This window comes from Arthrobacter sp. TWP1-1 (assembly GCF_049897845.1).
In the GTDB taxonomy this organism is placed as follows: domain Bacteria; phylum Actinomycetota; class Actinomycetes; order Actinomycetales; family Micrococcaceae; genus Specibacter.
Genome location: NZ_JAFCXC010000005.1, coordinates 1 through 115,343 on the forward strand (window position 1 = coordinate 1; position 115,343 = coordinate 115,343).

The 115,343-nt window shown below is 61.8% G+C and carries 85 protein-coding genes, 1 pseudogene and 1 riboswitch (1 of these 87 running past the window's edge); of the genes and pseudogenes, 51 read left to right on the forward strand and 35 right to left on the reverse strand.

Going from position 1 to position 115,343, the window contains the following annotated elements; translation table 11 throughout:
* Positions 1–195: 195 nt before the first annotated feature.
* From ACP7B9_RS10540 to exaC, 7 genes are all read right to left on the reverse strand, one after another.
* The gene (locus tag ACP7B9_RS10540; protein ID WP_425863159.1) at positions 196–2,013 is read right to left on the reverse strand and encodes an acetyl/propionyl/methylcrotonyl-CoA carboxylase subunit alpha; all 1,818 of its coding nucleotides are present in this window, start codon (positions 2,011–2,013) and stop codon (positions 196–198) included.
* A gap of 154 nt (positions 2,014–2,167) precedes the next feature.
* On the reverse strand, positions 2,168–2,506 hold the full coding sequence (locus tag ACP7B9_RS10545; protein WP_425863161.1) for a winged helix-turn-helix domain-containing protein: 339 nt from the start codon (positions 2,504–2,506) through the stop codon (positions 2,168–2,170).
* Positions 2,503–2,946, reverse strand: a complete 444-nt coding sequence (locus tag ACP7B9_RS10550; protein ID WP_425863162.1) for a hypothetical protein — start codon at positions 2,944–2,946, stop codon at positions 2,503–2,505. Before ACP7B9_RS10550 ends, ACP7B9_RS10545 begins: the two co-directional genes overlap by 4 nt.
* A gap of 186 nt (positions 2,947–3,132) precedes the next feature.
* Positions 3,133–3,756 (reverse strand): Maf family protein, encoded by a 624-nt coding sequence (locus tag ACP7B9_RS10555; RefSeq protein ID WP_425863163.1) that lies wholly within the window; start codon positions 3,754–3,756, stop codon positions 3,133–3,135.
* Positions 3,757–3,781: 25 nt separating this feature from the next.
* Positions 3,782–4,198: a DUF779 domain-containing protein gene (locus tag ACP7B9_RS10560; protein ID WP_425863165.1), complete on the reverse strand. Its 417-nt coding sequence runs from the start codon at positions 4,196–4,198 to the stop codon at positions 3,782–3,784.
* Between the two features lie 124 nt (positions 4,199–4,322).
* Entirely contained in the window at positions 4,323–5,333 is a 1,011-nt protein-coding gene (gene adhP / locus ACP7B9_RS10565) for an alcohol dehydrogenase AdhP (protein WP_425863553.1), read from the reverse strand.
* A gap of 134 nt (positions 5,334–5,467) precedes the next feature.
* A complete protein-coding gene (exaC, locus tag ACP7B9_RS10570; protein ID WP_425863167.1) occupies positions 5,468–6,991 on the reverse strand; it encodes an acetaldehyde dehydrogenase ExaC in 1,524 nt (507 codons plus the stop codon).
* A gap of 118 nt (positions 6,992–7,109) precedes the next feature.
* On the opposite strand from exaC, the gene ACP7B9_RS10575 reads away from it, so the two are divergent.
* Positions 7,110–7,475, forward strand: coding sequence for a hypothetical protein (locus ACP7B9_RS10575; protein WP_425863169.1), 366 nt, complete (start codon positions 7,110–7,112; stop codon positions 7,473–7,475).
* A 15-nt stretch (positions 7,476–7,490) separates the two neighbouring features.
* Here the strand turns inward: ACP7B9_RS10575 and ACP7B9_RS10580 are convergent, their stop codons facing one another.
* Positions 7,491–7,961: an HD domain-containing protein gene (locus ACP7B9_RS10580; RefSeq protein ID WP_425863171.1), complete on the reverse strand. Its 471-nt coding sequence runs from the start codon at positions 7,959–7,961 to the stop codon at positions 7,491–7,493.
* A gap of 81 nt (positions 7,962–8,042) precedes the next feature.
* Positions 8,043–8,423 carry a DoxX family protein gene (locus ACP7B9_RS10585; RefSeq protein WP_425863172.1) on the reverse strand — a complete coding sequence of 127 codons (381 nt, stop codon included), beginning with the start codon at positions 8,421–8,423 and terminating at the stop codon, positions 8,043–8,045.
* 126 nt (positions 8,424–8,549) lie between these two features.
* Here ACP7B9_RS10585 and ACP7B9_RS10590 point away from each other — a divergent pair, with 126 nt between their 5' ends.
* Positions 8,550–9,068: a MarR family winged helix-turn-helix transcriptional regulator gene (locus ACP7B9_RS10590; protein ID WP_425863174.1), complete on the forward strand. Its 519-nt coding sequence runs from the start codon at positions 8,550–8,552 to the stop codon at positions 9,066–9,068.
* 25 nt (positions 9,069–9,093) lie between these two features.
* On the opposite strand, the gene ACP7B9_RS10595 is transcribed toward ACP7B9_RS10590, so the two are convergent.
* The 6 genes from ACP7B9_RS10595 to ACP7B9_RS10620 form a co-directional block, all read right to left on the reverse strand.
* Entirely contained in the window at positions 9,094–10,359 is a 1,266-nt protein-coding gene (locus ACP7B9_RS10595; protein ID WP_425863176.1) for a GAF domain-containing protein, read from the reverse strand.
* A gap of 154 nt (positions 10,360–10,513) precedes the next feature.
* Positions 10,514–13,174 carry an MMPL family transporter gene (locus ACP7B9_RS10600; protein WP_425863178.1) on the reverse strand — a complete coding sequence of 887 codons (2,661 nt, stop codon included), beginning with the start codon at positions 13,172–13,174 and terminating at the stop codon, positions 10,514–10,516.
* Positions 13,175–13,252: 78 nt separating this feature from the next.
* A complete protein-coding gene (locus ACP7B9_RS10605; RefSeq protein ID WP_425863180.1) occupies positions 13,253–13,873 on the reverse strand; it encodes a TetR/AcrR family transcriptional regulator in 621 nt (206 codons plus the stop codon).
* Positions 13,874–13,934: 61 nt separating this feature from the next.
* On the reverse strand, positions 13,935–14,741 hold the full coding sequence (gene xdhC / locus ACP7B9_RS10610; protein ID WP_425863182.1) for a xanthine dehydrogenase accessory protein XdhC: 807 nt from the start codon (positions 14,739–14,741) through the stop codon (positions 13,935–13,937).
* Positions 14,742–14,750: 9 nt separating this feature from the next.
* Positions 14,751–17,111, reverse strand: coding sequence for a xanthine dehydrogenase molybdopterin binding subunit (xdhB, locus tag ACP7B9_RS10615; RefSeq protein ID WP_425863184.1), 2,361 nt, complete (start codon positions 17,109–17,111; stop codon positions 14,751–14,753).
* On the reverse strand, positions 17,108–18,607 hold the full coding sequence (locus tag ACP7B9_RS10620; protein WP_425863185.1) for a xanthine dehydrogenase small subunit: 1,500 nt from the start codon (positions 18,605–18,607) through the stop codon (positions 17,108–17,110). Before ACP7B9_RS10620 ends, xdhB begins: the two co-directional genes overlap by 4 nt.
* Positions 18,608–18,842: 235 nt before the next feature.
* Here ACP7B9_RS10620 and ACP7B9_RS10625 point away from each other — a divergent pair, with 235 nt between their 5' ends.
* Positions 18,843–19,328 (forward strand): nucleoside deaminase, encoded by a 486-nt coding sequence (locus ACP7B9_RS10625; RefSeq protein ID WP_425863186.1) that lies wholly within the window; start codon positions 18,843–18,845, stop codon positions 19,326–19,328.
* 281 nt (positions 19,329–19,609) lie between these two features.
* Here ACP7B9_RS10625 and ACP7B9_RS10630 read toward each other — a convergent pair whose 3' ends face one another.
* The 4 genes from ACP7B9_RS10630 to ACP7B9_RS10645 form a co-directional block, all read right to left on the reverse strand.
* Entirely contained in the window at positions 19,610–21,037 is a 1,428-nt protein-coding gene (locus tag ACP7B9_RS10630; protein WP_425863188.1) for a dicarboxylate/amino acid:cation symporter, read from the reverse strand.
* A 104-nt stretch (positions 21,038–21,141) separates the two neighbouring features.
* Entirely contained in the window at positions 21,142–22,878 is a 1,737-nt protein-coding gene (locus ACP7B9_RS10635) for a DUF885 domain-containing protein (RefSeq protein ID WP_425863190.1), read from the reverse strand.
* A 9-nt stretch (positions 22,879–22,887) separates the two neighbouring features.
* The gene (locus ACP7B9_RS10640) at positions 22,888–23,127 is read right to left on the reverse strand and encodes an acyl-CoA carboxylase subunit epsilon (RefSeq protein ID WP_425863191.1); all 240 of its coding nucleotides are present in this window, start codon (positions 23,125–23,127) and stop codon (positions 22,888–22,890) included.
* The gene (locus ACP7B9_RS10645; RefSeq protein WP_425863192.1) at positions 23,124–24,707 is read right to left on the reverse strand and encodes an acyl-CoA carboxylase subunit beta; all 1,584 of its coding nucleotides are present in this window, start codon (positions 24,705–24,707) and stop codon (positions 23,124–23,126) included. Before ACP7B9_RS10645 ends, ACP7B9_RS10640 begins: the two co-directional genes overlap by 4 nt.
* Before the next feature lie 293 nt (positions 24,708–25,000).
* Here ACP7B9_RS10645 and ACP7B9_RS10650 point away from each other — a divergent pair, with 293 nt between their 5' ends.
* The 4 genes from ACP7B9_RS10650 to ACP7B9_RS10665 all read left to right on the forward strand — a co-directional run bounded on the left by ACP7B9_RS10650 (position 25,001) and on the right by ACP7B9_RS10665 (position 30,040).
* Entirely contained in the window at positions 25,001–27,325 is a 2,325-nt protein-coding gene (locus ACP7B9_RS10650; RefSeq protein WP_425863194.1) for an HNH endonuclease, read from the forward strand.
* Positions 27,326–27,419: 94 nt separating this feature from the next.
* On the forward strand, positions 27,420–28,385 hold the full coding sequence (locus tag ACP7B9_RS10655) for a biotin--[acetyl-CoA-carboxylase] ligase (protein WP_425863196.1): 966 nt from the start codon (positions 27,420–27,422) through the stop codon (positions 28,383–28,385).
* The gene (locus ACP7B9_RS10660; RefSeq protein WP_425863198.1) at positions 28,378–28,977 is read left to right on the forward strand and encodes a PH domain-containing protein; all 600 of its coding nucleotides are present in this window, start codon (positions 28,378–28,380) and stop codon (positions 28,975–28,977) included. Before ACP7B9_RS10655 ends, ACP7B9_RS10660 begins: the two co-directional genes overlap by 8 nt.
* Positions 28,961–30,040: an adenylate/guanylate cyclase domain-containing protein gene (locus ACP7B9_RS10665; RefSeq protein ID WP_425863200.1), complete on the forward strand. Its 1,080-nt coding sequence runs from the start codon at positions 28,961–28,963 to the stop codon at positions 30,038–30,040. Before ACP7B9_RS10660 ends, ACP7B9_RS10665 begins: the two co-directional genes overlap by 17 nt.
* Before the next feature lie 30 nt (positions 30,041–30,070).
* Here the strand turns inward: ACP7B9_RS10665 and ACP7B9_RS10670 are convergent, their stop codons facing one another.
* A complete protein-coding gene (locus ACP7B9_RS10670; RefSeq protein ID WP_425863202.1) occupies positions 30,071–32,977 on the reverse strand; it encodes a helix-turn-helix transcriptional regulator in 2,907 nt (968 codons plus the stop codon).
* Positions 32,978–33,144: 167 nt separating this feature from the next.
* On the opposite strand from ACP7B9_RS10670, the gene ACP7B9_RS10675 reads away from it, so the two are divergent.
* The 17 genes and pseudogenes from ACP7B9_RS10675 to ACP7B9_RS10755 all read left to right on the forward strand — a co-directional run bounded on the left by ACP7B9_RS10675 (position 33,145) and on the right by ACP7B9_RS10755 (position 67,676).
* On the forward strand, positions 33,145–33,381 hold the full coding sequence (locus ACP7B9_RS10675; RefSeq protein WP_425863204.1) for a hypothetical protein: 237 nt from the start codon (positions 33,145–33,147) through the stop codon (positions 33,379–33,381).
* A 153-nt stretch (positions 33,382–33,534) separates the two neighbouring features.
* Positions 33,535–39,747, forward strand: a complete 6,213-nt coding sequence (locus ACP7B9_RS10680; RefSeq protein WP_425863206.1) for an Ig-like domain-containing protein — start codon at positions 33,535–33,537, stop codon at positions 39,745–39,747.
* Positions 39,748–39,969: 222 nt separating this feature from the next.
* On the forward strand, positions 39,970–46,074 hold the full coding sequence (locus tag ACP7B9_RS10685; RefSeq protein WP_425863208.1) for an Ig-like domain-containing protein: 6,105 nt from the start codon (positions 39,970–39,972) through the stop codon (positions 46,072–46,074).
* A 103-nt stretch (positions 46,075–46,177) separates the two neighbouring features.
* Positions 46,178–47,149 carry an AAA family ATPase gene (locus ACP7B9_RS10690; RefSeq protein WP_425863210.1) on the forward strand — a complete coding sequence of 324 codons (972 nt, stop codon included), beginning with the start codon at positions 46,178–46,180 and terminating at the stop codon, positions 47,147–47,149.
* A 66-nt stretch (positions 47,150–47,215) separates the two neighbouring features.
* Positions 47,216–48,541, forward strand: coding sequence for a DUF58 domain-containing protein (locus tag ACP7B9_RS10695; RefSeq protein WP_425863212.1), 1,326 nt, complete (start codon positions 47,216–47,218; stop codon positions 48,539–48,541).
* Positions 48,538–51,183, forward strand: coding sequence for a transglutaminaseTgpA domain-containing protein (locus ACP7B9_RS10700; RefSeq protein ID WP_425863214.1), 2,646 nt, complete (start codon positions 48,538–48,540; stop codon positions 51,181–51,183). The genes ACP7B9_RS10695 and ACP7B9_RS10700 overlap by 4 nt, the downstream gene beginning before the upstream one ends.
* A 16-nt stretch (positions 51,184–51,199) precedes the next feature.
* Positions 51,200–51,283, forward strand: a pseudogene (locus ACP7B9_RS10705) (zinc-ribbon domain-containing protein); the annotation flags it as partial.
* A gap of 39 nt (positions 51,284–51,322) precedes the next feature.
* Positions 51,323–52,693, forward strand: a complete 1,371-nt coding sequence (locus ACP7B9_RS10710; protein WP_425863554.1) for an RDD family protein — start codon at positions 51,323–51,325, stop codon at positions 52,691–52,693.
* The gene (locus ACP7B9_RS10715) at positions 52,690–53,742 is read left to right on the forward strand and encodes a PP2C family protein-serine/threonine phosphatase (RefSeq protein ID WP_425863216.1); all 1,053 of its coding nucleotides are present in this window, start codon (positions 52,690–52,692) and stop codon (positions 53,740–53,742) included. Before ACP7B9_RS10710 ends, ACP7B9_RS10715 begins: the two co-directional genes overlap by 4 nt.
* Positions 53,735–55,726 (forward strand): FHA domain-containing protein, encoded by a 1,992-nt coding sequence (locus tag ACP7B9_RS10720; protein WP_425863217.1) that lies wholly within the window; start codon positions 53,735–53,737, stop codon positions 55,724–55,726. The genes ACP7B9_RS10715 and ACP7B9_RS10720 overlap by 8 nt, the downstream gene beginning before the upstream one ends.
* Entirely contained in the window at positions 55,723–57,501 is a 1,779-nt protein-coding gene (locus ACP7B9_RS10725) for a serine/threonine-protein kinase (protein ID WP_425863219.1), read from the forward strand. Before ACP7B9_RS10720 ends, ACP7B9_RS10725 begins: the two co-directional genes overlap by 4 nt.
* A 40-nt stretch (positions 57,502–57,541) precedes the next feature.
* Positions 57,542–58,246 (forward strand): hypothetical protein, encoded by a 705-nt coding sequence (locus ACP7B9_RS10730; RefSeq protein ID WP_425863221.1) that lies wholly within the window; start codon positions 57,542–57,544, stop codon positions 58,244–58,246.
* Positions 58,243–62,679 (forward strand): FtsK/SpoIIIE domain-containing protein, encoded by a 4,437-nt coding sequence (locus tag ACP7B9_RS10735; protein ID WP_425863223.1) that lies wholly within the window; start codon positions 58,243–58,245, stop codon positions 62,677–62,679. Before ACP7B9_RS10730 ends, ACP7B9_RS10735 begins: the two co-directional genes overlap by 4 nt.
* Before the next feature lie 142 nt (positions 62,680–62,821).
* Positions 62,822–63,094: a WXG100 family type VII secretion target gene (locus tag ACP7B9_RS10740; protein WP_425863225.1), complete on the forward strand. Its 273-nt coding sequence runs from the start codon at positions 62,822–62,824 to the stop codon at positions 63,092–63,094.
* Positions 63,095–63,170: 76 nt separating this feature from the next.
* Positions 63,171–65,474: an NAD-dependent DNA ligase LigA gene (gene ligA / locus ACP7B9_RS10745; protein ID WP_425863227.1), complete on the forward strand. Its 2,304-nt coding sequence runs from the start codon at positions 63,171–63,173 to the stop codon at positions 65,472–65,474.
* 31 nt (positions 65,475–65,505) lie between these two features.
* Positions 65,506–66,348, forward strand: coding sequence for an inositol monophosphatase family protein (locus ACP7B9_RS10750; RefSeq protein WP_425863229.1), 843 nt, complete (start codon positions 65,506–65,508; stop codon positions 66,346–66,348).
* 5 nt (positions 66,349–66,353) lie between these two features.
* Entirely contained in the window at positions 66,354–67,676 is a 1,323-nt protein-coding gene (locus ACP7B9_RS10755) for a CoA transferase (protein WP_425863230.1), read from the forward strand.
* 46 nt (positions 67,677–67,722) lie between these two features.
* On the opposite strand, the gene ACP7B9_RS10760 is transcribed toward ACP7B9_RS10755, so the two are convergent.
* Together ACP7B9_RS10760 and ACP7B9_RS10765 are read right to left on the reverse strand one after the other, a co-directional pair.
* Positions 67,723–68,199, reverse strand: coding sequence for a hypothetical protein (locus tag ACP7B9_RS10760; RefSeq protein ID WP_425863232.1), 477 nt, complete (start codon positions 68,197–68,199; stop codon positions 67,723–67,725).
* Between the two features lie 19 nt (positions 68,200–68,218).
* The gene (locus ACP7B9_RS10765) at positions 68,219–68,647 is read right to left on the reverse strand and encodes a hypothetical protein (protein ID WP_425863234.1); all 429 of its coding nucleotides are present in this window, start codon (positions 68,645–68,647) and stop codon (positions 68,219–68,221) included.
* Positions 68,648–68,955: 308 nt separating this feature from the next.
* Between ACP7B9_RS10765 and ACP7B9_RS10770 the strand changes: the two genes are divergently transcribed.
* The 10 genes from ACP7B9_RS10770 to ACP7B9_RS10815 all read left to right on the forward strand — a co-directional run bounded on the left by ACP7B9_RS10770 (position 68,956) and on the right by ACP7B9_RS10815 (position 79,951).
* The gene (locus ACP7B9_RS10770; RefSeq protein WP_425863236.1) at positions 68,956–69,453 is read left to right on the forward strand and encodes a GNAT family N-acetyltransferase; all 498 of its coding nucleotides are present in this window, start codon (positions 68,956–68,958) and stop codon (positions 69,451–69,453) included.
* Between the two features lie 137 nt (positions 69,454–69,590).
* On the forward strand, positions 69,591–69,968 hold the full coding sequence (locus ACP7B9_RS10775; RefSeq protein ID WP_425863239.1) for a RidA family protein: 378 nt from the start codon (positions 69,591–69,593) through the stop codon (positions 69,966–69,968).
* A 131-nt stretch (positions 69,969–70,099) separates the two neighbouring features.
* Positions 70,100–70,396, forward strand: a complete 297-nt coding sequence (gatC, locus tag ACP7B9_RS10780) for an Asp-tRNA(Asn)/Glu-tRNA(Gln) amidotransferase subunit GatC (protein WP_110485428.1) — start codon at positions 70,100–70,102, stop codon at positions 70,394–70,396.
* Positions 70,397–70,399: 3 nt separating this feature from the next.
* Entirely contained in the window at positions 70,400–71,962 is a 1,563-nt protein-coding gene (gatA, locus tag ACP7B9_RS10785; protein ID WP_425863241.1) for an Asp-tRNA(Asn)/Glu-tRNA(Gln) amidotransferase subunit GatA, read from the forward strand.
* Positions 71,962–73,470, forward strand: a complete 1,509-nt coding sequence (gatB, locus tag ACP7B9_RS10790; RefSeq protein ID WP_425863243.1) for an Asp-tRNA(Asn)/Glu-tRNA(Gln) amidotransferase subunit GatB — start codon at positions 71,962–71,964, stop codon at positions 73,468–73,470. The genes gatA and gatB overlap by 1 nt, the downstream gene beginning before the upstream one ends.
* Before the next feature lie 477 nt (positions 73,471–73,947).
* A complete protein-coding gene (locus ACP7B9_RS10795) occupies positions 73,948–74,829 on the forward strand; it encodes an ABC transporter permease (protein ID WP_425863555.1) in 882 nt (293 codons plus the stop codon).
* Between the two features lie 38 nt (positions 74,830–74,867).
* A complete protein-coding gene (locus ACP7B9_RS10800; RefSeq protein WP_425863244.1) occupies positions 74,868–75,806 on the forward strand; it encodes a carbohydrate ABC transporter permease in 939 nt (312 codons plus the stop codon).
* Positions 75,807–75,867: 61 nt separating this feature from the next.
* Positions 75,868–77,553: a sugar ABC transporter substrate-binding protein gene (locus ACP7B9_RS10805; protein ID WP_425863246.1), complete on the forward strand. Its 1,686-nt coding sequence runs from the start codon at positions 75,868–75,870 to the stop codon at positions 77,551–77,553.
* 140 nt (positions 77,554–77,693) lie between these two features.
* Positions 77,694–78,692: a LacI family DNA-binding transcriptional regulator gene (locus ACP7B9_RS10810; RefSeq protein ID WP_425863248.1), complete on the forward strand. Its 999-nt coding sequence runs from the start codon at positions 77,694–77,696 to the stop codon at positions 78,690–78,692.
* A 92-nt stretch (positions 78,693–78,784) separates the two neighbouring features.
* Complete coding sequence (locus tag ACP7B9_RS10815) at positions 78,785–79,951, forward strand: Gfo/Idh/MocA family protein (RefSeq protein WP_425863557.1); 1,167 nt, start codon at positions 78,785–78,787, stop codon at positions 79,949–79,951.
* 119 nt (positions 79,952–80,070) lie between these two features.
* Here ACP7B9_RS10815 and ACP7B9_RS10820 read toward each other — a convergent pair whose 3' ends face one another.
* A complete protein-coding gene (locus ACP7B9_RS10820; protein ID WP_425863250.1) occupies positions 80,071–81,006 on the reverse strand; it encodes a LysR family transcriptional regulator in 936 nt (311 codons plus the stop codon).
* 134 nt (positions 81,007–81,140) lie between these two features.
* On the opposite strand from ACP7B9_RS10820, the gene tdh reads away from it, so the two are divergent.
* The 3 genes from tdh to ACP7B9_RS10835 all read left to right on the forward strand — a co-directional run bounded on the left by tdh (position 81,141) and on the right by ACP7B9_RS10835 (position 84,341).
* Entirely contained in the window at positions 81,141–82,190 is a 1,050-nt protein-coding gene (gene tdh, locus ACP7B9_RS10825; protein ID WP_425863252.1) for an L-threonine 3-dehydrogenase, read from the forward strand.
* A gap of 94 nt (positions 82,191–82,284) precedes the next feature.
* The gene (locus ACP7B9_RS10830) at positions 82,285–83,490 is read left to right on the forward strand and encodes a glycine C-acetyltransferase (protein WP_425863254.1); all 1,206 of its coding nucleotides are present in this window, start codon (positions 82,285–82,287) and stop codon (positions 83,488–83,490) included.
* A 53-nt stretch (positions 83,491–83,543) separates the two neighbouring features.
* Positions 83,544–84,341, forward strand: a complete 798-nt coding sequence (locus ACP7B9_RS10835; protein ID WP_425863255.1) for a hypothetical protein — start codon at positions 83,544–83,546, stop codon at positions 84,339–84,341.
* Here the strand turns inward: ACP7B9_RS10835 and ACP7B9_RS10840 are convergent.
* Complete coding sequence (locus ACP7B9_RS10840) at positions 84,316–85,302, reverse strand: formylglycine-generating enzyme family protein (protein ID WP_425863257.1); 987 nt, start codon at positions 85,300–85,302, stop codon at positions 84,316–84,318. The genes ACP7B9_RS10835 and ACP7B9_RS10840 overlap by 26 nt on opposite strands.
* A 131-nt stretch (positions 85,303–85,433) precedes the next feature.
* Positions 85,434–86,078: a LysE family translocator gene (locus tag ACP7B9_RS10845; protein WP_425863259.1), complete on the reverse strand. Its 645-nt coding sequence runs from the start codon at positions 86,076–86,078 to the stop codon at positions 85,434–85,436.
* Positions 86,079–86,203: 125 nt separating this feature from the next.
* Between ACP7B9_RS10845 and hutI the strand changes: the two genes are divergently transcribed.
* Positions 86,204–87,427 (forward strand): imidazolonepropionase, encoded by a 1,224-nt coding sequence (hutI, locus tag ACP7B9_RS10850; protein ID WP_425863261.1) that lies wholly within the window; start codon positions 86,204–86,206, stop codon positions 87,425–87,427.
* Between the two features lie 29 nt (positions 87,428–87,456).
* Positions 87,457–87,756, forward strand: a complete 300-nt coding sequence (locus ACP7B9_RS10855; RefSeq protein ID WP_425863263.1) for a hypothetical protein — start codon at positions 87,457–87,459, stop codon at positions 87,754–87,756.
* Between the two features lie 10 nt (positions 87,757–87,766).
* Here ACP7B9_RS10855 and ACP7B9_RS10860 read toward each other — a convergent pair whose 3' ends face one another.
* Both ACP7B9_RS10860 and ACP7B9_RS10865 read right to left on the reverse strand, forming a co-directional pair.
* Complete coding sequence (locus tag ACP7B9_RS10860; protein ID WP_425863265.1) at positions 87,767–88,240, reverse strand: GNAT family N-acetyltransferase; 474 nt, start codon at positions 88,238–88,240, stop codon at positions 87,767–87,769.
* 119 nt (positions 88,241–88,359) lie between these two features.
* Positions 88,360–93,747: an endo-alpha-N-acetylgalactosaminidase family protein gene (locus tag ACP7B9_RS10865; protein WP_425863267.1), complete on the reverse strand. Its 5,388-nt coding sequence runs from the start codon at positions 93,745–93,747 to the stop codon at positions 88,360–88,362.
* Positions 93,748–94,116: 369 nt separating this feature from the next.
* Between ACP7B9_RS10865 and ACP7B9_RS10870 the strand changes: the two genes are divergently transcribed.
* From ACP7B9_RS10870 to ACP7B9_RS10890, 5 genes are all read left to right on the forward strand, one after another.
* Entirely contained in the window at positions 94,117–95,022 is a 906-nt protein-coding gene (locus ACP7B9_RS10870) for an SIS domain-containing protein (RefSeq protein WP_425863269.1), read from the forward strand.
* Positions 95,023–95,182: 160 nt separating this feature from the next.
* Positions 95,183–96,160: an ROK family protein gene (locus ACP7B9_RS10875; RefSeq protein WP_425863271.1), complete on the forward strand. Its 978-nt coding sequence runs from the start codon at positions 95,183–95,185 to the stop codon at positions 96,158–96,160.
* Positions 96,160–97,128 carry a 1-phosphofructokinase family hexose kinase gene (locus ACP7B9_RS10880; RefSeq protein WP_425863273.1) on the forward strand — a complete coding sequence of 323 codons (969 nt, stop codon included), beginning with the start codon at positions 96,160–96,162 and terminating at the stop codon, positions 97,126–97,128. The genes ACP7B9_RS10875 and ACP7B9_RS10880 overlap by 1 nt, the downstream gene beginning before the upstream one ends.
* Before the next feature lie 12 nt (positions 97,129–97,140).
* Positions 97,141–97,992, forward strand: coding sequence for a class II fructose-bisphosphate aldolase (locus ACP7B9_RS10885; RefSeq protein WP_425863275.1), 852 nt, complete (start codon positions 97,141–97,143; stop codon positions 97,990–97,992).
* 34 nt (positions 97,993–98,026) lie between these two features.
* Positions 98,027–98,818: a DeoR/GlpR family DNA-binding transcription regulator gene (locus tag ACP7B9_RS10890; protein WP_425863277.1), complete on the forward strand. Its 792-nt coding sequence runs from the start codon at positions 98,027–98,029 to the stop codon at positions 98,816–98,818.
* Between the two features lie 30 nt (positions 98,819–98,848).
* Here the strand turns inward: ACP7B9_RS10890 and efeB are convergent, their stop codons facing one another.
* The 4 genes from efeB to ACP7B9_RS10910 all read right to left on the reverse strand — a co-directional run bounded on the left by efeB (position 98,849) and on the right by ACP7B9_RS10910 (position 103,899).
* A complete protein-coding gene (gene efeB, locus ACP7B9_RS10895) occupies positions 98,849–100,126 on the reverse strand; it encodes an iron uptake transporter deferrochelatase/peroxidase subunit (RefSeq protein ID WP_425863279.1) in 1,278 nt (425 codons plus the stop codon).
* On the reverse strand, positions 100,127–101,362 hold the full coding sequence (gene efeO, locus ACP7B9_RS10900) for an iron uptake system protein EfeO (protein WP_425863280.1): 1,236 nt from the start codon (positions 101,360–101,362) through the stop codon (positions 100,127–100,129).
* 97 nt (positions 101,363–101,459) lie between these two features.
* Positions 101,460–103,064: an iron uptake transporter permease EfeU gene (efeU, locus tag ACP7B9_RS10905; RefSeq protein WP_425863282.1), complete on the reverse strand. Its 1,605-nt coding sequence runs from the start codon at positions 103,062–103,064 to the stop codon at positions 101,460–101,462.
* A gap of 157 nt (positions 103,065–103,221) precedes the next feature.
* Positions 103,222–103,899: a phosphoglycerate mutase family protein gene (locus tag ACP7B9_RS10910; RefSeq protein WP_425863284.1), complete on the reverse strand. Its 678-nt coding sequence runs from the start codon at positions 103,897–103,899 to the stop codon at positions 103,222–103,224.
* Between the two features lie 229 nt (positions 103,900–104,128).
* Between ACP7B9_RS10910 and ACP7B9_RS10915 the strand changes: the two genes are divergently transcribed.
* Entirely contained in the window at positions 104,129–105,520 is a 1,392-nt protein-coding gene (locus tag ACP7B9_RS10915) for a pyridoxal phosphate-dependent decarboxylase family protein (protein ID WP_425863286.1), read from the forward strand.
* A gap of 69 nt (positions 105,521–105,589) precedes the next feature.
* Entirely contained in the window at positions 105,590–106,453 is an 864-nt protein-coding gene (locus tag ACP7B9_RS10920; RefSeq protein WP_425863288.1) for a CPBP family intramembrane glutamic endopeptidase, read from the forward strand.
* 86 nt (positions 106,454–106,539) lie between these two features.
* Here the strand turns inward: ACP7B9_RS10920 and ACP7B9_RS10925 are convergent, their stop codons facing one another.
* Positions 106,540–107,178, reverse strand: a complete 639-nt coding sequence (locus ACP7B9_RS10925) for a VOC family protein (protein WP_425863290.1) — start codon at positions 107,176–107,178, stop codon at positions 106,540–106,542.
* Between the two features lie 113 nt (positions 107,179–107,291).
* On the opposite strand from ACP7B9_RS10925, the gene ACP7B9_RS10930 reads away from it, so the two are divergent.
* The 3 genes from ACP7B9_RS10930 to metX all read left to right on the forward strand — a co-directional run bounded on the left by ACP7B9_RS10930 (position 107,292) and on the right by metX (position 112,593).
* Positions 107,292–109,748: a Tex family protein gene (locus tag ACP7B9_RS10930; RefSeq protein WP_425863292.1), complete on the forward strand. Its 2,457-nt coding sequence runs from the start codon at positions 107,292–107,294 to the stop codon at positions 109,746–109,748.
* 127 nt (positions 109,749–109,875) lie between these two features.
* A riboswitch (SAM riboswitch) is annotated at positions 109,876–109,993 on the forward strand.
* Between the two features lie 59 nt (positions 109,994–110,052).
* Positions 110,053–111,390 (forward strand): bifunctional o-acetylhomoserine/o-acetylserine sulfhydrylase, encoded by a 1,338-nt coding sequence (locus tag ACP7B9_RS10935; protein WP_425863294.1) that lies wholly within the window; start codon positions 110,053–110,055, stop codon positions 111,388–111,390.
* Between the two features lie 120 nt (positions 111,391–111,510).
* Positions 111,511–112,593 (forward strand): homoserine O-acetyltransferase MetX, encoded by a 1,083-nt coding sequence (metX, locus tag ACP7B9_RS10940; RefSeq protein WP_425863559.1) that lies wholly within the window; start codon positions 111,511–111,513, stop codon positions 112,591–112,593.
* A 95-nt stretch (positions 112,594–112,688) separates the two neighbouring features.
* On the opposite strand, the gene ACP7B9_RS10945 is transcribed toward metX, so the two are convergent.
* Positions 112,689–113,126: a hypothetical protein gene (locus ACP7B9_RS10945; protein ID WP_425863296.1), complete on the reverse strand. Its 438-nt coding sequence runs from the start codon at positions 113,124–113,126 to the stop codon at positions 112,689–112,691.
* A gap of 99 nt (positions 113,127–113,225) precedes the next feature.
* The gene (locus ACP7B9_RS10950; protein WP_425863561.1) at positions 113,226–113,975 is read right to left on the reverse strand and encodes an SGNH/GDSL hydrolase family protein; all 750 of its coding nucleotides are present in this window, start codon (positions 113,973–113,975) and stop codon (positions 113,226–113,228) included.
* Between the two features lie 124 nt (positions 113,976–114,099).
* Between ACP7B9_RS10950 and ACP7B9_RS10955 the strand changes: the two genes are divergently transcribed.
* Positions 114,100–114,741, forward strand: a complete 642-nt coding sequence (locus tag ACP7B9_RS10955; RefSeq protein WP_425863298.1) for an alpha/beta hydrolase — start codon at positions 114,100–114,102, stop codon at positions 114,739–114,741.
* 68 nt (positions 114,742–114,809) lie between these two features.
* Here the strand turns inward: ACP7B9_RS10955 and ACP7B9_RS10960 are convergent, their stop codons facing one another.
* Positions 114,810–115,040: an RNA-binding S4 domain-containing protein gene (locus ACP7B9_RS10960; protein WP_110485399.1), complete on the reverse strand. Its 231-nt coding sequence runs from the start codon at positions 115,038–115,040 to the stop codon at positions 114,810–114,812.
* A gap of 164 nt (positions 115,041–115,204) precedes the next feature.
* Here ACP7B9_RS10960 and ACP7B9_RS10965 point away from each other — a divergent pair, with 164 nt between their 5' ends.
* Positions 115,205–115,343: the 5' end (the start) of a lactonase family protein gene (locus tag ACP7B9_RS10965; protein WP_425863300.1), read on the forward strand. It continues 938 nt past the right edge of the window; the window shows 139 of its 1,077 coding nt (coding positions 1–139); the start codon lies at positions 115,205–115,207; its stop codon lies off the right edge, out of view.

Genomic DNA, 115,343 nt, shown 5'->3' on the forward strand with positions numbered 1-115,343 from the left:
AAACAGATCGACGGCGGCTAGCCGCTGCTCGATGGTCAATGAACTACTTTTACGCATAAAAAACTCCCCGAAAGTAAGGAACTGAATTATTCAGTCCAACTTTCGGGGAGCAGTTCACAAATGAGGGAGCGTTTGTCATATGTGCCCCTAATGTGAGCGGGCGTTGGGGAAATGTGCCCCGTATGTGAGCGAGGGTCAGTCTTCGATCGTTGCCAGTACTGCGCCAGCGGAGACCGTGTCGCCTGCTGCCGCGCTGAGTCCGGTGACGGTGCCCGCGCGGTGTGCTGTCAGCGGCTGCTCCATCTTCATGGCCTCAAGAACCACGATCAGATCGCCTTCTGCAACAACGTCCCCGTCGGCCACGGCCACCTTGACGATGGTTCCCTGCATGGGCGAGGTGAGCGCGTTGCCATTGGCCGCAGCAGGTCCGGCGTTGCGGTTCCTTCCGGCCTTCTTGGGCTTCTTCGTCGCGGTGTTGCCGGCACCGTTGCTGACGGCGAACGACGACGGGAGTGTCACCTCGAGCCGTTTGCCACCCACCTCGACGGTTACGCTCTGGCGAGTGCCGGCGTCGTCCGTTGAACCGGCCGCAGAGGCGAGATCGAAGGCGGGGATGGTGTTGTTGAACTCGGTCTCGATCCAGCGGGTGTGGATCGTGAACGGCGAACCGTCCGCGGGGGCGAAGGCGGGATCGGCAACCACGGCGCGGTGGAACGGAAGCACGGTGGGCATGCCACCGATTTCCATCTCGGCCAGGGCGCGGTTGGCACGCTGGATGGCCTGCTCGCGGGTGGCGCCGGTGACGATGAGCTTTGCCAGCATGGAATCGAAGTTCCCGCCGATTACCTCGCCCGCCGTGATGCCGGAATCGACGCGAACGCCGGGGCCGGTGGGAAGCGTCATCGTGGAGACGGTGCCGGGTGCGGGCATGAAGCCACGGCCGGCATCCTCGCCGTTGATGCGGAATTCCAGTGAGTGACCGCGAACCTCGGGATCGCCGTAGCCGAGGTCTTCGCCGCGGGCGATCCGGAACTGCTCGCGGACCAGGTCAATGCCGGTGACCTCTTCGGAAACGGGGTGCTCCACCTGGAGGCGGGTGTTGACTTCGAGGAAGGAGATGGTGCCGTCGGTGCCCACGAGGAATTCGCAGGTGCCGGCGCCCTGGTACTTGGCTTCGGTCAAGATGGCCTTGGAGGCGGCGTACAGCTGGGCGTTCTGCGCGTCCGTCAAGAACGGAGCGGGAGCCTCTTCAACCAGTTTCTGGTTGCGGCGCTGGAGGGAGCAGTCGCGTGTGGAAACGACAACGACGTTGCCCGCAGCATCTGCCAAGCACTGGGTTTCCACGTGGCGCGGGGCGTCAAGGAAACGCTCAACGAAGCACTCGCCGCGGCCAAAGGCTGCGACTGCTTCGCGTACTGCAGACTCGTAAAGTTCGGGGATTTCTTCGCGGCTGCGCACAACCTTGATGCCACGGCCACCGCCACCATAGGCAGCCTTGATGGCCAGGGGCAGGCCGAATTCGTCGGCGAAGTCGAGGACTTCCTGCGTGGATTCGACCGGGTTTTTGGTGCCCGGGACCAGGGGTGCGCCCACCTTTTCGGCGATGTGGCGAGCCTGGACCTTGTCGCCAAGGGCTGCGATGGAGGCGGGGGAGGGGCCAATCCAGATGAGCCCGGCGTCGATCACTTTTTGAGCGAAGTCAGCGTTCTCGGACAGGAAACCATAGCCCGGGTGCACGGCGTCGGCGCCCGAGGCCTTGGCGGCGTCGAGGATCTTCTCCATGACGAGGTAGGAATCGGCGGCCGTGGAGCCGCCCAGGGCGAAGGCTTCATCGGCCATGCGCACATGCAGCGCTTCCCTGTCCGGCTCTGCGTAAACGGCTACGGAGGCGATGCCTTCGTCGCGGGCAGCCCGGATGATGCGGACAGCAATTTCACCGCGATTGGCGATCAGGACTTTGGTCAGCGATTTTGAGCCAGCTGTATTTGCGGCTGCAGAGCGTGAAATTCCCACACGAGACTCCTTCTATTCTGTGGAGAGCCTAGCGTGAATATGTGGATTTTCCTCACACATCATGGCGTTTATGCGTGTGTGACGACGATCCTTTGTGGAGTTCCTACAAAAATGGTCAAATGCTCGGTCCGCGCTCTGTTGAGGCGGGACTCCGCTATCCGCCGGCGATCAGGCGCAAGGTCGCGATGTGGTGTTCCCAGGCCTGCTGCCCGTCGGGGCTGAGGCTGACGGAGGTGCGCGGGAACTTGCCGACGAACGACTTCTTGATGCGCACAAATCCCGCCTTTTCCAGAAGCGAAAGTTGCTTGCTCAGCACGGAATCGCTGACCTGAATGGTGATGCGCAAGTCCTTGAAATCCATGGATTCCGTCTTAGCCAGCGCCGCAGCAATGGAAAATCTCACGGGCTGGTGCAGGACCTCGCTGAGCTCATGACGGGGATGTACGACGGCGTTCCCCTCGCCTTTTGCGTCTGGGTGCGTGTTCGGGCTCATGCGCGCAACTCCCGGAAGGCGGCGGCCAGACCAATGGCAGCAAGAACCACAGCGGCGGGAATGTAATAAGCCATGCTGCCGTGGGGGAATGCGAAGGCGCCAACAAGAAGGGCGATCATGTAGAGGCTCATGTAGGCGAATAGTGAAGTGTGGAAGCGCCTCGTAAAGCCTGTCTTGGTGGTTCGCAGCATCAGAGGCCAGATTGTGGCATTAACCGCTGCCCAGATGCCCACCGTTACCGCTAACAGAGGTGCGCCGTAACCGGTGTGGCCCACGATGTGCAGGCCAATCATGAGCATTGAGCCAAGGATGGCCAGAGAATTGAACACCATGGCGGCTGGCCAGCTCGCGGCACTGGTGGCCGAGGTGCCGATACCTTCGGCCCGGGCTAGGAGTTCGCGGGCTTCGGCGGCCGAGGGGGAGCTGCTGGGCTGGCTCATGGTGGTCCTTCCAGTTGAGTGGCGGTACCTGCTGACTCAACTATATGAAACTACTTTCCATTGCGTCAAGTAGTTTCTATGCTTTTCATGAACTTATGCGTGGCACTGGTCGCGGGTTCTGCGCATAAGCGCGCATGCGCAGAACCCGCGGCGGGTTTCCCGCATAAGTTCACAACTTCTGAGTCCTTAGGCCCACAAATCAGTGATGGACACCCCGGATTTCGCCAAGAGGCGGCGCAGCGTTGAAATGGACAGCCCCACCACGGTGTGCGGATCGCCTTCTATCCCAGAAATGAACGCTCCGGCCAGACCGTCAATCGTGAAGCCGCCGGCCACCTGGAGGGGTTCGCCCGTTGCGACATAAGCGTCGATCTCGGAATCCGACACGTCTTCAAAGGTGACCCGAGCGCTGGTGACCTCGCCGTGCGCAAGGGGAGCTCCGGCGTCGGACGTGGAAGAGGGGGAAGTGATGAGCCAATGGCCGGTGTGGAGCACGCCCGACTTGCCGCGCATCAACTGCCAGCGCTCGCGGGCAACATCGGGCTCCCACGGCTTGCCATAGGGTTCACCCTCGAATTCGAAGACCGAGTCGCAGCCAAGAACGTGTCCGGACGTGAGACTGGCGGCAACGGATTCCGCTTTCGCGCGGGCCAGCAAGAGGGCTGTTTCGGCGGGCGACAGTGGACCCGCTGCAGCCGTTGCGGCGTCCTCGTCAACATCGGACACCAGGACGCGGTGGGCAATACCGGCGTCGGCGAGCAATTTGGTGCGGGCAGGGGAGGCCGAGGCCAGGATTAGGGGCAAAGTCATGGCTCAAGCCTAGACGGCGTGCGTGTCACTGGGACGCCGGAACGAATCCATCCACCAGGCGCGAGCGAATCAGGAAGCGTTTGCCCTCGGGCGCCTCAACGGAGAATCCGCTGCCACGCCCGGCTACCACGTCCACCGTGAGATGCGTATGGGACCAATAGTTGAACTGTTCCTTGGACATCCAGAACTCCAACGGCCCGCGCTCCGGGAGCTCAAAGAGTCCCAGGAGGATGTCGGCCTCGGCCGTGATGAAGTCGCCCGCGGGGTAACACATGGGGGAGGAGCCGTCGCAGCAGCCCCCGGATTGGTGAAACATGAGCGGCCCATGCCGGTCCCACATCTTTTGGAGCAACTCCACGGCCGTGGCAGAGAGCGCCACCCGGGAAGAGGTCTCGCCAAGGATGGTGATGGCAGCATCCAAGGTTTCGGGGTTGGCGTCCATGGGAGTGCTCCTCAATAAGGTTGGCGTCTGTACCCAAAGTACGACGGGGGTGTGTCACCGTCACGGGGAAGGTGAGCTGCCGCCGTCGTACTTGGGCAAAGATGCAATACGGTTCAGGGAGGGGTTAGTAGGCGATGACGACGCGGCCGTCGATTTTGCCGGCCTTCATCTCCTTGAACACCTCGTTGATCTCGCCCAAGCTGCGGGTGGAGACCGTGGGGTGGATCAGGCCGCGGGCGTAGAAGTCGATGGCTTCGGCCATGTCCTGGCGGGTGCCCACGATGGAGCCCCTGATCGTCAGGCCCTTGAGTACCACGTCAAAGATGGGGGCCGGGAAGTCGCCCGGGGGCAGGCCGTTGAAGACGATGGTGCCGCCGCGGCGGGTCATGCCGATGGCTTGGCCAAACGCTGCAGGGTGCACGGCAGTAACTAGGACGCCATGAACGCCGCCGGTCGCGCGTTGGATGGCCTCCACGGGGTCCTCATCCCGGGCGTTGACGGTGATTTCGGCGCCGTGTTTGCGGGCCAGCGCCAACTTGTCCTCGGCAATGTCGACGGCGGCAACGCGCAGTCCCATAGCGACGGCGTACTGGACGGCTATGTGGCCCAGCCCGCCGATGCCAGAAATGACAACCCACTGGCCCGGTCGCGCCTCGGTCATCTTCAGGCCCTTGTACACGGTGACGCCAGCACACAGCACCGGTGCAATCTCCACGGGGTCGGCGCCCTCGGGGATGCGCGGGGCAAACTCGGCATCCACCAGCATGTACTCGCCGAAGGAACCGTCCACGCTGTAGCCGCCGTTCTGCTGGGACTCGCACAGGGTCTCCCATCCGGTGCGGCAGTATTCGCAGTCGCCGCAAGCCGACCACAGCCAGGCGTTGCCCACGAGGTCGCCAACGGCCAGGGAGGTGACGCCGTCGCCCAAGGTAACCACTTCACCCACTCCTTCATGGCCGGGTACGAATGGCGGACTGGGTTTGACGGGCCAGTCGCCCTCGGCGGCGTGCAGGTCCGTGTGGCAGACCCCGCTGGCTATCAACTTGATCAGGGCCTGGCCCGCTCCGGGGGTGGGTAGCGGATACTCCTCAACACTGAGGGGTGCGCCGAATTCCTTGACAATTGCTGCATGCATCGTGGTCATGTGGTTCTCCTTTGAACGTGGTGATGACGGGCGTTCGCCGGGCAGCTGAGGTCAGCTGCCCGGCGTCGTACTGCGGCAAGGGTGCGCGAGCGTTCCCGAAAACCTCCCCGTATGTGCGCGAGCGTCTAGAAGAAGCCCAACTTGTCCTCGCTGTAGCTGACCAGCAGGTTCTTGGTCTGCTGGTAGTGATCGAGCATCATGGCGTGGTTCTCGCGGCCGATGCCCGAGGACTTGTAACCACCGAACGCGGCGCCCGCGGGGTAGGCGTGGTAGTTGTTGACCCACACGCGACCGGCCTGGATTTCGCGGCCCGCACGGTAAGCGACGTTTCCATTGCGCGACCACACACCTGCACCGAGACCGTACAGGGTGTCGTTGGCGATGTGGAGCGCGTCGGCATAGTCGTCAAACTTCGTCACCGCGAGCACGGGGCCGAAGATCTCCTCCTGGAAGATGCGCATGTCATTGGTGCCCTCGAAAATGGTGGGCTTGACGTAGTAGCCGCCGGCCAGATCTCCGGGGAGGATGTTGCGCTCGCCGCCGGTCAGCAGCTTGGCGCCTTCCTGCTTGCCGATGTCCATGTAGGAAAGGATCTTCTCGAGCTGGTCATTGGAGGCCTGCGCTCCAATCTGGGTGTCGGTATCCAGCGGGTTGCCCTGGATGATGGCCTCGGTGCGGGCCACGGCGTCGGCCATGAACTTCTCGTACATGGATGCCTGGACAAGTGCGCGCGACGGGCACGTGCAGACCTCGCCCTGGTTGAAGGCGTAGAGCGTGAAGCCCTCGAGCGCCTTGTCGTAGAACGCGTCATTCTTGTCCATGACGTCGTCAAAGAAGAGGTTTGGGCTCTTGCCGCCAAGCTCCAGGGTGACCGGAATCAGGTTCTGGCTCGCGTACTGGCTGATCAAACGGCCCGTGGTGGTCTCGCCGGTGAATGCGATCTTGCGGATGCGCTTGCTGGAGGCGAGCGGCTTGCCGGCCTCCACGCCGAAGCCGTTCACCACGTTGATCACACCTGCAGGCAGGATGTCCGCGAGCAATTCCATGAGGACCAGAATGGACGCTGGTGTCTGTTCCGCTGGCTTAAGGACGACGGCGTTACCTGCCGCAAGTGCCGGCGCCAACTTCCAGACGGCCATAAGGATGGGGAAGTTCCAGGGGATGATCTGGCCGACCACACCGAGGGGCTCGTGATAGTGGTAGGCCGTGGTGTCGCCGTCGAGCTGGGTCAGGCGGCCCTCCTGAGCACGGACAACGGAGGCGAAGTAGCGGAAGTGGTCCGCGGCAAGAGGGATGTCGGCGTTGAGAGTTTCGCGGACGGCCTTGCCGTTGTCCCAGGTCTCGGCGACGGCGAGAAGTTCGACGTTCTCATCGATGCGGTCTGCCACCTTGTTCAGGATGGCTGCACGTTCTGTCGCGGAAGTCTTGCCCCAGCTCGGGGCTACCTTGTGCGCGGCGTCCAAAGCCAGCTCAATGTCTTCGGCCGTGCCGCGGGCTACCTCGCAGAAAACCTTGCCGGTGACGGGGGTGATGTTCTCAAAATACTCACCCTTGACCGGGGCGACCCACTCGCCACCAATCCAGTTTTCATAACGATCCTTGAAAGTGACCTTGGAACCCTCGGTTCCGGGTTGCGCATAAACAGCCATTGTTTAAACTCCTTCGCAGTGGGGGACATCAGCGTCCTTGTTTGGAAGCGTACGCGGGGCGAGGTTGCAACCACGTTGCATCCAGGTTGCATGACCTTGACAGCACTAGTCTTGGCTCATGGGGAACGAATTCTGGATCAACGTCCTTGCCGTGGTGATCGTTGCTACGACGGCGGGAATCCTCGTCGTGGGCTGCCTGCTGTTGCGGGCCATGGTGGGAGTGCGCAGCTGGAACTTCTACCTTGGCGCCGTCGGTACCGCATTTCTCGGCGTGCTGTGGGCCTACTTCAGGATGTACCGGCTCATGGGGCTCTCCGGAGAATCATGGGAGCGGAGTAATCAGCTCAGTGACGAGATGGAGGTATACCTCTCGCTCTTTCTCAACGGTCCGCTGGTGTGCCTTGCCACGGTCTTTGTGGGCGGCTTGTTGCTGTACCTGCTGGGGAAAACGGCCGCACGGGACCGCTTGGCGCGCGAAGTCTAATTTGGTGCACCAGAATTAGTTCGTGGCGAGCTCATCCAAAGCAAGGAGTTCGGTGGCCTTGGCGTACTTGGCCCGAAGTCGGTCCGCTGTGGCCGGATCCAACTTGGCTACGCGGACCGGATCGGTGTTGTCCTTCAAATCCGCGGCCTTGACCATGCGCGCAATCGGGTTGGCCCGGACTCGGGAAAAATAATCCTCAACGGGTTCACTATTGCGCTTTGTCATGGCATCCACGCCGGCGATAATTTCCATCGAAAATCCCCAAAGAATTAGATCCCTAAAACTGACCTCGGTATCCTCGATAACATCGTGGAGCCAAGCGACAGCCACAGCCGAATCGGGGGCCTCAGGAAATAGCAGCCGCACGTGTTCAGCGACTCGGGCAGTATGTTCAATGTAGTTGGCACCCACCTTGTCCAACTGACCGGCATGAGCGGTGCCGGCAACATCGGCGGCCATCGCAATTACATCTTCAGTTCGTCCCATAACCCCAGTTTTAGTTCGTCCCATCACCCCATTCTGCGGTGTATCCGCCCGCAAATCAATCATGCGGGCGCACAAGTCCTTCTAAGCTGCGAAAGCATAGGGGCCAAATCGGCCCCAGACAACAACAGCGGCGAGCAGAAGCAAGACACCGTTGATCACGATCGACTGATTCTCATGACGTTTGGCATGAACCACGATGGCCCCCGCCATGACAATCACCAGGCCCAGCGCAGCCAAGGGGACCAGGATGGTGGCGGTGCTAAGCAGCCCGGGCAGGATCAGGCCAACGGCGGCCAAGATTTCAACGAGCCCAATGACCTTGATGAAGTTTGCCGAGTAGTTCTCGGTCCACCCCATTCCAGAAGCCGCCAGTTTCTCTTTTGTTGAGGTCAGTTTCATGGCGCCGGCCGCCAAGAAAGCAACGGCAAGCAGGCCAGCAATGATCCAAAGTACTATGTTCATGATTTTCCACATCTGTTATTTGAAGCCAGATTGACTTCAAGCTTTAAGTAAACGGTACGTAGTTTTACTTAAAGTTGCAAGTCAACATCTGAACTCAATTCGCAGCCGACGCGATATGCTGGGTGTATGGATAGGACAAATTCACACGTACCGGATGCTGTTCCGGATGCTATGGGGGAGCCAGCCTGGCTCGATGCGGAGGAGCGGAGTGCTTGGATGCAGCTCATGAGCGTTCTAATGCGACTGCCCATGGAAATGGATGCGCAGTTGAGGCGTGATGCTGGCGTGAGCAACTTCGAGTACCAGCTGATGGCCGGCCTCTCCGAAGCTCCCTCACGAACGCTGCGCATGAGTGAACTGGCCGTCTTGACCGAGGGTTCACTGCAGCGCCTATCCCAGGTGGTTGGCCGATTGGAAAAATCCGGGTGGGTGGAACGCTCTCCCGATCCGAGCGACGGCCGCTACACGCTGGCCACACTGACCGAATCCGGGTGGGGCAAAGTTGTTCTGACGGCTCCGGGTCATGTCCGGACGGTCCGTAGCTTGGTGTTTGACCCGCTCACGAAGGCCCAGGTGCGCCAGCTGGCCACCATCAGCCAACGCATCTCGGCAGCCATCGATCCGGACGCCCAATGTCATCCGTAACGGTGCCCTTCGTAACGGTGCCGGCCTAGCCTTCCAGTTCCGCAACGTGAGCGACGACGGCGGATCGCTTCGGCGACCGCGGCGGAAGGAGGCGGAGTGCTGTGCGCCAAGCTTCGACGTCGTCCGCGGCCTCCGAAAGCTGCAAATACGTCAGCAGCACCTCGGGGCTGGCGTCATTGAGGATGGCCTCGCGCAGCTGCACGGCAACGCGGTTGCGGATCCCGGCAATGGCGGGCGCAAGCGAGCGCGGCATGACCTCGCCGCGGTAAATGTTCAGGGCCAGCCGGTGCGCGCCGCGATCAAGGTAGTTGTGCACCTGTTCGGCGTCGACAACCAGCGGGCGGGGGAGTCGGTAGGGGCGCGACGTCGGCACGAGCGACGGAGCGACGTCCAGCAGCAGCTTGCGCAGCCGCACCATCTCGGCCCTGATGCTGGTCAAGGAGGTGCCATCCGGATACACCTTGTTGGTCAGCTCCTCGGCGCTTAGGCCGTCGGGATGAAGCGCCAGTACTGCCAGGATTTCGGTATGCCGTTCGCTCAAGGTGACGGCCGCTCCGGCCACATGGAGCAGGCCCTGATCCCGGCCGAGGATCTGCAAACTGTCACGGTAGAGGGGCTTGGCTGCGGCTGCGCTGGAAGAACCTGCGCCGGATGAACCAGGCAACTTCCCGGGCCGTTGGCTCTCAGCCACTTGGCGTTCCAAGCGGTGAATACGGAGCTGGGCTTCCGCGGCAGCCACCGTGGCCTGCACCAGGGACAGCGTGTTGGAACCCACCGCATCGGCGCCGCCGGTGATGTCAACGATGCCGAGTATGGAACCCGAATCCGGATCGTGAACGGGCACCGCGGTGCAACTCCACGAATGAACGGCAGGGTTGAAATGCTCCTGGCCCACAATCTGCACACTCTTGCCCAAAACAAGTGCAGTGCCCGGGGCGCTGGTGCCCACCACGGGCTCTGACCAGTCGGCGCCCGTTGCGAAGTTGATGTTTTCACCGTGACGGCGTGCCGAAGAATCGCCCTCCACCCACAGCAGCCGGCCGTGCTCATCTCCCACGGCAATGAGCAACCCCGTGTCATGGCTGGGTTCAATGAGTAGCTTGCTGATGACAGGCATGATCGCGGCCAGCGGGTGGTCCCGGCGGAACTCGATCAATTCGCGGCTCTCCCACACCACAGGGGGTGCCAAACCGTCAGTCGTTGACAGCGCATCGAGGGACCGTTTCCACGATTCGCGCACCATCGACCGCATCGCCGGCATGCCGTCGAGGAGGGGGTAGTTTGGCGACATCAACTCTCCAAAACGAAGGGCACGAAGTGGCGGTTTACGGTATCAAAGCTTCCGTTGTGCCGTGGCTCACAAGTGTAGTGCACGTGCGTGGAGTGCACATGAGAAAGGCGGGCGGAGCCGAAGCCCCACCCGCCCTGTGCTTTTCCCGTGCCGTTTAGCGAGCCGTCGAAGATTCCAGCTCATCGACGTCGTCCGGGATGTCCATTGAGGCGAGCTTGGCGCCCTCCACATCGACATCCGGCAGGATCTTGTCGAGCCACGCCGGAATCCACCAGGCGGTCTTGCCGAGCAGGTGCATGGCGGCCGGGACGATGGTCATGCGCACCACAAATGCATCAATGAGCACGCCGAAGGCCAAAGCGAAACCTAGCGGGCGCACCATGGTCAGATGGCTGAAGATAAAGCCGGAGAACACGCTGATCATGATGATCGCGGCCGCCGTGACAACCGGTGCGGCGTGCTTGAATCCAGTCCGCACGGCCTGCTTGGCGTCCTGTCCATGCGCATATGCCTCACGCATTCCCGAAGCAATGAACACCTGGTAATCCATGGCCAGGCCGAACAGTACGCCGATCAAAATGATCGGCAGGAAGCTGAGCACCGCGGCAGGATTCGCGACGTCAAAGATCCCGCCGAGCCAACCCCACTGGTACACGGCCACCACGCCACCAAAGGCGGCCACGAGCGAGAGCAGGAAACCTGCGGTTGCCAGCAGTGGCACAAGGATGGAACGGAACACCAGGATGAGCAGCACCAATGAAAGTCCGACGACGATGGCCAGGTAAGGCGGCAGCGCCGCTCCCAGCTTTTCCGAGACATCGACGTTGGCGGCTGTTTGGCCCGTGAGCCCGATGCTTACGTCGAGCTCGGAAGCGATTGCGGCGCTTTGGGTCCGCAGATCATGAATCACCTGGACGGTGCTCTCGCTGGCCGGGCCTTCCGTGGGGATGACCTGGTAGACGGCGGTCCGCAGATCCTCGCTGACCATGACGGGCACGGCGGCCGTGACATTGGCGACGTCGCGCAGCTTGTCTGCTACATCCAGATTCAGCTCCGTGGCGGCTGCTGTATCCAGTCCGGCGGGCAGCGAACCGACCACGATGATGGGGCCGTTCATGCCTTCGCCAAAGTTATCGCCCGTGATGGAGTAGGCCTGGAACGCGCTGGAATCGACGGGTTCGGAGCCGCCGTCGGGCAATGCCAGACGCAAGCCCGTTGCCGGGATGGCGATGACGATCAAGGCGATCACCGCACCAATCAGGGAAATGACCGGGTGCTTCGTGACAAGCCCGCCCCAGCCCTTTGCGCTACGAGCAATGTCGGCAGCTTCATCGGCGGCTGACTTCTCGGCGTTGTTCATGCCCACGAGCTTGGCCTGGTGTGTCGCTGTTGCCAGGGAATTCTTGGCCCACGCCTTTTTGGAGATGATCTTTGTGCCGATCAGCGACAGCAGGGCCGGGGTCAGGGTCAAGGCAATCAACACAGATACGGCAACGGTTGCGGCCGCAGCCAGGCCAAGAATGGCGAGGAACGGCAGTCCGGTGACGGCGAGTGCGGCCAGGGCGATGACAACCGTCAGCCCGGCAAAGGTGACAGCGTTGCCCGAGGTGCCGGTGGCTTTGGCAATGGATTCACGCATCGCCATGCCTGCCAGCAATTGCTGACGGTGCCGGTTGACGATGAACAGCGAGTAATCGATGCCCACGGCCAGCCCCAACATCAAGGCCAGCATGGGTGAGATGGAGGACATTTCAATGACGGTTGTCAATGCCATGGTGCCGCCAACACCGATACCAACGCCGACAACGGCCATCAGTAGGGGCAGGCCGGCGGCCACAAAAGTCCCCAGCATGATCAGCAGCACTGCGGCTGCCACTGCAATGCCCACCACCTCGGACACTCCGAACAACGAGGAGACATCTTCAACAATTTCCTTGCTGTAGGAAACGGTGACGCCGCTGGATTCCAGCGTGTTCAGCTTGTCCTGGACCAACTGGCGGTTTGCCGGCGTCACACCATTCATGGACTCGGTGAACTGAATTTGGCCGATGGCAGCCTTGCCGTTCTCCGAGACGAATAGCACGGCTGCGGAGGCATCCAGGGTGCGCTGTCCGGAAGCAAGCTCTGCCTTCTTGGCAACCAAGGTGGCCTGCCCGGCGTCGAACTTGGCCTTGCCAGCGTCAAACTGATCCTGACCGGCCTGCCACTGGGCCTTTTGGGTATCCAGCGCAGCCTGTCCGGCAGCGAGCTGGGCGGCAGCACCGGCCGCTTCCGGCGAACCGGCCGGCAGCGCCGCGGACTGGGCCTTTTGGGTATCCAGTTGGGCTTGAGCGGCGTCGAGCTGGGTCTTGCCTGCGGCTATTTCGGCAGCCGCAGCGTCCAGAGCGGGCTTTTCCGTGGCAAGTTGGGCCTCGCCCGCGGCCAGCGCCTTGGTGCCGTCAGCTAGTTTGGCGGCTCCGTCCTTCTGGGAAGCGGTGGTCAGGAACGGATCAATGACACCCTTGACGGTTGGCACGGTTGTGACGGTTTTCAGGGCAGCCGTGATGGCCGTTTCCTGGGTTGCCGTAAACGGTTCGCCGTTGGCGCTGGTGAACACCACGGCACCGGTGCCGCCCGAAGCCTCAGGCAGATCGGCCTGGAGCTTGTCCGCCATCTGCTGGGTTTCGGTCCCGGGGATCTGAAAGTTATTGGACATGGGGCCCATGAAGAGGACCGCTGCACCGCCGACGAGTCCAACGATGACGGCCCAGCCGGTGATCACCAGCCATGCGCGTCGGGCGGAGAACCGTCCCAATTTATAGAGCCAAAGGGCCATGATAAATCCGTTCTGTGTGTGGCAAATCTGTGTCTGAAAACGCTGTGTCTGGCAATCCTGCGAAGCAGGATGAAAGAGTTAGAAACCGTTGCGAAGCAGCGAGATGGTGGTGTCTAGGTGCTGGCGAAGTTGAGCCAATGATGGCTCCGAGGTGTCGGCGCCATATTCCTTGCACCAGATGAGGAAAGCTGCCCGGCAGCTGCCCATAATGGCGCCCACCAAGGCCAGGATGTAGAGCTCGGTGGTGTCTTCTGGGAGACGGTGGCGGGCCACCACCGCGATCTTCATGGTGCATTCGTCCCAAGCCTGAAGCTGGAGACGATCCATCAGCGGGTCCTGGGTGTAGGAGAAGGTTTCGGCCAAGATGGCCAGATCGGAGGTGTTTCCCACGGTGGATAGGGCCGCCTGGGCCGATTCCAGAATGGGTTCGCTGGCCGGACGGGCTTCAAAAGCTGTTATGACCGAGTCCAGATAACGCTGGGTGTAGCTGGTCACTGCCGCTTCTACCGAGGAGAAGTAGTTGAAGAAGGTGCGTCGGGAAACCCCGGCGGCGGCAGCTACGTCGTCGACCGTGAACGAATTCAGGTCTCGATCACGCAGAAAATTCAAAGCGGCAGAGGCGATTGCCTCACGGGTTGCCGCCTTGTTGAGCTCGCGCCGGGACGGCTGCGGCTCGGGATTGGTTGTAGAAATACTCACATGACTACACTAAGTGCAAGTTTGCACTTTGTGCAAATACTGCTTTGGGGCCGCGTAACCGTCAGCTGCGTGCCGCAGCGTTTTCCCAACGGATCAGTAGATCCGAGACAACTCCGACGGCGATGCTGGCTGGATCTTTACCGGCAATGGACGCCAGGCCGATGGGGCAGGTGATCCTGTCGATCTCGATGTCCTCGTAGCCTTCCTCGCTCAGTTTCTTGCGGAAGCGCGAGAATTTACTGTGGGATCCAATGAGTCCGATGTACGACGGCGCGGCCCGGAGCGCGGCTTCGCATAGGATCAAATCCTCGGAGTGGTCATGCGTGAGCACCAGAACAACGGCTCCCGGGGGAAGGGTTGGCAACACCGACTCCGGTGCCGGTTCGTGGTGGATCGCGAGTGTTGCCTGGCCAGCCGCCAGGTGTTGGATACTCTCGGGGGAGAGTGCTTCCTGACGGGAGTCGACAAGCACCAGATTAATGGGGTGCCGGGCAAGAATGTGGGCGATCTCGTAGCCAACATGACCCAGTCCAAAGATCGCAACGGTTCGCCGAGGGTTGAGCACTTCGAGCATGACGGTGACTTCGCCGCCACAGCATTGCACACCGTGAGTTCCGGCAACCTTGTCGTTGAGGGCAAAAGTCATGAGCTCTGCTGCCCCGCTGCCCGTCTTGATGAGTTCGCGTGCCCTGTCGATGACGTTGGCCTCGAAATTGCCGCCACCGATCGTCCCCCATGAATCATGGGCAGAGACCACCAATTTAGCCCCCGCATCACGGGGTGAATGGCCGCGCACGTGCGCGAGCGTGGCGATGACGGCCGTTTCGTTCAGCTCACGGAGGCGGACAACCGCAGCCAACCAATCCACGGCGACCCCCTAGTCCTTTGCGGTTCTCTGGCCAGGTGTTCTCTGGCCGAGCGCCGCCTGGATGGCCCAAAAGACGGCCTCTGGTGTTGCCGGAGACTCAAGAATGACGCTGTGGCCCGCCGACCCGAACGCGCCGACGGCGTCCCGGAGTGCCTCACGGGCGCTGAAGGCGAGCATCAACGGGGGCTCACCCACGGCCTTTGAACCGTAAACGGCGCCCTCTTCTTCGGCATGTTCCATGAGCTGGACATTGAACTGTTCGGGCATCTCGGAAAAGCTCGGAATCTTATAGGTGCTTGCCGACTGAGTCAGCAAACGGCCTCGCGCTGGGCCGTCACTTTCATCCCAGCGCAGATCCTCCAACGTCAGCCACCCCACGCCTTGTACGTACCCGCCTTCGATCTGCCCGACGTCGACGACGGGCGAGAGGGAATCTCCGGCGTCGTGCACAATGTCCACCCGGCGAAAGCTATAGGCGCCGGTGAAGCCGTCAACCTCAACCTCCGTGACAGACACGCCGCCGGCAAAGTACTTGAAAGGCTCTCCCTGCATGAGCTCCGGATTCCAATGGAGGCCCTCGGTTCTGTAATACCCCGCGGCCCACAATTGCACGCGCTGCAGGTAGGACTTCATGACCACCTCGGCGAAGGTGAAGCTGCTGTCCTTGACGCCCAGGCCGGTGACTAGGCCATTCGTGAAGCGGACGTCGTTGCCCGAAACGCCGAGCATTCCGCCGGCTACCGGTGCCATGCGCGCAAGAATTTGTTCACAGGCGTTCTTGACGGCGCCACCGTTGAGATCGGATCCGGAACTGGCCGCGGTTGCCGAGGTGTTGGGCACCTTGTCGGTGCGGGTGGGGGCCAGCCGGACGGCTGTCAGCGGGATGCCCAGGGCGGTGGCCGCCACCTGCAACATTTTCGTGTGCAGCCCCTGGCCCATCTCGGTGCCGCCGTGACTGATCAGCACCGAACCGTCCTTGTAAACGTGAACCAGTGCGCCGGCTTGGTTGAGTGCCACGAGGTTAAAGGAGATACCGAATTTCACCGGCGTGATGGCCAAGCCGCGCTTACGGTGTGGATGTGCGGCGTTGAAGGCGTCAACTTCCCGGCGCCGCTCGTTAAAGTTGCTCTTTTCAAGACACTGTTCCCACATCGTGGTGACCCGACCGGCATGTCGCACGGCCATCCCGTACGGAGTGGTGTCGCCTTCGCGGTAGAAATTCTTCCGCCGCAACTCCTCCGGCGCCAGGCCAAGGAGGGGTGCACACCGTCCAAGAATGTCCTCGATCAGCATCATGCCTTGCGGCCCGCCGAAGCCACGGAACGCCGTCTGGGATGTCTTGTTGGACTTAGCCACCCGACCCTGGACGTGCACATGGGGAATGTTGTAGTTGTTGTCGACATGGCACAGGGCCCGGGCCAAGACCGCCTCCGAGAGATCAAGGCACCAACCGCCGTCGGACGTCAAAACAGCCTTCAGGGCCAGCAACTTTCCATCCTCCGAAAAACCGGCCTCCCATGAGGTGTGAAATCCATGCCTTTTGCCCGTCATGGTCATATCCAGCGTGCGGTTGAGCCGGACACGAACCGGCCGTCCCGTCAGTAGCGTGCCAATCGCGGCGACGGCGGCAAAGCCATGCGACTGCATTTCCTTGCCGCCAAAGGCGCCACCCATGCGCAAACTCTGGACGGTAATGTCGTGGCTGGCAAGGCCCAGCACGTGGGCCAGAATTTCTTGGGTCTCGGACGGGTGCTGGGTGCTGCTCTGGACGAAGATCTGGCCGCCTTCATCGACAGTGGCCAATGCTGCTTGGGTTTCCAGATAGAAATGCTCCTGGCCGGAGAACTCCGTGACCCCTGAAAAAGTCCTTGCGGCGGTGGCCAAGGTGGCATCCGAATCGCCCCGGCTAACTGTCCTGCGTTGGCCTTGGAAAGATCCAGCGGCGATGGCGTCGGCGACCGAGATCAGTGATGGGAGCTCCTCGTAATCAACCTCGACGGCGGCAGCGCCGGCCCGGGCGGCCTCCTGGTCCTCGCCCAAGACCCACGCCACTGCGTGCCCGTGGAACATGGCCGCGGAAGGGAAAAGAGGTTCGTCGTGATTGATTCCGCAGTCGTTGAGGCCGGGAACATCAGCGGCCGTGAGGACCCGGATGACACCGGGGATGGCCAGCGCGGCATCCGTTCCGATAGAGCGGATCCGGGCGTGGGCGTGAGGGGATTGAACGGGCCAGGCGGTCAGTGTCCCGGGAGTGCGCGCGGCGATGTCGTCGGTGTAGAGCGCCTGCCCTGTCGCATGCAGGCGGGCACTTTCATGCGGGACAGCTTCGCCGACGACGGCCCCGCTGGGTCGCTGTGATAGCTGGCTCATGCGCTGGCCTCCTTGCTCGCAGCGTTCTCGGCATTCACAGCGTTCACAGCATTCTCGGCGTAGAGCTTGAGTAGTGCGTTGGAGAGCATCATCGAGCGGTAGTGGGAGCTGGCACGATGATCGCTCAGGGGCGTTCCTGCTGCGCCCAGGACTGCGGCGGCTCGTTCAATAGTCTCGTGGGTCCAGGGTTTTCCGGTGAGGAATTCTTCCGTGGCAAAGGCGCGAAGTGGGGTGGCGGCTACACCGCCGAGACCGATCCGGGCGCTGGTGATCATTTGCGCATCAATCTGCAGGCTGAAGGCGATGGCCACGCTGGAGATGTCATCAAAGCGGCGCTTCGCGATCTTGTGGAAGGCACTCAGGTTCGACAACGGAAGTGGGATGCGGACCGCCTTGATGAGTTCGCCGGGTTCCTTGAGGGTCGTCCGGTAACCGGTGAAGTAGTCAGCCAGGGGCAGGACCCGTTCGCCGCCGGTGGAGACCAAGACGATTTTCGCCTGGAGGGCCAGTAGCGCCGGTGCGCTGTCGCCGATCGGAGACCCCGTGCCAAGGTTTCCACCCAATGTTGCGCGGTTGCGAATGAGTCGGGAGGCGAATTGGGGGATGAGCTGCGCCAAGAGGGGAACCTTGCCATCGAGCACTTTTTCAATATCGCTCAGTGGTGCCGCGGCGCCGATTTCCACCTCGTCAGCCCTCATCACAATTGAGTCCAATTCCGGGATTCGGTCGATGGCGATGACCAGTGGGGAACGGCGGGCTTTGATGTTGACGTCGACACCCCAATCGGTGCTCCCGGCAACCAAGATTGCTGTGGGGGTTTCGGCAAGGAGCGCGCAGGCCTGCTCGATCGTGGTGGCACGCACGAACTGTCCGTCGGATCGGCTGAGTTGGGTTGGCCGATAGTCCGGGGCTGGATTATCCCGGCGACGTGCCAAAACCTCGTCGAGTGCGGCTCCCAATGAGTAGGCTGCGTCTCGGATGGGACGGTAGCCCGTGCAACGGCAGAGGTTTCCGCTGAGCGCCTGAAGATCGAAGCCGTTGGAGCCCAGCTCACCGTGGGCGTGCTCCACTGTGGTTTGTTCGGGCGCCCGGTCCTTGCGGTAATACTCCGACGCCATGCTGCAAACAAATCCCGGGGTGCAGTAGCCGCATTGGGAACCGCCGGCCTGTGCCATGGCCGCCTGGACAGGATGCATGTTGTCCGGCGTTCCCAGCCCCTCGGAGGTCACTAGCTCCTGCCCATCGAGGGTGGCCATGGGCACCAGACACGAATTGACTGCGGTCCAGTTCGTCCCGCCGTCGCGGTCCGTTTGAGCCAGGAGGATTGCACAGGCACCACACTCGCCCTCGGCGCACCCCTCTTTGGTGCCCGTGAGGCGGTTTTCGCGGAGCCAATCAAGGACGGTGGTGTGTGACGGTGACGGCCCGAACTCGCGCTGCACACCATTGATGATGAACCGGGGCTCAGCGCCCGCGGCAGCTTCAGGAGTATTCATCGTGGCGCTCCGGCTTCATTGTCGTCGCAGATAGTGCTGATGGTGCTGATATTGCTGTCAGGATAACCGCTGACCTCGACGCGGATACCTTGTTAGTCTCATCTTGTCGTATTTCTCTTGCAGACGGCCCATTTGCGGAACAACTTTTTTAGGCAACAGGGACTGCCGGATCTTTGATCCTCCGGTGCTCCAAACAACAAGCAAGACAACAGCTAGACAGCAAGGAAGTGGCCTCATGGATGAATCACAACGGACAGCGCATTACCTGGCCAAGGCGGTGCAGCTGGCTACAGAAAACGTGCGTAACAACGGTGGCCCCTTCGGCGCCATTGTCGTCACGGCGGACGGGCGTGAGTTTGAGGGGGTGAACCGGGTGACGGCGAATCTTGATCCCACGGCCCACGCCGAGGTGACGGCCATCCGCAACGCCTGCCAGGGGGTCGGCAACTTCGATTTGTCAGGGGCCACCCTTTACACCAGCTGCGAGCCCTGCCCCATGTGCTTGGCGTCGTCGCTGTGGGCCCGAATTGGCCGCGTTTACTTCGCTGCGGATCGCCAGGACGCTGCCGACGCCGGCTTCGACGATGCGCTTTTCTACCAGTACTTTGACGGCCAGGACAACCGCAGCTTGATGCCGGTGGCCCAAATTTCTCCCGATACGGGCAGCGCCGTCGATCCGTTCGATGAATGGCGCGCCAATTTGAACAAGACGGCATACTAGGCGCCCGCTAAACAAAAAAATCCCGCCTCTGAACGGTTCAGGGGAGGGAATCGGTCACAGTAACTGAGAAGACGACCCAAGACGTGTAGCGGTGCGTTCCGTCGGGCATGCCTGAGTCTGCTTTGACCCGTCAGATAATGCCCTTCAGAACGTTCTAAACGGCGTGATCTGACGGGTCAACGAACGGCAGCGGCGGGTGAGGGGTGCGCCGTCGTACTTTGGCGGGGAAAACACAAAAGGGGAGCATGTCGCGTGACATGCTCCCCTTTTGGCGGATTCTCCTAGGCGTTGGCAGGCTCCCGCTGGGGATCCACGCCGTCGGACTTCTCGCCAGGATTCAGCTCGGCCAGCAGGTCATCGGCGTCGTCCGCGAACGGGTTGCCATTGCGGGGAGCGTTGTACAGCTCCTCGTCAAGGATGCCCTGACGCTTAGACACAATGGTCGGCACCAGCGCCTGCCCGGCGACGTTGAGGGCAGTGCGGCCCATGTCAACGATCGGGTCAACGGCCAGCAGAAGTCCGACGCCGGCCAGCGGCAGTCCCAGCGTGGAAAGGGTCAAGGTCAGCATGACGACGGCGCCCGTGGTGCCCGCCGTCGCGGCTGAACCAAGAACCGAGACCAGAACAATCAGCAGGTACTGGCTCAGAGTCAGGTCAATACCGAAGAACTGCGCCACGAAAACCGCTGCAACGGCAGGGTAGATGGCGGCGCAACCGTCCATCTTCGTGGTGGCGCCCAACGGCACAGCGAAGGAAGCGTAGGCCCGGGGGACGCCAAGGTTACGTTCGGTCACACGCTGGGTCAGTGGAAGTGTGCCGATCGAGGAGCGGGACACGAAGCCAAGCTGGACAGCCGGCCACACGCCGGAGAAGTACTGCTTGATGGACAGGCCGTGGCTCTTGATCAGCACGGGGTACACAACGAACATGACAAGTGCCAGTCCAAGGTAGATGGCCACGGTGAACTTGCCCAGTGAACCGATGGTGGTCCAGCCATAGGTTGCCACGGCGTTACCGATAAGGCCGACGGTGCCGATCGGGGCGAGGCGGATGATCCACCACAGGACCTTCTGGATCACGGCAAGTGCGGAACCGTTGAGCTTCAGGAAGGGATCGGCAGCCTTGCCGATCTTCAGTGCGGCAATGCCGACAACGATCGCGATGACAAGGATCTGCAGCACGTTGAAGCTGACGCTGGTGGTCATGGCGCCGGATTCGGCAACCTTCGTTGAGGCGCTCAGGCCAAGGAAGTTAGAGGGGAACAAGCCAATCAGGAAGGACCACCAGTCACCGGACTTACCGGTGTATTCCTTAGGCGTTGCCGTTCCGGTGCCGGTGCCCGGCTGGAACAGGACACCAAGGAAGATGCCGATTGTCACGGCGATCAAAGAGGTGATGGCAAACCACAGCAGCGTATTCCAGGCCAGCCGGGCGGCATTGGTGACCTGACGAAGGTTCGCAATGGAGGACACCACCGCCGTGAAGATCAACGGAACAACAGCGGCCTTGAGGATCGAGACGTAGCTGGATCCGATGGTGCTCAAGGTGGTGACCAGGCCGTTGGGATCCGTCTCGGGATCCCCGCCCAGCTGGCGGGCGAGCAGCCCCAGTGCCAAACCGGCAATCAGTGCCGCAATGATTTGAATGCCGAAGGAGCTGGCCCATTTGGGCAGCCTCGACACTGGGGGAGTGATTGCTGTGGAAGTCATGGCTCAACGGTAGGCGCGGAACAATAGCACCAGGAAATTAGTGTTTCCTTGTATGACGCGAAAAATGCTCAAATATTACGCGCCTACCGTGAGCTGACGGGCCATCAGTCCAACAGGGCAACCTTCAGGGTGTCAAGGCCCACAGAGCCAATGTTGAGCGCCTGAGTGTGGAAGTTCCGCAGGGAGAAAGCATGCCCGTCACGTGCTGAGCGGGCATCCCGGATTTCCTCCCAGAGCCGCTGCCCGATCTTGTAGGACGGTGCCTGGCCCGGCCAGCCGAGGTACCGGTTGAATTCAAAGTCCAACTGCCCGGCGGAGATGTCCAAGTTGGCGGCCAGGAAATCGTAGCCCTTCTCCGGTGTCCAGGTCCCCGAGCCCCAGCTCTCCGGAATCTGCAGCTGCAGGTGAACGCCAATGTCGAAAACCACCCGTGCTGCGCGCATGCGCTGGCCATCCAGCATGCCCATCTTGTCGCCCGGATCGGAGAGATAGCCCAGATCATCCATGAGGCGCTCGGCGTAAAGGGCCCAGCCCTCGCCGTGGCCGGAGACCCAGCAGACGTTCCGGCGCCAATCGTTCAAGAGCGCCGATTGATACGTTGCCGTGGCCACCTGCAGGTGATGCCCCGGCACGCCCTCGTGGTAAACCGTGGTGGTTTCGGCCCACGTGGTGAAGGAGTCTTCGCCAACTGGCACCGACCACCACATGCGTCCCGGGCGGGAGAAATCCTCCGACGGTCCGGTGTAGTAGATGCCGCCATCCTGCGTGGGGGCAATGCGGCATTCCAGCGCCCGCATGATGTCGGGGATATCGAACTGAGTGCCGGCAAGGTCATTTACAGCGGCGTTGGAGAGCTCCTGCATCCACTGCGTGAGCGCCTCGGTGCCATGCAACTGGCGGGCGGGATCTGCATTGAGAATGGCCTTGGCTTCGGCGATGCTGGCACCGGGCTTGATGGTGTCAGCCACAACCTCCTGCTCGGCAATGATGCGGTCCAGTTCGGCAACGCCCCACGCATACGTTTCCTCAAGATCAACCGTTGCGCCAAGGAATTGCCGCGAGGCGAGTGAATAACGCTCCCTGCCCACGGCGTCGTCCGCCGGAGCCAACGGCAGCAGCTCCTGGCGCAGATAGTTCACGAGCGATTCGTAGCCTGCCCGGGCCAACTCTGCATTGGCGAGCAACGCAGCGGTGAGGTGGGCTGGAAGTCCGCGTCCGGCGTCGTCCGTTGCAGGTGCATCAGGCGTTGAAGCAGCGGCAGGAGCATCCAGCTCGGCATCGCTGGCCAGGGAAACGAAGAAACCGTCGGTGGCGGCGTGCCGTTCGCACTGCTCGATCACGGTGAGGACCTGCCGCCGCGCCGCCACCAAACCGCGCTCGGCGCCGGCACGCAGGGAGGCGATGTAGCCATCAACAGCGCCCGCAACGTTGGTCAACCGTGCCGCGATGTGCTCCCAATCAGCGACCGTGGCGGTGGGCATGAGGTCAAAAATAGCGCGAATTTCCTGCGCCGGAGAAGCAATGTTGTTCAAATCCGCCAACGGCCAGCCACTCTCGTGCAGCTCGAGATCAAGGCCAAGCCGCTCGTTCATGGCATGCAAAGTGACCTTGTCGACGTCGTCCGCCGGCGTCAACTCCGCCAGCTTCGCCAGCGTCTCCCGGGCCGCCTCGGCCATGGCGTTTAGGCCCGCGGGGGAGTGATCGCGGTACTCGCTTTCATGCCCGGGACGGCCAAGTGCGGTGGCGAATCCGGGATCCAGCGCAAGCAGCGTTTCCGTGTAGGCGTTCGCGACGTGGTCAATGGCGGTGGCGGCACGGGCGGCCGGTGCAGGCAAAGTCATGCCAAGAGCCTACCGCCCCGAACGCCTCCACGAACCGGCGCCGGGCCGCGGCGGCATATTCAACTGCGCGCGCCGGGCCCACTGGCGGGTGGGTGCCTTGGGGCCGTCTTCGTCGTTGCCGGACTGCAGCGCAAGTACGACGGCGGTCACGGCCGCAAGCTCTTCGGCGGTGGGATTGCCGCGGGTCACGTTGAGCAACGGTGCGGCTGCCGCTTGCTGATCGAGCTTGTCGAGATCCGAGGCCGTCACAGCGGGATGTTCCCATGCTTCTTGGCGGGCAGGCTGGCCCGCTTGTCACGTAGGGCGCGCAGGCCCTTGATGAGCTGGATACGGGTGTCGCTCGGGGCGATGACCGCGTCAACGTATCCCAATTCGGCAGCCTGGTACGGGTTGAGGAGTTCGTCCTCGTAATTGCGGACGATCTCGCTGCGGCGTGCCTCGACGTCGCCACCCTCGGCCTCCACGGCTGCCAGATCACGGCGGTACAGGATATTGACGGCACCTTGGGCGCCCATAACGCCGATCTGGGCTGTGGGCCAGGCCAGGTTCAGGTCCGCGCCGAGCTTCTTGGAGCCCATCACGATGTACGCTCCGCCATAAGCCTTGCGGGTGATGACCGTCAGCTTCGGCACGGTGGCCTCTGCGTAGGCGTACAGCAGCTTGGCGCCGCGGCGGATGATGCCCTGGAATTCCTGATCCTTGCCGGGCAGGAATCCGGGAACATCCACCAGGGTGATGATCGGGATGTTGAAGGCGTCGCAATTGCGGACGAATCGGGCGGCCTTTTCGGACGCGTTGATGTCCAAGGTGCCGGCAAACTGCATGGGCTGGTTTGCCACGATGCCCACGGTGTGGCCCTCAATGCGGCCGTAGCCGATCATGACGTTGGGTGCGTACAGGGCCTGCATTTCTAGGAAGTGGGCATCATCGACGATCTGCTCGATCACGGCGCGCATGTTGTACGGATGGTTGGCCGAGTCCGGGATCAGGGCATCCAAGGCGAGGTCGCCGTCGTCGAGCTCCAACTCTTGCTCATGCTCGGTGACGGGCGCCTCGGCAAGGTTGTTGGAGGGGAGGAAGTCCAGGAGTTCGCGGACAAACTCAATGGCGTCGCTCTCATCCGTGGCCAGGTAGGTGGAGGTACCCGTGGTGCTGTTGTGCTGGCGGGCGCCACCAAGGGTTTCCATGTCTACGTCCTCGCCGGTGACGGTCTTGATGACGTCGGGGCCGGTGATGAACATGTGGGAGGTCTTGTCTACCATGACCACGTAATCGGTCAGGGCGGGGGAGTAGGCGGCACCACCGGCGCACGGGCCCATGATGAGGGAGATCTGCGGGACGACGCCCGAGGCGTGGACGTTGTTGCGGAAGATATCGGCGAACATGGCCAGCGAGGCCACACCCTCCTGGATGCGGGCGCCACCGCCGTCGTTGATGCCGACAACCGGGCAGCCGTTGCGGAGCGCGAATTCCTGGACCTTGACGATCTTTTCGCCGTTGACCTGGCTCAGTGAACCACCGTAGACACTGAAATCCTGGCTGTAGATGGCGACCAACCGGCCGTCCACCGTTCCGTAGCCGGAGACCACGCCGTCGCCCAGAGGCTTCTTGTTCTCCATGCCGAAAGCAGTGGAGCGGTGCACGGCAAGTGCATCAAACTCGACGAAGGAATCGGGATCGACCAGAAGATCGATGCGCTCGCGTGCTGTGTTCTTGCCCTTGGCGTGCTGCTTTTCAACGGCCACTTCGCCAGAGGGCTTCTCCGCTTGAGCCATCCGGTCGCGGAAATCGGCAATTTTGCCTGCTGTCGTTGATAGATCGTGGCTCATCGGTACTCCGGATCGGTAGGTGGAGGCTGGCAGCCCAACAGTGGGAACCGCACAAAGGGGCTAACTCTACTGACAGTCTAATAACCAAAAGTACGCATTCGTGTGTAGGAATCCTACAAAGTCGGCGGATTTCAATCTTGTGGACTGGCTCAGTGACGGTTGACGCTTGTGTTGGCCAGCCGTTCCTATTGGTCGAGCTTGTCGAGACCCCGGGTTCGGTCCTTGTACTAGTTCTTAGAATATTTCTTCTAATATCTATTGCGGTGTGGTTACGGTGCCGGTAGTGTTGTTGTATGAGTAGTCGGGAGTGTTTCCCCGGGGACCGGGGTGATGAAGCCACACAGGATGTGGCTGCGCTGCTCGCTGGGATTACTCTTCCTTCCATTGAACCCTTTGGCTCTGACAATCCTGCTTTGGCGGGGTTGGAGGGGCATTTTCCGTTTCCGGTGCCGGTTCCGGAGCCGTTGACCCGGCTGGTGGTCGCTCGTGGTGTGTATGACGCCGGGATCGCTGCGTTGTTGGTGGTGAAGGGTTTGGAGGATGCTCTGGCTGCGTGTAAGGCGGCGTTGATGGATCGCATCTTGGGTGCAGCGTCTGTGGAGGCTGTGGCGATGGAGTTGGATTCTTGGCAGTCAGGGATTGCGGAGTCTAGTGCGGTGACGAATATGGCGTTGGTTTTACGGATTCCTGAGGTCACGGCTGCGGCGTTGGCTCATCACAGTGTTGATCTTTTACGACACCACCCGGACACGTATGCGGCGTTGGATTCTGGGGTGGTGTCGTGGCGGCATGCGTGCATCATGCTCAATGAAATCACGACCTTGCAGGAAACTGCGGGGGTTACCGGGGAGGATGTGGCCGGGTTCGAGGCGAGGTTGTTGGTGTTAGCGGTCGGGTCTACGGCGGCCGGGTTCGCTTCTAAAGCACGCCGGGCTAGGGAGTCTTTGTTTCCGGGATCGATCAGTGTCCGGGTGAAGAAAGCGTTCGCTCAGCGCAGGTTGAGTTGTGAGTCGGGTCGGGATGGGATGTCGTGGATGACGTTTTATCTCCCGACGGTCGCGGCGGAACCGATCATGACTCGGTGTACCAGGATTGCTAGAGCGATCAAGGACGACGCCCGCCGTGAACACCGCGCCGCTAACTACGCGAGAAGAAACGAAGCCGGTCAATGCGCCACCGGTCAAGGGGGCGCCGGTGAAGGGGGATCTAGGGAGGATTTGCTGGAGCACCGGACTTTGGCTCAGCTGCGTGTTGATATCGCGGCCCAGTTACTGATGGGTCAAGACCTCCCGAGTAATAGCTACACCAACCCCACCACTAACCCCAGCCCCAGTCCTTTCACCGCGGATACTTCTAGGCCATCGAGCGGTGCCGGTGGTGGGAGTTTCTTCCGCAGCGGTAGCCTCAACGGCGCCAGTCAGGGCACCAGTGGTCAAGGCTCCAGCGGGCAGAGCCCTGGAGATCAGGGTTTTGGTGGGGTGAGGTTGATTGATGAAGAGCCTGTGTGGGCGCACAGGGACCCAGGGCAACCTACTGGGCGGATTCCGACCCCAGGTGACGGTACCGAGGTGAACAATAACTTGGCCGGCGAGTGTGGCGCTATGAAAGCGGCCAGCCCTGCTGCTGATCCACTCGAACCACCGGCCGAACCATCACCCGACGAACGACCGTCTAAGGAAGCGCCGGACCATTGGCTCGGGAATCCTCCTGAAGAGCCCGAGTCGCCGGAGCAGCCCGAGCCTCTGTGCGGTCAACTCCTGGACGGGTTGCCCGAGGAGCCACCCACCGAGGAACCATCCACTGGCGAGCTCTCTGGCGATTTGCCTGTCGATGAGGATGGGGTGGTGTTGTTGGTGGGTGAGGTGGTGGGGGATGGGTCTGGGTATGTGGACGGGGTTGTTGATGGGGTGGTGGAGGATCCGGGGCAGGAGTATCTGGATCAGTTAGCAGGGTTGCGGGTTGGTGGTGTGGTGGCGGGTCTGCCGTTGCCGCAAGCGATCGTGTTGGTCACGGTTCCGTTGATGGGGTTGTTGAACCTTACCGATGAGCCGGGTGAACTTGTTGGTCCTGGGGGTGGGCCGATTCCTGCTGATATTGCTAGGGAGTTGTTGGCTGGTTCTTCGACGTTCCTGCGGGTCTTCACGGATCCGGTGACGGGGGAGATGTTGCCGTTGAATCCGGAGCGGTACACGCTTCGAGAAGCGGAGCGGGAGGTGTTGCGGGCTATGGCGGGGAGTTGTTATTTCCCGAATTGTTCGAATCCGATCTTGGATACCGAGTTTGATCATCTCGTACCATTCGAGCGGGGTGGGAAGACGACCCGGGAGAATGCGCGGCCGGCGTGTAGGAAGCATCATGGGCTCAAGCACTTCAAGGATGACAAGGATAAACACGGTGTGTATCGCCGGTTCAAGGAACCACAGCGTGAAGGGGTTCGGATTCGTGGGTGGACACCGACATTGACTCAGGATGGGCGGGTCGGTTGGATCACCCCGACTGGAGCGTATGAACCACCCCAGGAAGAACAAACCCGGCCCACGAGATACCCCAGATGGCTGAAGAAACGCATCACCTGGCAACGCATCACCAAGCTCCGCAAAGACCAAGAACATGAATAGAGTTAGCCCGCTGGAAGGGCCGCCAAAACAAACCTTGGGTTCCAAAAGGCTGGCTCTGACGATCGTGTCGTAGCTGGCCGATAGGATTGAAGCCATGACCGGTGCCGTAACTCCCAATGACCCAACTCCTCAAGAGTCGGCGCCCTTGCAAGCACCCCTCCTCAAGGCGGCCCTGACGTATCCTCAAGGCCAGTTTGCCCGCGTGGACGTTGTTGCCTCCGCTGGTTCAACAAATACAGACTTGGCCGCAAGTGCGGCGGATGACAGCCTGCACTGCCCGGATCTGAGCGTTTTGATAGCCGACGCACAGCCAGCGGGCAAGGGTCGTCTTGGTCGGAGCTGGGACGTACCTGTCGGCTCTGCCATGATCTCGAGCGTTTTTCTTCGACCGGCTGAGCAGGCCCTGACGTCGGAGGGAAGGTCGGATGGAAGCGCAGCTGACTTCGCCCACACCGGATACGGATGGCTTTCGGTCCTTGCCGGAGTTGCCCTGTGCGATTCTCTCCGTACCTTGACGGGACTGCCAGCCGAGCTCAAGTGGCCCAACGATGTTGTGGTCAAGGGTCGGAAACTGGCAGGAATTCTTGCACAAGTCGTGCCGGCGGCCATGGCGGGGCCGCGCGCCCAACTGGGGCTCGGCGTCGTCGTTGGCGTGGGAGTCAACGTCAGCCTGACTGCCGAGCAGTTGCCCACAGAACGAGCAACGTCGTTGCTTGTCGAGGGCGCAGAAATTTTGGATCGAAATGTCTTGCTGCCCGCCTACCTCAACAAGTTCGCTGAGCTGTATAAGGAATTTGTGGCCGTGGGAGGCGATGCCGGGCGTGCCTTGGGTGTGGGGCCGAGCCTTCTGCAGCTGATGGAAGCGTTCATGGGCACGTTGGGCCAGCCGGTGCGCGTCGAATTGCCTGGTGGAAAGATGTTGCTGGGAACCGCTACGGCACTGCAGACGGATGGCAGTTTGGTAGTGCGTGATGAAGGTGGCACGGTTCATTCCGTGAGTGCTGGGGATGTGATCCACCTGCGCCGGACAGACCCCGATGGCACGGTGCACTATGCCTAAGTGGCTGTTGGATCAGGAGCAGGTGGAGATCCGTTGCCGTCCACACTCACGAATCCTCGTTTGGCCCATCACGGTTGGGTTGGTGCTGATTTTTGCGGGTTCGGCCGCAATGGCGAAATTGCAACCCGTCCCTTTTTCCCGGTGGGCTTCCGGCGCCGAAACCTTGCGAGAGCCAGCGCTGTTTCTGGTCGCCGCTGCTGTGCTGTTCCTGCTAATTGCCTACCCAGTTCGGCGAGTCCTGCGTTGGGCGGGAACCCGCTACATCCTGACCGATCAGCGGTTGTTAGTGCGACGCGGGCCATTTGGCCGCATCCGGGAGATCCATGTTCTGGAGCAGGTCCAGGAAGTTCGCCCAGTGCAAAAGTGGCGCCAACGGATGGCCGGTTCTGGTGACCTGCAACTGCACATGTACAGGGGACCAATGCGCATAGTTGCAGAAGTTCCCTCACTTAACAGGTTTAATGGGGAAGTCCAACATGCTTGGACGAAGGTTATCCGAGCGTCCATTCAGCAAACTCCCCAGCAAGAGGACTATTCTGGTGAGGTTGGCACAACAGAAAAGGAGCTGCGCAAGCTTGGAAGAGACCATTGATCCACCCGAGCCGCTGCTACGCCCTGCCACACGAAGCCAAACTAGGGCCTTGGAAACGCAACTTCTCGGCGGAGAGCGGACGCTCAAACGCCGCGACGTCGCCGCCGGTGTTGGCGTTTCCCTCCTTTCCGCACGCAAAATTTGGCGTGCCATGGGGTTCCCCAACCTTGGGGATGACGACGTCGCCTTCACCACGCGTGACCAAGAGGCCCTGGGAACTGTCGTCACCATGGTCCGCGAGGGCCTGCTGACCGAGGAAACCGCCATTTCCGTCACCCGCTCCTTCGGCCAGATGACGGACCGCATGGCTGTCTGGCAGATTGAGGCTCTCGTTGAAGATCTGGTGGCCGAGCATGGCATCAGTGACGCCGAGGCTCGCCGCGCTGTAGTCTCCGAGCTGCCAAACCTGATCGCGCCGCTGGAAGAACTCTTGGTGTATTCCTACAGACGCCAGCTCAATGCAGGCATCCAGCGCCTGGCCGTGCGCGCCCATGAAGGCTTGGCGGCGAGTGAATTGGGGCGCGACGGCGATGAGGATGACGCGCCGCTGCCCCTGGCCCGTGCCGTGGGCTTCGCCGACATGGTTAGCTACACCTCGCTATCGCGCCGGATGAATGAAAAGACGTTGGCCCGCTTGGTGCAGCGTTTTGAGAATATCTGTGCCGAGATCATCAGTGTCGGCGGCGGTCGCCTGGTCAAGACCATCGGCGATGAAGTCCTTTACAACTGCGAGACGCCCGTTGCAGGGGCTCAGATTTCCTTGGCCCTAGCCGAGGCGATGGCAGCCGATGACTTCCTGCCCGAGGCTCGCGTCGCCATGGTGTGGGGCCGTGTCCTCTCGCGCCTCGGTGATATTTACGGTCCCACCGTGAACCTTGCTGCCCGGTTGACCTCGCTGGCTGAGCCCGGCACCGTGCTCATTGATTCAGTCACCGCGTCGGCGTTGACCAACGATGACCGGTTCATCCTGACCCAGCTGCCCGTGGAAAACGTGCGCGGCTTCGGTGAGATCGCCCCTGTACTGCTCTCGCGCGGCACGGGCAAGGGCTTGGTGGTGGACTAACCCGCAAGGGTGGTTCACCGCACGGGTGGTTCACCGTGCGGGCCGCGTCGCCAGCCGGGTGAGGTCGATCCGGTTTGAGGCGCCTGTCTTGCGCAAGAGATTCGAGATGTGGGTGCTGACGGTCTTCTGGCTGATAACTAGCGCATCGGCAATTTCCGAATAGGTCCTTCCTAGGATGACGAACTCAAGAATTTCACGCTCCCGGCGAGTCAGGCCGGGCAGCACCGCGTGAACTTGCATAACTGCGTTAATCACCGGACTGTTGACAGATATCCGTGCATCCGTGGCGAGCGTGAGCAAATGATCCCGAATGGGAAGGGCCTGAAGTTCTTCTGCCAGGGTGAGTCCCCAACGGAGCACGGCGGAAGCCAGCGGGCGCAGCGAGTGGCCATGCAGCAACAATGATTCCGTGGCCCGCCAACAGCAGTAGCATTCTTCCCACCGCAAGGTGGCCAACCCGCAGGCGTCGGCTGCGCGTATCCAATGCTTTGCGTTGCCTGCACTCTTTCGGGCCCGGCCAATTTCGGCCTGATAGAGCAGATTGAAGGCCGCCACTTGTTGACTGTAAAACGCGGTGGCGACCCCGGATTCCTGCAGTGCGGATGGGAATTTCAGCACTAGTTCGTTGGTACAGGCCAACAACTCGGTGACCGGCAGGCCTTCGTCCCGGGCCTCTTGGATCTGGTCCGCCAAGGCCCGTGCCGCTAGGGGAAGGAGCCATTCGCACATGGTGGGTGGCTGCCCGTCGGCTTCCAGTCCCGCCATCGCCGCAGAGTAGGCGGCCCCCGGATTTCCGCCGGCAAGGAGCGTCTCCGCACGTACGGCGTCGAAATCAAGGTTGTTGAACATGGAAGATTGCGAGTAGATCTCCTCGGCCCGTGCCAAGTGGGCCTCGGCAACAGACTGCCTGCCTTGCCAAGCCGCGAGTCGGGTTGCCGTCAGCCGGGCAGCAACGTCACCCATGGCTCCCGGGTCCGAACCCAGTGCCACACGCAGGGCGGCCATGCACTCCTTCCAGCGGCCAATGGCTAGATAGCTGCTCGCCTCATCGGCGGCCATCTTAGCCAGATACACGTGCGGGGAGCCAAGTTCGGTCAGCCGTTCGCGGCCCGCTCGCATGAGATCTGCGAACACCTGGCTGGTCCACGCTTCCGTTGCATTGGCCTGCCAGACTGTGGCGTGAAGCAGAGCCCAGAAGTCTCGGGCCTCGGCAGCCGCGATGGCAGCTTCCGCGGCCAGAATCCGGGCCCTCTCGGGCTGGCCGCCAAGGAGCGACGCCATGGAATTTGCTGTCAGGGCGTACGAAAGGGCTCGCGGATTTCCTGCGCCCCTTGCTACGGCGAGGGACATTGCAGCCAGCGCCGGCGCTTCCGGATCATCCTTCCAGAGCCCCACGTGGGCGTACTCGGCCAGAGCGTAGGCATACTGCCAGCTTTGTTGATTCGAGGAGCTCAGCTGAACGGCCTGATGCAAATCGCTTCGAGAAATGAACTCCCGGCCTGTTGAAAAGCGAAGCAGCACACGCCGCACCAGCAGTTCGGCGGCATCGAGCGGGTGTTTCGTGAAATCGGTGTCGGCCAGCAATGACTCCACGGCTTCTAGCTCAATTTCGGGCACACCAGTCACCTCGGCAGCGATGCGCAGCCTCACCCACAGCTCACGCTTGCTTTCATCAGGGTCAAGGACTTCGCCGTGGAGACGCACCGCGCGCCGCAACAAGCCCAGCATTCCAGCGGCCCCGCCATTTGCCCCCGCAGCAGCTGATGCACGCAGGGCCCACCGGTAGGCGGCTTCGGAATGTCCGCACAGGTAGTGGTGATCGGCCAAGGATGCCAGAGATTCGAAATCCGGGTCATCCAGACCGGCCAACCTGGATTCAGCATGGGAGGCAAAAAGGGCATGCCACTTCATCCTCTCGTCGCCATCCAGTCCTTGTTGGAGGACCTCTGCGATGAGTGGATGGTGAAACCACCAGCGGCTCCCATCAGCATTGCTCTCGACAATGCCCGCATCAGCCGCCTCGTGCAGCATTGACAGGACGCCCTTGGGACCACCGTTTAGCTGCGCGATTGCGCCAAGATCAGCAGACGGCAGGGGCCGTCCACCCACAGCCATGAGTTGGGTGATGCGCCGGGCGTCCTGGGACAGTCCACGCCAGGACCGTAAGACCGCGCCCTTCAAATCGGCCGGTAGCTCTGTAGGCAATTGGTGGGTTTCTGGTCCCAGTCCCGTAACAACCAAGCGATTCAGGTAGGCGTTCCCGGCCGTATGCTCAAAGACCTCCTGAAGAAGCGACTGATGCGGCGGTGCGCCTAAAAGGCTTGCTAGTTGAGATTCAGTATCCGGCCGATCCAAAGGGCCAAGATACAGTGACTCAATCCTTGGCATACGCCGAACATCTGCTAGCCAGCGCTGGAGAGGATGGTGCTCGCCAACGTCGCCAGCGCGAAGCGTGCCGATGATGGCCAGGCGTCTGTTGGCAGGACCGGCAATCAGATACATCAGCACATCGAGGGTGCTTTGGTCCACCCATTGCAGGTCGTCGATGACCAGGACCACGGGCCGGCGTTGGCAAAGTTGTTCAAGCCAGCTGTCAATCACCATTGGCAGAGCCCATGGTGCTTCGCCGGACGGCGGCAGCGCCAGTAGCGGGACGCCGTCGAACTCGTCAGCAACACGGAACGCTGTACGCAGGGCGAGAAACGGGATGGATGTTGCCGACAGCGGTAGGCCGGCGCCGGTGAAGACTCGTCCCAAGAATGTGGGGGACAGGCAGGCGTGCTGAACAAGTGCCGTTTTCCCGACGCCGGGATCGCCAGAAACGATGAGCGTACCGGCTGAACCGGCCGTGGCGCTGGCCAGAAACGCGCCCAGAAACTCGAGTTCCTTGGCCCGGCCCACGATGTCTGCGCCCTGAACGCCCTCGTTCTCGCTCACACTACAATTTTCGCACTGTACGGCGGAAACGAGGGCACAAAAATGAGGATTTCCTTGGACTTTCTAAGGATTCGATCCCGATGCCCGAGTAAGTGCTCAAGAGGAGGGTTGAGTCACTAGTCCACCCGCCATCGAAGGGCAAGACAGTGGTATCGAAAGGCAAGACAGTGATTACGAAGCGTAGTTCATCGCGCTGGGCAGCCTTGGCAGCAATCCTGCTGTTTGCTGCTTTCGCGCTCCCGGCGCCAGCATCGGCAATGCAGGATCCGGGCACACGGGCCGGCATCGTCCAACTCCCCACGGGGTCACAGTGCGCCTTGACCCGGATTGGCAACCAATTTGTCCGCTGCGACGCGCTCACCGGAGCCGGGGCAGATGCCCCATCATGGGTGCCGGAGCGATAGAAAGACAGGCCATCCGGTCCGTGTAAACCGTGAGAAATATGTTTCGCCATCATATGGATCAATCCGGTAAGATACGTTTGGTGGCTTTATCGAGAGTCCCGGTATTTGTTCCTACCCGATTCTCCCAAGCTTGTGGGGAAGCAAAGGTTTGTCATGGCGTTGAGCGATCTTTTCACTAAATCCTCCAATAAAAAACAATTGCTCACGGCTTCTGCGGCGATGGTCCTCTCGGCGGCCGTGATCACCGGGGCAGTCGTATACCCAGGTTTCGCCACCGCCGATGTGGATCTCAACGACGGTAGCGTCTGGGTGACCAACCGCGTCGACGGCCTGGTGGGGCACCTCAACGACCAATCCAAGGTCCTCGACGGCGGGTTCACCGCCACGACCACCACCTTCGACGTCGTCCAAAATGCCGGCCATGTATTCATGAATGGCGACGGCGGATCCCTGCTGAACCCCGTGAATCTCGCCATGATGGCCATGGATTCCGAGACTGCCCTGGGCGGTGGCAAGCAAATTTCCCAAGGCACAAACATTGTCTCGTTGAGCGACTCCGGCGCGGGCAAGGTCTGGGCCATGGCCAACTCTGACGTGCCAGGTTTCAGCGATAAAACCTCCATCCCGATCGTCGCTGGCTTGCGCAGCGCTGTTTCGGTAGCTGCCCCCGATGACACTATTTATACTGTTGACGCTCAGGCCGGCGAGCTAGTTACCACCGTCATGAACGACGCCGGGAAGGTCGCCTCCCAGGAGCGCGCGACCATCGAGGGCTTGGCCGGTCCGGGAGAGGTACAGATTACTGTTGCGGGCGGCAAGCCCGTGATATTCGCCCCTGCTGCGGGGAAGCTCTTCCTCCCGGGAGGCAAATCCGTCACCGTTGACAACGCGCAAGGCGGACTGCTGGCCCAAGCCACTGGAGAGGGCGATTTTGCTGCGTTGGAGACTCCAACTGCGCTCTTCACCCAGCCACTGGATGGTTCCGCCGCGAAGGTTGTGGAACTAGGCGGCACTGGAAAAGCGGTGGCACCAGTGGTGCAAAACGGTTGCGTGCATGCGGCATGGTCGGGGGCCAACAAGTATATCCTTGCCTGCGACGGCAGCGGAGACCTGATCGACATCCCGAAGGCCGGCGGCAACTCCGAGTTCGTGTTCCGCAAGAACCGTGACGTTGTGGTGCTCAATGATGTCAATACCGGCAATGTGTGGCTCGTCAACCAGAACATGTTGCTGGTCAACAACTGGGATGACCTCAAGACGGACCTGAAAAAGGCAGACAACGCTGAGAAGGATTCCGCTGACCCCAACGTGGTCAACACACTGCCGGACCGCACCAAGCCGAACCGGCCGCCGGAAGCCGTGGCCGATTCCTTCGGTGTCCGAGCCGGGCGGACGACCATCCTGCCTGTCCTGTTTAACGATTCTGATCCGGACGGCGACGTACTCACGGTGGATCCTCCCGCCGTCGCGCCTGAGCTGGGAGCGGTGGCCTCCATTTACGAGGGCACCGGTTTGCAGATTGCTGTCCCGGACACGGCCTCTGGAGCAGGTCAATTTTCATATACCGTCAATGACGGCCGTGGGGGAACCTCCTCAGCCTCCGTCAATCTGAAGATTGTTCCGGCCGGGGAGAATACGCCGCCGAACACCATGCGGGACTCCACACTGGTGGTGGAGCAAGGTCAGACCATGCGCCAAAACGTCCTGACCGACTGGACCGATCCGGATGGCGACGACATTTACCTCATCGGGGCTGTCTCGGATGACAAATCTGCCGTCATAAAATCCACCCCCGACGGAGAGCTTAGCTACACCGACGATGGTGAAAACATTGGCATGAAAACCATGACCGTCTCTGTCTCCGACGGCATCGACATTGTCGAGAAAAAAATCAAGGTCAACGTCAAGACGGCCGGCAGTGTTCCTCCGGTTGCCAACGCCGATTTCTTCAAGGCCGTGGTGGGGGAGCCGGTGGTACTGGCTCCCTTGAAGAATGACCAGGACCCAGCTGGCGGCAAGTTGCGCCTTGCCAGCGTGTCAAAGTTGGCCAGTGCCACGGTTTCGGAAATCGCTGACAACGGCACAGTGACTTTTACCTCCAAGACCGAGGGGGCCGTCTATCTGGAATACCAGGTCACCAACGGACCCATGAGCGCAAGCGGTTTGATCCGTATCAACGTTGAGGCAGCGGACTCGCAGGGTCTTCCAGTTGCGGTCAAGGACCTAGTGATGCTGCCTTCGGGTGGGTCTGCGCTTGTCGATGTACTCGGCAATGACTCCGATCCCTCCGGTGGTGTGTTGGTCATCCAGTCAGTGGAATTGCCTCCGGGCTCGGAGGTCTCGGCGACGATCATTGAACGCAACATCATCAAGCTCACGGATGTCCGGGGCTTGAAGGACAAGATGAGCATCAAATACACCATCTCCAACGGTGCCGGAAATGCAGTCGGGGAAATCTCCGTCGTTCGCATTCCTGCGCCGGACAAGTTGATGCCGCCGCGCGTGGAACCCGATACCGCCGTCGTACGGGTTGGCGACGTGGTCAGCATTCCGGTTCTCGAAAATGACACCGACCCCAATGGCGAAGTGCTGAAGTCACCTGTTGTGGTTGAAACACCGGACGAATCCCTGGGAAAACTTTTCGCCGATCAAAATCAGCTCCGCTTCATCGCCGGGCCCACGCCCAAGACGGTGCAGGGTGTCTACAAGGTGGCCAACAGTACCGGCCAATTTAACTCTGCCCAGGTCACCATCACCATTGTGGCCGCAGATCCCGAGCACAATCTGCCGCCTGCCCCGAAGAACCTCACTGGCCGTGTCATCGCAGGGGACCAGGTGAGAATCTCCGTTCCCCTCAACGGAATTGACCCCGAGGGGGACTCCGTTGAGCTCGTGGGAGTGGACCAGGGTCCGGCCCTAGGTACCGCCGAAACGGGCAATGGATTCATTTACTACACCGCTGGCGGCAGCTCCGCGGGGACCGATTCCTTCACTTACAAGGTTCGGGACCGGCTCGGTGCTGAAGCCACCGCAAGGGTTGAAGTGGGTATTGCGCCTCCGCTGGCGGTCAACCACCCGCCCGTGACCGAAGACGATTACATCACCCTGCGTCCCGGCCGCAACGTTGCCTTGGATGTCCTGTTGAATGATTCAGACCCCGACGGCGGACAGCTTGGCTTGGTCAAGGAAGCGTTCCAAGGCCCTGTGGAGATGGCGCCGACGGTAACCGACAAGGGAAAGCTGATCTTGACCTCGCCCATGGAGCCGGGCATCGCCACCATGCTGTACACGGTCGCGGACAAGTTCGGCGCCCAGGCAACAGGCAACGTGCGTATGACCGTCACTCCCGATGCCGCACTCAAGGCACCCATTGCCCGCGATGACCGAGTTACCGTGAAGCAAATGCTGGGCAAAAACACCGTTGACGTTCCCGTGTTGGACAATGACGCGGACCCCGACGGCGTGACCGAGGATCTCACTGTCAGCATTGAAGCCGTGGCTGGCAAGAACAGCGAATCGGCGTCAGTCTCAGCCGGGGGTGCCGTGCGGATCGTCTTGGCTCCGCAGGAACAGATGATTCCCTACACCGTCACGGATCAGGATGGCCTGACATCCACTGCTGTCATTTGGGTCCCGGGACAGGACAAGCAGTATCCGGTACTCAAGAGCACAGAGGTCATCCGCATGACAGCTGGCGAAAGTGCTGTCATGAAGCTCTCGGACTACGTCCAAGTCAGGGAAGGGCGCACGCCGCGGTTGACCGAGGCCTCAAAGATCTCCTTCGTCGGAGCTGGCAAAGACGACGTTATTGTTGGCGACGGAGCTGGCGTCAACTATGCCTCAGACATCAAGTTCTACGGACCTGGCTCCATCACCTTCGAGGTCACAGACGGTACGGGCCCCGACGATCCGGCCGGCCTCAAATCCACCTTGACGGTCATGACCTTGGTCGATCCTGCTCCTGTCGCTAAGAAAGAGGAGGAGGACAAGCCGGAGGAGGAAGTGAAGAAGAATACTCCGCCAACCTTCACCGGATCCAGTTTGGACGTGGCACAGCAGGAAAAGGCAACTGTAGACGTTGGCCCCATGGCCTTCGACATCGATCCAGGTGACAAAGAGAAATTCAAGTACGCCATGGTTGGCAACCAGCCGGGCAACTTCGAGGTTTCCTTCTCCGGCACCGTCCTGACGGCAAAACAGCGGGACGGCACCAAGGTGGGGGAGCAGGCCACCGTGCAGCTCAGCGTCAGTGACGGTACCAACGAACCGGTAATTGCCGAGGTGATCCTACGGGCGACATCGACCTCGCTGCCACAGCCGGTGGCCAACGAGGACGTTGTCCTTGAAGCACATGCAGGCCGCTCGGAGGTAGTCAAGGTTCTCGCGAACGACGTCAACCCGTTCCCTGACACACCCCTGACAGTCGTGGACACCATGACGGAGACGGGAAGTGCGGGGATCACAGTCGCGCACACGGCCGACTCTGTCACGGTCAACAGTAATGACGACTACAAGGGAACTGTTGTGGTCCGGTACACCGTGGAAGACAAGACCAAGGATGAAAACCGCCACGCAACAGGGCGGATCCGTATTGTCATCAAGGGCAAGCCCGACGCACCCACGAAACCACAGGTTGTGGAGGAGAAGGATCACGCTGTTCTGCTGAAGTGGGACCCGCCGGCAGACAACGGATCGCCCATCACCAAGTACACGGTGAGCTGGACCGGTGGCACCCAGGATTGTTCAACCAACACCTGCACCATTACGGGGCTGAAAAATGGAACGGAATACAAGTTCTCTGTGACGGCAAGCAACGCTGTGGCCACATCGGCGGCATCGCCCGTGTCGGCCGCGGCCATGCCTGACCGGATGCCTGACGCGCCGGCAGCTCCGACAACCACCTTTGGTGATAAGTCGGTGACAGTTAGATGGGTGACCCCGGTGGGCGAGTTCACGCCGGTCACCAAGTTCAATGTGGAAATTTCCCCTGCACCTGCTGGACAAAACGGCCAGAAACCCGAGGTCACAGGCAATTCGCTGATTTGGCCGGGGCTGGAAAACGGCACCGAGTACCAGTTCCGTGTCCAGGCCATCAACAAGGCACCGAAGCCGTCGGAATGGAGCGCGTATTCAGCCTCGGTGGTTCCTGCCGGTGAGCCTTCTGCGCCGGCCGCGCCTACAGTGCAGGTACTGGCGCAGGTGGGAAGCCAGAATCAAATCGGCGTTCAATGGAATGTGCCTTACAACAACGGCGCTACAGTCACCAAGTACACCCTGACGCAGAGTGGCGGCGGTGAGGCGGCCCGAAGCTACACGCCCACCACCAATAGCCAAACGGTGACTGTCAACAATTCCACCGAGCCGTACACCTTTTCCGTGACCGCCACAAACAAGGCCGGCACGGGTGCGTCCAGTCCGGCATCCTCGCCGCAGCGCGCGGTCGGCAAGGTAGATACGATGAGCCCGCCCACAATTCAAATCGCTGACCAGAATGGTGCAGGTGGTTTCGTCGTCGTGACTTACTCACCCTTGAATTCCACCCAGCTGAGGGGCTATGCGGCCAATGAAGCAACCTACTGCGTGACACTATCGACAGGCGGCGGAGAACAGTGCGGCGTGCCTTCGGGCGTCAAGCTCGCCTCTCCCAACGGGGCTGCGGTCTACGCCACGGTCCGCGCCCGCGCCAGTGCCGGCTCACAGAGTTCGGTGGGTGATTCCTCCGGGCCCTCGCCAATCGTGAAGCCTTACGGAGTGCCGGGTCAGACATCGGTCACTGGAAGTACTGCCAGCCAGGGAGTCAAAAAGGTCAGCTGGACGTGGACGGCTGCCAACAACAACGGTAGTGCCATTACCCGATACGAAAGTAGCCTCAATGGCGCGGGATGGGTGGACCGCGGGGGTGCCTTGAGTTACACCACCAACACCGGAAGCTATAACGAAGAGGTCACCCTAGGCGTGAGGGCGTGCAACATTGGTGGATGTGGTGCGGCCTTTACGGCGACCTCGACGTCGGGAGCAGAACCGGATCCGCCGCCGCCGCCGCCCGTCACAAAAGTGCGCGTCCTTTACGGCACGTTCCACTCCTGCACCCAGGGCCCGGGCGAAGGCGGCAATTTCTACCGCGCACCTAATGGAAAACTCTACTGTGGCACCACCGAATCTCCTGGCGGCGACGTCGACCTTGGCGGCAAGTGGCTGGACAGGGCTGATGGTTGGGTGACTGTCAGCGGGTGTGCCTCAGGAAGTCACAGTGACTGGTACGTCATGTCCGACGGCCCTCAGGCGGGCCGTTGGGTCAGGGGTGGAACGTCCAAAGAAAATACGGTTGAGCGAGAGGTCAGCAGGGGTGCCGGAATCTCCTGCTAACACGCTGCCAGCACTCCCCGCCCACAGGGTGGGGAGTGCTCCCCATTGCACCTCTTTGGGGGTTTCCGGCACACTTTAGGGAGCATGGTCAGGCGTTTAAGACAGAAAACTGGGGAACGGTGACTGGGGTCGCCGTCTGGGGAAGTAGCCGAACCGGCTAAGCAACATGAATCTAAATGAATGTTTGCGTCCCTTCAAAGGGCCGTAAACCAGGGGTGTTAAATGGCTTTGCCACGTCTTGTTAGTTCGTCTCAGCGCGGGAAAAAGCTGTTGGGGGTTACGGGTTCCGTTGTTGTAGCCGCGGCTGTGGTGGCCGGTGCCATCATTTACCCCGGGTTCAGCACCGCCGATGTTGACCTCAATGACGGCAGTGTCTGGGTGACCAACCGCAGCATCAACATGGTGGGCCACCTTAACGTTCCGTCCAAGGTTCTCGACGGCGGCTTTACCGCAACAACTCCTGGCTTCGACGTCCTTCAGGACAAAGGCACAGTCTTTATGGACGCCGATTCCGGCACTCTCCTCAACCAGGTTGACGTGCCGAGCATGGCGCTCACCCAGGACACGGCCCTCGGGGGAAGCAAATCCATCTCGCTCGGCAGCGACATCACTGTCATCACGGATCCGGCCGCCGGGAAGGTGTGGGCCGTTCCCACCACGGGTACTGCCTCGTTTGATGAGAAGACAACAAAGCCAATCCTGACGAAAATCACCAACGTGCAGGCCGCCGTCGCCCTTGAGACGCACGACGGCGTGAGCCAGATTTTCGTGCTCAACCCCGGTACCGCCGTGGTCACCGAGGCGACGGTTTCCGCCGATGGAAAAGTTGTGGAGGCCAAGGAATCTGCCGTTGACGGTTTGCCCAATTCCGGCAAACTGGTTTTGAGCCTTGTGGGCGATAAGCCCGTTGTGCTTGATCCTGACTCCGGCACGGTGTACCTGCCCGGGAACAAGAAGGTCACCTTGCCCAACGCGAAGGGCGCGAGCCTGCAGCAACGCAGCGAGTCGGGCGATTTTGTGGCCCTGGAAACCGGCAACGAATTGGTCCTGCAGCCCCTCGATGGTGGCGCGGCCACGAGCGTCGATGCGGGCTCGCTGGGGCGCCCCATTCCGCCGGTGCAACAAGACGGATGCGTGCACTCTGCGTGGAACGGGTCAAACCAGTACCTCTTTTATTGCTCGGGCAAAGACTCGAAGCCTGTCAGCGTCCCCAAGGCGACGGCAGCTTCGGATCTGGTGTTTCGAAAGAACCGTGAGAACGTGGTGCTCAATGACATGGCCGGTGGCAACGTGTGGTTGGTCAACCAGAACCTGATGCTGGTCAATAACTGGGACGACCTCACGGTAGACCAGAAAAAGGCCGACGACGCCGATAAGGATTCCTCCGACCCGAACGTTGTCAACACCCTGCCGGACAGGACCAAGCCCAACCGTCCACCCATCGCCGAAGCAGATCAATTCGGTGTCAGGGCAGGCAGCACCACCTTGCTGCCGGTGCTCTACAACGATTCAGACCCCGACGGCGATGTGTTGACGGTGCGGGACAGCGCCGCGGAAATCAAGGCCGGAAAACTGCAAACAGTGTACGGCGGAACCGGACTGCAACTGGTGGTGCCGGCAGATGCTGTGCCGGGCACGGAATCTTTCGGCTATATCGCCGACGACGGCCGAGGCGGCACAGACCAGGGCGCCGTGAGCGTGCGCGTGGTTCCGGAATCCGAAAACGCCGAGCCCGTTTCCATGCGTCCCACCACCATGGTGGTGGCCCAGGGGCAGACCATTACGCAAAACGTCCTAGCCGACATGATCGATCCCGACGGCGACAGCATCTTCCTCGTAGGGGCCGTTTCGAGTGAGGAAACCGGCCAGGTGAAGTTCACCCCGGACGGGGAGCTGAGCTACACCGACGACGGTTCCTCCAACGGTTTGCGAACCGTAACCATTAAGGTTTCGGACACCCGGTCCGTCGTTGAAAAAATAATCAAGATCAGCGTCAAACCGGCCGGGGGAGTCCCCCCGGTGGCCAACGCCGATTACCTGCGGGTGGTGGTCGGGCAGGAAGCGATCGTTGCGCCCCTCAAGAATGACCAAGACCCGCTTGGCGGGGAACTTCGCCTGGCCAGCGTGGACAAGCCAGCCAAGGGTGCCATCTCGGCGATCGCCGACAACGGCACGTTCACCTTCACCTCGGATTCCGTGGGCGCCACGTATCTTACTTACCAGGTCACCAACGGCCCGCAAAGCGCCACGGGGCTGATTCGCATAGACGTGGTGTCGGCCGAGCAGGAGCTCGCTCCCGTTGCGGTCAAGGACATGGCGTTACTGCCCTTGGGCGGGACCGTCCTGGTCGATGTGCTGGGCAACGATACGGATCCTGCCGGCGGTGTCCTGGTGGTTCGCGGGGTCACCGTCTCAGAAGATGCCGGCGTCTCCGTGACGGTCCTCGACCACAACGTGGTGAAAATTACCGACATAAGCGACCCCGGCGGCCCTGTCTCCATCGAGTACACGGTCGCAAACGGCCAGGGCACCTCGACGGGGTCAATCGCCATCGTCCGCATTCCGTCAGCTTCAACGCTGCAACCACCCGTGGCCCGGCCGGATGTGGTGAATGTCAGGGTAGGTGACGTGGCACGGATCCCGGTGCTTTCCAATGATTTCGATCCAAATGGCGACGCACTTAAGCGCCCCGAGATCTCCCAAGCTCCGGCTGAGGAATCCGGCAAGCTCTGGGTTGATCAGGACTCTCTTCGCTTTTTGGCCAAGGACGTTCCCGGCTCGGTGACGGCCATCTACAAGGTCACCAATGATTCCGGCCAGTCGGATTCGGTCTCGGTCACCATCAACATCATCGCCGCGGATCCGGAGCGTAACCTGCCGCCCGCGCCAAAAAACGTTGAGGGCCGGGTCATCGCCGGTGGGCAGACGAAGATTCAGATTCCGCTCGATGGCATCGACCCCGATGGTGACTCCGTGCGCTTGGTGGGAGTCGATATTCCGCCAACGCTCGGTACCGCCATAGCTGGCAACGGCTTCATTGCCTACACCGCGGCCGGCAACTCTTCTGGAACCGATAAATTTACCTACAAGGTCAGGGACCGTCTCGGCGCTGAGTCCATCGGAACTGTCGAGGTCGGGATTGCGCCCGAGGACTCAACCAACCGGCCACCGGCAGCGTCCGATGACTACATTTCCATGCGCCCGGGCCGTCAGGTGGCACTCGATGTGCTGCTCAATGATACCGACCCGGACGGCGACAAACTGTATGCGGCAAAGGACGGCTTTACCGGCCCCGAGGAAATGAAGCCCTCGGTGACGGATCTTGGCCGCGTGCTATTGACGAGTCCGGCCGAGAGCGGGATCGCCACCATGGGCTACACCGCCACCGATCCTTCCGGAGCAACGGCAACAGCCAATATTCGCATGACTGTTACGCCGGATGCCCCTTTGCGGGCGCCCATTGCGCGGGACGACGAGGTCACAGTACAAGAGGCCCTGGGCAAGAACACCGTCAACGTTCCGGTGCTGAAAAACGATGAGGACCCGGACGGTGTAGCCGATCAGCTCAAGGTGTCACTGGCTGTTCCCAATCCGAACGCCTCCGTGAATTCCGATGGTACGGTGCGTATCACCTTGGCGCCGGAGCCGCAGATGGTGCCGTATACAGTCACCGACCAGGACAAGCTTTCGTCCTCGGCGATCGTGTGGGTGCCAGGGTTGGATGCCCAGTACCCGGTACTGGCCAATAACGAGGTCATCAAGGTCCAAGCCGGTGAATCCGCCGTCGTCAAATTGCTTGACTACGTCAAGGTTCGCGAGGGGCGCACCCCACGGATCACCCAGGTCGACAAGATCAAGATGATCGGTGCTCCGACAGTTGGCGCGGTCACGGCCGACGGTACCGGGCTGAACTATGCGGCTAACGAAGATTTCTATGGGCCGGGCTCCATCACCTTTGAGGTGACCGACGGCACCGGGCCCGACGATCCGGCAGGACTGAAATCCACGCTGACCATCATGACCCAGGTGACGCCGGCCCCCGCGAAGAACATTCCGCCGAAGCTGCAGGGCACCTCCCTCGCTGTTGCCCAACTCGAATCCGGCACCGTCAACGTGGCTCTGCTGGCCAGCGATCCCGAGAAGGATCCGCTGAAGTTTGCCCTGACCGGTGACGCGCCTGCCGGCTTCAAGACAAAGCTCGACGGCGGCACACTGACGGTTGAGGCGAACAAGGATGCCGCTCTGGGGTCCGCGCAGTCACTGGGCATTTCAGTGGACGACGGACATAATCCGCCGGTCCGCGCCGAGGTGAGCATAACGATTACTTCGTCCACGAAGCCCAAGGCTGTGGCCAACGATGACGCTGTTCCCGAGGCTCATGCCGGCCGGCTTGAAACTGTTCCCGTCCTGGCCAATGACGTGAACCCATTCCCTGACACTGCCTTGAAGATCGTGGACGCCAAAATGACGACCGGTGCCCCGGGTACTCAAGTTGCCGTCTCAGGGGACAAGGTCAACGTTCAGGCCCCGGAGGACTTCACCGGAAACGTGGTTGTCATTTACACGGTCTCTGACAAAACTGGTGACCACGCCCGAGACGTTGACGGGCGCATCACCTTGAATGTTAAGGGCAAACCTGGTGTGCCCGCGGTCCCGCTGGTACAGGAGGTCAAAAGCCATGCGGTCCTCCTCAAGTGGACCACTCCCGTGGACAACGGCTCGCCGCTGACTGGCTATACGGTCAAGCGGAGCGACGGCACCACGCAGGAATGTGCCGCCAACACCTGTTTGATTACCGGTCTGGATAACGCCAAGGCGTACACCTTTACCGTCAGCGCCAAGAACGCCGTGGGGGAATCGGCCTTCTCGAAGGCTTCGGCCTCGGCCACGCCGGATCAGCAGCCTGACAAGCCGGCACCGCCTGTCATCGTTCGGGGCGATACCCAGCTGGATGTCAGCTGGGTGACGCCCGTGGGGGAGTACTCAGCAGTGGAGTCGTTCAATGTGCAGATTTCTCCTGTTCCGGCAGGACAGAATCCACAGAAGAGCGTCAGGGGCAATAAGCTCACGTGGCCGGGACTGATCAATGGAACGGAGTACACCTTCAGGGTGCAGGCGGTTAACAAGTCACCGAAGCCGTCCGATTGGAGTGAGTACGCGCTTAAGGCCGTGAAGCCAGCGGGCAAGCCGTTTACGCCTGCCGCACCGACAACCACACTCGTGGATACGGTTGGCAATCAAAATCAGGTGCGCGTGGACTGGACTCAACCAAACCTCAATGGCGGCGAGCTCAAGAGCTACACCTTGACCACCTTCCTTGACGGTGCAGCCCAGAAATCGACCACCACCACGGCGCCTACGGCCACCGTGAGCCTGCCCAACGCCACCGGAAACTACACCTTCCGCGTGGTGGTTGCCACGGAAGTATCATCCTCGGATCCCAGCGATCCGTCGGTGGGACGCAGATCGGTGAGCAGGCCGGGCACCGTGGGGACCGTCAGAATCACACCGGCCAATACCGGTGCAGCCGGTGGGCAGGTCCAGGTGGACTTCGCTCCGCTGAGCGATGCCGCCTTGGGCGGCTCCAGCCCGGGCGAGATCAGCTACTTCGCCAACGTCACACCAGGGAGCTCCAACGTCCCGGTCACGCCAGGCGGAACCGTGCCGGCCAGCAATGGTGCAAGCACAACTGTCACTGTCTATGCCAAGTCCTCGGCGTTTGCGACAGCGGGCAGTGCTTCGGCGCCGTCCAATGCCGCTATTCCGTACGGTGCACCGGGGACTCCCGGGTTGAACGGGAACGATGGAGGCACTGGCAACAAATCCGTTTCCTACTCTTGGTCGATGCCTGGCGGCGCCGTTGACTCTGTTCGTATTGAGGTCCGCGTCAATGGTGGACCATGGCAATCCAAGACCAGCGCGGGGAGTGCCAACGTCAACACGGGCAGCTACAACGAGGTCGTGACTATTGAAGCTCAATCGGTCAACTCCGTGGGGACCCTCGGTCCCGTGCGGACGGTGAAACCCAAGAGCGGCGACGACCCGCCGCCAACAAGCTGGACCGTGGAGGCCACACCTACCCAGACCTGTTTGGAAAAAGCATCTGGTAATGGGGACCACTTTAGAGCGGGCAATCCGGCCAGTTGCTCATCGCAGTGGCTCAACACGAATACGCCAGTACAGGTGAATTGCTATAAGTACTGGGGAGCGAATGACGAAGATCATAAGTGGTATCACATCACTACGCCTGGATATGCTGCGTGGGGTTATGTGAAGGCTGAGACTACGAACAAAGGTGGGACTCCGGGTGGCATGCCGCCCTGTTAAGGCGGTGTGGGAATAAATGGCGAATAACGCCAACTAGTGGATAAACTAATTCAGGTTTTGCTGCAAGCAATGCACCAACGATTGAGATTGAAAGAGGAAGCATATGTCCATGACGCCGGAACAGGCCACGTGGTTTGCAGGAACATTTGAAAAGTTGGTCGCCAACGTTGGGCAGGCCATCTTGGGCAAGTCCCATGTCATCAGCCTGACTCTGGCCGCGATGCTGGCCGAAGGCCATGTGTTGTTCGAGGATGCACCCGGCACCGGTAAGACCATGCTGGCGCGTGCTCTCTCGGCAACTGTCAAGGGCACCCATTCGCGCATCCAGTTCACGCCTGACCTCTTGCCTTCCGACGTCACCGGCGTCATGATCTATGACCAGAAGAAGCAGGAATTTGAGTTCCACAAGGGACCCATTTTCGCCACGATCGTCCTTGCGGATGAGATCAACCGTGCCTCGCCCAAGACCCAGTCGGCTCTGCTGGAAGTCATGGAAGAATCCCGTGTCACCATGGACGGCACAACCTATGAGACCGGGCGCCCCTTCATGGTGCTGGCCACCCAGAACCCGATCGAGCAGGCCGGTACCTACCGCCTTCCCGAAGCCCAGCTTGACCGTTTCCTGGTGAAAACCTCCATTGGTTACCCGGACCACGCCTCCACTGTGCAGCTGTTGTCCGGCTCCAGCCAGCGTGACCGGACCTCCAACATGCAGGCCATCATCACCCCACAGGCCGTCGCAGAAATGGCTGATCTGGCCTCAACCACTCACGCCGATGCGGCCGTGCTGGAGTACATTTCACGTCTCTGTGAAGAGACCCGCAACGCCCCGGAAACCCGTCTGGGTGTCTCCGTCCGTGGCGCCATCGCCATGGTCCGAATCGCCAAGGTTTGGGCTGCTGCCAAGGGACGCAACTACGTCCTTCCTGACGATATTAAGGAACTGGCACCCTACGTGTGGACGCACCGCTTCGTCATGGATCCAGAAGCTGAGTTTGCTGGCGCAACCCCCGAGGTCGTCCTGGCCCGCGTCTTGGCCGAAGTCAGCGCGCCGCAGCAACGCGCAACCGCCTAGTACCGGCACCCGCAGCTACAGAGCCCACGCAGCTACAGAACATTCGGTTAAAGGTTAAAGATGAGCATGAAATCCAGAGCAGGCAAGGTTGGCGCAGTCCTGGCCCGGCCTTTCCACCGCGACGGAGCACCCACCCGCCTACACCCCACATCACTGTGGCGTGAGGCGGGCAAGGTCGCCACCATTTATCTTGGTCCGTGGTGGTCCAAGGCCACACAGCTTTGGAAGCGCTACGCAGTTCCCGTCCTGGCATCCATCAGCACTCTGGGCGTTGTTGTGATCTGTGCAGCCGTGGGTTTATGGATTCTCGGCGCGAGCTTCGGCTGGCAGGAGGCGAAAGTTGCTTCCCTGTTTGCGGTGCTCCTACTGCTGATTGCCATCGCCTTCATCGTCGGCAAATCGATGTACGGTGTCACGCTGGATCTGGCCCGCACCCGGGTGGCCGTCGGAGACAACGCTATTGGCAGCATCGCTGTCACCAATACGTCCCCGCGCACTGTGCTTCCCGCTGCACTGGAACTACCCGTGGGGCAGGCGACCGCGCTCTTCCACCTGCCACGGATGAAGCCCGAGCAGGTGCACGAGGACCTGTTCACCATCCCCACCACCCGCCGCGCCGTCATCACCGTTGGTCCCGTGCGTTCTGTGCGGGCCGATCCGTTGCAGTTGCTGCGCCGCCAAGTGTTGTGGACCGAGCCCACTGATCTGTACGTGCACCCGCGCACCACCGCGATCGACGGGCCCGCTGCCGGATTCCTGAAGGACCTTGAGGGCCTGACCACCAAGGACCTCACCAGTTCCGACATCGCCTTCCACGCGTTGCGTGACTATGTCCCGGGCGATGACCGCCGCCACATCCACTGGAAAACCACGGCCCGCACCGGCAAGTTGATGGTTCGCCAGTTTGAGGAAACCCGCCGTTCCCACATGGCCGTTGCCCTCTCTGTAAATACCGATGAATACGAGCACGACGACGATTTCGAGTTGGCCATCTCGGCCACGGCATCGCTGGGGCGCCAGGCCATCAAGGAAAATCGCGAGTTGAGCGTTATCACCCAACGCGGACCCATTCGCTGCGAAACGGGGAGAAACCTCCTGGACGACATGACCCGGTTGGCCGGCCATACCCGACGTGGCACCTCGGTCGATCTGGCTCGCACACTGTCTGACGCCGTACCTAACGCCTCCGTGGTGTTCTTTGTGGTGGGCTCGAAAGTGACGCCCGCCCAGCTGCGTAGCGCCGCTGCCTCGGTGCCGCCGGGTGTTCGCGCCTTCGCCATCCGATGCTTTACCGGGGCCCAAGCGGCCCGCGCGAATATCGCCGATCTCACCGTCCTCACCCTAGGCGATCTCAATGACCTGGCCGTTGTCCTGCGAAAGGCCGTTGCATGAGCACGCGTAGAAGAGCGGCAGCTGCCGTCCCAGAATCGGCAGTCCCAGAGGCTGCCGGGACGCGCCGCCAGAATCGGGCCAGGGGTGGCCAGGCACAGTCGAGCCAATCACAACCGCGTCAGTCTCGTGGTCCTGTAGCCCGCGGTCCTGTAGCCCGTGGTGCTTCCTTCTTTGTCGGCGGACGTGCCTGGTGGCATTTCCTGCTCGACGGCGGCGTTCTGGCAGTCCTGCTCGGCATTGCCGTGCTGGGATTTGGTCCAACGTTTGGCCATGATCCGCGTTATCTGCTTGCAGGCTTTGGTGCGATCGTTCTGGGCTTGGGCGTGGCCGCCATCGGCGCGCATTGGCGCCTTGGCCTGATCACCATGGTGGGCTTGGCCTTTGCTGTTTACATGTTCTTTGGCAGTGCCTTGGCCGCTTCCCACGAAGCAATCTTGGGATTCATCCCCAGCTTTGCCTCTCTGCGCGGATTGCTTCTGGGCATCATGCTCTCCTGGAAACAGCTGCTGACGCTCGCCGCACCCGTAGGGACCAGCGTCGAGGTCATGGTGGTTCCCTACCTTTCGGCCTTCGTGGCTGCAGTGGTGGCGGGGACCCTGGCGTGGCGTCTCCGTAATGCCCTGTGGGCCATGCTGCCCGTGGTGGTTTTGTTCATCACGGCCATTCTCTTTGGCACGGCCGAGGTCTTCATTCCAGTGCTCCGCGGCTCGCTGCTGACCGTCGGTGCCGTCGCATGGTTCGCGTACCGCCACGAAATGCGCCGGCGCGAAACCGCCGGGTCCATCTCGGCCAATCAGCCCGTGCAGGACCATGCGGCAGCCCGGACCTCGCTCCTACGCCGGATCGGCATGGCTGCCGGAGTCATCCTCGTGGCCGGCGCCGTGACCATGGCAGCAGCTCCTGCCCTGACAACGAGTGCCAGCCGCGACGTTCTGCGTGACACCGTGATCCCGCCGCCAGATTTGCACAATCTCCCGTCGCCCCTGACCAAGTTCCGCGACTACGTCAAGAATCAAAAGGACACGGTCCTCTTTGATGTTGAGGGACTGCCGAAGAATGGCCGCATCCGCGTGGCCGCCATGGATAACTATGACGGCGTCGTGTTCAACGTTGATCCCAACAGTTCTGCATCCTTTGCCCCGATTGGCGACCCCAAGTCGCTGAACCAAAACGCGGACGGCACCGGGACCGCCGTCGAACTTGTCATGGACGGTTATGACGGGGTCTGGATTCCCAGCGCCACCGTTGCGCAAAGCCTGAACTACCAAAGCGCCCAAGGCGAGACGCCAACCCTGTACCTGAACAAGGAATCCGGCACGGCGCTGAACCTCTCGGGCGTCCAAAAGGGCGATAGCTACTCCTTGGATGTTCAGTTCCCCAGCGTCGATGGGAACAAATTGGCTGGCTCCGAATTTGGCTCAGTCCGGCTGCCGAAGCTGGAAAATGTCCCTCCGGTGGTGGGCACCAAGGCCAATGACATCGTGGGGGAGGCCGACACCCCACTCAAAAAAGTGCAGGCGCTAGAAGGTGCATTGCAGCGCGAAGGTAAGTTTAGCAACGGTCTGGAAGGGCAGGTGCAGTCCACCTCCGGGCACAGTGCCGCGCGTATCACCAAGCTGCTCAGCGGCAAGGAAATGGTTGGCGACGACGAGCAATACGCCACGGCCATGGTCATGATGGCCCGCAACCTCGGCATTCCTGCACGCGTGGTGATGGGCTTCTACCTGGATGAGAAGGACCCCAACAACGGTGCGGAGACTGTCCAGCTCAAGGGATCTGACGTGCACGCCTGGGTTGAGGTGAACTTTGCCGGCCTTGGCTGGGTGCCGTTCAACCCGACGCCGGACAAGGACCACGTGCCCAATCCGCCCGAGCCGCAAAACGCGTCCAAGCCCAAACCGCAGGTGCTCCAGCCGCCGCCCCCGCCGCAGGAACCTGCCGATCTGCCCCCTGACAGTGCACCTGACGCGCTGGACACGGACGGCAAAAAGAACCAGCAGGCGGGCATCCTTGGCACGATCCTGATGATCGTGGGCGTGGCTGCAATCCCGATCCTGATCATTGCGCTGCCACTGTTGCTCATTGTCCTGCTGAAGTCCCGACGCCGGAAACGTCGCCTTGGCGATGGCCTACCCACCGACAGAGTGGGCGGCGGCTGGTCAGAAGTGATCAGCACGGCCACGGACCTCGGTGCCCCGATCGACGGAAGTGGGACGCGACGGGAGACCGCCGTTTCACTCATCACCGCCTTCCCTGAAAGCCAAGGCACCACGGCTTTGCTGGCCGAACGGGCCGACGCTGCCATCTTTGGTCCGGGCCAGCCCAGCGAAGACGACGTCGCCATGTACTGGGAAAACGTGGATCATTCCGTCAACGGCATGATCGGGTCGGTAGGATTCTGGAAGCGGCAACGGGCAAAGTTCTCCCCGAGGTCGTTGCTAGCGGACGCGAAGGCCCGCGCAAGGGACAAGCAACTCGAGCGCAGTCTTCGGGCCAACGATCAGGCCCAGCGCCTGGCATCCAAAGGCATAGCGATTAATAGCAGTGCAGTTAATAACAGTGCAGTGAATAGCACTGACGAAAACGGTCAGGACGGGGAAGTAAAACGCTCCCTCTGGGCCAAGTTGATGAAGAAATCCTAAGAAGGGTACTGAACACATGGGGCAAAAAGCGGCGGAACCTTGCCGGAACTGCGGGGCTGCACTCGCACCCGGCGCGGCTTTCTGCACATTGTGCGGGACCGCGGTGGCCAACCGGGCCGCCTCCCCGGCGCCTACATCCGTGTCCGTCGGTGGGCCCGAGGCGCACACAGTTCCAGGGATCATTGCTGTGGGCGCCTCCGCCAACGGCCCCTTGGTTGCGCCCGTGCAAGTTGGTGTTGATCCACGGATCGCAGCGGCAACAGCACTCGTCCCGGGCGGCGCCGGACGGCGCCTCGTTGCCAAGATCGTTGACGGTATCCTTCCGAGCATTTTGATCGGCATCGCCAGCTTGATTGGCTCCCTCAACGTCAAGGTGACCCAGGTGGGGGAGTTCGCGCAGTTGAACCTGACCTGGCTGCTGGTCGCCACGTCCATCGCCAGCGTGCTTTCCCTTGGCTACTTCATATGGCTATGGCTGTGGGAAGCGAAATCCGGCAAGACCCCCGGCAACATCATGCTGGGACTGCGAACCACGAATATGGAGGGTCTGCCGGCAGGGTTGTTGGCCATCTTCCTGCGTCACCTGATTGTGGGCGTCAGCAGCATTGTCCCCACGATTGGCCCAATCCTCGTGCTGATTTCCAATACCTGGGATGCAAACGGCAAGAAGCAGGGCTGGCACGACAAGGTGGCCCACACCTTGGTCTTCAATGTTAAAACGGGCAGGAACCCACTGGAAACCGGTGGAATCGCCGAACGGGCCGACTTTGTCCCGGCGAATGTGCCGACCATTTCGCAGGTAGCTTCACCCATGGCCTCGCCGCTTGCCTCGCCGCCGGCCCGCCCCGTGAACGGTGCCGCCCAGCCAGGTCAATTCGCGCCGCCAGCCATACAGTTCCACAACCAGGCCGCGCCGAGCCAGAACCAGCCAGCATTCCAGAACCCGCCGGCGTCGGCTCAGATCCCGCCGGTGCAGCAGGCCAATCCGTTCGCGCCGCCGTCGACCCCGAAGCCACAGATTCCCGTTGACCAGGGGCCCATCACCTCGGTGCCCGGTGCGCCCGGCAGCGCCCGCCCCAACTTTGCGTCCCCGGCAACCGCCCAGCCAAACGTTGCCGCAGCCGCAGTTGCACCAGATGAAGATGCGGGGGAAACCCGAGTTCGCCCCCTGACTCAGAATCAGGCCCTGCGGTTAACCTTTGACGATGGCCGCACAGAAGACGTCAGCGGACTAGCGCTGATCGGGCGCAATCCCGCCGGATACGATGGAGAAATGATTTCGCGGCTCATCTCAATTCAAGACTCCAGCAGGTCCGTGTCAAAAACGCACCTGCACCTTCGTGTCAGCGGGGAAGGGTTGTGGGTGACGGATCGGAACTCCACCAACGGCAGCGGCATTACGCACTCTGCCGGAAACATGGATCCCTTGCCCGGCGGCAAGCCCGCACTGGCTGAGCTTGGCTCTACCGTTCACTTTGGTGACCGCTACTTCGTGGTGGGACGCGCGTGAGTTCGGTGGAAGGCGCCACGAGCGCAGCCTCGGGGGTAAGGCTTAGCTTCGGCTTTGGCACCGACCGTGGCCTGCGCCGTGAACTGAACGAGGATTCCTTCCTAGCCGCAGACCCGATGTTTGCCGTGGCGGACGGCATGGGCGGGCACGAGGCCGGCGAAGTCGCCAGCCGTGAGTGCATCCAGACCCTGAGCCAGCAGCGCATCCTGACAGCCGGATCCCGGGAGGCAACGGCGTCGGACTTGCAGCAGGCCCTTCGTCAGGCCGATGCCCGCATTCGTGAACTGACGAATGCACGGGCCGGCACCACCGTCAGCGGAACCGTGCTCGTCGAGGAACGTGGCGTGCCCTACTGGCTGGTCTTCAACGTGGGCGATTCGCGCACTTACCGGCTGAGCCAAGGGAACTTTGCCCAGGTCAGCGTGGACCATTCGGAGGTTCAGGAACTGGTCGACGGCGGAATCATCACCCCTGCGGAGGCCCTGATTCATCCGCGCCGCCACGTCGTGACCCGGGCGCTAGGTACCGGTTCAGACACCGAGGCGGACTTTTGGCTTATGCCCGTGGAAGAGGGCGACCGCATTATGGTGTGCTCGGATGGGCTCTCCGGCGAGCTCAGTGATGATCAGATCCACCGGGCGTTGAGTACTCTGCGCCACCCACAAGACGCGGTTGATTCGCTCATTCAGTCCGCGCTGCGTTCGGGCGGACGCGACAACATCACGGTGGTGGTGGTCGATGCGAGCAACATCAACGGAACTGCCGGCGAAGTAACACTGAACAATCCCGAGACAGCCCAGTTCCCGGAGATTACCGGCGCGGACGACACACTGCCCCGGATGCCCCTAGCGGAGGAAACCCCGCCGTCGACAGCCCCTGACATCGCCGACGACGAGGTACTGGAATCCATTCCGGATTCTGTGCTGGCCCCAAAAGCCGCAGCCGCCATAGATACAGCACCAACAGATGAAGCCCCATCAGACGCATTCCCATTAGACGCAGAGCAAGTGCCTGCCGCAACACTCTCGCACGAGGAGAATCATGGTTAGCACCACGTACAGCACCGGTTCCTGGCTTGGAATTGTACGGTCGGGATCGGTTATTGTCCTTGAAGGCCAAACTGACCCGGCACTAGTGGGGGAGCTGTGGGACTACCTGGGCCAAGAGCCCACCATCCATGGCGTGCTCAATGAAGTGACCGAAAAGTTTGGCACCGGCATCACCGGCATGCCCCACTTCGCGATCGTGGTCCAGAGCGACCGCCTTCACGCCATCCTGCGCGGCAATATGACCTTGCTTGCGCACACCGCGCACGGCACCGAGACGGTTTCCGGGCGCGATGTCACCACCTGGAGCGAACGATCGCTGCCCCTGGCCGACTCGATCGAACTGACGCTGGATGAGACCGGCCTCCCTGCAGACTCACTGAGCTTGCCGTTGGCCGAGGGCGTGGTTCGGCTGCAATCGCTGTCCATCGTGACGCAGGGCCCGGCCCTGGCTGCGGTCCATCCATCGGTGCCCGCCTTCGAGCCTGAGGCTGACCCGAATGACGATTTTGGGCCGAGCGATTTTGTGGCTGATGAAGTGCCTGAAGCCACTGTGCCTGAAGGTGCAGCCGATGACGCAGGTGATGACGCGACGGCTGACGCAGCGCCTGACGACGAGGCAGACGACGCAGCCGACGAGATTGCCCTTGAGCCGGAGTATGACGAGGAAACCCTGGCAAGTTTTGCCAAGGCAGCCGAGGCCGCAGACGCCGAATGGAATGCCCAGCTGGTGCCCTTAGATGCACCGGATGCTTTGGAGAAGTTCATCAACGGCGCGGATTTTGAAGACAGTACGGACTATGAAGACGGCACGGACGACGTCGCCTCCGCGGAGGACATTGACCCGGCTGATCTGAGCCGGACCATCATTCCTGACCGTGCCGACGAGTCCGACCATGCCGACGAGCCGGAGGTGGCTTCGGAGACAGCTGTGGATGACGTTTCAGACGGTTCGGATAAATCCCCGGCAGCAGCCGAGACAGACGGAGCAGCCGAGGCGGACTCAGCAACTGCGGCCGTGGAAGCCGTTGATGACGGATTTACAGTAAATTACGACTACCTCTTCGGCGCAACAACCATGGCCCAGAGCGTAGAGGCCGCGGCCGTCCGACTTGATGAAGACGGCCAGCCCATTCCGCAGGAGACCGCCGAACACGCGGTGCCTCCCATGCCGGCGCTGCCGCCCGTCGCCGGCAGCAGTGCCGAATCAGCTTTAGCGGAAAATGCTGAGACTGCCGGTGAAGCTGATGCACCAGTTCCCGCCACAGGGCCCGAAGGAATCATGATCGATTCCGTGCCGTGGGGAAAACCAGCCGCCAGGGCCGCCGAGTTCGGTGGTTCAGCGGTAGCCGAAAGTTCAGCCGTTGCTGTTGCAGGTCCGGCCTCAGGCCCGGACCTTGGCCTGGCCGGGCCGGGGGAGTCCTACGATCCTGACCACGACGGGCACACCGTCATGCGCGGTGACTTCATCACTGAACTGAACAACGAATCGGAGCCGGCTGCGCAGCTGGAATCACGGCCACCAACCGGCCCGATGGTTCTGGCACGCATGTGCCCCAACGGCCATGCCAATCCGCCCAGCCGCTCGCAGTGCTCCAACTGCGGTTCGTCCATCAACTCCGAACCGCGCGAGGTGGGCCGCCCGCGCCTGGGTACCATGCACATTTCCACGGGTGAAGTTGTTGAACTTGACCACTCGCTGATCATCGGGCGCCAGCCGTCGGTGTCCAGGGTCATGGGCGGTGCCATGCCCCGGCTCGTCCAGGTCAAGAGCGGAAACGGTGATATTTCACGATCGCACGTTGAGGTTCGCTTGGATGGTTGGGAGGTCCTACTGGTGGATCTCAAGGCAACCAACGGCACGGTCCTGGTCCGCGAGGGCCAGTCGCCGCGCCGTCTGAGCCAGGGCGAGGAAGCGATCCTGCTCAATGGTGACATCGCCGAGTTGGGTGACGGTGTTTCGTTGCTCTTTGACGGCTTGTTGTGAGTAGCAGGCGCGCCCCGGGGGCCCCGCCCACCCTGCCTGGCTACCGATTCCTCTCGGTCCTGGGTTCAGGTGGATTCTCTGATGTTTACCTCTACGAGCAGGACCGGCCTCGCCGAAAAGTAGCCATAAAGGTACTCACCGCGGATCTGCGGACCGAAGGTGCGCGCGCCAGCTTTGAGTCCGAGGCCAACTTGATGGCCCAGCTCTCGGCGCACCCTTATATCGTCACGATTTTTGAGGCCGAGATTACCGACTCCGGCCACTCCTATCTGGCCATGGAGTATTGCTCGCGGCCAAGCCTTGATATGCAATATAGGCAAGGCCGTTTCAGCACTGACAAGGCGTTGGAAATTGGCATTCAGGTTGCCTCCGCCGTCGAAACTGCTCACCGGGCAGGCATAGCCCACCGTGACATCAAACCGGCAAACGTGCTTGTCACCGATTACAACCGGCCCGCGCTGACCGATTTTGGCATCTCCGGCACGGTCGAATCGGCCCAGTCCGACGGCGGCGGCATGTCCATTCCCTGGTCGCCGCCGGAGTCCTTTGGCGCCGGGGCAACCGACGGGGTCAAGGTAGACATCTGGGCCCTGGGCGCCACCATCTACACCTTGCTGGCCGGGCATTCGCCTTTCGTGATTCCGGGCGCGGACAATTCCCAACGCCTATTGATGGACCGTATTGCCTCGGCCCCGGTGCCCCGACTGGGTAGGGCGGACGTCCCTGAGGCCTTTGAAATGGTGTTGGCCACGGCCATGGCCAAATCACCGAACTCCCGGTACCGATCCGCCAAGGACTTTGCCCGCGCGCTCATGCGCGTGCAGGCGGACATGAACCTTTCCGTCACCCCCTTTGAGGTGCAGGAAGAAATTGCCGCGCCCGATTCACGGCCGGAAGAACACGAAGAGGCCACCCGGGTTCGCAGCATTGTCTCGATCGACCCCGATGCGAGCACCTCCAACCCCACCTTCCCATCGCGGCTCAATCGCGAGAACCGCGGATCCGGCGCATCCTTTACGGGTGCACCGCAAATCAACACCGTGCCCGGTGTCACCGGATCCACCACAGGCCTGAACCGTAACGCCCAGACGCAGCCCTCGCAGGCGCCGGGAACAGCAGGCCTGAACCCAACTGCCGGGGGCTCCAGCGACACGGTCGGTGGCCCCACCGTTCGCAAGAATGCCGGCGGGAGGGGCTTTTCGAATGTCGTCTCACCCACCGAGTGGGCTGACTCCCGGCCCCACTTGGAAGGTCAGGGGCAGCCAAACGACTTTGTTCTGGACTCCACCATCCAGCGCTCGGAGCTGCAAACAGAACATCCACAAACACAGGCCCAGACACAGACACAGCAGCCACCGGCTGGGAAGCGGCGGCTGTGGCTGGGACTGACCTCGGGGCTGGTACTGGTGGCCGCCGTCGTGGTTGGAATCATTGTCTTCATCAACGTGGGCGCACCGGAGCAGGCTGATCCGTTGGCGCAGGGTTCAACCGCGCCGCCCACGGCGCTGGTCATTGGCGCCGAAGTTCCGTCTGTCACGGATTTGGTGGCAACACCCAAGAACGGCGGTTCGGAGTGGACATGGAAAAATCCCGATCCAGCCGAGGGCGACAAGTATTTGTGGGCCGCCGTCAGCGCCGTGGATTCCGGTGAATTCAAACCGACCACGGACACCAAGGTTTTTGTGGTCAACGGTTCAAATGACCAGTCCTGCATCTCTGTGATGCTGGTGCGCAAGAACGGCCAGACGTCGTCGGAGGCCAAGAAGTGCTCCTAGGATCCATCACGAACGCTAAGCAAACGAGGGGGCTGCCGTTATGGCTGAACTGACCATTGATTTTTGTGGGGAATGGTACCAACCTTCGCCAGAGGGCATCTTTAGTATCGGCCGTGAAGGTGACATCGAAGTTGATGACAATCCCTATCTGCACCGGAAGTTCCTTGAGGTCAGCAAGTATGACGGGATTTGGTGGCTGACCAATGCAGGCACCATGCTGTCGGCCACGATCGCCGACGCCGCAGGTGGCATGCAAGCCTGGATGGCACCGGGTGCCCGGATTCCACTGGTCTTTAGCCAAACAAACGTGGTCTTCACCGCCGGCCCCACAACATACGAATTCTCGGTTCACCTGGATTCGCCGTCATTCACGTCCCAAAGCCGCGAGGAAGACTCTGCCGGGTCAACCACCATTGGACCTGTGGTGTTTACAGCATCTCAGAAGGCATTGATTGTTGCCTTGGCCGAACCGATGCTGCGGCGCGGTGGGACGGGCTTCAGCTCAATCCCGTCCTCTGCCCAAGCCGCCAAACGGCTGGGCTGGGCGCTGACCCGCTTCAACCGAAAGCTGGATAACGTGTGCGACAAATTGGACCGGGTGGGCGTTGTTGGCTTGCGTGGCGGCGGCGGAAAGCTGGCTACGAATCGGCGCGCACGCTTGGTGGAGCATTCCGTCACCTCCCACCTGGTGACCCCAGACGATTTACCACTGTTGGAAACCGAACGCGGAACGGATGTTGAATGAGGATCAGGCTGACGCTCAAGCGTGAACCGCAGGAGGACAAGAACCTCGCCGTCACGGTTGACGGTTTGGCCTCCGTGGGTGACATCGCCACCGAGCTGTACTTGAGCGATCCCTCCCGCAAGGGTGCGCAGGCACCGAACAACCTCTCACTCTTGGTGGAGGAATCCATGGTGGGCGGTGTTCGCGGACGCACTCTGCCGCCCGAGGGCAACCTGATGGAATCGGGGTTGCGGCCCGGCGCCACGGTGTCCCTGACACAAGTCAGCGACAGCTTTGCAGTTCCCAATCGTGATCGCGGTCCGGCTGCAGCAACACTGCGCGTCACGGCAGGCCCGGACAAGGGTGCCGAATTTTCGCTGCCTGTCGGTACCAGTTACCTGGGCCGCGCCCTGGATGCGGACGTGCGCCTCAGCGACCCGATGACCTCAAAGCGCCATGCCCGCATTACGGTGGGTGAAACCATCGAGATCTCCGATACCGGTTCCGCCAACGGGCTCATGATGGAGGGCACTCAGGTCTCGAAAGTAGTTTTGGGCTCCTATGACGAGGTGACGCTGGGTGAGACCACCATTTCGGTGGTGAGCCTTGGCCGCGGCGCACAGTCGGGCCCCAGCAGTCCACTCGTGGAGTTCAATCGTTCCCCACGCGTTGTGCCGCATTTCAAGGTTGAGGAACAGACCATTCCCAGCGGGCCCCAGCGGCCCAAGCGTGACCGTTTCCCGATCATCATGTTGATGGCGCCGGTGCTGATGGGCGGGGTCATGTACGCCGTGACAAGGAACCTGTTCAGCCTCGTTTTCATGGCGATGATGCCCATCATGATGCTCGGTGGCTACTTCGATCAAAAATCAAACGCCAAGCGTGAACTGAAGGACTCCATCGAGCAGTTCCGTGGCGCCGTCGTCGAATTTCGCCGGCAGATGACCGTGCGGCAACAGATTGAGCGGGCCGTGCGCCTGGCCGAAAGTCCCTCGACGGCGGAAACCGTTGACGCCATTTACAAGCTGGGTCCTTTGATGTGGACGCACCGGCCCGAGCACAAGAACTTCCTCTCCCTTCGCCTGGGCGTTGGCCGCCAGCCCTCACGGACGCCCATCAAGGTGCCGGGGGAGAACAACACCCTGCCCGAATACATGGCAGAGATCCAGGACATCAAAACCGAGTTTGAAGACATCGACGCGGTGCCCGTTGTTGCCCAATTCCGTACAAGCGGTGCCCTTGGTGTTGCGGGCCCGCGCGGTGTGGTCGACGACGTAGCCCGGGCGTTGGTGTTGCAGGCGGTGGGTCTGCACTCGCCGGCTGAACTTGCCGTGGCCGCCATGACATCGGCCGAATCCAAGGATCGCTGGGAATGGCTGCAGTGGCTCCCGCACGTTGGCTCGGTGCATTCACCACTGACGGGCGAGCATCTGGCTTCCGGCCATGGTGCCGCGGGCGTGCTGCTGGCTGCCCTGGAGGAACTGCTGATCAATCGCGGGGCCTCCTTGGCTGCTCACAGTGCGGCCCATCGTGGCGCCATTGACCCGGCCAAATCCGAGATTCCCGAGCCCGTCATGCCCGCGCTGCTGGTCATCATCGAGGACGATGTCAAGGTCGACCGTGCCCGCTTGACCCGCCTGACCGAATACGGTGCCGACGTTGGCGTTCACGTCTTGTGGGTGGCCAGTTCCGTCGAAGCATTGCCGGCCTCCTGCCGCGACTTCGTCCACGTTGCCGAGACCGCCACCACCGGCCAGGTCCGGCTGGGTCAGCTGACCTACCCGGTGAGCTGTGAAAGCATCACCCTTGAGCTCGCCTCAGCGCTGGCGCGCATGATGGCTCCTGTGGTGGACGCCGGAAAACCAATCGACGACGATTCCGACCTGCCCCGTGCGGTTTCCTATGTTGCCCTCGCCGGCCATGACTTGGTGGAGAGCACCTCGGGCATTGCCGACCGCTGGTTGGAAAACAACTCAGTGGCATCGCGTGCCGTGAAGAACCGGAAACATCAGGGTTCCCTGCGCGCACTCGTGGGGTCCAAGGGCGTTGAGCCCATGTACCTTGACCTGAAAACCGAGGGCCCGCACGCGCTCGTGGGTGGCACCACCGGTGCCGGAAAGTCTGAGTTCCTTCAGGCCTGGGTTCTGGGCATGGCGGCGGCGTACAGCCCCGACCGGGTCTCCTTCTTGTTCGTTGACTACAAGGGTGGGGCCGCGTTTGCCGACTGCCTGGAACTGCCACACACCGTTGGCTTGGTGACAGACCTGTCACCTCACCTGGTGCGCCGGGCCTTGACGTCCCTGCGTGCGGAGCTGCACTACCGCGAACACCTGCTCAACCGCAAGAAGGCCAAGGATCTGCTCGCCATGGAGCGCGAAGCGGATCCGGAGACGCCGCCGTCGTTGATCATTGTGGTGGACGAATTTGCCGCCCTGGCCAAGGAAGTTCCGGAATTCGTCGACGGCGTGGTGGACGTTGCCGCCCGTGGCCGTTCGCTGGGCCTGCACCTGATCCTTGCCACGCAGCGACCCTCCGGTGTGATCAAGGACAGCCTGCGCGCCAACACCAACATGCGCATCGCCTTGCGCATGGCGGATGTGGACGATTCCATGGACATCCTCGGCGAACCCACAGCCGCATACTTCAGCCCGTCCATTCCCGGGCGAGGGGCCGCAAAGACCGGTCCGGGGCGCATTCAGGGTTTCCAGACCGGCTATGCCGGTGGTTGGACCAACCGCACCCCGCAGCGCCCCCGCATTGACATTGTGGAAATGGACTTTGGGGCCGGCGCCGCCTGGGAGCAGGAACTTGAGGCGGCCCCCGTTGAAGATTCGACCGGTCCGAATGACATCGCCAAGGTTGTTGCGAATGTGTCGCTCGCGGCCGTTGAGCTGGGCGTGAAGCCGCCACGGAAGCCGTGGCTGAGCGAGCTTTCAGAGATCTACGATTTCTCCAAGCTGCCCGGCCAGCGTAGCGATGAGCAGCTCTTGTTGGGCGTCATGGATGACCCCGAGCACCAGGCCCAGCCCACCGTGTTCTTCGAGCCTGATCGAGATGGCAACATGGCCATCCTCGGCGCGAGCGGCTCGGGTAAATCGGCCGCCCTGCGCACCATCGCCATCGCGGCGGCCATCACCCCACGTGGTGGTCCGATCCAGGTCTACGGGATCGACGCCGCCTCCAACGGTTTGCAGATGCTCGAGGTACTCCCGCACGTCGGCGGCATTATCAACGCCGAAGACGCCGAACGTGTGGGCCGCCTGCTGCGTTACGTCCGCGGCATCATCGAGGAACGTGCCGAAAGTTTCGCCCAGGTGAAGGCTGGCAGCATCGCCGAATACCGGCGCCTGGCCAAGAAACCTGATGAGCCACGCATCATCATCATGGTTGACGGGCTGTCCACATTCCGGGAGATTTACGAGTTCCGCACCGGCATGACGCAGTTTGAAACGCTGCAGCAGATTGCCACCGATGGCCGTCCCATGGGTGTCCACATTGTCATTGCCGGTGATAGCCCGAAGTCGCTCCCGGCGTCGTTGGCGGCCTCCGTGCAGCGCCTCTTGGTGTTGCGCCTTGCCACCTCCGACGATTACTCCAACCTTGGCCTGCCGCGCGATGTCCTGACCGCGGCGTCACCTCCCGGGCGTGGAATGATCGACGGCGGCGAGGTCCAGCTGGCCATTTTCGGTGGCACCTCCAACCTGGCGTTGCAGGCCCGGCAGGTTGCCAGCCTCGCCGAATCGCTGCGTCGCCAAGGCGTCAAGCAGGCCCCGCGTGTGCAGGCCCTGCCAGAAATGCTGGATCTTGATGTGCTGCCGGCGGCAACTCCTGGCAATGTGATCATCGGTGTTGACGATTTCAATCTCGAGCCGGCTGGCTTGCAGGCCAGCGGGGCGCTCATGCTCACGGGACCGCCGTCGTCCGGGCGCACCACGGCGCTTGTGACCTTGGCCGAGGCCCTGAAAAGGTCGACGCCGGGCACCCGGCGCGTGTACTTCGGCTCGCGGCGCTCGGCCATCGCCAACCTGCCGGTCTGGGATGAATCGATCGTGGGCGCTGCGGCGCTGGAACCACAATTGCAGCGCTTCATCGATTCGGTTGAAGCCGAAAGCGAACCGGTTGCGTTCTTCATCGAGGGCGTCACCGAGTTTGGTGACTCCGAGGCCGAAATGGAGCTGGTCACGCTGATCAAATCAGCCGTCAAGGCCAACTACTTTGTGGTGGGCGAGGCCGAAACCTCGACCTGGTCCGGCGCGTGGAGTCTTGCCGGACTGTTCAAGGCCGGGCGTCGCGGCTTGCTCATGAACCCGGGCGATGTTGAGGGCGACACGTTGATGAACACGCCGTTGGGGCGCGTGTACAACAACAAATTCATCCCGGGCCGCGGCTACATTGTGGGCCGTGGCAAGGCCTTCAAGGTCCAGGTGGCCAGCACCATTGATCACGAACGGTAGGGCCACTGCGGTTCTCTGGGGCGATCTGCGGCCCTAGGGGAGTTGTCCCCATCGACGCTGCGCTGATCGCTTGTTAGATTTCTATTAGTCGCCCGGTTGGACAAGCCATCGGGGCCAGAACTTCTTCTAAAGGATGTGCATCATGGCAGGTGGAATGATTGGTAACGACCCGGCAGACATGGCTGATTTGGTCTCCAAGCTGGGGCAGGCCATCGACCAGATCACTCAGGTGATGTCGACGCTGGACAGCAAGGCACAGTCGGTTCGCTGGGAAGGCCCCGACGCCAACAACTTCAAGGGTCAGCAGTGGCCGACGTCCAAGAAGCAGCTGGCCAACGTTGTTTCAGACCTCGGCCAGGTCAAGACCTTGGTGAACAAGCAGAAGCAGCAGCAGGTCGACACCTCCGCTCACTGACACGTGGCAGTAAATGCCGGTTTCCGCATCATGCGGGAACCGGCATTTTTGTGTCCGGAGAGCCATAGCGGCCATTATGCGGCAAGATAGAACCGTGAGCAGCGAGCCAGTAGAACCCCAGCAAATTTCCGCAGAATTAGTTTCCGCCGAGGTCATCCCGGACCAAGAAGCACGTGAGCGCTACGGCGTTCTGGTGGACTTGATCCAAAAGTACCGCGCGGCGTATTACAACGACGACGCCCCACTGGCCAGCGACGCGGAATTTGACCTGCTCTACAGTGAGCTGGAAAAGCTTGAGGCGCTGCATCCGGAACTCGTAACGAATGATTCCCCAACCCAAGTGGTAGGTGGGGATGTCTCGGTGGCGTTTGCCGCCGTCGACCATCTTGCGCGCATGTATTCGCTGGAGGACGTGTTCTCGCTGGAGGAGTTGGAAGGCTGGCTCGTAAAAGCGGCGGCGTCGGTGGAAAAGCAAGGCGGGCAGGCTCCGCAGTGGCTGACCGAGCTGAAGATCGACGGACTGGCCGTGAATCTTTTGTACCGCGACGGAGTGCTGGTGCGCGCTGCCACGCGAGGCGACGGCACGACGGGTGAGGACATCACTCACAATGTGGCCACCATCAAGGACATTCCGCAGAAGCTGCACGGGGAGAACTTCCCGGCCGAGGTGGAGATTCGCGGCGAGGTTTTCATTGCCTCCAAGGACTTCGCAGAGCTGAACGAGAAGATGGTTGCCGCCGGCAAGGCACCCTTTGCGAACCCTAGGAATTCGGCGGCCGGTTCGCTGCGGCAGAAGGACCCGGCGGAGACGGCCAAGCGGCCGCTGAGCATGTATGTTCACGGCATTGGCGCGCGTGAGGGGCTTACTACCGAAAGCCAGTCGGACACCTATGAGCTGCTGAAATCGTGGGGCATGCCCATCAGTCCGTACTACAAGGTGGTGTCCACGCTGGGCGAGGTCATGGAATTCATCGCCTATTACGGTGAGCACCGGCACGATCTTATCCACGAGATTGACGGCATCGTAGTCAAGGTGGACGATCTGGCCACGCAGCGCCAACTCGGCCACACCTCACGCGTGCCCCGCTGGTCCGTGGCGTACAAGTACCCGCCGGAAGAAGTTCACACGAAGCTGCTGGACATTCAGGTACAGGTGGGTCGGACCGGACGCGTCACGCCCTTTGGCATCATGGAACCGGTCAAGGTTGCCGGATCCACGGTGGAACGAGCCACGCTGCACAACCAGGACGTGGTCAAGGCCAAGGGCGTCATGATCGGCGACATCGTGGTGCTGCGCAAGGCCGGGGACGTCATTCCGGAAATCGTTGGCCCCGTCATGGCGCTGCGAGAGTTGCAGGATCCGCCCGTGCGCGAGTTCGTCATGCCAACGCACTGCCCGTCGTGCGGCACCGAGCTGGCACCTGCCAAGGACGGCGACATCGACATCCGCTGCCCCAACACGAAGTCCTGTCCCATCCAGCTGACCGAACGGGTGGCGCACCTGTCCGGTCGCGGCGGCTTCGACATTGAGGCACTGGGCTATGAGGCCGCCATGGCCCTGACCTCCGGACCGGGTTCGGACCCGGCCGAGAACAGCGGCGTCATCGCCCCGGCCGGCCCCGGTCCCTTGGTGAGTGAAGCGCAAGTCTTCTCGATCGCCGATCTTGACCTGTCCGGCGTCGTGGTTTGGCGTGAAATTCGGTCCAAGGGTGAGGGCACCGGGAAATTCCAGCAGGTGCCGTATTTCTACACCAAGGCCACTTCGAAGAAGCCGTCGGTTCCGACCAAGACCACGGAAAAGTTGTACGAGGAACTGGAAAAGGCCAAGAAAGCTCCGCTGTGGAGGGTGTTGGTCGCGTTGTCGATCCGGCACGTTGGACCCACGGCCTCGCGCGCCCTCGCCACTCGTTACGGCAACATGGCGGCCATTCAAGAGGCGCTGTTGGCCCCGGATGCGCGGGAGCAACTGGCCAATGTTGACGGTGTTGGCGGGATTATCGCGGAGGCGTTAATCGAATGGTTTGCCGTCGATTGGCACCAGGAGATCATCGAGGCCTGGGCTGCGGCAGGGGTACTCATGGCCGACGCCGTGGATGAATCCATGCCGCGCACCCTCGAAGGGCTCACGATTGTGGTGACGGGAACGCTGCCGACCCTGAGCCGGGACGAGGCCAAGGAAGCCATCATCACCCGCGGGGGCAAGGCGGCCGGTTCGGTCTCCAAAAACACTTCCTATGTGGTGGCCGGAGAAGCCGCCGGAACCAAGCTGGACAAGGCCGAATCGCTGGGCATCCCCGTGTTGGATGAGGAAGCGTTCATCGCGCTTCTTGCTACCGGACCGGCGCCTGCCGAAGAGCTTGCCGAAGTGCCTGCCGAATAACGTCAGTCAACCCCCGAAGCAAAGGATCACCATGACCCCGCAAGCTGTAAGTGTTGATGAACTCCTGGAAGTTGCTCTGAGGGCTGCTGCCGCTGGGGCCGCCGTGTTGGCTGCCCGTGATCCTGCGGGCTTTGGTGCCACGGAAAAATCGTCCGATGCCGATTGGGTCACGGCCTTTGACCTGGCTGCCGAACGGGCTGTCCGGGCCGTCATCAGCGACGCCCGTCCGCACGACGTCATCACCGGTGAGGAGCTGGCACCGGCCCTGCCCGCCGAGCCTTCCGGGTACCGGTGGAGCATTGACCCGCTGGACGGCACCATGAATTACATCCGCAACATCGCTTACTACGGCACCTCGGTGGCCGTGATGGGGCCCAGCGGGGAGTGGGTGGCTGGTGTCGTAAACGCACCTGCCCTGCGCCGGGTGTACTTTGCCTCGCTGGGTGGCGGCGCGTGGCTCGATGAGATTCGGGCCGACGGCGTCCAATCGGTGCGGCCCTTGAACGGTCCTACGGAAATTCGGGGCGGGACTCTGCTGTCCACGGCGCTGACGTATGATCCCGTGGTTCGGCGCCGGCTGGTTTCCGAATTGGACGATCGCATGGACAACTTTGGTGACTTCCGCCGCCTAGGTTCGGCGTCGCTCGAGCTGTGCGCCGTGGCCGAGGGATCCGTTGACGCCTACCTGGAATATGGCCTCTTTGAACACGACTTTGCCGCGGGCGGTCTCATTGCCGAGGAGGCCGGGGCCTGGGTGCACCGTCCTGTTCTGAGTCCTGCCATCAACGGCTTGCCCACGCGGGAAGAGGTTCTGTCAGTTTGGACAGGCGCGTGCGTGCCGGGGCTTGAGGGCAGCTTCGCGCCTGCTGAGTAGTGGCCATGAACATCACTGGAATCGGAACGCTCCCATCTGCCTTTGACGTGACCGGGCTGGCTGTCTCCGCCATGGCCGATGCCGCTACCGCGGTGGCCCTGCTGGCACGTCACCATGGCGCTTCGACGACGGAAATCTCCGTTGACCGTGATCTGGCCTCGCTGTGGTTTGGCATATCCTTCACTCCCGTCGGCTGGGAGCTGCCGCCAGTGTGGGATGCCATCGCAGGCGACTATCCGTGCGCCGACGGCTGGATTCGGCTGCACACCAACGCCCCGCATCACCGTGCCGCCGCCCTGCAGGTGCTCGGGCTGGAAGCCGGCGCCGACCGCGCAACTGTGGCTGCCGCCGTCGTGCATTGGAAGGGGGAGTCCCTGGAAAATGCGGTGGTCGCCGCGAACGGCTGCGCTGCTCTGATGCGCTCGCCCGAGGAATGGCGGCAGCATCCACAGGGGGCTGCGGTGGCCGCAGAACCGTTGCTTGCGTGGGGTGATCCGCGGGCCGTTCCATCGGTGTCGGACGACGCCGGAGCCTCCGCCCGCTCCCGGCTCGCCACCGCGCGTCGACCGTTGGCAGGGGTGCGGGTACTTGATTTGACCCGGGTCATTGCAGGTCCCGTGGCTACGCGATTCATGGCAATGTATGGCGCTCAGGTACTGCGAATCGACCCTCCCGACTGGGCCGAGGCTGCTCTTGAAGCCGAGATGACGGTGGGCAAGCGGTGTGCCCGGCTGGACCTGAAAACCGCTGAGGGATTGTCGACGCTGCACACCCTGCTGGCTGATGCCGATATTTTCATTCACGGCTACCGCGCGGATGCACTGGCTGCATTGGGACTGAGCGAAGCTGAACTGGCCAGGCGGTATCCGCATCTGGTGAATGTTGCTCTGAATGCGTATGGATGGAGCGGTCCGTGGGTCAACCGGCGCGGCTTTGACTCCCTAGTGCAGATGAGCTGCGGGATTGCCCACGCCGGGATGGTGCACTTTGGGCAGGACAAACCACATCCGCTCCCTGTCCAGGCGCTTGACCACGCAACGGGATATATCTGCGCAGCGGCGGCCATCAACGCGTGGCGTGACCGGCTGGGCGGAACAGTTCGCAATGCACAGCTTTCCTTAGCCCGGACGGCTGTGGACTTGATGCGCTCCGAGCCCTCGGATCCACAGGCGCCGGCACCATCGCTGGGGAATTTCGCGTTGCTGCCGGAGGAGACCCGCTGGGGGCCAGGACTGCGGCTGCCGCCAGCGATGCAGATATCGGGCGTTGTGTCAGAAACTGACGTGCCGGCACAAGGGTTCGGCTGGGCCGAGCCGGGTTGGATCTAGGCTGAGCCGGATCTGCCTCGACTTGCTCTTGCCTGAGGACGAAATGCTAGCCGTTCCAACCCTGCTGGCGCAGTGCCGTTCGGAACATGTCAACAACGTAGGCGTCGCCGCGCCGCATATCGGCGCTGTACACCTTGATCTGCAGCCACCCGCGGGCGGCGGTGCGCTCGTCCCGGTTCCTGTCGAACAGTTGCTTCTGCGTGGTTTTGTGGATCTCACCTTCGTATTGAGCGCTGGTTTTGTGCTTCTCGCAGGCTAGGTCCGGCCAGACCAGCGGATCTCCCCCTATGGCGTAGTTCGTCGTGAACTCGGGCAGGTCGGCCCGCTGTAGCAGTAGACGCAGTTTTGTCTCCGGCGGCGAATCTGCGCCTACACGCATTAACTCCAGGGCAGCTTTGGCCTTGCCCAGACCGGGAGCATGGTGCTTACCGGCAATGAATGTGCGGAGTATTTCTGCTGCAACGATGGCAAACTTCCGCGGTTCAAAGTGCCGTTCGTGCTCGCACACGAGGAAGTCGGCCACGGCAACCAGATCGTCCAGGTCAAGAACGGTGGCCAGATCCAGAAACGTCCGCGCGGGTGTGGTGACCAGGGACGCCGCCTAAGTACATGATGTCCTCTGAAGGAAGGCGCATGCTGTGGCCAGTTACGTGCTTGCGCCGGGGTTGCACCGAACCGGCCGGCCTGGTCAGATGGACCGTCTTGATCTCGTCATCGAACCATGGCAATGGAAAACCGTGGAGTTGGGCAGCGGTAACGTGCGAGATCGTGCCACCGTCGCTTAGCTCTGTGTACGGGCGAACCCGGTCCAGCAAGCTCTGCGATTTTCCTTGTGGCACCCGGATCTGGCGACTGGGCTTGGAAAGATCCTTCGCTCGCATCCTGCTGGGCGTGGCACCGGCGGCGACTCCCTCGCTATAGGTGAAGGAGCGCCAGGCCAAATAGCCGGGAAGTTGGGTTCGAAGCGACATGATCCCAGTTTGGTCCGAAATCACTGTGCGTGTTCGGAGTTATCCACAGACGAGGGATAGGGCCGCGTCGCCTTCTGGAATCCATTAAGCAGCACCTGCGGGTTGCGGCTATCAGCGGGATTCTCTTAAGCAGCACCGGTGGGTGTTCGGCTTCGAGACCCGCAGGAGCTGCTTAAAGGAATCTTGGATCCCGCCCTGACCCGCAGGAGCTGCTTAAAGGAATTGGAGGGAAGGAGCTGGTGGTGGAAAATGAAGGTGGCACCGGCCATGACGGTGAAAATTACTCACGATCCAGGAACCAATAACGCATGAGCATTGCAGTCCGCCCCATCACCGAAGCAGACTACGACGTCGTTGCCCGGATTACGGCCGATGCCTACCTAGGTGCCGGGTACTTCGACAGCGCCGAGTACCCGTACATGAAGCAGATCATGCGTGTCCAAGAGCGGGCGGCGGTGGCTCCCATGATCGTGGCCGAACGCGACGGCGTGGTCATCGGCTCGGCGACCTTGGCCGTTTACGGTGATGTTTGGGCGGACATCGCCCTTGAAGACGAGCTGGAATTCCGCCTCCTCGTGGTGGACCCCAAGGTTCAACGCAGCGGCGCCGGAAAAGCCATGGTGGCCTACATTCTCGATAAGGCCCGCGCCACAGAGGGCATTACCGCCGTCAGCCTGACCACAGGAGACAACTGGCACACCGCCCATGCGTTGTACCAAATACTCGGATTCACCCGCGCACCGGAACGCGATTGGCCCATCCCGGAAAACGGCAAGATGCTTCGCGTTTACCGCATGGAGTTGTAGGGGGAGCGGCGCCTGACCCGTGTGGCAAGGGGGCAAGTCGTCGAAAACCGCAATGAAATGCACCGCCGCGATGTCCTTCACTTATAGTGGTGGCTCCACTATTCGGGCGCGATGCCCAAGACGCAAAGGACAAACACGTGCGCAAAATTTACGGTTCCGGCTCCAGCTGGGAAAAGACCCTTGGCTACTCCCGCGCAGTGCAGGTCAATGACACCCTGTACATTTCCGCGACCTCGGCCGCCGGTCCGGACGGGACGGTCGTGGGCGAGGGGTTCTATGAGCAGAGCGCCTACATCCTGACCAAGCTCGAGGCCGTGCTGGCCGAGGCAGGATTCTCCTTTGCCGACGTCGTGCAGTCCAAGATTTACTTGACTGACATCGGCGCCTGGGAAGAGGCCGGCCGGGCCCACGGCGAAGTCTTTGGCGAGATCCGCCCCACCATGGCAATTGTCCACGTACTGCCTTTCCTCGACGCGGCCATGAAGGTTGAAATCGAACTCGTCGCGCAGCGCTAACGGCCAAAGCATCGGGCGCGCCGGCATGGTGTGGGCAACGAGATAGCGATCTCCGGGCACAGGGCAAATCATCGAGCGCGAAAACGATAAGCTAGTGGGGATAACTTTTTTCTTTTTTGTAGGGGAGATCCATGGCTGCGATCAACCGTGACGACGTGGCGCATTTGGCGCAACTGGCTCACATCGAGATGAGCGACGACGAACTGGACCGCATGGCCACTGAGCTGGCAGTGATTGTGGATTCAATCAAGAGCGTCAGCGAGGCTGCAGGGGCAGATGTTCCCGCCACCTCACACCCGATTCCGCTGACGAATGTCATGCGCGAAGATGTGGTTGGCCATGTCTTGACTGTTGACGAAGCCCTGTCCGGGGCGCCCGATGCGGCTTCTGGCCGCTTCAAGGTTCCGGCAATTCTGGAGGAAAGCTAATCCATGACTGCATCTGATTTGATCCGTTCCAGCGCGGCCAAAATGGCCGCCATGCTGGCCGCCGGAGAAGTAACCTCCGTTGAATTGGTCCAGGCCCACCTTGACCGCATTGCCGAGATCGACGGCGGTGAACGCGGAATTCACGCGTTCCTGCACGTTAACGGCGAAGAAGCCCTCGCGGTTGCCGCCGATGTGGACGCCCGCCGCGCCGCAGGCGAGGAACTCCACGAGCTCGCCGGTGTGCCCATCGCCATCAAGGACCTCATCGTCACGAAGGGCCAGCCCACCACGGCTGCCTCGAAGATCCTTGAGGGCTGGATGAGCCCGTACGATGCAACCGTCATCGAGAAGATCCGTGCAGCACGCATGCCGATGCTGGGCAAGACCAACCTTGACGAATTCGCTATGGGTTCCTCCACGGAGCACTCCGCGTACGGCGTCACCCGCAACCCCTGGGACCTTGACCGGATCCCCGGCGGTTCAGGTGGCGGTTCCGCTGCCGCCGTTGCCTCCTTCGAGGCTCCGCTGGCGCTCGGTACCGACACAGGTGGCTCCATCCGCCAGCCCGGTTCCGTCACGGGAACCGTTGGCGTCAAGCCCACCTATGGCGCGGTTTCGCGTTACGGAGCCATCGCCATGGCATCCTCGCTGGACCAGATCGGCCCGGTATCGCGCACGGTTCTTGACTCCGCACTGTTGCAGGAAGTCATCGGCGGCTACGACGCCAAGGACTCCACCTCCCTGACTGACCCCTCCACCGGACTGGCCGACGCCGCCCGCATTGGCAACGTTAAGGGCATGAAGATCGGCATCATCAAGGAGCTGCACGGCGAAGGCTTCCAGGCCGGTGTTGAAAACCGTTTCAACGAATCCCTGGAGCTGTTGCGCGAAGCAGGTGCTGAAATCGTCGAGGTTTCCTGCCCCAACTTCGGTTACGCTCTGGGTGCCTACTACCTGATCATGCCCAGTGAGGCTTCCTCTAACCTCGCCAAGTTCGACGGCGTCCGCTTCGGTATGCGCACGTTGCCCACCGAAGGCCCGCTCACGATCGAGCGCGTCATGGGTGCCACCCGCGCCGCCGGTTTCGGCGACGAGGTCAAGCGCCGCATCATCCTGGGTACCTACGCCTTGAGCGCCGGTTACTACGATGCTTACTACGGCTCCGCGCAGCGCGTCCGCACCCTAGTGCAGCGTGACTTCGAGGCTGCCTTTGCCCAGGTTGACGTGCTGATCTCCCCGACGACGCCCACTACAGCGTTCAAGCTCGGCGAGAAGCTCGATGATCCGTTGTCCATGTACCTGCAGGACGTTGCCACGATCCCGGCAAACCTGGCCGGCATCCCCGGCCTGACCCTGCCTGGCGGTCTTGCTGACGAAGACGGCTTGCCCGTTGGTATTCAGCTGCTGGCTCCGGCCCGCGAGGACGCCCGCGTTTACCGCGTAGGTGCTGTTTTGGAATCCCTGCTTGAGGCGAAGTGGGGCGGCCCCATGCTGAACCAGGCCCCCGAACTCGCCGCATCGCTGGTCGAGCCTGTCGAGACCCCTGCAGCCGAGGAGGCTAACTAATGAGCGTTGACACCATTCTGAGCTTCGAAGAAGCCATGGAAAAGTACGAACCCGTTCTCGGGTTCGAGGTGCATGTTGAGCTGAACACCAAGACCAAGATGTTCTCCTCCGCCCCGAACGTGTTTGGCGACGAGCCCAACACGAACGTCAACGAGGTGTGCCTGGGCTTGCCCGGCGTACTGCCGGTTGTCAACAAGAAGGCTGTCGAGTCATCGATCCTGATCGGCTTGGCACTGAACTGCAAGATCGCCCCGCACAGCACCTTTGCGCGTAAGCAGTACTTCTACCCGGACACTCCGAAAAACTTCCAGACCTCGCAGTACGATGACCCCATCTGCTACGACGGCTGGATCGACATCGAGCTCGAGGATGGCACCGTCTTCCATGTCGAGATCGAACGTGCCCACATGGAAGAGGACGCCGGAAAGCTGACCCACATGGGTGGTTCCACCGGACGCATCCAGGGTGCCGACTTCTCCCTCGTTGACTACAACCGCTCCGGCGTACCGCTGGTGGAAATCGTCACCAAGACCATCGAAGGGGCCGGCTCCCGCGCCCCCGAACTGGCCAAGGCTTATGTCGCCGCCATTCGCGAAATCGTGAAGAACCTTGGCGTTTCCGAGGCCAAGATGGAGCACGGAAACGTCCGTTGCGACGCCAACGTCTCCCTGCGCCCGCACGGCCAGGAGAAGCTCGGTACCCGTACCGAGACGAAGAACGTGAACTCCTTGCGCGCCGTCGAGAATGCCGTGAAGTTTGAGATCCAGCGTCACGCTGCCGTTCTGGATTCCGGTGTGGCCATCACACAGGAAACCCGTCACTGGCACGAAGACACGAAGTCGACCACCTCAGGCCGTCCCAAGTCCGACGCCGACGACTACCGCTACTTCCCGGAACCGGACCTGGTGCCCATCGTCACCTCCGCCGAGTGGGTTGAAGAGCTCCGCGCAACCCTGCCCGAGCCGCCGGCAGAGCGCCGCAAGCGCCTGCAGGCCGACTGGGGCTACTCCGATTTGGAGTTCCGCGACGTGGTCAACGCAGGCCTCATGGACGAGATCGAGGAGACCATCGCAGCCGGTGCCTCCGCAGCCGCCGCCCGCAAGTGGTGGATGGGTGAGATCGCACGCCGTGCCAAGCTGGCCGACGTCGACCCCGCCGCACTGGGTGTCACGCCCGCCGTCGTGGTGGAGATCGAGAAGCTCATCGCCTCGGGCGCTATCAATGACAAGTTGGCCCGCAAGGTGCTCGACGGCGTCCTTGAAGGTGAAGGTACGCCCACCGAGGTCGTGGCCAAGCGCGGCCTCGCCGTGGTCTCCGACGACGGCGCACTCCAGACCGCGATCGACGAAGCCCTGGCAGCTCAGCCCGACGTTGCGGACAAGATCCGTGGCGGCAAGGTTCAGGCCGTTGGCGCAATTGTTGGCGGCGTTATGAAGGTTACGCGCGGACAGGCCGATGCCGGCCGCGTACGCGAACTGATCCTGAAGACGCTCGGCGTCGAAGGGTAACAACCGTCCCCGCTGGTCGAGCTTGTCGAGACCCCGCTGGGCCGCGCCCGTCCCCGTTTTCCACCCCGTCTTCCGACGGGTGCCGAAAGCGGGGACGGGCGTTTCTTTTTGCGGTAACCAATCTGAAACATGATTGTTACTGACGATTTGAAAAGAATTTTGCCCAACATCTTGCATCTGTGCCCTGAGTCACTTATCGTTGTTAATCGGTTAACCAATGCATGTCGAAGTCACAAAATTGTGGCCTAGGCGGAGGAGTTGACCGTTCCACGAAGATCAGGAGTACCTATGAGCCAGATGCAACAGGAATCGGCGGAGCAACTTGCCGTTGCCGCTGAACTTCCCGGGTCCGCCCCTGCAGCCGAGGGCAAGCCGGGAAAGAAGCCGGGAAAGAAGGCCGGTAAGAAGGCCCAGCCGCAGCTCGGTATCCCGCTGCGAAAGATCCCTTGGCAGACGCGTTTGCGCAGGGACCGGCAGATGCTCCTGATGATGATTCCGGGTGTTGCGTTTCTGGCCCTGTTCTTTTACATCCCGATCCTTGGCAACGTCATTGCCTTCCAGGATTACCAGCCGTTTCTTGGCATCTCAGGAAGCGATTGGGTAGGTCTGCAAAACTTCGTAGACCTTTACTTCAACCCGGATTTCTGGGTTGCACTACGGAACACGATCGTGCTGGCCGTATGGCAGCTGGTCCTGTTCTTCCCCGTCCCGCTGGGGCTGGCCTTGATCGTGGATTCCCTGGTCAGCAACAAACTTCGCCGCTGGTTCCAATCACTGGTGTACCTGCCGCACTTCCTGTCCTGGGTACTTGTCATTGCCCTGTTCCAGCAGGTTCTTGGCGGCGCCGGTTTGGTCAACAACAGCCTGCGCGATCTGGGGATGGACACCATTCCCTTCATGACCAATCCGGACACGTTCCCGTTGTTGGCCACCATTCAGCTGGTCTGGAAAGACGCCGGGTGGGCCATGATCATTTTCCTCGCTTCACTGGCAGCCATTGACGGCTCACTCTACGAGGCAGCCGCGGCCGACGGCGCTGGCCGTTGGCGCCGGATGTGGCACATTACCCTTCCGGGCCTGCGCTCCATCATCGTCTTGTTGTTGATCCTGCGCATTGGCGACATCCTTAGCGTCGGCTTTGAACAATTCCTTCTCCAGCACGACGCCGTTGGTGCAGGAGCCTCGGAGGTCCTGGACACCTTCACCTACTTCGCCGGAGTTGTTGGCGGTGGCTGGAGTGCAGGTGCTGCTGCCGGTCTCGCCAAGGGAGTGGTTGGCGCACTGTTGATCTTTGCCGCCAATAAGGTGGCCCACCGCTTGGGTGAACCCGGAATCTTTCAAAAGAAGGCCGGATCATGAGCGCCTCGGCACACACCGCATCGCATAAGGAGACAACCATGACGGCAACTATTTCTGGCCTCCGCGCCGCCAAACGCCGCGACAAGCAGCTCAGCTTCAACCCGGGCCGGCCCGCCTGGAAAGAGCCCGCCTCACCGATCTACAACGCCATCAAGGCTGTGATCATTGGTGGCATCAGCCTCTCCATTGTCATTCCGCTGCTCCTGGTGGTCTCCACCTCGCTGGCCGACGATGAGCAATTGATAGCAGCCGGCGGATTCGTCCTCTGGCCAACCCACCCCACCTTTGCCGCCTACCAGGCCATCTTCAGCGGAGACTTCATGTTCCGGGCGCTGGGCGTCAGCGCGTTCATCACAGCTGTGGGTACCTTCATGGCGTTGTTCATCACCATCACGATGGCGTACGCCACGAGCCGTCCGGTCCTGTTGGGCCGCCCAGTGCTGTTGCTGGTCTTGTTCACCTTGTTGTTCGCACCCGGGCTGATTCCCATGTTTCTGATGGTCAAGCAACTGGGCCTCTTGAACACCATCTGGTCACTGATCCTGCCGGGCACCTTTGCGGCCTTCAACTTTGTGGTGATGCGCTCCTTCTTCATGAACATCCCTGCCGAATTGATTGAGGCTGCCCGGATCGACGGTGCCAGCGACTTCATGATCCTGCGCAAGGTTGTCCTGCCGCTATCCAAGGCGGTCATTGCGGTAGTGGGACTGTTCTACGCGGTGGGATTCTGGAACGCGTTCTTCAACGCCATGCTCTACATCAACGACCAAACCCTGTATCCGGTCCAGCTGATTCTGCGTAACTACGTTGTTCAGGGCGGATCCATGGCCGACGCCATCGGGGTGACATCCACACCGCCACCGCAATCGATGCAAATGGCCGTCGTGGTAGTGGCACTGCTGCCCATCCTCATCGTTTACCCGTTCCTGCAAAAGCACTTCACAAAGGGTGTCATCACAGGCGCCATCAAAGGCTAGTCAGTTCACACGTTTGCAAGACAAAGATTCAAAGACTCAAGGTTAGAGAAAGAGGAATAGCATGAAGCGTTCTATCGATACTGTTGGGGTTTCACGACGTAACTTCCTAGGACTGGCCGGCATTTCGGTCGCCGCGGTGGCCCTGACCGGCACACTGTCCGCCTGTGGTGGCGGTGCTGGATCGAACGACGGCGGCGCCGAGGCATCGAAATCGGTCACCTTGCCCACCTATAAGGAATTCACCGCCGTTGTTGCGGACCTTCCCGGAAATGCCGAGGGTCTGGAGGCTGGCTTCATCAACATGCCCAAGCCGGTAGCCTCCACCCAGGGTAAACCGCTGACCGGTCCCGTCAGCGTCCTGTCCGAGACCTTTGAAATCATGGCCCCTGCCATGCCCGACAATCCCTTCTGGCAGCGGTTGAACTCCGCATTGGGCGGCGAATTCAACATGCAGATCGTTGAGGATACAGGCGATGGCTACCCGGCCAAATTTGCCACTATCCTCGCCGGTGACACGCTTCCGGACCTGATGTGGATTCCGCCAAACCAGGGGCTGCCCAATGTTGGCCCCATGCTGGAAGCCAAGTTCCAAGACCTGACTCCTTATCTGTCCGGCGACGCCGTGCTTGAGTACCCCAACCTTGCCGCCCTTAAGCCCGATTCCTGGCGTACCGCCGTCGTCAATGGCAAGATTTGGGGTGCACCCATCCCCAGCACACCCTTTGGTCAGGTCATGCTTGGCAACAAGGCAACTTGGGCCAAGGTGGACGGATTGGGCGCCAAGGACGCCGATGAATTCTTCGACAAGGTCAAGGAGCTCAGCAACCCCGCCAAGCAGCAATATGCGCTGGAGCCGGCGTACGTCAACGTCCTGAACATCATCACGCAGTGCCTCGGCGCGCCGAACGGCTGGGCAGTCAACGCGGACCGCAGCCTGACGCACCTGTATGAGACCGAAGCGTACCTAACCGGCCTCGAATTCGCTGCCAAGCTTTTTGCCGCCGGCGCGTTCTACCCGGACGTCAATATGACCAATGCCAAGACGAGGATCGTCAACGGCTCCTTGGGCGCCATGGTTATCTCCGGACCCCGTGACGTGGGCAGCTTCCGCGCATTGGACGCCAATGCTGACATGGAAATTCTTGTTCCCTTCAGCTTCGATGGAACCCTGAAGCCCAGCTACAACATGGGCTACGGCACCGTGGGCTACACAGCGTTTAAGAAGACGGACGACAAGCGCATCAAGGAACAGCTTGCCTTGGTCAACTGGCTCTCGGCGCCGTTCGGCACCGAGGAATACCTGCTCAAGAACTACGGTGTTGAAGGCAAGGACTATGAGTTCGATGCGGATGGCAACCCGATCTTGAACGCGGACGGATTGAAGAATTTGCCGGGCGTGGTCAGCGCACTGAACATCATGACGGCACCGGAACGCGTGAACTTCACCCCCGGGTTCCCACAGGTGACGAACTACGTGTACGAGACGGAGAAGAAGCTGCTGGAATTTGCTTGGCGCAACCCCACCAACGGCTCCTACTCCGACACCAATGCCAAGGTAGGACCGAAGATCACCAAGATCGTCCGCGACAAGACCGTTGACATCATCACGGGCCGTGCCAAGGTCTCTGAACACGCCGATGTTCTTAAGCGCTGGAAGTCCGAAGGTGGCGATAAGATCCGCGCTGAGTACCAAGCGGATCTGAACCCGGACGCCCCGGTATTTACGCAACAAAAATCCTCAAAGTAGCACCAAACCGTACTAGGGGTGACCGACACATTGTCCGGTGTGTCGGTCACCCCGGCCTCCCAACGCGACGGCGGCCATAAGTTAGAGGCAACAACATAATAATTCGGCAGCAACCGGTACTAATCCAGGAGAGCAACAGCATGATTCGGCCCACCATCAAGACCGTGGCAGCTGAAGCGGGCGTATCCACGGCCACCGTTTCATACGTTCTGGCCGGACGCACCAGAAGCAACGGCTCCGGGATCTCCGCGGCCACCGCCGAACGTGTCCACGCCGCCGCCAGCAAGGTTGGTTACCGGCCAAATCAGGCAGCCCGAACCATTCGCACGGGCAAGTCAAATCTGATGATGTTGTCGCTAACCATGCTTTCGGATCCGTGGTCACTGTCGGTCAGCAAGGCTGTTGGCGCCGCCGTCGCGAGTGCGGGCATCACACCGATGATTCTTGCCGATACGGATTGGCGGACCGCAATTAAGCGCCAAAGCGCCGACGTGATCTTCATCGATGCTGCCGCTAATGAGGGCGACGCCGAGCTCCTAACCGAATTGGGCCGCAGCAACAACCTGGTGGTGTTCAGCGAGACGCTGGAACCCAACGGCTTTGACGTGATCCGCTCGGTGGCAGGAACCAGCATGGATGCAGCCATGGATCACCTGACGGCGACCCACACAAAAGTGGCGTGCCTGACCTCCCGAAACAGCCTGCAGGTACCAAATCCAACACGGTATGGAGCCTATCTGGCGGGACTCCGGCGGGCGGGCCTCCCTTTTCGGGAGGACCTGATAGCCACGTTCGACGGCGATGAGGTGAGTGCTTATGAGGCTGCCGTGTCGCTGTTGCAACAGCCCGACCCGCCAACGGCCATCTTTGCCACCTCGGACTTTGTGGCGATGGCGGCGATCAACGCAGCCCAGCGGATGCGATTGGCTGTCCCGGATGATGTGGCCGTGATTGGCGTCGGAAATACCCTCCAAGGTGAGGCCATGGCGCCGTCGCTCAGCAGCGTGGGACCCGTTGATTTTTTCAACCGACTCGCCGAATTCCTGGTGCACAGGGCCACCGACGGTGCCGCGCCACATCGTGTTTTGGAGTTCCCCTGGCAACTGTTCGTGCGTGAATCCGCGCCACTTACCCCTTAGATTCCTCAATTTTTCAAGAACTTAAAGAGAAAAGACATACTGTGACAGATTTATTGGAAGCAGGCCCGGACGATGCTCCGGACATCAAAGACATGCGCGTCGGACTCGTGGGGTTTGGCTTGCGCGCCTCGCTCTGGCGACACGTGCACAAGCCCGGCCAAGGCTCGGAAGTGGTCATGGTCTGTGATACCTCCGAACGCGGCCGGGCCGACGCCGCCGAACGGATCCCGACCGCCGTCGTTACCGACTCGATTGAGGAACTCTTGGGGGCCGGGCTCGACGCCGTACTGGTGCTGACACCCGACAACCGACACGCAGAGATTGCTGTGCAGACGTTGCGAGCGGGCATTCCCACGTTTTGTGAAAAGCCCCTAGATGTCACCGTGGAAGCCGCCGATTCGATCCTAGGTGCGGCGTTTGAGACGGGCACCAGGCTCTATGTTGGCCACAATATGCGCCACATGCCCGTGGTGGTCCAGATGCGTGAGCTGATCCAGGCCGGAACCATCGGCGAGGTCAAGGCCATCTGGTGCCGTCACTTTGTTGGCAATGGCGGCGACTACTACTTCAAGGATTGGCACGCCGAGCGGGCGAACACCACGAGCCTGCTGTTGCAAAAGGGCGCTCATGACATCGATGTGATCCACTGGTTGGCTGGTGGGTACACCAAGAAGGTTTCCGCTATAGGTGATCTGGCAGTCTACGGTGACGTGGCCAGCCGTCGCGACAATAGCGATCGCCGGATGGGGGACTGGTTCTCCCTCGACAACTGGCCGCCCGCGGAGCAAACGGACCTGAACCCCGTCATCGATGTGGAAGACATTTCCATGATGCAGATGGTGCTGGACAACGGCGCCTTGGCGTCATACCAGCAATGCCATTTCACGCCGGATTACTGGCGCAACTACATGGTCATTGGTACCAAGGGCCGGATGGAAAACTTCGGCGATGGTCCCGGTGATTCCATCAAGGTGTGGACCAGCCGCTCTCAGAACGGCTTTGTGACACCGGATCTGGACATTGAAATCCGCGACGGCGACGGCGGCCACGGCGGTGCCGATCCGCTGCTCATTGCCGAGTTCCTCCGCTTTGCCCGGGACGGCGGCATGACCGAGACCTCTCCCATTGCGGCGCGTGAAGCCGTGGCCGCAGGTGTTGTGGCGGCGCAATCGTTGCGCAGCGGTGGCGGCGCCTTGGATATCCCGGCGCTTCCGGCGGAATGGGTCGAGTACTTCAACGCCGGCCAACCCCGCCGCTAACCCGACGCTCGCCGCTAACCCGACGCTCGATCACATCCGGGGCGTTTTTTCCCAACGCTCGCTCCCTATGCAGAGCGAGCGTTGGCTGGTAGTGCCCCGGATCTGAGCGAGGGTTGGAATCAGGTGGCAGTCAGCTCGGCCATGATGTCCGCCAGCGCCTGCGCCACCAGCATGACCGAGGCTCGTTTGAGTGTCTCGGGCCGGGCGAGTAAATCAATTCGCCGCCGCGTGCTGATGCCGGTCAGCGGTCGAAGCACCACACCGGCATCTAGGGCGTGACCGGAGGTATAGCGCGGCAGTAGCCCGATGACGTCGCCCGTGGAAACCAGTGCCGCGGCTGCGGAGTAATCGTTGATGCGGTGCACCACGTCCACGGGCCGACTGGCAACCGCCCCGATCGCTGTCAGCACATCCGCGGGGGAGTAGCCGCTGCGGCTGGCCACCCACGGGTAGGCCACCACGTCCTCCGGTGATAGCTCGGGAAGAGCTGCCAGCGGATGATCAGCGGCAACCGCGATATCCAGCGGTTCGTGGGCGAGTGGGATGACCCTGACGCGGGAGTCCGGCCAGGCCGGACTGTGATCCATGCGGTGCGCCAGCACCAGATCGTAGCGGGCAGTCAGCGCCGGAAAATCGTGCTGGGCCACGTCTTCGTCGCTGAGCCTGACCCGCGGGACAGACGCCGCGGCGGCGGTTCCGGGAGATCCGCCGTCGGCCATCCTGCGAACCAAGGGCGCGAACAGGGCCTGCCCGGCGCTGTGGAAACCGCTGACACTGACAATTCCGCCGGCGTCCTGCTGGTAGCCGCCGATCGCCGCTTTCGCGGTGGCCATGGCGCTGATGACACCCGCGCCGGCGTCGGCCAGCACCTTCCCGGCCTCCGTGAGCACCAGATTGCGCCCCTCTTTGCGGGTCAGCGGCGTGCCGACCTGGCGCTGGAGCAGGGAGATTTGCTGCGAGACCGCCGACGGCGTGACGGACAGGGCGTCGGCGACGGCCTTGACGCTGCCGAGCTCGCCGAGATCTCGCAGCATTTGAAGTTGATGAATTTCCACGTCAACACATTACCATTTAGCAATTACTTAATCGATGATGTTGAAAATTCTCATTGTGCTAACTGGTTTCGGACGCTGTAATGGATTCAGCACACAACCGAACATGAGTTTCTTGACCCCGAAGGCGCGCGTTTATGAAAGCACTGTACAAGTCCGGTCCCCACGCCGGATTCGAGCTCGTTGACCGTCCCGAACCGGAAACGGGCGTGCGGGACGTAAAGATCAAGGTGCACACCACGGGCCTCTGCGGCACCGATCTGCACATCCAGGCCTGGGATGCGTGGGCCGCGGAGACCATCAACGCCCCGCTCATCGCAGGGCATGAATTCTACGGCGAGGTGGTGGAGGTCGGCGCTGACGTCCGCGACGTCAAGGTAGGCGACAAGGTCTCCGGCGAGGGCCACGTGGTGTGCGGAATGTGCCGCAACTGCCGCGCTGGCCGACGCCACATGTGCATCAACACCATCTCCGTTGGAGTGCAGCGCGATGGAGCGTTTGCCGAATACGTTGTCATCCCCGAGTCCAACGTCTGGGTGCACAAGGACTCGTCCATCACCCCGGAACTCGGCGCCATCTTTGACCCGCTGGGCAACGCTGTCCACACGGCACTGAGCTTTGGCCTGGTCGGCGAGGACGTCCTCGTCACCGGCGCTGGCCCGATCGGGCTGATGGCCGTGGCCGTTGCCCGCCATGCCGGTGCCCGCAAGATTGCCATCACCGATGTTTCCGAACCCCGCCTGGCCATGGCCGCCGCGATGGGCGCGGACCTCGCCGTCAACGTCGCCACCACACGACTCAAGGATGCTCAACTGGAGCTAGGCATGTGCGAGGGCTTCGACATCGGCATGGAAATGTCCGGCCACCCCACCGCGCTGCCCGAGATGATCGACAACATGAACCACGGCGGCCGCATCGCCATGCTCGGGCTCCCCAGCGAGTCCATCGACATCAACTGGGGCAAGGTCGTCACCCACATGCTCACGCTCAAGGGCATTTACGGCCGCGAAATGTTTGAAACCTGGTACGCCATGTCCGCCATGCTCTCCTCCAACCCGGTCCTGCGCGCCGCCGTCGCCTCGGTTGTCACGGACGTCCTTCCCGCCACCGAATGGGAGCAGGCCTTCGAGATCGCCCGCTCCGGTCGGGGTGGCAAAGTGGTCCTTGACTGGTCCGTTTTCTCCTAGTTTTCCACGCCGGCAATTCCGCGCACGACGGCGGGACCCCACCTCCCGCCGTCGTACCTCCTCCCACTTCCCTCACCTCACTCCAAGGAGTCCCATGTACACCTCCATGAAAGACCAGCTCGCCGCCGAGCTGACCGAGATCCGCACCGCCGGGTTGTTCAAGACCGAACGCCAGATCACCTCCGCCCAGTCCAGCCACGTCACGGCCGGCCCGTTGGACGGCGCCACCGCACCCGTGCTGAACTTTTGCGCCAACAACTACTTGGGCCTGGCAGACCACGCGGACATCATCGGCGCGGCCAAGAACGCCATGGACAGCCACGGCTTCGGCATGGCCAGCGTCCGCTTCATCTGCGGCACCCAGGACCTGCACCTGGAACTCGAGGCGGCCGTCTCGACATTCCTCGGCACCGAGGACACCATTCTGTTCTCGTCCTGTTTCGATGCCAACGGTGGCGTCTTTGAATCACTCTTCGGGGCCCAAGACGCCATCATTTCCGATGCGCTGAACCACGCCTCCATCATCGACGGCATCCGCCTGTCCAAGGCCGCCCGCTTCCGCTATGCCAACCAGGACATGGCCGATCTGGAGACCCAGCTGCAGGCCGCCGCCGCACTGAATGATGGTGCCGGCGCCCGCCGCACCATCATCGTCACCGATGGCGTGTTCTCCATGGACGGCTTCCTCGCCCCGCTGGCAGCCATCTGCGATCTGGCCGACAAGTACGACGCCCTCGTCATGGTCGATGACTCCCACGCCGTCGGCTTCATGGGCGCCACGGGAGCCGGAACTCCGGAACACGCCGGTGTCTCGGAGCGCGTCGACATCTACACGGGCACCTTCGGCAAGGCACTCGGCGGCGCATCGGGCGGCTACGTCTCCGGCCGCGGCGAGATCGTCGCTATGCTGCGCCAGAAGGCCCGGCCCTACCTGTTCTCCAACTCGCTGGCACCCGCCATCGTGGCAGCAACGCTCAAGGCCCTGGAACTCGTGGCCGGTTCCGCGGAACTCCGCACGAAGCTCTTTGCGAACGCCGCACTGTTCCGCCGTCGCATGAGCGAGGAGGGCTTCGAGTTGCTCCCCGGCGAGCACGCCATTGTCCCTGTCATGTTCGGCGACGCCGTCGAGGCCGCCCGCGTAGCTGATGCGATGCTGGAGCACGGCGTTTTTGTCACCGCGTTCAGCTTCCCTGTAGTCCCGCGCGGTGCCGCCCGTATCCGCGTACAGCTCTCCGCCGCCCACAGCACTGACGACGTCGAGGCCTGCGTGAGCGCCTTCGTCGCCGCCCGCGGGGTTTAACGCGGCGGGCTACGCAGACTCATAGCGGCGTCTGCACGTGGCAGGATAAAAGCATGACTTTTAGCTGGGACATCCGCGCACGCGTGCAATTTGAGGGCGACGCCCACGTCACGGAAGACTCGTGTGGCTTCAACGGCCCCAACGCTTGGGTGATCGACGGCGCCACCTCTTTGCTGGAGCCGCTCGAGCTGCCGGCCGCCTCGAACCCGCAGTGGTTGGCCCAGCAGCTCACCGTCATTTTGGCCGAGGGCCCTACTGACGCCAGCCGGGCCGGTGTCCGTTCCTTGCTGGCGGGCGCGTTGTCTGCCATCGACCAGATTGCGGTGCCACTCGTCGGAGAGGAGCGCGTCCGCTTTCCCAGTGCGGCGATATCGGTGGCTCAGCTCAACAGCGACGGCGTGGAGGTCGCGAGTCTTGCTGACTGCACGGTGGTGGTCAGAACGTCCGACGGCGTCACCCACCTCGTGCGGGCAGGCGACGCCGACGCGCGGGTCGATCTGGAGGCCTCACGTCGGACCGTTGATGCTGCCGAGCGCCGCGCGCTTCTCATCCGTGATCGCGAATTACGCAACACCCCCGGCAACTTGTGGGTGGCCCGGCGAGAACTCGACGCCGCGGATCACGCCCACGTGGTGCAGCTGAGCCAGCCCGAGCTCATGGTGATGGCCAGCGACGGGGCTTGGCGCGCCGTCGACCTTGGAATTGTCAGCGGGCCGGAGGAATTTCTGGCCCGCACGAGCACCACCCTCGACGCGCTCGGGCTGATGCATGAGCTGCGCGTGAAACAAGCAGAGATCGGCGAGGTGGCCGACGACGCGACGGTCCTTACGCTGTCACCGAAACGGTCCTGAATCCCAAGTTGCCGCTGGCAGATTCGGGGGAGTTGGAGCTGCGGGCGGCCAGACGGTAGCGGTTGCAGTAGGAGTCGTGGCATAGGTACGAGCCGCCGCGCATGACCCTGCCACGGCCGATCGTGGGGCCGGGCGGATCTGTGACGGTGCCTTTGGCGAGGCAGCTCTTGTAGTACTTGGGTAGGAACCAGTCGGCACACCACTCCCAGACATTCCCGCTCGTTTGATACAGGCCAAAGCCGTTGGGCTCGAAGCTGTTCACGGGGGCGGTGGTGAGGAATCCGTCGTCGCAGGTATTTTCGGAGGGGAAGGTGCCCTGCCAAATATTGCAATTGTGCAGCAGTGCGCCGTCGGAACCCGCGCCGTGGAGTTCGTTCCCCCATGGGTAGCGGGCCTGTTCCAGACCGCCGCGGGCCGCGTACTCCCACTGCGCTTCCGTGGGAAGCGCACGCCCGGACCAGGCGCAATACGCCAGCGCGTCGCTATGGGAGACCTGCGTGACGGGGTGGTCGGGGATGTCCTGCCAGTGTGAAAGCGGCCCGGCCGGATGAGCCCAATCGGCGCCGCGCACGTTGAGCCACCAGGGAGTGCCGGAGGCCGTGCCGAGGATGTCCGCCTTGTCAGCTTGGACTGCAAGGTGGAACACGGCCGAGGTGCCATACAGCTCTGACTCGGTGCGATATCCGGTGGCGTCAACGAACGCGGCAAAAGCGGCATTGCTGACGGCGGTGGTGTCGATACTGAAGGCGGAGAGCTCCACGGGATGCACGGGCGTTTCGCCGTCGTTCGGGTAGCCCTCGTCGAAAGGATCACCCATAGCGAAGGTGCCGGCCGAGATGGTTACCTCGGTGTGGACAGCGGTGGCGGCGTAGCGAGGGGGGACGCTGAGTGTGAACGTCTGGGGTGATTCGGGGCCGTGGTCGTGGTGTTCGGACGGGCCGGGACTGCAACAACTAGACATGGGCTCTCTCTACGCCGCCGGATTCGATGCCACAAGTCTATGCAGTCACGCGGGCTTCCGGTGACGGGGCGCGTTTTCCCCACGTCTGCGCCCCGTTCGAGAACAACGGTACGCAGAAAGCGAAGGAGCAGTTAGCTTGTAGCTCCGGAGGCCATGACACCCACGCCGAGAACGGCAAGGATGCCGCTGCTGATGCGTTCGATCAACGTGTTGACCTTGGGCTTACGCAGCCACTTCATGGCCTTGTACGCCACGATGGCGATGGTTGCTAGGTACAGGAATCCAATCACTGCCAGCGTCAGGCCCAGCACCATCGCCGTGGCCAGCGTATTGACGCCATGCGGAATGAACTGCGGCACCACAGCTAGGTAAAAGAGGCCAACCTTGGGGTTCAAGATGGTCGAGACAAGTCCGGCGGCATATCCGGCGCGCTTGCTGTACGCCAACGGCTGGTTAGCATCTTCGCCTGCCGTGATCCCGGCCTTAGCGGCTTTGCGGGCCTTGATGAAGGAGGAGACACCCAGATATAGGAGGTACAAACCACCGGCAATTTTGATCCAGCGGAAAACCTCTGCCGACTGTTCCAGAATGGCTGCCAAGCCCAGCCCCACCAGAGCCGCCCACACCAGTGCGCCCGTGCCGGAACCGGCTGCCGCAGAAATGCCCGCACCCACTCGGTTGAGGGAAATGCGCAGCACCATGAAGGTGTCCGGCCCGGGAATGAGAGCCAACATGAGGCACAGTCCGGCAAAGGCCAAGAGGGAAACAAAGGTCATGAAGTCAATTGTCCGGGGTACCGCTCCGCCGCCGCAAGCCGGGATGGCGTCAGGTGTCCGCCATCCCAGACTCAAGCCGTCGCGGGGGCGCACAAGCCAGCCATCCGGCGTCGTACGCTAGGGACATGAGCGAACTGATCACCAACATCGGTGAATTGATGACCCAGGACCGCGAGCATGGCACCCGGCGGAATGCGGCCGTGGTGCTCGAGGGGGAGCGGATCGCCTGGATTGGCGACGCCGTGCACGCGCCGGCCGCCGACACCGTCACCGACGCGCAGGGGCGGGCCGTGCTGCCGGGCTGGGTGGATTCCCACACGCACCTGATCTTCGCAGGGGACCGCACAGCCGAATTCGAGGCGCGTATGGCCGGCGAAAGTTACAGTGCAGGCGGAATCGCCGTCTCCGTCAATGCCACCCGCGCCGCTAGCGACTATGACCTCACCCGGCTGGGCATGGGCCGCGTCGCCGAGGCGGTCTCGCAGGGGACCACCTATTTGGAGACGAAAACCGGCTATGGTCTGGACGTTGAACATGAACGCCGCAGCGCCCGGATCGCCTCCACCGTAGCCGACGAGGTCACCTACCTCGGCGCGCACCTGGTGCCGGAGGGGGTAGACGCCGATGCGTATACCGAGCTCGTGTGCACCGAGATGCTCGAGGCGGTCCGCCCCTACGTGAGCTGGGCCGACGTCTTCTGCGAGCGCGGCGCGTTCACTCCTGAGCAGAGCCGGCGGGTGCTGACGGCGTGCCGCGAGGCCGGGTTGGGCCTGCGGGTTCATGGGAATCAGTTGGGCCACGGCGACGGCGTTGCGCTCGCGGTGGAGTTTGGTGCGGCAAGTGTTGACCACGTCAATTTTCTAACGGACGACGACGTTGCGAACCTTGGGCAGTCATGGTCCGGTTGGGATGCGGCTGCTAATGCAGGGCGCGGTGCTGGGGTTCGTGGGACGGTCGCCACGGTGCTGCCGGCCTGTGATCTGTCCACCCGTGCGCCGTTGGCCCCGGCACGCCAGCTATTGGATGCGGGGGTGCAGATTGCCATGGCGTCGAACTGCAATCCGGGAACGTCGTACACCTCCTCCATGGCGTTCTGCGTGACGACCGCTGTCCTGCAGATGGGGCTCAGTGTTGACGAGGCCGTGCGGGCGGCGACTTTTGGGGGAGCGCTGGCCCTGGGCCGCGAGTCCGGGGCCGATGTTGATGGTCAGCGGGCCGTTGGCTCCATCGCTGTTGGGCACCGGGCGGACCTGCATTTACTCAAGGCCCCCTCGGCGACCCATTTGGCCTACCGTCCGGGGATTCCGTTGACGGCTGCGGTGTGGCGGGCGGGCCAACGAAAGGTGTAGTTGGCGGTGCTGTCCCTAAGATGGTCACTATGAATATCGAGGAAGTAGACGAACGCGACAGTACCTGGGAGCAACACGACTCCGTTTTCAGGGTGTACTTTGCTCAGGGAGCTGACCTCGCGGTCACGACCTTCGATGTTTCCGATGCCACGTTTGGTGAGGTTCTCCAGTGGGCGCAGCAAGAGGCTTCCGCGGAGACACTGATAGCGGTCGCACTTGTAGGGCGTGACTCCCGAGGGCTGAAGGGGCTGACGTGGTTGTTCGGCATGGACCCGAACGACTCTCCGGAGTCTGAGCTTCAGATCCGCATGCACGCGGAAATGCGGTAACTCAAACTGCTTAGAGTTTCTTGCGCATTTTTACGGTGACGGTCTCATACCCCAAGGAGTCGTAGAGACCTCGGGCGGCCTTGTTGAAGCCGAAGACGCTGAGCCCCAACGTTACGGCTCCTTGGGAGCGTGCATACTCCTCGGCCTTGAGCATGGTTGCCCTGCCCAGGCCCTTGCCGCGTTGATCCGGGTTGATGACGATGTCCCAGACCCACCACGATTGGCTATCTCCTGAGGTGTCTGTGCCAACCCAGAGGTACCCGACGATTGTCCCGCTCTCGTCCGCCACATCAAACACAGCATTGTCCGGTGTTGGCACGTCTTGCGGAAAGGCCTCGGCAAGGCTTGCTTCGGCGCGTTGCCGTGCCGACTGTGCGGATTCTCCTGTCGCGACAAGATCGGACTCATACTCGCTACGGCTTCGTTCGCGCCATGCAGGGAAGGACTCGGGGCTGATAGCAATAAGCCTTAGCGGGATCGTCATCTGAGTAGTCTGACAGCTGGATATGGCCGGGCTCAAGCCAACCGTAACCACGTGTTAAAAAGCCGGCCCCACCCGTGCGGTTGCACACGGATGGGGCCGGTTGTTTGGAACTGCGGGTGCTACTTCACCGGCGGGCCGGTGACCTTGAGGGCTGCCCATCCGTGGAGGCTGCCAGCCTCGTTGAACAGGACCACCTTGTTGTCGCCGGGGCGGGTGCTCTCCGGCGTATTGACCTCGATGGTGCCGTCCGGCAGTGCCTGGTGCCAGCCGAGTCCGTCGCTGTTGAGATAGACGTAGAACCACTCGCCGGCGGCAAGGTTGGTCAGCGTCACCTCGGAGGGTCCGCGCTTGAACTCCGCGGAGCCCAGGCCAAGATCAACCTGGGTGTCCTTCTTCAGTGACTTCAGGTTCGCCGCTTCCGGGGTGAATCCCGGCTCGGAAGGTTCAACCGGCTTAGCCGTCACCGAGATGATGGTGGTGCCGGTGGCAGCCTTGCCGAACTTGTCGGTGCCGGTGGCTGTCAGTGCAGCTGCACCCACCGTTGCATTCTCCGGGACCACCAAGGTGAACGTTGCCACGCCTTCAGCGTTGGCAACGGCGGTGAGTTCCCCGCCGTCGACCAGCTGCAAGGTAGCTGGAGAACCGGCCTGCAGGTCCGCAACTGTCACTGTGTAGCTTGACCCCTGCTCGACGGCGTTGCCGCCCTCGACTGTCGGTGCCAGCACCAAGGCAGGCGTCTCGTCGGCGCAGCTGAACTTGGCATCGGCCCAGTCGGCCCACTCGTCACCGTTCAGCCCGGCCACTGCCACCTTGGCAGCGTTCAGATCGATGAAACGGACACCAGTCACATCAGCGGTAAGCGTGACGGCGTCACTGTCGACTGTCAGCTGAGGTGAGGTGGCAAGCGTCTTGCCATCGCCCACAACCGTGAACACCACGTTGCCGCGGTGTGCCTTCGGCAGCTTGGCATCGTCAATACCGACGACGGCGCTGAATGTGGTGCACTTCCCACCCAGATAGAAGCCAACACTGGAATCGGCGTGAACGCCAAGTCCCTTGTCGTAGACCTTCCCGTCGATGGTGATGGGTGCGCCGTCGCCCTCGGCGTTTTCGCCGTTGTTCTGGTCGCGCTCAACAGGACCCCACTCGTTGGCGGGTGTGCCCACAAACTCCATATCGCTGGCAAAGACGTCCGCGGTGGGAGCAGCGGGCAGATCGCCCACAATGGTGACTGCCGCGGAGCCGGTGGCCGCCTTGCCATTCATATCGGTGCCAGCAACCGTGATGGTTGCAGCACCAACGGCGGCGTCGGCCGCAACCGTTGAGGCGAAGGTGGCCACGCCTTCAGCGGAGGCCGTGGCTTTACCGAGCTCGGCGGTGCCGAGTGAGAACGTGGCCTCCGAACCGGCCGTCAGCTCGCCAACAGTGACGCTGAAGTCCAGGCCGCGTTCCAGCGGCCCGCCCGGGTTGACCACGGGGGTCAGTGCCAGTGCGGGGGACTCATCGGAGCAGCGGAACATGGCATCCGCCCAGTCTGCCCAGTCGTTGCCGTTACTGCCGTTGGGGTCAACGACGAGCTCAACATACTTGGCACCCTTCAGGTCTACATTGATGGGCGTCGCCGGTGAGGAACCCGTCAGCACGCCCGAGTTGAACAATTCCACGCCGTCGCCGAGCACCTTGAAGATGACCGATCCCTTGGTTGATTGGAAATCGTCAATGCCGATGACAGCCGTGAACGCGGTGCATTGTGTGCCAACAAAGTACTTGACGTTGGACGCTGCGTGCACGCCCAAGCCCTTGGCGTAGGCCTTGCCATCCAGCATGATGGCCGGGCCGTCCTTCTCGCCCTGCTCACCGTTCGTCAGATCCTTCTCGGCCGGTCCCCACCCATTGGTGGGGGTGCCGATCCACTGCATGTCGGACGCATAGCTGTCCTTCACGGGCGGGTGCGGCATGGTGTAGACGCCCAGCGTGGATTCCGCCTTGCGCTCGCCGATCGGGTCAACCGTGGTGGTGTACTTCGATTCCGCCGTGACGTTGTAGCTGCCGTCGGCCGAGGCCGGGGCAAAGACATTCCACTTCGTCACGAGCTTGGCTCCCGGTGCCAGCGTTGCTGCTGTCGCAGGAGTTGTTGCGGTAGCGGTCCAGCCTTCCGGCAGCGCCAGTGTCACCGCAGCGTTGTTCACCGGGGCCGGCTCATTGGAGACCAGGGTTGAGGTGAATTCATTGTTGGTGTTCTGCTCAATGATGGGTCCGGTTTGTGCCAGCGAAAGCTGCGCGCAGGCCGGGGTTGTTGTGGATTCGCCCAGGTCACGGATCAACAAGTTGTCCAAGGACAGATCGGCGGCCGTGGAACCGGTGCGCAACAGCCCAACGTAGCTGTCGCCACAGGCCGAGGCCGTGAAGTTTTGCACCCAGCGAGTCGTTTCGTGCATAGCTGGGAACGGGGTCGATTGCGTCTGAACAGCTCCGGCAGAGCCGTCATAACCACCCACCCAGGAGTACTCATTAGCCTTGGTGGACTGGTAGTTGAAGGAGATTTCGTAGTCGTGGCCAGCCGTAAACGGCACGGTGGCCGTGGTGGTCCGGTACACCAGACCACCGTTTTCCTCGTGGGCGTGCAGGGAGAATGTGCCGTCGAGAACATCGTCCATGACCTTGCCGTTCCAGCCCTTCTGCGTGAAGGGGGCGTGGATCGGCGCCAGGTGGGTGCGCGGGTCGGTGATGCCGCCGGCGTCGCCCTTGACGAACGGTCCCCAGCCCTGGTCGACGTTTTCAAAGTCTTCCGCGAGGACCACGCCGCTGGGCGCTGTGCCGCTTACGACGTCGGACGCCGTCACCTTTGCGGTCTTGACCACGCGGACGTCGTCCACCAACACCGCAGTAGTGCCGGCTCCGGCGGAGATCGTCAGGACCGGCTTGTCGCCGTCGGCCTTCACATCAACCAAAACACTGACGCGCTGGGCGTAGGTCCTGTTCTTCTGGTCTGCCGCCACCGTGTTGAACAAGGTGGAGGAGTTCACCGTGTTTGTCACGGCAGCTGAGCCGGAGACCGCGGCGCTAAGCGTAGTTTCACGCTTACCGCGCGGGAACTTTTCCACACTCGCCAAAGTGGGGTCGATTTCAACCCACGCACTGATGGAGTATGTGCCGGCGTTTAGCGCGCCAAGAGTTTGCGTGATGCTTGAGGCGCCATCGCCGAGCTTGGCCGAGGTGAGTCCCTTGGCTGAGCGCGCAAGGCTCACAGCTCCCTGAGGGCTCCATGCCGTCAGGTTCCCGGCATTGAATCCGGGATCCTTGATGCCCGTGCTGGCACCCCAGTTGGTATCGGCGTTGGGGATGACAGTGTCAACAGCCGAGACGGCCGGGGTAGTCGCCAGTGCCGTGGTGGGCACCAGGACGTAGGCGGTGTTTGCCTTCGGGGTCAAGTTGATTTTGCCGGCGGTGACGGCAACGTCACTCACGAACGTACGTCCCTGATCCGTGAGCTCGTACAGCTTCAAAGTTGTCTGGTTGGCGAACTCGGGCAGCAGAGTCCACGTTTGGGCACCGCCAGCGGCGCTGTAGTTGTACAGCTTGGATTGCTTGTCCGTGTCATTGGCGGCGGTTTCGCCAAACTGCACTGCTTCGCTTGACCACGGCAGAAGATAGTCGTGGCCCTTGAGAACCTCAACGCCCTTCTGAGTGATGATGCGATTCTCCAGAGAGGTGCCCGTCACGCGCAGGTTGTTCCCGAGCGTAATCGCCTCGGGGGTCCACGTGGAGATTTCCTGCTGCTGCAGGAATTTCACTGGGACGTTGTTGTCCCACACATTTTTCATGAACGCGTTGTAGTTGTTCTGTCCTGTCCAACCCTGCCATTCAATGATGTGCTGGGTGCCAAGGCGCGGATCCGGGTTCCAGATATCGCGTTGGGTGTTCTGGGCAAAGCGGATGATCTCCGAGTTCCACCCCTTGAGCGTGCTTCCACCGTATTTTTCATCAACGGCCCAGTGTGACCAGGTGTTGTTGCGGACCATGGAGTTGGCAAATTCGGAGGAAACGGAGAAGCCGTTGTCCATGATGTTGCGCTGCAGGCGCTCGCCAACCCAGCCGGACTCGTAGTACACGTCAATGTAGTTAGCCGTCAGATTGTCATCGGCGGCATCGTCCAGACCCTTGATGCGATTGTTCTGGTCCCCGGAGAGAACGTCGCGGCGCTGGTCGATGTAGTAGGACTGCTCCAGCCAGTTCCAGCCCTTGCCCGGCGGCTGCTTGATGAAGGTGTCGCTAAATGCCTTGGACTCGGGATACGCCTCGGTGTTATTCATATGAACGCTGAACGTGGCGCCGTATTCCTTGGCCTGCGTCAGCAGTGAGTTCATGTCCTTGATGCCGCCGGCGCGTTCGTTCCAGTTGCCGCTAAAGTCCGTGTTGGCAGAATCGTGGCCTTCGGAGGTGAATCCCTTCAGAAGCGAGTACTGGCCCAAACCATCGGTGGCAAGTGCAGTGTGCTTGACGTCGTCAAGGGTCCGCAGGAAGGGGTTGGTGGCCTGGCTGGCGAAGTTGAAGGGGATGTTCTGAACAACGCGGTTCTTCACATCTTCCCAGCCCTTGGGCTTGTATTGAATGTCGCGAGAGGCGATGGCGCCGTCTTGCCAGTTGATGGTGCCGTCCGCATTTGCATCACCGGTGATGATGACCTTGGCCTCGGGCAACGGCTCGGTCTCGGTGGAATCCTTGGCGCGGTACAACCACGCACCTGATGAGATGCCCACCTTCTTGTTGACGCCGTCGGCCTTGACCTGCCGCCAGAAACGCCCGCGCTCGGAGGCGGCGAGTGCGTTGTCTGCCGACGACCATGCGCCGTCGTACAACGAATTGCTCTCAAAACCAGCAGCAAGACCGGCATTGTTGGCGATGGCAACCATGGATGTCTGGGCCGCAGCGTCAACCGCCGTCCCTGCCGTGATGGGGGTGATCTTGTCTCCGGTTATGGCCCGGTCGGTCGAGACAACGGCAGTAGCCACCGACGCGCCGGCTTCAGCGGAGGAAACGGTGACCAGGTCTTGATCCATGATCTGGACCCGATTGACCTTATCCGCGCCGGATTCATTAATCTCGGTGATGTTGAACGTCAGCACGTTCTTCGCCACCGAGAGCTTGGCCTTGAGGCTGATGCCATCCATGCCGGGGACGTTGATCGTGTAATCGATCGAGGCACCATCGGCATTGACCGTGGAGGTCACGCTGACGGCTTGATCGACGCCGTTGATGCGCATCTTTGTCGCGACAACGGTAGCGCCCGTCATGGTCTTGGGTGTCCCGCCATCGGCAAGGGTGTATTTCAACGCTTGGGGGAACGCGGTGGAGACTTCCACGGCGAGTTGTCCGGAGGTGATCACCGCCGTGCCCTCTGCGGCCAAGGCCGGAACGGCCGCAGCGAGGGGGATGATGGTGCCGGCCATGACGGCTCCGGCGATCCCCATCCCCAACCACGTGCGGTGGTGTCGAGTGAATGACATCAAGAACTCCTTGAAGATCTTTGGTGCGGGTTCAAGCGGCGTTTTGCGCACTTGAGTGGACGAAGCTGATAGTTGTGAGGCCAGCCGAGCGAAGCCCCCACAACGTGGTATGCATCACTGTTATCCATAACACCGTAGCAGTGCGTCGTCGACGTGACGAGTGTTTCGGGAATCTTTACGTGAAGTTTCCCGAAGAAATGTTGTGATTTCATCCGATAGGACAAGTGATTGAAGTTGACGTTTTCAATCAACTTATGATCATGATGTGTTACGATTAAGTTAACGAAAACGCTTCAAGCTGCCGGGAATCGGCGGCGCTGAGGCCCCAGAAAGCCCCTATTTCGTCCCATTAAAAGGAGAACGCGCAGCATGAGCGATATCACCCAGCTTGGCCCCTTCATGGATGCTGAACTCACCAGCCAGCCTGAAGTTTGGGCGCAGGCCATTGCGCAGGCAAAGAGTGAAAACCTGCTCCCCGCCGACGGCCAGCGCGTAGCCGTCATCGGCTGCGGAACCTCCTGGTTCATGGCCCAGAGCTACGCCACAGCGCGTGAAGCTGCTGGTAAGGGTGTCACCGACGCATTTGCTGCCTCCGAGGCCTTCCTTGGTGCGGACCGCGGTTATGACGCAGTGGTTGCCATTACCCGCTCCGGAACCACCACCGAGGTCCTGGAAATCCTGACGGCCATCAAGGGCAGCGTGCGCACCGTTGCCCTGGTGGGCGACATCGAGTCTCCGATCATGGCCCTGGCCGATGCCGTCGTCGAGCTTCCCTATGCGGATGAGCAGTCAGTGGTGCAGACCCGCTTTGCCACCACCGCACTGGCTTACCTCCTCACGAGCGTCGGCATTGATCTCAGCGTGGCCGTTGAGGACGCCCGGACCGCTGTGACCGCCCCGGTGGAGCAGGAGCTGATCGACGCCGAGCAGTTCACCTTCCTTGGCACTGGCTGGACAGTCGGCCTGGCCCACGAGGCCGGTTTGAAAATGCGCGAAGCAGTTCAGGGCTGGACCGAGTCCTACCCGGCCAAGGAATACCGCCATGGCCCCATCTCCATTGCGGCACCGAACCGCGTCACCTGGATGTTTGGTGAGCAGCCCGAAGGTCTTGACCGCGACGTTGCCAAGACCGGTGCGATCTACATCAACACCGACACCCACCCGCTGGCCGAGCTGGCCCGCGTCCACCGCATCACCCTTGAGCGGGCCCGCGCCCGGGGCATGAACCCGGATCTGCCCCGCAACCTGACGCGTTCGGTCATCTTGGACGCCTAATCGTCCCGAACGAGCAAACCCGGCCGGTGCCCGTTCACCGCGCTAAAGTGTTGGGCAGCCCACGAATGTGGTGGGTTGCCCAACGTTTGCTTTCCAGCAGCTGTTCCTCTACAAGCTTTTCCTTATTAAGCCCGTGGGCCCTGGCACCGAAAGACCTCATATGAACACTTTGACGGACCCGGCCGCCGTGCCCGGTCAGCAGCCGGGCGTAGCCGCAGTGGATCGCACCAACGTTGTCCTGGCTTTTGATGTTGGCGGGACCGACATGAAATCGGGAATTGTCTTGGGCGATCTGGCCCGCGGCGACGTTGAAGTGCTTGACGTGCAGCGCCACCCCACCCCCTTGGAGGCTGGCCGCACCGGCGAGAGCGTCTGCGCGAGGATCGTGGAGCTCACCGGCGAATACCGTGCTGCCCATCCGGAACTGCTCATCGCCGCTGTCGGCGTGACGGTGCCGGGCATCGTGGACGAGGACGCCGGGATTGGCATCTATTCGGCCAACCTTGGCTGGAAGGATTTTCCGTTCACTGCAACCCTCACCGAGGCCCTTGGCCTTCCCGTTGGTTTTGGGCACGACGTCGGCATGGCAGGTGAGGCTGAATTCCGTCTAGGTGCCGCCGTGGGAAAGAAAGACGTGCTGATCTTGGTGATCGGCACCGGTATTGCCGGTGCTGTTCTGTGCGACGGTCACCGCGTGGCCGGCGGCGGTTACGCGGGCGAGATCGGACACGCCATGGTTCCGGGCCCGGACGGTTCCTTGGTCATCATGGAATCGTTGGGCTCCGCAGGTGCCGTGGCCCGGCGCTACACCCAGACAAGCGGCACGGCCGTTGCCGGCGCCCGGGACGTTTTGGCGCTGGCAGCCGAAGGCGACGCCGCCGCCGCGGGCATCTGGAAGGATGCGATCGACGCCCTCGCCTTCAGCGTGGCGCAATGTGTCTCCATCCTCGGCACCGAAACCGTGGTCCTTGGCGGAGGCCTGTCCATGGCCGGGGCGGCGCTCTTCGAACCGCTGGCCGCGCGCGTTGACCAGTTGCTGACCTTCCACCGCCGCCCCGAATTCATCCACGCGGCACTGGGGGAGAACGCCGGCCTGATTGGCTCGGCGTTGAAGGCACGCAGCTTGGCGGGAAGCTAATGAACGGCAACAATCTGGTCCTTACCGTCACGCCCAACCCAGCAGTCGATGTCACCTACACCGTCGCCGGTATTCATTTGGGATCCTCTCACCGTGTACCCACTCCGCTGAGCCGGGCCGGCGGGAAGGGCCTGAATGTTTCGCGCGTGGCCCATCAACTGGGCTACCCGACCCTGGCCATCGCCACATCCGGAGGCTCCACCGGTGAGGAGCTCCGGGCTGATCTGGCGTCCGCCGGAATCCTGCATCACCTGGTGCCAGTGGTAGCTCCAACCCGCCGCACGATAGCGTTCGTGGACACCGCGCAAGGCAACACCACCAGCATTTTCAACGAGCTCGGACCGGCGCTGACTGCCGCCGAATGGCAGGCGCTGGCCGCCGCCGTCGTGGATAACCTCGCCGGCGTTCAATTGGCCGACGGCGTGCGCCGCCCGGGCGTCTTGGTTGGCTCGGGTTCCCTGCCGGAACATGCACCCGCAGATTTTTATCCGGCCTTGGTGGCCCTGGCCCATGCCGCGGGCGTACCGGCCATCATCGACACTTCAGGCAGTGGCATTCTTGCCGCGGCACGGGCCGGAGCGGATCTCCTCAAACCCAATAACCATGAGCTCATGGATGCCGTGGGGGAGACCGATCTGGTCGCCGCGGCACGCAAACTCATGAGCCTTGGTGCCAAGCGTGTGCTGGTCAGCGTGGGCGAGGAAGGCATGCTGGCCTTCAGTGCCGACGCCCCGGGGAGCTGGATTCAGGCGAAACTACCGGCTCCGCTCAGTGGCAACCCCACGGGCGCCGGCGACGCGGCGGTGAGTGCGGCCGCCGTCGCACTTGCCCAAGGCGAGGAGAGCCTGCGAGAGATTCTGCGCCGGGCCACAGCCTGGAGCGCCGCAGCAGTCCTCATGCCAGGAGCCGGTGAAATTTCCCCGGACCACGCCGAGCTGGCCAACAAACTCATCATCACAGACCACTAAGGAACGCATTTCATGGCTTTGACAAACACCCGCGACATCATGGACCTGGCGGCCAAGGCTGGTACGGGACAGGGGGCGTTCAATGTGATCCACCTGGAGACCATCGAAGGGTTGATCGGTGGCGCCGAGGCTGCCGGACGCCCTGTCATCTTGCAGATTTCCGAGAACTGCGCCAAGTTCCATGGCGGTTTGGAGCCTGTTGCACTGGCCACACTGTCGGCCGCGCGCAACGCATCCGTACCCGTGGCCGTGCATCTGGACCACGCGGAGGACGAAGCACTGGCTTACCAGGCCGTGGACCTAGGCTTCGGCTCGATCATGTACGACGGCGCGCACTTTGAGTATGAGCAAAACGTTGAGGTGACGGCCCGCGTTGCCGCCTACGCCCACGCTCGTGGAGTGTACGTGGAAGCAGAGCTGGGAAAGGTGGGCGGCAAGGACGGAGCACATGCGCCCGGCGTCCTGACAGATCCGGCCGAGGCTGCAGCCTTCGTTGCGGCAACGGGAGTCGATGCATTGGCCGTGGCCGTGGGTTCCTCGCACGCCATGACCGAGCGCAGTGCTGCCCTGAATCTTGAGCGCATTGCTGCGCTCAAGGCCGCACTGGATGTTCCGCTGGTGCTGCACGGTTCCTCCGGCGTTTCGGACGAAATCATTGTGGCAGCGATTGTTGCGGGAATGACCAAGATCAACGTTTCAACACATTTGAATGGCTTCTTCACCCGTGCCGTTCGGAGCTACCTGGATGAAAACCCGGCAGTGGTGGATTCGCGGAAGTACCTGGGCGCCGGTCGGGCAGCCCTTATTCCTGAGGTTTCACGGTTGCTGGCGTTGTTTGCTGGCGCGACCCACACTCAAAACTAAACGTGACGGCCGGTTCGCCGCCTAGGATTGACAGATGAACAGAACTGAACGACTCACAGCGATCTTGGACATCCTGGCCGAATTCGGTCAGGTAGAGGTCGAGGAAATCGTGGAAAAGTTGGCGGTTTCCCCTGCCACTGCGCGCCGCGACCTTGACTCCTTGGCCAATGAGCGGCTGCTGACGCGCACCCGCGGTGGTGCCACGAGCGGTTCTGTTTCCTACGATCTTCCCGGCCGGTACAACCGTGACGACCACGCGGAGGAAAAGCAACAGATCGCCCATGCTGCGAGTGCCCTGATTCCCAAGGGTGCCGTCATTGGGCTGTGTGGTGGCACCACCAGCACGGCGCTGGCCCAGGTGCTGTCCACCCGCGAGGACCTGATGGTCCAGTCCAACCGGCCAACGTTGACGGTTGTTACCAATGCCATCAACATTGCCGCACAGCTGGCCATCCGGCCCAACTTCAAGATCATGGTCACCGGAGGCATCGTGAACCCGCGCTCCTACGAGCTGGTGGGTCCCTATGCCGACACCGTCCTGGATCGGGTTGCCCTGGACATCGCGTTCATTGGCGTCAACGGCATCGAACCTGGATCGGGTCCCACCACGAATGATGAGGGGGAGGCGTCCGTGAACTCGAAGATGGCCCGGCGCTCCTCGGAGTCCTACATTTTGGCGGATGCATCCAAGATCGGCAAGCGCGCCTTCGCCACCATGGAGGAGCACGATTTCCGCAACCTCATCACGGATTCACGCATCACGGCCGCCCAGCTGGAAGCGTTTAAAGAGGCCGGGACCAACGTGATCGTGGCCCCGGCGCTCTAAGGTACGGCTGCCTCTAAGCTCCGGCTGACTTTAGGCGAAGAATTCCTTGCCGTAATAACTTCCCGCGGCGGGGAGCCCTGCCGGGACGGCAAATACTCCCGAGCCAACGTGCCGGATGTATTCATTGAGGCGGTCAGAGCTACCCAACTTTCGCTGGAGGGTGACGAACTGCTCCGGGCTTTTTTGGAAGCTCAGGAACATCAAGCCGGCGTCCAGCCGGCCCACCGAATCCAGTCCGTCCGTGAAGTTGTAACCTCGGCGCAGAATCTTGGTGCCGTTATTGTTTTCATGCGCAGCCAAGGCAATATGCGAATCGGCGGGGATGACGGGGGCTCCGGCTGCTGCGGCGTGAAAGTCCGGGACGTCATGTTCCTTGCTGCCGGACAGCGGAGCTCCCTCCTTCTTGGTACGGCCAAAAATGCTCTGCTGGTCACCGATGGGATCTTCATCCCACGTTTCGATCAGCATGTGAATCTTCCGGGCCACAAGGTAGCTGCCGCCCACCATCCATGGCTGACCGGCTTCTGCGCCAGCCCACACGTGCTCACCGAGATCGGTGGTGCCGCTGACATTGCGGGTGCCGTCCTTGAAGCCCATGAGGTTTCGTGGTGTGGCTTGATTGGCGCCAGCGGAGGCGCGACCAAAACCAAGCACAGTCCAGCGGGTCTTGACGGCTGTCCTGGCCATGCGGGCCAAATTGCGGACCGCATGGTAGGCAACCTGAGGATCATTTGCGCAAGCTTGGATACACAGGTCTCCGCCGGTCAGGGCCGGGTTAAGCGACTCACCGGCCATGGCCGGGAGGTCCGCAAAGTCGGCTGGCTTGAACTTGGCCAGCCCAAACCTCTCATCAAATAACGACGGCCCGAAGCCGAGCGTCAGCGTCAACCCCTGGGGTCCCATGTCGGTGGCTTCACCGGTGTCGACGGGAATTCCCTGTTCGCGCTCCGGCTGGACCTTGCCCACCGGGGAACCCGCGGTCATCTCGGCCATGGCTGCCGACCACTTGGCCAGCACCAGCTGCAACTCCACGGCAGTCAGCGCCGTCACGTCGAAGGCGGTGAACACCAGATGATCTTGGGGAGGTGTATCAATCCCACCCTGATGTTCGCCATAAAAGGGGTACGTCAGGGTGGCGCGTTCGGCCATGCGCTCGGAATCGGATAAGGGACCGGGTGCAGCGGCGGCGGCGACCGCCATTCCACCGCCTACGCCCAATGCCAATCCTCCGGCGCCAGCCAGGACGGCAGATCCGCTAAAGAATTTACGCCGGGAAAGTGCGTCCACAGCAGGGGTTGGCTCAGACATTTAGACCGTGGCCACTTTCTCGGAAATCTTGGCCAACGGCGCCTGCAAGGACTGGATCAGTGCGGTGAGCTTTGCGGCGTCGGACTTCTTCAATTCCTCGGTGTAGGCCTTGAAACCGCCCAGTGCGTCCGCATCCTTGTAGCCGTCCAGAGCCGTATTGACCGTCTCAAACTGGGCCGAGATCTGCGCGGTCAGGGCCGAATCAATCTGCTCAAGAGCGGGCTTGAGGTACTCGAAGGCCTGCTGTGAGCCCTCGATGTTGGCAGCAAAGTCCACCAGGTCCAGCTTGGAGTAGGCCTCTTCTTCGCCGGTGATCTTGGAAGACTGGACCTCTTCAAGCAGGCCGCTGGCGCCATTGGCCAGTTCCTCAGGCTTGTAGGCGGCCTTGGTCTCCAACTCGCCCGTCAGCGTCTTCAACGTGGCAACATTCTTCACGATTCCGGCAGCCAGGGCCTTGGAGGAATCGGTAATTGCCTTTGACTCAAAGAGGTCCTTTTCCAGGGGGTGGAAACCTGTCCACTCTGTGCCGGGTTCGACGTCGGCCACGCGCAGGTCGAGCGCGGGGTCGAGATCGGGGAAGCTTTCGGCTACCGGTTCGATGCGCTCGAAGAAGGGACGGGCTTCGGCGTAGGCCTTCTGGCCGGCCGCAACATCGCCGGAATCAACGGCAGCCTGCAAGGCAGCTGCTGCGAGAACCAGGCTGTCCACCTGACCCGAGACGTACTTGGCGTAACCGTCGGTGCCCTGTTTGAGTAGATCGCTGACGCCGTTGGCGGCGGCCGACGCGGCTGCGCCTGTCACAGTGAAGGGCTGGTACTCGGTGGTGGCGCCGGGGCAGTACAGCTGGTATTCGCCGCCGGCCAGGGTGACGGTAAAGCTGACGGCCTTCAGGCCCGGGATGACGTTTTCACGTTCGCCCAGGATGCGCTTGTCGCTCAGTAGCTCAACTTCGCTGACACCGGAGGCGTCTTTGTTGGAGATAGTGAAGGTGACTGGACCGGCCGGGGCCGACGCGAATTCGGGTACGCACTGGTCTTCGCCATCGACCTTCTCAACGCTGACCGCGATCTGGGCGGCACCGTTGCTGACCGTTGCTGCCCCACCCTTGGCGGCGCCGGCTGCGTTGCCCTCCGGAGTAGTGCTGCCACAGCCGGACAGGGCAAGGGTCAACACTGCTGCTCCGGCGATCAGGGCGGGGGCCAAGGAACGGACGGAACGGGGTGAGAAAGAAGTCATTGCTGTCCTTAGAAGTGGGCTTACAAACGTGGCGATGCTGGGAAATGGGGAGCTCAATATAGCGGCCGCCTCATGCGGCAGGCCGAAGTGAGGACTCTTAGGGGGAAGGAGCGGTAACGAGCAGCTGGCGCCTGTTGCGGCGGCCGGCGGCCAGTAACGCCAAGGCGGCAATGATGAAGACGGCCGGCAGGTAGCGTGACCAGAGCACGTTTTCGGTGCTGGCTGACTCAAAAATGTTCAGCTCCGTGACGGCCGCAACGACGTGCTCTTCGGGCACATGCCAGCTGTCTTCGCCCGAGAGAGCGATGGTGCGGGCACTGGCCAGGCCGCCACCGCTGAGCGTCAGCGTGGCACCCTGGGTGCTGGCGGCGTCAATGATCGAATCATCGACAAGCCAGACGGTGACCTCGCCCTTATGGGTCCAGGCGGTGTTGAAGGGGCCGGGGTTGCTGGATGCACTGATGCCCACGGGCATGCGGCCGCCATTGAGTTCGGTCAAGGCGTCGGCTGTGAGGCTGGCCGGATCATTGCCGTTGTCCGTTGTTACGGCCGCCGAGTAGACAGAGGCCGTACGGCCGGCGTGTGATTCCGTGCCATGCAGGGTCAGCGGGTAGCTGCTCTCGGTGCCGTCAATTTCGGTGACCACGAGCGTCTTGCTTGCGGGTGCTGCAGAACCCGCGGCGGCAACACCGACGCCGGCTGCAACAGTGGAGGCGTCATTGCGGACTGCGGAGACCCGCAGCGAAACGCCAGCATCCCCGGAAGAGGTGATGGCCGGCGTCGAACTTTCACCGAGGGGAGCAGCTGGAATGGCGAGCGGTGCGGCGATGATGAGTGCCACGGCGGCAACTCCCAGCGCTCCTGCGGCGGCAAATTGTGTGCGCGGGAGGGCGGCAGGAGTGGGGCGCCAGGTGCGTGGCCACACGATGAACGCGAGCATGGGGATGAGGTAGAGCGCCCAGCCAAGGAGCTCCACTACTCGCGGATCGCTGGGAATGCCGAAGACGCCGGTCAGGATGGCGGCGCGGGCGCTGCCGTTGGGGGCCAGCCAGTTGAGGCTGAGGGTTGTGTCTTGGCCTACGTTGACCCAACCGGCTTCGTGGGCGGTGCGCAGCGACTTCATGACAAGCCCGGCGGCGACGAACACGAGGAAGACGCCCGTGGCCTTGAAGAACTTGGCGAGGTTGAGCTTGATGGCACCGCGGAAGAGGAGGAACCCGATGCCTGTGGCGATGGCCAAGCCCGCGACGGCGCCGGTTCCGGCAGCCAGCGGACTCAAGGAGGACTGGAAGGCTGCAACCATGAAGACGGCTGTTTCCACGCCTTCGCGCAGCACCGCAAGGAAGGCCATGCCGGCCAAAGCAAAGACGGAGCCGCCCTTGAGTGCCGAGCCCGCGTGGGCTTCGAGGGTGGATTTCATGGATCGGGAATTCTTGCTCATCCACACGATCATGAATGTCACGATCACCACGGCCACGAGACCAATGACGGTTTCCATGGCTTCCTGCTGTTGCTGTGGCAGTGCCGCGGAGATGACTTCCAAGATGATGCCGACGACGGCGCTCAGCGCGACGGCCGCGGCTACGCCCAGCCACATGGGCCTGAGGGAAACGCCGTTTCGACGCAGGAAGGCCGCGATCATTCCGACGATCAGTGCGGCCTCGAGTCCCTCTCGCAGGCCGATGACAAGTGTTGCAAGCACCCAAATACTCCGGGATTCCAAAGATGTTAAGAACTGGGGAGTGCCTCAGCTCTCAGGCAAGGCTACCCTTATAGTGCCCAAAAATAATAATTAGGCCATCCAGGCATTGCGTAATCGGCGGAGGTGCTGCTGCGGTGCTGCTGGGGTGCGCGGGCTGTCACCAAATATGTTCGGGCGCATCCAGCACTGTTTTGCCCGGATCCGCCGGCGTCCACTGATCAAAGGCCGTGTCCAGGAGGTAGCGGTTTCCGTGCCTAATCAGTGTGCGGGTCTCGGCATTGCCCGGATTGTTCAGGGACTCAAAGTACTCAACCGACCAGTGGAACCAGCGCATGCAGAACAAGCGCATGGTCAGCCCGTGCGTGACAAGAAGGGTGCTGGTGTCGGATTCGGTCCGGGACCAATGCCTGAACAGCGTCTCCATAAATGAGGAAACCCTGTCGTAGACGTCGGAACCCGACTCGCCTTCACGAAACCTGTAAAAGAAATGCCCATAGGCGTTGCGCAATTCCTTCTGGTCGGCAATCTCCGCCGGGTTCTGGAAATTCGCCCAGTCCTGCTCGCGAAGTCGGGGCTCCTCCATGGTGCTCTCAACTAGGTCGCCCAGATTCATGGCCTCCAGTGTTTGATAAGCACGAAGGTACGGTGAAACGTAAATTCGAACCTTCTGGCCGTCCAGCTGCCGGCGAACACGCTCACCCGTTGCCTTGGCTTGGGCAATGCCCAGCTCGGTGAGAGGAATGCGGTAATCCGGAATCCGGTTGTACAGGGTCTGGTCCACATTGGCCTCGGACTGTCCGTGGCGGACCATGATGATCTGTCGGGGAGCGCTCATAACCAAGAGCGTAGTCCCCACCCGCTCCCAAACCTCGTACCTCGGCCCGGGTCCCTCGCGGGCGTGGGCCCATCCACACCGTCCTTCACCTCGCAAGCTCGGCGTGGGCCCTTGGGTGCGTGGGCCCATCCACACCTCCCAAACGTCGTACCTCGGCCCGAACCCGCGGCCCGAATGCCCGCAAGCGCAACACCTTATGCGCCGTCGAACGCGAGCGTACACTGTGAGCATGCCAGCGCGACCCGGTGAATATCGCGAAGCCCTTGCCCGAGCGCAAGAGCATTCAAACCGCTGGATTGACTCCCTGACCAGCCGCCCCATCGGCCCCCAACAAAACGCCGATGAACTGCTCGCCAGCTTCACGATGCCGCTTCAGGAAATGCCCATAGATGCGGCCACAGTCGTTGACGAATTGGCGGGACTGGCAGAACCGGGATTGATGGCTGTCCCGTCCGGCCGGTTCTTCGGATGGGTCATGGGCGGGACACTCCCGGCCGCCATGGCAGCCGACTGGATGGTGAGCGCCTGGGACCAAAACGCTGCACTGCGCTATGCCACTCCTGCAACAGCAGCCGCGGAGGAGACTGCAGGCCGATGGATTCTGGAATTATTGGGGCTTCCTGCCGGGGCGGATGTCGGTTTTACTACCGGAGCAACCGGATCTAATTTTGTCGGCTTGGCTGCGGCGAGGCAGTTTGTCCTAGATGGGGCTGGCTGGGATCTGGTGACAGATGGCATGAGTGGATCCCCGCGCATAAACGTCTTTGTTGGACAAGATCGTCACGCCTCCATTGACCTGGCGCTCAAGTACCTTGGTCTCGGAAAACCCCTCGAGGTTGCAGCCGATGCCCAGGGCTGCCTGATCCCCAGTGCCTTGGCTGAGGCCATGGATGCTGTGTCGGGTCCCGCCATCCTCTGCCTCCAGGCCGGAAACTTGCACTCGGGCGCCAGCGATCCGTTCACGGAGGCTGCGACGATCGCCCACAGCCACGGGGCATGGGTCCACGTTGACGGCGCGTTCGGCCTGTGGGCGGCAGCGAGCAGCAAACACCGCCGCCAGCTTGAGGGTTTGGAAACGTGCGATTCGTGGGCCACCGATGCGCACAAGACACTCAACGTTCCCTATGACTGCGGCGTGGCCATCGTGTCCCGGCCTGAAGCTGTTCGTTCAGTCTTCGGCGTCCACACGAGCTACCTCGTCAATGACGAACAAGGCCCGGGGGATCCATTCGAGAAGGTACCCGAGTTCTCCCGCCGAGCCCGAGGCGTGCCAGTATGGGCAGCGCTTCGCTCCCTCGGAAGATCCGGCGTCGAGGATCTCGTCGACGGGTTGGTAGAACAAGCGCAAGCCTTCGCCCGGGCGTTCAGGAGCATGCCCGGCGTAGAAGTCATCAACGATGTTGTCTTTACGCAGGTGTGTGTCAGCTTCGGCTCCGATGAACGGACCCGGGGAATCACGGACCGGATCATCGCCGACGGCACAGCATGGATGTCCGGTTCACACTGGGCAGGCAGGGACATCCTGCGCATTTCAGTCAGCAACTGGTCCACGGATGAGCAGGACGTTGCCGCCGCACTCGCCGCCGTCGAGCGGGCCATGGCCGCCTACGACGCCGCCTGAGTCAAGCGGTTCGCCCCGTACGCTCAGCCTTGTGGCTGAAAACAAGCTGTGGAGTGCATGATGGAGAGCATGAGTGAGAGCCCTTCCACGCCAGCCATCCACGACGCCGGACCTCGCGTCCCAGCCCCAACGGCCCCAGCCGCCGGGTCGCCAGCAGCGAAAGACGAGGCGTCCGGCGTCGACCATCAGGGCTGGGGGAGTAAGTCACGGCGCCGGCTGGTGATTGAAGTGCTGTTGGTGCTGGGCGTCTCGCTGGGTCAGTCCGCCATTTATTCGGTGGTGTCGCTGCTGGATAAGTTGAGCCGGGCGCCCATATCGCAGGGCACCTCAACGCTGAACGTGGTGCGCAACAATCGCGAATTCTTCGACTTCACGTACCAAATTCTGGACATCTTCTTTGCGCTGGTTCCGGTCATGCTGGTGTTTTACCTTCTGGCCGAGCCGGGGAAGTCGGTTTTCAGACGAATCGGGCTGGATTGGCGTCACCCGGTGCGGGACGGGCTCGGGGCGCTGGGTCTGCTGGTGGTCATCGGCATTCCGTCGCTTGGGCTGTATGCCGCCGGGCGGGCCATGGGCGTCACTACGGAGATCATTCCCAGCGCCCTGAATCAGTATTGGTGGACGGTTCCGGTCCTAGTTCTCTCGGCCATTCGCGCCGGTGTGCTTGAGGAAGTCATCCTCAATGGCTATCTGCTGGGTCGGTTGGAGAAGATCGGGCTGGGCCCCTGGGCTGCGATTATGCTCAGTGCACTGTTGCGCGGCAGCTATCATGCCTACCAAGGTTTTGGCCCATTCGTGGGGAACTTCGCCATGGGCCTGCTGTTCGGCTGGGTGTACAAGAAGTACGGCCGGGTGGCACCGCTGGTGGTGGCTCACGCGCTCATCGACATCGCCGCGTTCACACTTGGCCCGGCGCTCGGTTTCGGCGGCTAAACCACGCGTTGACCCGTCAGATAATGCCGCTTTGAACGTCCAAAGCGGCATTATCTGACGGGTCAACGGGAGGAAAGGAACAGAAACTAGATGGTCACCGGGCCATTGGCCGTTTCAAAGGTGACGCTCATGATGCCCGGGGTGCCGCGCGGAGCGATCCACTCCACGGCGACGTCGTTCAGCGGCGCCTCGACGGGCTCGCCGAGCCATTCGGTGACGCGCTCGGCGCTGCCAGCGATGGTTAGCGATGATAGACGAACTGTGGATTCGCGTGCCTGCGAGGGGTGGAGTGCCGGATCGCCCTCCCACTTGAGCATGTAGGGGACCTGCGGGTCAGCAATGAGACCCTTGATCCCGATCTGCTGCCAGATCAATTCCTGGCCATCGGGGAACTTGCGGTTGCCGGGGACGGCGCTGCGGCCGAGGCGTTCCTCGAACGGGGCGAGGTCGTCAACGGCGACACACCATCCCATCCAACCGCCGCCAGCCGCAGAGCGTGCTTTTACGGCTTGGCCGAACGGCGCCTTGTCCGACGCCGGGTGGTTGAGGCACTCAACAATCTCCAAGTAATGGTGATCGGTGAGCGGAATAATCATATTGCGGGTGCCGAAGCGCGGGTGTACTCCGCCGCGCACTGCATCGACCCCAAGGGCGGTCGCGATTCGCTCCGTAGTGGCAGCCAATCCATCTGATTCACTGGCGTAAGAAACATGATCCATTCGCATAACTTCATCTTGGCACTTTGTGATCGGGCTCTCGACTTAGTGTTGCCTAAGTCACGTAGGACGTGCTATCTCGTGCGGACGCGACGCGGCGACGAGTGGGGCAGAATTGGGGTGTGACCGATACTCCAGCCGCACCCCTGTCCCTGCCCACCCCTGCCGCCCAAGAGTCGCGCATCTGCGCCGCCATTGCTGCCGAGCTGGGCGTGCGCCCGGCGCAGGTTCGCGCTGCAATTACCCTGATGGACGACGGCGCCAGCGTCCCCTTTATTGCCCGGTACAGGAAAGAAGCCACCGGGACATTGGATGACGCCCAGCTCCGCGACCTTGAGGAGCGCCTGCGTTATTTGCGTGATCTGGAGGCCCGCAGGATTGTGGTGCTGGAGACCATTCATGGCTTGGGCAAGCTGACGGCCGAGTTGCGCCGCGCCGTAGAAGCTGCCGCAACCAAGTCCGAACTTGAGGATCTGTATCTGCCCTACAAGTCCACCCGCAAGACCAAGGCTGACACGGCCCGCGAGGCCGGACTGGAGCCGTTGCTGGACGCTTTGTTGGCCGACCCGTCGCGGTTTCCGGCTGTTGAAGCGGACTCCTTTGTTGATGCAGGGCGCGGCGTGGCCTCGGCCGATGATGCCCTGGCTGGCGCCCGGGCCATCCTGATTGAGCGGGCCGGCCAGGATGCCGCGCTCGTTGGTGATTTGCGCGAACGCCTCTGGAAGAAGGGGCGGCTCCGCTCGTCGGTGAAAACCGGCAAGGCTGGCGAAGGTGAAAAGTTCAAGGACTACTTTGATTTTTCCCAGCCACCGCACACGCTGCCGAGCCACCGCGTTCTGGCCCTGCTGCGTGGCGAGAAAGAAGGCGTGCTGACGCTTGATTTGGCCGAGGCCGACACTCGCGACGCCGACGCTCAGGCTCTGGCACGGGCTGGATATGAAAGCGCCGTTGCCCACTCGTTGGGAATCAGCGAATCCGGCCGTGCCGCCGATACCTGGCTCATGACGAGTGCCCGCCTCGCTTGGCGCACCCGCATCCTGACGCGACTTTCCGTGGACCTGAGGGTACGCCTGTTCCAAGGCGCCGAGGAAGAATCGGTGCGGGTCTTCGCGGCAAATCTGCGTGATGTTCTGTTGGCGGCGCCGGCGGGAAACCGTGCAACTCTAGGTTTGGATCCGGGCCTGCGAACCGGCACCAAGGTAGCCGTAGTGGACGGAACCGGCAAGGTCGCCGCCACCGACACCATCTATCCGCACGCGCCAGTCCGCAAGTGGAATGAGGCCTTGGCAACGCTCGTGACGTTGGCCCAAAAGCATGACGTTGAGCTCGTGGCCATTGGCAACGGCACGGCCAGCCGCGAAACCGATAAGTTGGCGGCCGAACTTGTCGCCGAGCTCAAGCGCCTGAACCCCGGCAAACAGGTGACCAAGCTCGTGGTCTCCGAGGCGGGTGCGTCCGTCTATTCGGCGTCCGCGCTAGCGAGCGCCGAACTGCCCGGCATGGATGTGTCGCTGCGTGGCGCCGTCTCAATTGCGCGTCGCCTGCAGGATCCCTTGGCCGAGTTGGTCAAGATCGATCCCAAGTCCATCGGCGTGGGCCAGTACCAGCACGATCTCACCCCGGCCAAGCTGGAACGTTCCCTGGGCGCCGTCGTCGAGGACTGTGTGAACGCCGTGGGTGTGGACCTCAATACGGCCTCGCCCGCGCTCTTGGCGAGAGTTGCTGGCGTCGGCCCTCTTTTGAGTGAAAACATCGTGGCGCATCGCAATGAAAACGGGCCCTTCAACAAGCGTCGCGAACTGCTCAAGGTGGCCCGTCTCGGCCCCAAAGCCTATGAGCAGTGCGCCGGATTCCTACGGATCACCGGGGGAGCGGAGCCGTTGGATGCCTCGAGCGTGCACCCCGAAGCCTATGGTGTGGCGCGTAAAATCCTCGCCGCCGTTGGCGCTAAACCGACCGAGATTTCCGCTGGAATTGGTGCCGTGGCGTCCGTGAATCCGGCCGAATTTGTCGAGGGTGATTTTGGTCTGCCTACCGTGCAGGACATCGTCGCTGAGCTGCAAAAGCCGGGCCGCGACCCCCGTCCGCGCTTCGAAACCGCCACCTTCACCGACGGGATCGAAAAGATCACCGACCTGCGCCCGGGCATGATTCTCGAGGGCACAGTTTCCAACGTTGCCGCGTTTGGTGCGTTCGTCGACATCGGCGTGCACCAGGACGGGTTGGTCCACGTCTCCGCCATGAGCAACTCCTTTGTGTCGGACCCGCGAACAGTGGTCAAATCCGGCCAGGTGGTGCGCGTAAAGGTGCTAGAGGTTGAGCCCGAACGCAAACGCATCTCGCTCACCCTGCGTTTGGACGATGAGGCAACTGCGCCTTCAGGGGCGCCAAATTCCAAGCCCGACGGCGGCTCCCGCACGTCCGGGCGGCCCTCGCCGCGCGGTGGGACCCAGCGCAGCGGTGCGCCGCAGGGCGCGAACCGCCAGGCTCGTCCTGTTCCCGCCGCGCAGGCTCCCGCCGCTTCCGCCGCCAACACAGCTATGGCCGAGGCGCTTCGCCGCGCTGGGTTGGGCAAATAGGTCACAAACCAGTCATTAGTTCATCGACACACACGCTTTCATCTGAATTTCAAGCAGATATTCGTCACTAGTCACAAATTCGTCATAATCTTGCGGCGGTGCGGCATCATCTCGCACACTGGATGTAGGTCATGAGTGTCAGCAAAAAAGCCCCGGCTTGCTGACCGGCAACCCTCCTTCCGCGGCGGGGTGCCCCGGGTGACGACCTGGCACCGAACCGTCCGGTTTCGGTGCAAGCGCGGGCCATCGACGACAAGCCCTTCCGTGTATTTCGCACTGGAGGGTTTTGCTGCAGGCCCATAGTGTGAAGGAATCCACCATGAGTAACGGTTGGTCATTTGAAACCCGTCAGATCCACGCAGGCCAGCAGCCGGACCCCGCCACCGGCGCCCGTGCCTTGCCGATCTTCCAGACGACGTCCTTTGTGTTCCCGTCAGCAGAGAGCGCAGCCGCACGGTTTGCGCTGGCCGAGCTGGAGCCGATCTACACCCGTATCGGCAACCCCACCACGGACGCCGTAGAGCAGCGGGTAGCCAACCTTGAAGGTGGCGTTGGTGCTTTGCTGCTGGCCTCGGGCCAGGCCGCAACCACCTTTGCCCTGTTGAACGTGGCTGAAGTGGGCGATCACATCGTCTCCAGCCCCAGTGTTTACGGTGGCACCTACAACCTGCTGGCGCACAGCTTCAAGAAGTTGGGTATCGAGGTCACGTTCGTCGAGGATCCCGACAACTTGGATCAATGGCGTGCAGCCGTTCGCCCCAACACCAAGGCATTCTTCGGCGAAGTGGTCTCCAACCCGCGTCAGGACGTCCTGGACATCGAAGGCATTAGCGCCATCGCCCACGAGGCCGGTGTTCCCTTGCTGGTGGATAACACCCTGGCCACCCCTTACCTGATCCGTCCGCTGGAATGGGGCGCCGACATTGTCATTCACTCCGCTACCAAGTACCTCGGCGGCCATGGCAACGCTATCGCCGGTGTGATCGTCGACGGCGGCAAGTTCGATTTCGCCGCAAACCCGGAGAAGTTCCCCGGCTTCAACACCCCGGACGAGACCTACAACGGTTTGGTCTTTGCCCGCGACCTTGGTGTCGGCAGCGCCTTGGGCGCGAACCTGGCGTACATCCTGAAGGCCCGCGTCCAGCTGCTGCGCGATCTCGGTGCGGCCGTTTCCCCGTTCAACGCTTTCCTCATCGCTCAGGGCATCGAAACCTTGAGCCTGCGCGTTGAGCGTCACGTCAGCAACGCCGTCGAGGTTGCCACCTGGCTTGAGGGAAACGAAAACGTGGAGGCTGTGGCTTACGCCGGCATCCCCTCCAGCCCGTGGTTCGAGCGTGGCCGCAAGTACGGACCCAAGGGCACCGGCGCCGTCGTTGCCTTCGACATCAAGGGCGGTGCCGAGGCCGGCAAGCGCTTTGTTGATGGGTTGGAGCTGCATTCCCATGTTGCCAACCTCGGCGATGTGCGCTCCCTGGTTATCCACCCGTCCTCCACCACGCACGCCCAGCTCACACCCGAGCAGCAGTTGGCCGCCGGTGTTCGCCCCGGATTGGTTCGCTTGTCGGTGGGACTGGAAAACATCGCCGACATCATTGCCGACCTTGAATCCGGCTTCCGCGCCGCTAAGTCTGCTGCGAACTAAGTGACTCAAGTGATCCACGCGGCATCGGAGCGAAACGTGTTTCCGCCCGAGATTCAAGAAGGTACGTCCAAGCCCGACAGCAGCCTTTGGTCAGCTGCTGTCGGGCAGGGCGGGGGGCTACTGCGCTCCGTTCACATCGGTGCGCTGCCTCTGGAAGCCGGGGGAGCCCTCCCGTCGGTGACCATAGCTTTTGAATGCTGGGGAACCCTCAATGCGGCCGGTGACAACGCCGTCCTCATCCAGCATGCCCTCACCGGCAGCACCCACGTCAGCCGTGGAGACTCCGAGGCGGACGGCTGGTGGGAAGGGCTTGTCGGCCCGGGCGAGGTCATCGACACCGACAAGTATTTCGTGGTGAGCGCGAACATGGTGGGCGGTTGCTATGGCTCCACCGGCCCGTCCAGCATTGCCGAGGACGGGCGCCCTTACGGATCACGTTTCCCCTTTGTCACCATCCGCGACTCGGTTCACGCCGAGGCACGCTTGGCCGACCAACTGGGAGTCACCAGCTGGTACGCCGTCATTGGCGGTTCAATGGGTGGGGCCCGGGCGCTGGAGTGGGCTGCAACGTACCCCGATCGTGTGCAGCGCTGTGCTGTCGTCGCGTCCTGCGCGGCCAGCACGGCTGAGCAGATCGCCTTCGCCCAGGCGCAGGTGCTCGCCATCCGCCAGGACCCGAACTTTGCTGGTGGGGACTACTACGACGGCGCAGCTCCCACCGCAGGCTTGGGGCTCGCCCGGCGGATTGCCCACATCACCTACCGCTCTGAGGCGGAGTTGAACTCTCGCTTTGCTCGCAAGGCCCAGGACGACGACGGCGCCATCAGTCACGAGCGCATGGCACCCAATACTGCGGGCAGGTACCAGGTGGAAAGTTACCTTGACTACCAGGCCCACAAGCTGGTGGGCAGATTTGATGCCAACAGCTACATCGCCATTTCTGAAGCGCTCATGAGCCACGATGTCAGCCGCGGACGGGGCTCGCTTGAGGACGCGCTGGCCGTGACGGAAGGCATCGAGTTTGTTGTGGCTGCCGTCAACAGCGACAGGCTGTATTTCCCGACGCAATCAGCCGAACTGGCGGCCGCGCTTCCTGGCGAGGTGAGCGTACGGCAGATCGATTCGCCGATTGGCCACGACGGCTTTCTCACCGAGGTGGCCACGGTGGGCGCGTTCCTGCGGGAGTCCTTCTTCAAGGTTTAACGAAGGAGCGGCTAATCGCCGGTGGTCGAGCTTGTCGAGACCCAACTACCGACACCCGGTGGTCGAGCTTGTCGAGACCCAACTACCGCTTCGCCCTAGAAGTTCTTGAAGATTGCCTCGCGGTGGACGGCGTACTGTTCGGCGGTGACCTGACCGCTGCGGCGAGCAGTGTCCAAGGCATCAAGCTGGCGCTTGAGTTCGGCCTCGGCCCGCATCCGCTCATTGGCGAAGCCCGTGGTTTGGTGACCGTGGGAGGAATCGTAGTTAGCCAGCGGAACGCCGTTTAGCAGCGTGCCAACATAGGGGGCACTGTTTGGCTGATGGGCAACACCGGCGCGTCCGGACATGTTGGCCTGTGTTGGGTGCACCGGCATGTTCGGGTTCGTTCGGTTTGCCCGCTTCTTACGGGCCGAAGCTTTAACAAAAGAGCTGATCAGCACAACGGCAATCACGGCAAAGACAAAATAAGGCTGGATGCTAAACGAACCGGAGGAAGACGCGGCGAGGCTGTCCACCGCCAGTGACTCGATCATGACCGGCACAACACACCTCTTCCAGGTAGGGTGCCTAGATAGGCGCCTATCCTCATCCTAGCCGTGAATATCAGCAAACATCCGTTGTTCCGGAAGGGACTACGCCTCGGGTCCAAACACCGGTCCGGGAGTGGGACGTTTGGCTGTGATCCCATCGCCGGAGGACTGATGCCGCAGCCGGCGAAGCACCCAGGGGAACAGGAATTCCCGGGCCCAGACCAGATCCTCCGTCCTGGCTTCCTGCCACCTGCGCGGCGGCATGAGAACAGGCACTCTTGGAAGAAGAGTGTGGCTCACATTGAGGGCCTCGAGCACCATGATGGCGATCGTGTGATGCCCCAGTGGTGAGAAGTGCAACCTGTCTGCGTCCCACATTTGGGTGTCGGACAGCTGGCGTAGCGACCACATGTCCCCAATAATCGCGTCATGTCTGGCGGCGATAGTGCGCAGGTTCTCGTTATAGATGGCAATCCGCCCACGGACCATGCCCAGCACGGGGGTGTCGCGGATGTCGGGGCCATTGAGCAACAGCACGTTGGCGCCCGCCGCAGTCATCCTGCCCACGGCTTGATCGAGCTGCTCGGCCAAGGCATCGGGGTCCGAGCCGGGCCTGATGAGATCGTTGCCGCCGGCAGAGATGCTAATGAGATCGGGCTTGAGGTCAAGCGCCGGTTCCAGCTGCTCGCCCAGAATCTGTCCGAGGAGGCGCCCGCGGATGGCCAGATTGGCGTATTTGAACTCTTCGGTGCCGCGTCCGAGTTGTTCGGCAACGCGGTCTGCCCAGCCGCGATACCCTCCCGGGCTGCTCGCTTCGGTGTCACCGATTCCCTCGGTAAATGAATCGCCCATGGCGACGTAGCGGGTCCAAGGATGTTGTATCAAGGAATCATTCACCTATCCATACTGCCCGGTAACCACCCATTTTGGCCACCTCGTTTTCTGATGCGTGCCGCGCGCGTGGAAAGATGTGGGAATGAGTGAAACCCCCACAGTCCTTTGGTCACGTCCTGAAAATGAACGGCCCGGCACGCCCCTGCTGGTGATATTCCACGGTTATGGAGCCGATGAAGCGGACCTGTTCTCGCTGGCTGCACAGCTTCCCGAAAGTTTTACGGTCGCATCCGTGCGGGCTCCGCTGCAAGCCGGGCCGGGTTACGCCTGGTTCCCGTTGAACAGCGATCTGAGCTACTCGGTGCCGGCAGTGACCGAGGCAGCGTCCGTCGTCGAGCTTTGGCTTGAGGAAGTACGCGCAAACCACACATCCGTGAGCCTGCTCGGCTTCTCCCAGGGCATGTGCATGGCCACCTCGTTGCTGCGCCACCGCCCGTCGGATTACGCCGCCGTCGTTGGGTTGTCCGGCTTCGTGGTGGACGCGGACGGTGACCCGTACTTTGACGACGCCGCCGTGGCCGCACTGAAGCCGGAGATTTTCTGGGGCCGCGATCAGGCCGATCCGGTGGTTCCCGAGTTTGCCATCGAGCTGACCAACACGTGGATGCATGCCAACGTCAAGCTCACCAAGGTCCTGTACGCGGGTATGCTCCATGGCATCAACGCCCAGGAAATTGCGCACGTGGGCGAATTCTTGCAGTACAAGGTCCTCAACGCTAAGTAGCTGGTATTAACGGACGACGGCGGGCACCCACGTTGGGTGCCCGCCGTTCGCTCGTGCTGTGCCGGACGTTAGCCGCCGGTGGTGATGCGCACGGTTTCGCCGTTAACCGTGACGGTGTCGCCCGGGTGCAGCTGGCGACCGCGGCGGTCATCGATCTCGTCGTTGACCTTGACCAAGCCGTTTTTGATGAGCTCGGTGGCTTCAACGCCGTCTTCGACCAGGCTGGCAAGCTTGAGCAGCTGGCCCAGGCGGATCATGTCGTCGCGGATGGGGATTTCAATGATCTCGTGTGAACTCATGGGTTAATTGTGCCGCATGGATGGGGTTGCGGCGGACGAGCGGCGTAATTACCCTGCAGCTAGGTAGCCGTTGCCGGTTCATTGAATGCTTTTAGGCCCCGGCCGCGCTAGCGTGGAAACAATGCCTGACTGTTGATGCGCACTATTCCATGAGGAGACCTTTCATGCCTTCGATTCCTAACCTTTTCGTGAGCGGCTATACGGAAGAGGGCTACGGCGCCGGGCCGGGGCTGGTTTCCTTCGAGCTGTTGGCCGACGGTTTGGTGGGGGAGCGGCGCACCGAAAGCTCAACCGTGGTGAATC

Bases quoted from the DNA above. Each gene is read 5' to 3' on its own strand.
- gatA (WP_425863241.1), top strand. From the start codon at position 70,400: ATGACTGCATCTGATTTGATCCGTTCCAGCGCGGCCAAAATGGCCGCC.
- ACP7B9_RS10545 (WP_425863161.1), bottom strand. From the start codon at position 2,506: ATGAGCCCGAACACGCACCCAGACGCAAAAGGCGAGGGGAACGCCGTC.
- ACP7B9_RS10680 (WP_425863206.1), top strand. From the start codon at position 33,535: ATGGCGTTGAGCGATCTTTTCACTAAATCCTCCAATAAAAAACAATTG.
- ACP7B9_RS10945 (WP_425863296.1), bottom strand. From the start codon at position 113,126: ATGATCGAGTCACTGGCGGTGGACAGCCTCGCCGCGTCTTCCTCCGGT.
- ACP7B9_RS10890 (WP_425863277.1), top strand. From the start codon at position 98,027: ATGAACAGAACTGAACGACTCACAGCGATCTTGGACATCCTGGCCGAA.
- ACP7B9_RS10660 (WP_425863198.1), top strand. From the start codon at position 28,378: ATGCCTAAGTGGCTGTTGGATCAGGAGCAGGTGGAGATCCGTTGCCGT.
- ACP7B9_RS10915 (WP_425863286.1), top strand. From the start codon at position 104,129: ATGCCAGCGCGACCCGGTGAATATCGCGAAGCCCTTGCCCGAGCGCAA.
- ACP7B9_RS10860 (WP_425863265.1), bottom strand. From the start codon at position 88,240: ATGACGATCCCGCTAAGGCTTATTGCTATCAGCCCCGAGTCCTTCCCT.
- efeO (WP_425863280.1), bottom strand. From the start codon at position 101,362: ATGACTTCTTTCTCACCCCGTTCCGTCCGTTCCTTGGCCCCCGCCCTG.
- ligA (WP_425863227.1), top strand. From the start codon at position 63,171: ATGCGGCAAGATAGAACCGTGAGCAGCGAGCCAGTAGAACCCCAGCAA.
- ACP7B9_RS10645 (WP_425863192.1), bottom strand. From the start codon at position 24,707: ATGAGCCACGATCTATCAACGACAGCAGGCAAAATTGCCGATTTCCGC.
- hutI (WP_425863261.1), top strand. From the start codon at position 86,204: ATGAGCGAACTGATCACCAACATCGGTGAATTGATGACCCAGGACCGC.
- ACP7B9_RS10580 (WP_425863171.1), bottom strand. From the start codon at position 7,961: ATGGGACGAACTGAAGATGTAATTGCGATGGCCGCCGATGTTGCCGGC.
- ACP7B9_RS10800 (WP_425863244.1), top strand. From the start codon at position 74,868: ATGACGGCAACTATTTCTGGCCTCCGCGCCGCCAAACGCCGCGACAAG.
- ACP7B9_RS10750 (WP_425863229.1), top strand. From the start codon at position 65,506: ATGACCCCGCAAGCTGTAAGTGTTGATGAACTCCTGGAAGTTGCTCTG.
- ACP7B9_RS10815 (WP_425863557.1), top strand. From the start codon at position 78,785: ATGCGCGTCGGACTCGTGGGGTTTGGCTTGCGCGCCTCGCTCTGGCGA.
- ACP7B9_RS10955 (WP_425863298.1), top strand. From the start codon at position 114,100: ATGAGTGAAACCCCCACAGTCCTTTGGTCACGTCCTGAAAATGAACGG.
- efeB (WP_425863279.1), bottom strand. From the start codon at position 100,126: ATGTCTGAGCCAACCCCTGCTGTGGACGCACTTTCCCGGCGTAAATTC.
- adhP (WP_425863553.1), bottom strand. From the start codon at position 5,333: ATGCATGCAGCAATTGTCAAGGAATTCGGCGCACCCCTCAGTGTTGAG.
- ACP7B9_RS10625 (WP_425863186.1), top strand. From the start codon at position 18,843: ATGGATGAATCACAACGGACAGCGCATTACCTGGCCAAGGCGGTGCAG.
- ACP7B9_RS10585 (WP_425863172.1), bottom strand. From the start codon at position 8,423: ATGAACATAGTACTTTGGATCATTGCTGGCCTGCTTGCCGTTGCTTTC.
- ACP7B9_RS10690 (WP_425863210.1), top strand. From the start codon at position 46,178: ATGTCCATGACGCCGGAACAGGCCACGTGGTTTGCAGGAACATTTGAA.
- ACP7B9_RS10880 (WP_425863273.1), top strand. From the start codon at position 96,160: ATGAACGGCAACAATCTGGTCCTTACCGTCACGCCCAACCCAGCAGTC.
- ACP7B9_RS10600 (WP_425863178.1), bottom strand. From the start codon at position 13,174: ATGGCCCTTTGGCTCTATAAATTGGGACGGTTCTCCGCCCGACGCGCA.
- ACP7B9_RS10950 (WP_425863561.1), bottom strand. From the start codon at position 113,975: ATGGGCGATTCATTTACCGAGGGAATCGGTGACACCGAAGCGAGCAGC.
- ACP7B9_RS10575 (WP_425863169.1), top strand. From the start codon at position 7,110: ATGGGGAACGAATTCTGGATCAACGTCCTTGCCGTGGTGATCGTTGCT.
- ACP7B9_RS10635 (WP_425863190.1), bottom strand. From the start codon at position 22,878: ATGACTTTGCCTGCACCGGCCGCCCGTGCCGCCACCGCCATTGACCAC.
- ACP7B9_RS10650 (WP_425863194.1), top strand. From the start codon at position 25,001: ATGAGTAGTCGGGAGTGTTTCCCCGGGGACCGGGGTGATGAAGCCACA.
- ACP7B9_RS10655 (WP_425863196.1), top strand. From the start codon at position 27,420: ATGACCGGTGCCGTAACTCCCAATGACCCAACTCCTCAAGAGTCGGCG.
- ACP7B9_RS10810 (WP_425863248.1), top strand. From the start codon at position 77,694: ATGATTCGGCCCACCATCAAGACCGTGGCAGCTGAAGCGGGCGTATCC.
- ACP7B9_RS10830 (WP_425863254.1), top strand. From the start codon at position 82,285: ATGTACACCTCCATGAAAGACCAGCTCGCCGCCGAGCTGACCGAGATC.
- ACP7B9_RS10840 (WP_425863257.1), bottom strand. From the start codon at position 85,302: ATGTCTAGTTGTTGCAGTCCCGGCCCGTCCGAACACCACGACCACGGC.
- tdh (WP_425863252.1), top strand. From the start codon at position 81,141: ATGAAAGCACTGTACAAGTCCGGTCCCCACGCCGGATTCGAGCTCGTT.
- ACP7B9_RS10755 (WP_425863230.1), top strand. From the start codon at position 66,354: ATGAACATCACTGGAATCGGAACGCTCCCATCTGCCTTTGACGTGACC.
- ACP7B9_RS10795 (WP_425863555.1), top strand. From the start codon at position 73,948: ATGCTCCTGATGATGATTCCGGGTGTTGCGTTTCTGGCCCTGTTCTTT.
- ACP7B9_RS10765 (WP_425863234.1), bottom strand. From the start codon at position 68,647: ATGTCGCTTCGAACCCAACTTCCCGGCTATTTGGCCTGGCGCTCCTTC.
- exaC (WP_425863167.1), bottom strand. From the start codon at position 6,991: ATGGCTGTTTATGCGCAACCCGGAACCGAGGGTTCCAAGGTCACTTTC.
- ACP7B9_RS10910 (WP_425863284.1), bottom strand. From the start codon at position 103,899: ATGAGCGCTCCCCGACAGATCATCATGGTCCGCCACGGACAGTCCGAG.
- ACP7B9_RS10590 (WP_425863174.1), top strand. From the start codon at position 8,550: ATGGATAGGACAAATTCACACGTACCGGATGCTGTTCCGGATGCTATG.
- ACP7B9_RS10555 (WP_425863163.1), bottom strand. From the start codon at position 3,756: ATGACTTTGCCCCTAATCCTGGCCTCGGCCTCCCCTGCCCGCACCAAA.
- ACP7B9_RS10835 (WP_425863255.1), top strand. From the start codon at position 83,544: ATGACTTTTAGCTGGGACATCCGCGCACGCGTGCAATTTGAGGGCGAC.
- ACP7B9_RS10595 (WP_425863176.1), bottom strand. From the start codon at position 10,359: ATGTCGCCAAACTACCCCCTCCTCGACGGCATGCCGGCGATGCGGTCG.
- ACP7B9_RS10720 (WP_425863217.1), top strand. From the start codon at position 53,735: ATGGTTAGCACCACGTACAGCACCGGTTCCTGGCTTGGAATTGTACGG.
- ACP7B9_RS10920 (WP_425863288.1), top strand. From the start codon at position 105,590: ATGAGTGAGAGCCCTTCCACGCCAGCCATCCACGACGCCGGACCTCGC.
- ACP7B9_RS10960 (WP_110485399.1), bottom strand. From the start codon at position 115,040: ATGAGTTCACACGAGATCATTGAAATCCCCATCCGCGACGACATGATC.
- ACP7B9_RS10870 (WP_425863269.1), top strand. From the start codon at position 94,117: ATGAGCGATATCACCCAGCTTGGCCCCTTCATGGATGCTGAACTCACC.
- ACP7B9_RS10845 (WP_425863259.1), bottom strand. From the start codon at position 86,078: ATGACCTTTGTTTCCCTCTTGGCCTTTGCCGGACTGTGCCTCATGTTG.
- ACP7B9_RS10735 (WP_425863223.1), top strand. From the start codon at position 58,243: ATGAGGATCAGGCTGACGCTCAAGCGTGAACCGCAGGAGGACAAGAAC.
- gatB (WP_425863243.1), top strand. From the start codon at position 71,962: ATGAGCGTTGACACCATTCTGAGCTTCGAAGAAGCCATGGAAAAGTAC.
- ACP7B9_RS10770 (WP_425863236.1), top strand. From the start codon at position 68,956: ATGAGCATTGCAGTCCGCCCCATCACCGAAGCAGACTACGACGTCGTT.
- ACP7B9_RS10560 (WP_425863165.1), bottom strand. From the start codon at position 4,198: ATGGACGCCAACCCCGAAACCTTGGATGCTGCCATCACCATCCTTGGC.
- ACP7B9_RS10685 (WP_425863208.1), top strand. From the start codon at position 39,970: ATGGCTTTGCCACGTCTTGTTAGTTCGTCTCAGCGCGGGAAAAAGCTG.
- ACP7B9_RS10620 (WP_425863185.1), bottom strand. From the start codon at position 18,607: ATGAATACTCCTGAAGCTGCCGCGGGCGCTGAGCCCCGGTTCATCATC.
- ACP7B9_RS10805 (WP_425863246.1), top strand. From the start codon at position 75,868: ATGAAGCGTTCTATCGATACTGTTGGGGTTTCACGACGTAACTTCCTA.
- ACP7B9_RS10875 (WP_425863271.1), top strand. From the start codon at position 95,183: ATGAACACTTTGACGGACCCGGCCGCCGTGCCCGGTCAGCAGCCGGGC.
- ACP7B9_RS10550 (WP_425863162.1), bottom strand. From the start codon at position 2,946: ATGAGCCAGCCCAGCAGCTCCCCCTCGGCCGCCGAAGCCCGCGAACTC.
- ACP7B9_RS10885 (WP_425863275.1), top strand. From the start codon at position 97,141: ATGGCTTTGACAAACACCCGCGACATCATGGACCTGGCGGCCAAGGCT.
- xdhB (WP_425863184.1), bottom strand. From the start codon at position 17,111: ATGAGCCAGCTATCACAGCGACCCAGCGGGGCCGTCGTCGGCGAAGCT.
- ACP7B9_RS10700 (WP_425863214.1), top strand. From the start codon at position 48,538: ATGAGCACGCGTAGAAGAGCGGCAGCTGCCGTCCCAGAATCGGCAGTC.
- ACP7B9_RS10925 (WP_425863290.1), bottom strand. From the start codon at position 107,178: ATGCGAATGGATCATGTTTCTTACGCCAGTGAATCAGATGGATTGGCT.
- gatC (WP_110485428.1), top strand. From the start codon at position 70,100: ATGGCTGCGATCAACCGTGACGACGTGGCGCATTTGGCGCAACTGGCT.
- ACP7B9_RS10855 (WP_425863263.1), top strand. From the start codon at position 87,457: ATGAATATCGAGGAAGTAGACGAACGCGACAGTACCTGGGAGCAACAC.
- ACP7B9_RS10695 (WP_425863212.1), top strand. From the start codon at position 47,216: ATGAAATCCAGAGCAGGCAAGGTTGGCGCAGTCCTGGCCCGGCCTTTC.
- ACP7B9_RS10865 (WP_425863267.1), bottom strand. From the start codon at position 93,747: ATGTCATTCACTCGACACCACCGCACGTGGTTGGGGATGGGGATCGCC.
- ACP7B9_RS10740 (WP_425863225.1), top strand. From the start codon at position 62,822: ATGGCAGGTGGAATGATTGGTAACGACCCGGCAGACATGGCTGATTTG.
- ACP7B9_RS10630 (WP_425863188.1), bottom strand. From the start codon at position 21,037: ATGACTTCCACAGCAATCACTCCCCCAGTGTCGAGGCTGCCCAAATGG.
- ACP7B9_RS10730 (WP_425863221.1), top strand. From the start codon at position 57,542: ATGGCTGAACTGACCATTGATTTTTGTGGGGAATGGTACCAACCTTCG.